The organism is Thiothrix eikelboomii (genome assembly GCF_900167255.1).
Classification (GTDB): domain Bacteria; phylum Pseudomonadota; class Gammaproteobacteria; order Thiotrichales; family Thiotrichaceae; genus Thiolinea; species Thiolinea eikelboomii.
On record NZ_FUYB01000002.1, the window covers coordinates 173,015 to 288,357 of the forward strand.

A 115,343-nucleotide genomic window follows, 5' to 3' on the forward strand; every position below is an offset into this window, starting at 1 on the left:
TTTGTTACTGCCCGCCCGCTAGGTGTATTAGAGGGAGTCGATTATGGCTATAGCGGACAAATCCGGCGAATTCGGCATAATTTCATTCGTCAGCAATTAGAAAACCGACATATTGTCTTGCTCTCACCACTAGGTTATTCACCGACAGGTGAGGCTTATAATTTACGCTATGAGCAACTCGCGATTGAAGCCGCCCAAGCATTAGAAGCGGATAAGGTCATGTTGCTGGATGAAACTTCGTTTGACTTACCAAATAATTTAACCATCGAAGAAGCGGAAGCTTATGTTGATCATCACGATATGCTCCCGCAGATTATCGCTGCCTTAAAGCATAAAGTCGGGCGGGTGCATTTATTGGATGCAAACGTCGATGGTATTTTGCTCACTGAGCTGTATACCCGTGATGGGATTGGCTGCATGATCTCAGCAGATGCTTATGAAACCATTCGAGCCGCCGGAGTGGATGATATTAGTGGGATTTTAGATGTGATTCGCCCACTGGAGCAAGCAGGGATTTTGGTGAAGCGCTCACGGGAACAATTAGAATTAGAAGTTAATCGCTTTCAAGTGTTTGTACGTGATCAAAAGATTATTGGTTGTGCCGCTTTATACGATACAGCCGACCCACACATTGGTGAATTAGCCTGTTTAGCCGTCGACCCACATTATCGAACTGCCAATCGTGGTGATCGACTTTTACAGGCGATTACGCAACTCGCCAAAACACAGCACAAAAAGAAATTATTAGTGCTAACAACGCAAACCACCGATTGGTTTAGAGAGCGCGGTTTTGTAGATGCTGAGATTGCTGACCTACCTGAGAACAAAAAACAAGTTTATAATCATAAACGTAACTCAAAAGTCATGTTCAAGACATTGTGAGCCAGTAAAATTGGGAGCAGCGGGAGTAAAGCTGCTGCGCTGCTCGCGGACTCCCCCCTCAGTTCCCCATTGTACCCATCATCCCGGGGAGACCGATACCGAGACAGAACTTATTCTGCCTTTTGGCACGGTACACACAAGCATCGCCGCCACCCACTGCACTGTTATAACCTGCACTAAACACACCATCACCAGCGGAGTCGCGAGCCGTCAGATTACCAGCATCGGATTTATCACTTTTACCCATCGACACAATCGGTGCTCCGGTATCGTTATACACGGCGACCAAACGTGGCTCGGCTAGCAACGCAATCACATCCTTGCCACCTTTGGCTACACCGACTACACCGTGTTCTCCCTCTAGGGTTGCCCCCATGAAAGCAACGTTTTCCCCTTTGGTATTAGCGACCTTCACCGTACCTGAGCCAGCGGCGGCTGGGTTGCTTCCAGCAGAAACAACGATTTTACCTTGGTCGTCGGATAGGCGCAGTGCCAGCTTTTTGCCAGTTTGTGTGGAAATTTCTGCGCTCATCTGACCACCGCCAGCACCTTGGTTGCCACCTGTATTTTCCTGAGCAGCGGGTGCGATACCGGGCGTCTGGATGACCAAACCATCCCGACCATCCTCCCCTGAGCCGAGTAATGCTTTCACATCGGCATTTGCAACCGTTATATGGCTGCCATCCTCGTGCGCCTCAACCAGTGCTGAATTTGAACCATCTACCAGCATGAGGCGGCTACCGTATGCACCCGTTGCCATCACTACGCTGTTCTCTTTTTCCTGTGAGTTTAGGATCAGTGAGGTAAAATTCCCATTGTTATTGATCTGCATCAAGACATTGCCTTGCTTATCAACCACCTTAAAAGGTGCGGTGACTAGGTTGGCATTGCTTTGTTTTTGCTGTAAATCTTGGAGTAGGTCCTCCAGCGTACTAATGCGGGCTTCGAGTTGTTTGATACTGATATGAGCTTCATTAGGCGTCTCAGCCAAAACAACCCAATGACTGAACAAGAATAGCGCTATCAATAACAATAATGGGTAGATTTTCATAGCTGTTCCTTATAGTTAGACAAACTTACCGCGCTGCTGCCACTCGATAAGGTCGCCATTTGGATGACGACTTTGCGGGTGATTAACTACTCTAGGTGTAGTTTACTAGAACCAATATAGTACCAAAAATATATTTTGGCCAAGCTCAACAAGCCACTAACCTTCAGCTAACCCAGTTGGCTATAACCAATTATCAAAAAACATGGTAGGTTTGAGAGCAATTGATCTAAATTAGTGAATCAGGTAAAACTGCTAGTGCTCTAAATTAGCAACAGGTATTACAGGAGCACTAAGAGACTCCGCCTTGAAGCTTGCTTCGTTCCGGTCAATCTTTGAACTATGCACTCTGTAATACCGAATAGGAGAGGGTCATGTTCAAAGCAACACGTCAATGGTTGTGGGATAAAGGTATTAATTGGCTCAATGCCGTGCCTCCTGCAGATTCAAGCGGTGCATATTATAATTTTGATTTTCTTGAGCATGAAGTGCGCCCCGGCGATGTCATTTTATTTGCCGGGCAGACCCGGGTGAGTAAAGTCATTCAAATGGTGACCTTATCACCTTGGACACATGCGGCTTTATACGTCGGCCGGATTAATGACATTCGCGACCCACAAGTCCGCGAAAAACTTCAAACGCATTATCAAGGTAATTCAAATGATAAATTAGTGGTCGAATCTCTATTAGGCTATGGCACAGTGGCTAATCCACTGAATGCTTATCGAGAAGAACATTTACGTATTTGTCGTCCAGCGGGCTTAGACTGGCGTGATGCAGATACCGTCGTCAATGTCGCTATTGAACATCTAGGCATGGGCTATGATGTGCAGCAGCTAATGGATCTGGCTCGCTTTTTATTTCCTTATGGTATTTTACCTCGGCGTTGGCGCTCATCTTTATTTCAGCATAATGCAGGGCAACCGACGCACATTATTTGTTCTAGTATGATTGCACGTTGTTTTCAGCAAGTGCACTATCCGATTTTACCCGTTATCCACAATAACCAAGCAGATCATCGTGTGAGTTTGGAAGAGCGCGATTTCCGACTTTTCATACCCAGTGACTTTGACTACTCCCCGTATTTCGAAGTGATAAAATATCCAGCTTGGCATTTCAATGAACAACCTGCATATCGTAACTTACCGTGGCAACAAGCCAGCGCCCCTGCCATCAAACTGGATACCCACACTCACAGCCCCTTATTACCCAACACCTAAACACGTTGAGCACGAGTTTTAAGGGCAGATTTCGGGTTAATTTGCTTAAAAATACGTTTCTATGCGCAATTTACTAACAAATAAGCGCAGCTTGCGTTAGAATTATTCGGAAAAATAGATGGTTTGCATCAAGACGCGGGGGCTAAACATTTGCATAATTACACAGTCGGATAGGTTCGGGCTTGCTTACTTCTGCTACTAGGGATTTTCAACATCTCACAATCGGCCGTGATCAGCAGGTGTTTTGGATCGGTTTAGACGTAAAAAACTCCAACCGTAATCTATTAACACCTGAAGTACTGGCTGAACTACAACAAGCTTATCAACTAGCCCAAGCCTTAAGGGTGCGTGCTTTAGTGCTATATTCTAACCGCCCTGAAGTTTTTAGTGCGGGTTTAGACCTTAGCCTATTGCAAAATAATCCAGACCCACAAAAGCTGTTAGCCTTTCTCAAAGCAGGTCAAGCTTTCTGTGAGCAGCTCAGCTCTACTTCCATGCTCAGTTTAGCGATGGTCGAGGGTGAATGCCTCGGTGCCGGATTATCACTGGCCTTAGCTTGCCATTATTGCGTGGCTACCACTCATTGGCAGAGTCGCTTTAGTTTTCCTGAGGTGCAGCAGGGCATCCATCCAGTTTGGGGAGGAAGCTCGCGTAGTTTGCAACGCATGGGGGTTAGACCAGCCTTAGACTTCATCACCCAAGCGACGCTACTTTCTGCTGAAGCGGCACTACAGAAAAAGCTGATTGATGCCATCGTTCCTCCTGAACATATTAAAACTTTAGCACTACGCTATATAGCGGGTCAGCCTGCCAAAACGACTACACCGCTTAGCTCAATGTTTTTAGAAACCTTGTCAGCCCGCGTACTCATTAATAACCAACAACAGCGCAAACTCGCTAAAACCCAAGATATTGAGCACTATCCCGCTGCGTCTCGGTTTATGAACCTTTGGCAATTAACAGGAAGTGCACTCACTTCTTTACAACCGATGGAACTGATTGCCTTCCAAGAATTGCTCGAAACCTCAAGTACACAAAACTTATTAAGGTTGGCAGAATTAAAAGATCAATTAAAAGCCCTCGTGCCTGCCAAAGCAGCGACTTACTCTAGCGTGCATATTATTGGTGCAGGGCATGTAGGCCGAGAAATTGCAGCTTGGTGTAGTTTATCGGGTCTGCGGGTCAGTATTCAGGAAGTCAATCTTGAAAATTTAGGCTATGCCCTAGAGAGAATTCGTTCGATTTTTAATACCTATTTTCAAAAAGATGGGGCTAAACTCAAAGCAGCAACTGAACGGATTAGCGTTGACCCCGAAGGTCAGGGTATTTTTTATGCCGATTTGATTATTGATGCCACGACAGATAAATTAGCTAACAAACAAGAGCTATTAGCCCGCTTAGAAGAAAATAGTCGCCCCGATGCTTTATTAGCGATTACTTCATCCACCTTACCCTTAGAGCGTTTAGCCGCCGTTTTATTGAAACCTGAACGTTTGATCGGCTTGCACTTTCTTTATCCGATTATTCAACATGAATTAATGGAAATCATTCATTTAGAGGCTAACACTGCCCCTAAAGTGCTTGAGCAAGCCTATGCTTTTGTCAAACAGATCAATAAATTACCTTTAGCCGTTCAAAGCACACCGGGTTTAGTCGTTAATCGCATTCTCTTGACTTATATTATGCAAGGCATCCGTTTATGCCAACAGAATGTACCTCCGGTTACGATTGATAAAGCTGGACGGGAGTTTGGTATGCCGCTAGGACCTTTAGAATGGGCTGATTTATTAGGCCTAGATTATTGTTGGCAATTAGGCGACACTCTAGCTAAAACCAGCCCCTTGTCAGTCCCTGATTTATTAGTTGATATGGTCAAAGCCGATAAACTCGGTCGGAAAAACGGGACTGGATTTTATCGCTATCGGCATGGGCGGATGTTAAAACCTGAGCGCTCTCAATGGGAGGGGAGTCTTAGCGCCTTGCAAGATAAACTCATTAATCAAATGTCGGAGGAAGCCGCTTTGTGTCTGGAACAAGGCCTGATCGAAAACCCTGACTTATTAGATGCAGCCGTAGTATTCGGCGCTGGGTTTCCAGCTTTTCGTGGGGGGCCGCTGCAATACGCACGCAGCAGTCGTAAATAGAGACCTGCAACCCGAGGAAGTGGCATGAACCTGCCTACGGTTAAACAATTACGTTATTTTGTAGCTCTAGAAACTTACGGACATTTTGGGCGTGCTGCGGAAGCTTGCTTCGTGTCTCAATCCGCCTTTAGCACGGCCATTCGTGAACTTGAATCGACTTTAGAAGTACAGCTCGTGGATCGTACCAATAAAAATGTGACGGTCACGCATATTGGCAAGCAATTAGCCATCGAAGCGCGGCGTTGTTTACGAGATATTGAAAGTTTAGTGGAACTCGCTCGCAGTAACCAACAGCCTTTGACGGGTGAATTAAGGATTGGGGTGATTCCAACTATTGCACCCTTTTTACTCCCAGAAATTCTACCTAAACTACGGGCTGAGTTTCCCCGTCTAAAACTGTATTTAACGGAAGATATTACTCAGCGTATTTATGAAAGACTGATGGATGGTGAGTTAGATTTAATTATTCTAGCTTTACCCTATGCACTTAGAAATGCCGAAGTCCAACCTCTCTTTCGAGATCGTTTTTATCTAGCTTGTCGGGAAGATACCCAACATTTAACCCCTAGTTATTACGAAATCGAAAAACTCGAACCAGAAACCGTTTTATTATTAGAAGATGGCCATTGTTTACGGGATCACGCTCTGTCAGCTTGTCATTTACAGGATATTGAAAAAATCAGTCGCTTTGCCGCGAGCAGCTTATTAACCTTAGTGCAAATGCTTGATGCTGATTTAGGCGTTTCTTATTTGCCCGAAATGGTGATTGGTTCGCCGTTATTAGCAGGTACGGCGGTCAAATTATGGCCGATTACTGAAGATAGTTATCGAGAAGTGGGTTTAGCATGGCGGCGTGGGAGTGCACGTGAACAAGAGTTTTTACAGCTCGGTGAGGCTATTCGAACTGCGAAGATAAAGGCTGTTGTACCCGAAAATACGTAATAAATGGCGGATTATGACCGGGTAATAAACGAATAGCTCGCTCTTCAAAATAAGCAGTTTCACTGTCTAAGGCTTTAATCTTTAATTGCAAACGATAAACTGGCTGCTCCGTATGATCTAAAAAGCCCCCCCCAAACGGCGGCTGTACCCAAGCCCCTTCGGCCTCTTCTCGCTTTCGAATATAGTCATCGACAGCCGCTTGATCACCCTCAGCTAAAATCAGCAATACATGGCGCGGGGCTAACATCGGATTAATGCCATTACTGCGTGCGTTCACTGATAAATAACGTGCTAAACCTTGATAAATCAACGGTGTGACGCCAAGTACTTGTTGCAATTCTTCGATACGTTCAAAAGGGGCGTCTTTCGCCCCATAATCAAGCCCTGCGGTTTGATAATCTTGATCTTCTGCGCCATTTAACCGCTTTAAATCATCAGGATCACGAAAATCCTCCAGCGCATCTAATAAAGTCTCAGCTTCCTGATCAATAATCCCAAGCTCGGTTAACACCCGCTGCAATAGCTGACGATTGGCTTGATTGATGTCGATTAAACCATTTTCACCGATCACCCGAATTTCAACACCATAGCCATTATGTGTCCAAGTCGAGGCCGTGCCACCCAGTTTAAGCTCACGCTGATCGAGGGGAAGAAATAACTGCATCACCGTATAATGTGCTGCCGCTTCCGCAAAGCTACGCGCTTGTGCCGTCGCACGCGCATAACTGACTAATTGTGTTTCCGTTTTGACTGCATAAATGAGCGTCGCTGCCATCGTCATCATCACCATGATCATCCATAAAACCATAATCAGGGCTATCCCCTTTGGACGATGCCTTGGCTGCTTCACTCGAGTTGCTTGCCTAACTTGCGCCGACATACTCATCTACCTGTGGCAAATCGACGATCAGTGTCGGCCAAGCTCGCCGATCTTTACCTTCAATCATCACACGCATCAGTAACGGATAAACCGGCTGATCCAGCCATTCAGATTCCCAACGTGGCTCATCTTGGTCGGATTCAGCGGCATAATAATCAAAATGCACTAAGCCCAAACCACTATAGACCAAGACGGGTTCAACAGATTTTAAGGCTTCATCCCAGCTCAGCTCAGGTCGATAGGGTGCATAACGCATTTCAATTTTGCGACCGTCTTGATCGCGCTTGACCGCTAATTCAATTAAATAAATACCACCTTGATGCTGTAAGGGCTGTAACGGTGCTGCATAACGCACATAATGATCGGTACCCTCAAACGCATAGACGGGGCCGGTTTCCCCTTTGATTTGTACCACAATGGTTTGGCTGAGTTGATTGCGCAGGAACTCACTAATTAAGCGCGTGTCTTCGGTTTTGAGCAGCTGCCGATCAGCCGCCTCCCAACCACGCCCAATCGTATTGAAACTAGAAAATAAGGCTAAAAACAATAAAGCAAGTAGGCTAAAGGCCACCATCATTTCTAGCAGCGTAAAACCAGCTTGCTGCTGATAGCTTGGCTGTCGAGGGTTCGTGATCCTCAAGATTTCTCCCCGAAGCGCAGTGAAGTGAGGGTGAATTGACGTTGCTTACCCTCACTGCTCCAACTGACAACCACTATCACTTGATACGGCTCGACTGAGAGGGAGAATTCATCTTGCTTGTCATGCAGTTCAATCGGCTGCATCGTGACCGTCCATTTATAAGCACTCCCCTCTTCTTGCCCACTAACCGTGGTTGGCTCAATTTTTATTTCACTGCCCACCGCTTCCATCCGTGACTCAGCGACTTGCACAGCAAAGCTATATTCATCGGCTAAAGCAGCACTTTGCATCGCTGAACCAAATAATTGCAGTAGGGTACCCACCACTAAACCCGTGATGACAAAAGCCACCATAATCTCTAACAGCGTAAACCCCTGTTGTTTCAAGGCTTTAGAGTAGACTAATCCGCCCACTAATCCACTCCACATTGACTTTGAAGGTTTGACCGCGTGCCGTTAGTTCAACTGAGCCTCCCGTCGAACTGCCATCAGGATAGAAACGAATATTGCCTTGAGTCGCGGAAACAACTTCAGTTTTAGCGGTATTGATCTTAGCGGCAATACTGGTATGCAAAGAACGTTGCTCCCATTTATTACTAGCCAAACCAAATTGACGGCTACTAATATCCATCGTCCACACCATTTCTTTGCGCTGCAAGATAGCAACACTGCGAGCCTGACGCATACTCGTCGCCACTTCACGCGCAGCTTTACGTAAGACCGGACCTTCGGTTAAGGCACTAGCCGCCACCCCCATCATCAAGGCAGCAATCACCAGCACTAGCATAAGCTCAATTAAACTAAAGCCCCGTTGCTGACGCAGCATCTAATTCTTTTTAGCCCACAAATTGATGTCAGCATCATCCCCTTCACCGCCCGCAGCACCATCACCGCCTAAAGACAAGAGATCATAAGCTTGGTTATTACTGCCAGGGCGTTTGTATTGATATTCATTATTCCAAGGATCTTGTGGGACACCTTTTTTCAAATAAGGTCCATTCCAACCCCGCGCTCCAGAGGGCGCTTCGACCAAGGCTTTTAAGCCTTCTGAGGTCGTTGGGTAGTTGCCGACCTCAAGACGATACATATCTAAAGCAGCACTGATATTTTCAATTTGCACTTTAGCGGATTGGCTTTTGCCCTTTCCGAGGTATTTCATCGCTTGTGGACCGACGATACCGGCGATTAGGCCTAAAATAACCAATACAATCATTAACTCGATTAGGCTAAACCCACGCAGGCTGAGAGGGGTCCTTCGATATTTATTCGCTTTAGAGGATTGCAACATGCTAACCAGCTCCTTTGTTATTATTCATAATCTATGTTATTAGTTATTTATTTTATTAACGATCTATTTGCTCAGCGGACTCATGGTGACGCTTATTGCACTAAATCAGCCATACTAATCATGGGGATCAGCACTGCACCGATAATCACCAAAATCGCTAAGGCCATGATTAAAATTAAAATTGGCTCTAATAAAGACAACATTTGGCGCACAGCATTGCGGACTTCGGCATCATAAATATTAGCAACTTCATGCAGTAACTGTTCCATCTGCCCAGTTTCTTCGCCCACTCGCAACATGTGTAAAGCATAGGCAGGAAATACCCGTTTACTCATTAAAGTACGGGTGAGGCTTTCACCTTGCTTGAGGCTATCAGCGGCTTCTCCAATAGATTTTGCCATCACCCGATTACTCATGGTGTTCTTCACGATCTGCAAAGAACCCAGCAGAGGCACCCCATTGTGTAATAAAGTACCTAAACTACGAGAAAACCGTGCCATTTCTACTTTACCCACCAAATCACCCACGATGGGCCAACGCAGCATCGAACGATCTAACCATAGACGCGCTTGCTCATTGGTGAATACATATTGCAAAACCAGCAGGATGAATAAAAATCCCCCAAGCACTGCCCACCAATAGACTTTGAGTGCTTCACCAGCGGCCATGACTAGTTTAGTAATCATCGGCAACTCAGCACCCATTTCCTCAAACATTTGCGAGAATTGCGGAACAACAAACAGCAGCAGTGCAATAATCGACAGAATCGCTACCACAAACAAAATACTCGGATAAATTAAGGCCGAAACTACCGTACCTCTTAGTTCTTTAGCTCGTAGCATATAATCAACCAAACGCCCTAAAGCATCATCAATCGACCCACTGGCCTCGCCTGCTCGTACCATATTCACATAAAAACGTGAGAACTGATTAGACGCCTCCAAAGCATCCGCAAAATGTACACCACTGCGCACTTGCTCTTGCAGGCTACGCACTAGCTTACTCATGCCGGGCTGTTCAATTAGCTCAAGTTGGATACTTAAAGCCCGATCTAAGGGTAAACCCGCATTCAGCATCGAAGACAATTGTTGAGTGAAAGCAATAATATCGGCCTGACTCACCTTTTTACTTGTCAACCAGCCTGACTTTTTCTTAGCCCCTAACTCCGTACTGACACTTGCCACTCCCGCCAGCTTCACTTGCAAAGGTAGCAAACCTTGAGTATGAATACGCTCAAGTACTTGTGCTTCACTGCTAGCTTCCATCGTACCGGATTGACTAGTCCCCGCTGCCGATAAGGCTTGATATTCAAATACTGGCATTTGGAGTTTCCTCCGCCACACGCAAGACCTCTTCGAGCGTGGTTACACCTTTCAAAGCCTTCTGCAAACCATCCTCATACAGCGTGCGCATCCCCGCCTTACGAGCTTGCTCTTGAATCACCCCCGCATCCTCGTGCTTTAAGACTAAACGCCGAATCGAATCATCCATCACCAGCACTTCATGAATCGCACTGCGGCCTTTATAGCCCGTAAAGCCACAAGCCCGACAGCCTTTGGCATGCCATAAGCGCAGTTCACCTTCACGCTGATATTGCCTTAGACCTAATTCCTGCTCGATTTCAGTCAGAACACTGTAAGGTTCACGGCATTGAGGACATAACCGCCGCACTAAGCGTTGTGCCAAAATACAATTGACGGTTGAGGTGATCAGATAATCTTCAATTCCCATATCCAATAAGCGTGTGACCCCACTCGCCGCATCATTGGTATGAATAGTGGACAGTACCAAATGCCCCGTCAGTGCCGATTGAATTGCAATCCGAGCGGTTTCCACATCCCGCATTTCCCCGATCATAATAATATCGGGGTCTTGACGGACGATAGAACGCAAAGCATCCGAGAACGTCAGACCGATTTTAGGATTGGCCTGAATCTGATTAATCCCTTCTAACTCATATTCAACCGGATCCTCCACGGTAAGAATTTTATTCTCCGTGGTATTCATTTGGGTCAAAGCCGCATATAAAGTCGTCGTTTTCCCCGAACCCGTGGGGCCGGTGACCAAAACCACACCATGCGGTTGACTTAACTCACGTTGCAAACGTGCGAAGTTTTCCTCAGAAAAACCTAAGCTACTCAGCTCTAACTTCACACTATTTTTATCTAAGAGACGCATGACAACGCTTTCACCGTGCATGGTTGGCACTGTAGAAACACGCATATCAATTTCTTTGCCTTGCGCTTTGAGTTGAATCCGTCCATCTTGCGGTAAACGCCGCTCAGCAATATTTAAGCGCGCCATAAGTTTGACACGTGACAAGACCGCCGCCGTCATCGTAGCCGGTGGTGAATCCACCTCATGAATCACGCCATCAATCCGATAACGTACTTTCAAATGCGTTTCAAAGGGTTCGATATGAATGTCCGAGGCGCGTCTAGCCATCGCTTCAGTCATGATTTGATTCACAATCTTGATGACTGGCGCTTCACTCGCCATATCTTTTAAGTGCTCAATATCCGCCAGCCCATCATCACGGCTGGTGATTTCAAACTCTTCTTCATCCTTTTTTGCACTTGCACTATACAAACGCTCAATATTAGTGCGAATTTCCGAGGGCAGACCGAGTAAAGGTTTAATCGGTTTACCCGCCGCCATTTGCAAAGCTTGGCGTGCAAACTGATCACCCGGATCTGACATGGCAACAGTTAATACACCTTCATGCTCAAATAAAGGTACAACTTCTGCAGCGCGCATGTAATTCACTGAGATCCCCAAGTCTTGCAGCGGCTCAGTCGGATAATCCCGAGTTAACGCTAAAGCAACACCTAGATGGCGCGACAAGACGACCGCGACCTCTTGCTCAGTCAACAAGCCTAAACGCACTAAGACACTGCCTAAGGGTTGATGGATCTCTACTTGAGCACGGAGGGCGCGCTCAAGATCAGCAGGCTTAATTTTTCCAAGCTGGATTAAACGCTCACCGAAAGGTACAGGTGGCGGAGTAGAACGCGGTTTAGTAGCTGCAGCTAGCATAGATAATTCTTATTAATTGTTAGTATTTTAATAACAGAGCCAGCAATAAAATCTTGTAATGACTGGTTTTTATCCAAGCCATTCCCTAGTTTTGATAATTTTTATTTATTAGAGAGAAACATGCAAGTAGTTTCTCTCTAGAACTGCAGATAACTGTTTTATTGGCTGGGCAAGCCACTACTGAGCATCGCTACACTACCAATCCCAACCACCATGAACACAATCATTAACACAATGGATACGATAGATAAAATCCCAACCAACTTCCAAAAGCTCGCCTGAGCCTCTAAAGCAGCCTCCATATCATCGAGACTTAAACCCGTGGTAGCACGTTTGATGGCACTGGCATAACGCAGCAAATAGAGCGAGGCAATAAAGTAAATGACTGCCAATAAGATGTACATCACGCCCATGCCCACCATCAACCCTGTACCGGCTAAACCTGCACTCGCGTCTACCCCTTCCAATCCGCTCATGCCCATCATCCCGCCACCGAGAAACATCGGCAGGCTCGCAATCAGCATAAAGGCAGCACCGATAAACCCTAATACTGCGATAAACAATACCCACGGACGAGTCTTACGCAAAGAAGCGAGCACGCGCTCGGACATAACACCACTTCCACCACTGACATCTCGCACTACTGAACGGGGGGGCGCATAAGCATCTTGTACACTCATTATCATCACCTAACTTTCATTGAAAATTAAAGCTTAGCTTAATCAGTGAAGCTCTGTCAGAAAGAACCGAACAGCGGCCATAAAAAACCATTGAATTAAGCGATGCATTAGCTTGCAAGCAAGCCAATGCAAAGTATTGCACGGTTATTGGATGGTAGGGCAGGGTTTATTGAGTTTTGATCTTTTGCATTAAACCAAACGACTTCACGAAAGGACCAGCCATTTTGGGATTTTTAATCATCGCGCCATAATCGCCCGTTTTAAATTTCAACTTACCCGTGGTATAAGCCAAGCCCATCCCTGTAAACCCCAGCCCCTTATCTACCCACTTCATCCAATCTTTACGATCAGCCCGCATATCCCAATCAGGCTTTTCACCATTATATGAACCTGCACTGGTACAAATCCCTTTTTCCACCACAAACACACCGCGTGGCTTATCTTCATCCTTAAAACCACAAGTAATGATCGAGCTAAACGCAATATCTGCCAGCTTAGCACTCACTTCTGGTTCGTTATTCCATTGATCTTTTAATTCATTCATCCAATCGGCTGAAAATAACTCTGGCATAGCACACACTCCTCTCATGGTGGGTTTAACAGCAGCTAGAAAACTTCACAACTTGGGGTTTATAACGCGCACGCTAGCCCATTAGCAATATAGCTAAATGGAGATACCTGTTAAGACTGATCTTGAGTGGAGACAGTTTGCGACGGTCGATAAGCATGCGGCCAATGCTCTAACACGACTGGACTGCTCAAAGCCAAGGCATGGCAAGTGTGCAAATGCTTAGGAATCGAGGTGGGATCGGGATCAACAAACTGCTGGCGGCGCATGATTGAGCCTCCGACGGTTTGCACAGCCGCCGTTGCCATCGTAGCGAATAACTCCGTGATATGTGTACAACCTTGAATACCGCCAAATAACTCTTTTAGCCGCTGATTCCAGCCGGGCGCAATCCGCAAACCCACTAAACGACTATAGGCAGGGTGAATAGCCGTACAATAATTAAACGGTGCAGCCTCTGTCACTGCCTCCGCAGCATGAATCACTAGGTTTGCATCCACCGTCAAGCGTAGTTTCATATCATGCAAGGCTTCCTCAGCCTCAATCCGCCCCCCACGATCTTTATTAGGAAAAGAATAAGGCTTGGTATCGACGACCTGAGCTTCAATATCCCACAGACCATCTTTACGCTCATAACCTTGACAAACAATGGTGCGCGTATGAGCCAACTCACGCTCAACTGGCTTAGATAAAGGCATACCTTCAAATTCCGCTGGTCCATAAACCACCGAACGATAAAGATTCTGACTAAAAACTGCAAGTTAGCGCCCACCGCCTTCTATCGCTTAGTTGGGTCGTTACTCCTGAATTTTCTACACTTGATGCCGTCTTGGTCTACCTTTTTGTTTAGATAGTGCTACTCTTGGCAGCATTATTCAGAATACCCCATTCATAATGAAGAAGCTTTTTATGTTGCGTATTTTAATCGGGGCAGCATTGACTGTTGCATTAACCTCAGTTCTGCTGGCTAATGAAACGACATCGCCAGCACCCAATCCCGCTGCCACTACCCTACCACGCCAAACGACCGTACTGATTCTTGATGGTTCTAATAGTATGTGGGGGCAAATTAATGGTGTGAATAAAATCGTCACTGCCCGCGAAAGTATTCGCACCTTGCTCGAAAGCGCTGAAGGTAATATTGAATTTGGCCTACTCACGTATGGCTCTAAAGGCACACAAGCGGGTTGTGCGGATTTTAATTTAGCTATTAAACCTGAAAACTATGACCTTGTGAAACTACTCAAAGAGGTTTACAAGCTAAACCCCAAAGGACGCTCTCCCATTGCAGCCTCCTTAAAAGAAGCCGCTAAACACTTACCCACTGAAAATGCGCACATTTTATTAGTGAGTGACGGTCTAGAAAGTTGCAAGGGCGACCCTTGCGCCACCGCTAAAGCCTTGGTTGATGCCAATCCGAGCTTACAAATTGATGTGGTTGGCTTTCGTGCCGATAAAGAAGCCCAACTAGAATGTATTGCGGAAAATGGGCATGGTGCTTTTGTCGTTGCCACTGATACTGAACGCTTAAAAACTTTATTAGCCGGAGTCCAAGCCAAAGCTGTCACAATTACTGAAGCAGCTCAGCCGACCCGTACCCCGATTGACAAAAAATCACAACCCGGCAGTGTAGAGTTGAATATTTTAGCAGAAGGGAATCCAGAACCCTTACGAGCTAACTATTCGATTTATCATCCTGATGGGACGAATGTCGTTAATTTTTCAGCCCGCACCCAAGTTACTGAGTATCTCCCCCCCGGTGAATATCGGATTAAGGCTATTTGGCAGAATATAGAAAAATCGGAAAATGTCCGCATCCATTCAGGTAAGGCTACACCATTAACCTTTAATATCGGCCCTACCGGGGAAATAGCCGTGAATGCCTTTAATAAAGATCAACAAGCGGTTGCTGTGAACTATGCTTTATATACCGCTAAGGGCGAGTTTATTTCACGGCATGTCTTGCAAGACGCTATTAAAACTCGCCTCGCCGTGGGTGAATATCGGGTCAAAGCGATCCTTGACAAGAGCAGTCTCGAGACTAAGCTTAAAGTGACCCAAGATTCTGTCATTAATTACAGTTTTAACTTTACTGATAAATAATACGGTTTTTTTAGAACTTGATGATGAGAGGCTAGTCTAAGATAACAGATGGTTCGCGTAGGGCTAATCTAACAAGAACAAGATCAAACCAATAGCTAATGATAAAGGAGTTTTCTAATGCTTAATACAACGACTAAAGTAGCTGCAGCTTTACTGGCTACTAGCTTCGCTTTAGCGGGCTGTAACCCACCCAACAATACTCAAGGCGGGGCCATGATGGGTGCTGTTTTAGGTGGTGTTGCAGGTAATCAATTTGGCAAAGGTGATGGCAAAGTTGCAGCCACCATCGCGGGTACTATGCTCGGTAGTTATATTGGTGGGCAATTAGGCGCACAAATGGATAACTATGACCGCCAACAAGTTGGCAATGCCATTTACTCTGGCCGCCCAGCTACTTGGCAAAACCCAAACACCGGTTATAGCTATACGGCTACGCCGGGCAATATCTATAACTCTAATTATCAAGGTTATCAAACTGCCTGTCGTCCAGTCACTGTCGTTGGTTACATCAACGGTCAACAGCAAAACATTCAAATGAATGCTTGCCGTGCTGCTAATGGTCAATGGCAAGCGACTAACTAAAACACCCGCCCTTGCAGACAAACCCTCTGCTATTCTTAAATAGCAGAGTGGTTTAGTGCGCCCGCTAATACTTTAGGCTCACTAGGCTAACTCATCCAAAATCCTTAAAATCATCCTGTGCACAACTCGTCGGAGAGCGTCGTTTGGGCTTTGCTGATATTATCTTTCTCTTTTACCTCATTCTTGGGGTGTTAGGTTTAATTTTGCTCTGGCAATGGCTATTGGGCTATATCACCACGCTTGATGTCGCGCCTGAAAAACGAGGTTTAATCACCTTAGCAATCGTTAGCCTGATTGGGCTGATCTGGCTTAGTTATGCCTTTAAACTGAATCATTGGCGGCAAATACCGCCTAGTTCCAGCGCGCCTGCTAGCAGCAATCATGGCTCTGTACTAGCCGAAGACCTGCTCAATCAGCCCGTAGAAAACTTAAGTGAAGAGCAAAAGCTCGCTCGCTTTGAACAAGAGAACTTCCCTGAACTCTATGATAATCGGATTTCACTATATCGTGACATCAAAGGCTTGGACGCTTTTTTTATTAAAATTCAAAAACTAGCACCCTTAGTACCTAAGCAAATCCCACTGCTCAATCGCATTTACCAACTCCGCCAAAACACGCACCAGCAATACTCCCAACGCTATCTAGAGGTGAGTCAGCAACTGCGCCATTTTTGGGTGCATTACACTACCGGCAATAGTGAAGATGCGCTGCAAAAATTCCAGCCCGTGGTTAATCGCTTAATCAAAACCATCCAACAAACACGCGGGGATGATTTAGATAACCAAGCCAAACAAGAGCAATACATTATTGAGTCGATGCGGGCGGCTGAAACCTTACTGAAATCGAATAAACTACCTGCTGCTCAATTAGGGATCACTTCGTACAAACTGGACAATCGACAACGCATTATGGAGTGGTTGAATAAAAATGGTTCAACTAATCTACTAGAAACCCTGAGGATGCTCAGCAATCAACGCGCACATATTCTCCAACAAATTCAAATGGTTAAAAACTATATCCAACGTTACCCTGATTTACCCTTAGCGCGTACTCTCCAACTGTGGCAAACCGCCCTCCAACATAATATGTACGCTGAGTATCGCTTACTATATGCAGCGGAAATTCCAGCAACCCTAGAGCAGTTAGCCATTACCCCTCCAGAAAAACCTCATGCTCGGCTTGATGCCACCATTGAGACACAAATTCCGAATATTCTACGCTTTGTGAATACAATGGTGACCCAAGCTGAACAAGCTTATGCGCCGACTGCGCCAAAAACCAATAAGCGTTAAAGGCTAGCACCAAGGTTAAAGGCTGCGTCTAAATCGAGTATTTCAAACGAAAATTAATCCCTTTTAAGAACTTCTTTTCTTCATCTAAATCAGCGAATAATAAAGGCCGTTCACGTTCATGCTCAGCAAAGACCAAATCCAAAGCTTGCTCAGTAGCCTCTAAGCTTTCAATGCTCAAAGCAGCTTGCCCACTTCGATCCCGATGCAAAAGAACGGCTAATCGCAAAATTACACTCAAATAAACCGCTTGTTGAGAACGCTTAGCCTCTAAACCTTCAAATAATTGTGGGAAGATTTTGCGCCGATGCGTGCGAACTAACAAACTCAGCCAATGCTGCTCGCGGGTTGAAAAACCAATCAAATCAAAGTTATCTAGCAAATAACCACCATGCTTATGATAACCACTGTGAGATACCGCCAAGCCAATTTCATGTAAATCTGCTGCCCATGCCAAAACTTCACGTAAATCAGAGGATAAACGCCAAGCCCGTTGGCAGGCATCAAACAGGGCTAAGGCCGTTTTACGCACCGCCTGAGCATGCGCGACATCAACTTGGAAGCGGCTTTGTAAATTTAATACCGCCTTACCCCGCAGATCATCTTGCTGCATGCGATTAATGCGTTCATAGACTAAGCCCTCCCGCAAAGCCCCTTCTGACACCAACATTCGCTTAATCTGCAGGGCTTCAAAGGTACTGATTAAAATAGCAAGGCCGCCCGCAAAGATCGGCTTACGCTCCTCACTCAAACCCGCCAATTGCAATTTATCAATCGACCGCGCCGCGATCATGCGCGCTTGAATGTCGTACATGTGCTCTAAAGTAATACCGAAATTCGCTAACCCCGCTTGTTGAATGACTTTTTCAACCGTTTTAATCGTACCGGAAGCTCCATTCGCCGCTTCCCAGCCAATATCACGATAGGTCTTTTGAATCGGTATTAACTCTAAATGCGCTGCGGTTAGCGCTTCTTTCCAAGCGGTGCGCTCTAAAGAGCCATTCGGGAAAAAACGCCGCGAACTACTGACACAGCCCATCCGTAAACTTTCGGTGTGTAAAGCTTCATAACCCTGACCAATAATCAGCTCTGTACTACCGCCGCCAATATCAATCACGAAACGGCGCGCTTCTTTGTCCTCTGTTGCGCTTAAAGAATGCGAAACCCCTAAATAAATAAGACGTGCCTCTTCGCGCCCACTGATGACCGAAATCGAGTGGCCGAGGGTGTCTTCTGCTAAATCCAAAAAAGAACGCGCATTACGTGCCATTCGTAAGGTATTTGTACCGACAGCGGCGACTTCAGTCGACGAAAAATCGCGTAACCGTTCTCCAAAGCGTTCCAAGCACGCCAAGGCACGAAGTTTAGCTTCCAGCGATAAATTGCCAAATTCATCTAAACCCGCACCCAAACGTACTGGTTCACGTAGACGATCCAAGACACGTACATTCCCTAAAGAATCTACGCTGACCACGATCATGTGAAAACTATTAGATCCCAAATCAACGGCAGCAATCCGCTGCTCGTTCGCCATCAAACTCGACATGACGATGTTCTCCCGCTTGGCTGATGCAACAGCCTTACGGGCTAATCGTAGAGGCTATTTGGTTTGTTTTTATCAGCAGCGTCTAAGCGCTTGACTTTAAGAATAGAAGGTACACGCTCCACTTGATGGATAATGTCCTCCAAGTGAGCTAAATCCCTAACCCAAAGCACCCAATTAGTTTCTTTAACTCGACGATCTCCACTGGTATTCACGGCCTCAATATTGACATCTAATTCGTGCATTAACTGAGTAATGTGGTGCAAAACGCCGACCACATTATGAGCATGGGTTTGAATCCCTGCAAGGAAACATTTTTCATCCGACTGCTGCTCAGCCCACATCACGGATAAAATATCAGCCGGATCAACCTGCGTATGTAACACCGAACAACCGTCACGATGGACTTCTAAGCCATTTTTAGCGTTCAAAGTAGCTAAAATCGCCTCCTGTGGCAACGGATAACAACAAGTTTGGAAATGAATCGCTAAGCCAGAAGTTCCCTTAATCACCAGTGGTGTCTCATTATCAGCGGCTATTAAAAAGCTATTGGTGGAATTACCTTCCATGCTAATCAGGCGTTGTGCAGTTAAGCGTGAGCACTGATCATTGTGTGCAATTGCTAGGTATAAGTCGTCACTCGTTGGGTAATTAGATAGGCTCAAAAATTCATTCATAGCCGCTGGGCTAATCCTAGCTAAACTGGAGTGCCGATCATGTAAGGCTTTATCGAGTAAGCGTTTCCCTAAATCTAATTGATCAGCTTGAGTTTGCTGGCGCAGCCAATTACGGATGGTCGCTCGTGCTCTTCCGGTCACTGCATAATTTAACCAAGACGGCTGGGGAACAGCTTTGTCATCCGTCAAAATCTCAACAGTGGCTGTATCGGGAATGCGAGTGCGCAACGGAACTTCTTTACCATCAATTTTTGCCCCCGTGCAATGCAGACCGACCTCAGTGTGAATCGCAAACGCAAAATCAATCGGCGTTGCCCCGCGTGGAAACTCCTTCATATCCCCTTTCGGCGTAAACGCATAAATTTCAGTACGGTATAAATCAGCCTGAATATCATCATAAAACTCTGCCGCATTCCCTGCTTTAGAGCCTAAATCACGCACCTGCTCTTGCCAGCGCTTTAAGGCCTCCTGAGTAAACAAGGAACGTTGCCCTGAATTTTGCCCCGGATAACGCCATTGTGCAGTAATGCCGAATAAAGCGGTTTGATACATCGGGCGCGTTTGAATTTTGACAGCGACTTGACGTTGACCGGAAGGAACAACCACCGTTTGCAAGGCTTGATAACCATAGGATTTCGGAGTAGCAATAAAATCCTGAAACTTACCCGGACGAGGACGGTAAGTGGCATGCAAAATACCTAAGGCTCGATAACATTCATCCACCGTACCCACTAATACCCGTAATTCAATCAGCTCCTTATCCTCATCAAAAGATTCGCCGTTTTTCATACTGTCGTAAATACGATAAAGATTTTTATCAGGAATAAACACTAGGGGATTAGCCAGTGCCGCCCCCAAACTCTTAGTCACCGTATCCACCACTTCTTCAGCCAAAGACTTAACCGAAGCGAGATAACGTTCCAACTCAGCTTTTAAGACACAGTAACGCCAAGGGTATAGATGCTCGAATACCAAAGCTTGCAATTCACGGCGCAGAGAATTCATCCCCATCCGATGCGCAAGTGGGATATAAATATCTAAAGTTTCTTTACAAATACGACGACGGGAAGCAGGTTTTTGATGACTTAAAGTGCGTAGATTATGTAGCCGATCGGCCAGCTTAATAATAACCACTCGGAAATCAGCCGACATTGCTTGCATAAACTTTTGGAAGCTGGCTTTGGAAGCCGCCGCCTTATCCAAAAAATGAGCGGATTCTAATTTGGTGACCCCTTCCACCAAATTAGCCACCACTGTGCCAAATTGGCGCTCAATATCGGCATAGGTATACTCGGTGTCTTCAATCACATCGTGCAATAAAGCTGCACACACCGCATCAGCATCCAAATGCATCTCGGCCAAAATACGTGCCACTTCTAATGGATGCGTGATATAGGGTTCACCGGACTTGCGCTTCACCCCTTCATGAGCTTGGGCTGCTAATAAAAATGCATCATAGACCCGCGAGCTTTCCTCCGGCGTCATATAGCGCTCAACCGTCCGCGTTAAATCGTTAGCACGAAAAAAATCCGTCGGAGGTGGTGCATCTGTCATTATTGAGCCCCTCAACATGTCTCTCTATCCTTCTAGCTTTCTAGTCCACATCAAAATCCTGCGAACGTTTTTTGTTTAATAAGCCCGCTGCAATCTCACGCAGGGCGATCACGGTCGGCTTATCCCCTTCTTCGTCGATCAAAGGTTGGGCACCATGCGAGATGTCGCGAGCGCGTTTTGCTGCTTTCAGTACTAACTCAAAATTGTTCTCAACATACGGTAGACAATCTTCAACGGTAACACGTGCCATATTCAATATTCCTTACAGGAAGTTTTGGAAAACTTTCTATTCTAACTCAGTGCTGTCAAAAAGAAATAGCCGATTGTATGCACAAATCTTTACATAGGGGGTAGTTTACCCATTGAATAAACTGTGGCACTCTTCAAGAATACCTTAAATACACGCCTATTTTTAATGCACTGCAGCATTTCTCAAGTCAGTTTAACGTTTTCAACGAAGATTTACGAGGCAAAGGAGAGGATATGAGAACCGTCAGGGAATTTTTAAACAGTGCCAATCAAACCCTAGCAACTATTTCACCTGAGGAGACGGTCTATCAAGCGCTGACTCTTATGGCTGAGCGTAATTTAACCGCTCTACTTGTGGTAAAAAATAAAGCACTAGTCGGCATTTTTTCAGAGCGCGATTATGCTCGAAAGATTATCCTAAAAGGGAAGCGCTCTCGCGAAACCCAAGTGGGTGAGATTATGACGGCCAAGCTCATCACTGTTGAGCCAAGTGAAACCGTCAATGAGTGCATGTCGATTATGACTGAGCGCCGAGTTAGACATCTACCGATTGTTAATCCAGATGGTGAGATGCTCGGTATCATTTCTATCGGTGATGTCATGAAAATCATCATGGAAGAGCAGCGCTTTATGATCAAGGAACTAAAACGCTATATTGCAGGTTAGTTGAAGTCTGTAGGCTGGTTTGGTTCGTGCTTAAGCTCAAAGCAAACGCCAATAGTGTTGGTTTATCTTATTCGTGCTTAGGTTTATTCACTTCATTTTTGCTGCATATCAAGTTAACAGTAGGCTGAAGCTTATACACTGTCATTAATGCAGTGCAGCAATGAGCACTGAATCTGAACAGCGCGGCTTTATAATTTACGGTGATATGCCTATGGACAAGAAAACCCTCGATATTCGTGATTTTTTGGCTCAAAACCAACCATTAAAGAGACTCCCATTAGCGACCTTGAGTGAATTAGCCACTCAAGTCGAAGAACGCACGGTGGAGCAAGGCGAAATTATGATGAGCATTGGCCAAACCAATGCGCAGGTCTTCTTAATCCGTGAAGGGGCCATAGAGTTAGTACGCGCAGATGGTAGCCTACATGGGCGTTTTGTCGCAGGTGATTGGTTCGGCTACCGTTCAGTGATGCGGGGGGGCGAAGTTCATTTAACGGCCAGAGCCTTAGAAAACTCCCTACTTTATACCCTATCTGGTACGTTGTTTACGGATTTGCTGGCTAACCATGAGCGCTTGGCGAGTTATTTTTCTGAGCATAAAGCCGATCGGGTACGTAATGCACTGCATGAGCTACGCAATACTGACAGCCATGCCATGATTAGTCTACAGGTCAGTGATCTTATGAAGCCCCCATTACTGATGCCGCAAACCAGCACAATTCAGCGGGTTGCAAAGCAGATGGAGGAATATCGCTCGCGGACAGCTTTAATGCTGAATAGTGAGCAACAATTAACAGGGATCGTAACCGATGCTGATTTCCGTTCAATTGTAGCGCACGGTTTAGATATTCATCAGCCAGCGACTCAAATCATGACCGCTGAACCCCTGACTTTAACCGCCAATAGCCAAGCGTCTGAAGCTTTATTACTTATGGCTCGGCGTAATATTCGTCATCTTCCTGTCATCGACCACGGTCAGGTGGTGGGGGTGATTTCAGCCACTGACTTGTTACAAGGGCAAACCCATAGTGCGATTTATTTGGTCGCCGATATTTTCTCTGCCAAAACTGTGGCCGATTTAAGCCAGTTGAGCCAAAGCCTGCCGAAAGTCTTAGTGGGCTTAGTCAAGCAAAGCTTACCGGCGAATGCGATTGGGCAAGCGATCACGTCGATTGGGCAAGCGATTGTACGGCGACTAATTGGGATGGCTGAAGAGCAATGGGGTAAGCCACCGATTCCCTATGCTTTCATCGTTGCAGGCTCAATGGCACGCCGCGAGCAAACCGCTCATACGGATCAAGATAATGGCATGATTCTGGCGGATACTTATAATGAAGCTGAACATGGCGAATACTTCCGCAAAGTTGCTAAATTCGTCAGCGACGGCATGCATGAATGCGGTTATGTGTATTGCCCCGGCAATATCATGGCGACGAATGATCAATGGCGGCAGCCTTTAGCCGTATGGCGGAGCTATTTTAATCAATGGATTACCACACCCAATGGTCAAGCCTTATTAAACGCTAGTATCTTCTTCGATTTACGTTGCCTTTATGGCGATTGCAGCCTCCTTGAAACCCTACAAAACGACTTTTTAGCCAAAACCAAGGCACAAACTTTATTCCAAGCCTTCATGGCAGCGAATGCTCTCAGCCATCGCCCACCGCTAGGTTTCTTCCGCAATTTTGTGTTGGATAAAGAAACCGTTGATAGTGATGAAAAAGGGATGGACATGAAAAAGCGGGGCGTTGTCCCAGTCATTGATTTAGCTCGAGTCTATGCGCTCGCAGGTGGGCATTCTGCTGTGAATACTTGGGAACGCTTAGATGCTATTGCCACTAGCCACGGTCTCACCCAAGTGAGCATTGACGATCTTAAGGATGCCTTTGAATTCATCAGTATGGTTCGACTGCAACATCAGGCTAAACAAATTGAACACGGTCAAAAACCTAATAATTATGTTCCACCCGAGGAATTATCGGCTTTAGAGCGGCGACATTTAAAGGATGCCTTTGAAGTTGTCTCCAATCTGCAAGACTTTATGTCGACCCGTTATAAAGCCGATCATTTCCGTTAATTCGTCTTCAAACCTCTTCAATCATCTTCAACCTAGTCAGCGCTCTTGTTAATCCAGAGCGCTGACTGACTGATGCCTGCACTGATTATCCAACACCAACCTTAAACCAACCTTCTGCTTTAATCATAGAGTAACTAAATAGTCTATTCTAAGAAGATGCTGTCTTGTCACGATTAACGGAGGATGATCGATGCAAAAATCACTACATATCGACCCGGAGAAATGTACCGGTTGTCTGCAATGTGAAATGGCCTGCTCCTATGAAAATGAAGGGGTATTCAACCCTTCTAAATCACGAATAAAAGTTTTTACCTTTCATGACGAAGGACGTTTCGTACCTTATACTTGTACTCAATGCGATGAAGCTTGGTGTCTACAAGCTTGCCCTGTTGATGCGATTGTTCTGAACTTTGCCACGGGTGCAAAAGATATTCTCAATGATCGCTGTGTGGGTTGTAAGGTTTGCACCATTGCCTGCCCGTTTGGTACGGTTAACTACAATACCGCCACGGGTAAAGTCATTAAATGCGATTTGTGTGGTGGTGACCCCAAATGTGCAGAAGCTTGCCCCACCAGCGCCATTACCTACGTTGACGCGAATGCTACGGGCTTAGAGCGGATGCGTATGTGGGCAGCAAAAACTGACACCCAAACTTCAGCACACGCCTAAGGAGGAGTATACGATGGCATGGACTAAAAAAATTCTGCGCGTCAACCTAACTGATGGCGTCATTCAAGCAGAACCACTTAATATGGAGTGGGCACAGCAATACTTAGGGCAGCGTGGCTTAGCAACTCGCTATTTAGTTGAGGAAGTTGATTCACAAGTGGATGCCCTCAGCCCTGAAAATAAATTTATTATGGCTACCGGTCCGCTGACTGGCACGATGGCCTCAACCGGTGGGCGCTATTCCTGCATCACCAAAAGCCCGTTGACTGGAGCCATTGCTTGCTCTAACTCCGGCGGCTTCTTCGGTGCAGAGATGAAAAACGCGGGCTGGGATATGATTATCCTTGAAGGCAAATCCCCCACACCTGTGTATTTATATGTCGAAGATAGCGAAGCCCGTTTGATTCCAGCAGATGATCTGTGGGGTAAATCAGTGTGGGCGACTGATGAAGAAATTCACAAAAAGCATCAAGATCCACAAATTCGGATTGCTTGTATCGGTCGTGCGGCTGAAAGCGGCAATTTGTTTGCAGCGGTTGTTAATGATCTGCATCGTGCAGCCGGACGTTCGGGTGTAGGTACGGTCTTAGCCTCCAAAAACGTGAAAGCTGTTGCTTTGCGGGGTACTCGCGGAGTCGGGAATCTTAAAGATCCGATGCGCTTTATGAATGCGACCTTTGAGCATAAGCAGGTGTTGGCTGCCAATGCCGTTACGGGTGCGGGTCTGCCTACTTATGGTACGCAAGTACTGATGAATGTCATCAATGAGCTGGGAGCTTTACCTACCCGCAATATGCGTGAAGTCCGCTTTGAGGGCGCGCATAGCGTTTCAGGTGAAGCCATGCATGAACCACGTGCTTCTGATGGCAAGAAAAACCTAACCCGCAATGGGGGTTGCTTTGGTTGCACGATTGCTTGTGGACGAATCTCAACCGTCGATAGAACCCATTTCAGTGTTAAAGATAAGCCACAATATTGGGGAAATTCCGGGGGCCTAGAGTATGAAGCGGCTTGGGCCTTAGGGCCGGATACCGGGGTTGATGATTTAGATGCACTCACCTATGTCAACTTCCTGTGTAATGAAGATGGCCTTGACCCGATTTCTTTCGGTGCGACAGTCGCCGCTGCGATGGAATTATTTGAAGATGGCGTACTGACCACCGCTGATACGGGTGGTATTGAACTAAAGTTTGGTTCAGCTGAGGCTTTAGTACAAATCACTGAGCTGACTGCACGCGGCGAAGGCTTTGGTAAAGAAATTGGTTTAGGCTCAAAGCGTTTGTGTGAAAAGTATGGTCGCCCGGAATTGTCTATGACTGTTAAAGGTCAAGAATTCCCTGCTTATGACCCACGCGGTATTCAAGGTATGGGCTTAACCTATGCAACTTCGAATCGGGGTGCTTGCCACTTACGTAGCTATACCGTGTCTTCTGAAGTGTTAGGGATTCCGATTAAAACAGATCCCTTGGTAACTGATGGTAAACCCGAGCTGGTGATTGCTTTCCAAGATGCTACTGCTGCGGTTGACTCTTCTGGCTTATGTATCTTCACTACCTTTGCTTGGTCACTGGATAATATCGCTCCACAAATTGATGCCGCTTGTGAAGGGGATTGGTCGGTTGAGAAATGTGCGGAAGTTGGCGCACGGATTTGGCAATTAGAGCGTGATTTTAATATGCGGGCGGGTTTAACCGGTGCTGATGATACCTTACCTAAGCGTTTATTAAAGGATGCAGCGAATGTCGGCCCTGCAGAAGGCAAGGTGTGTGATCTTGATGCCATGCTACCGAAATACTATGAACTGCGTGGTTGGACGACTGATGGCCAATTAACGTCCGAAACTCGGCAACGTTATGGCTTACCGAGCTAACTAAGGATTAATCGCCTTATGAACTATGTGATCATTGGCACCGGCCCTGCCGGTGTCGTGGCAGCTGAAACTTTGCGGCAACGTCAGCCTCTAGCTGCGATTACTTTGATTGGTGATGAGCCAGAGCCACCTTATTCGCGCATGGCAATCCCTTATCATTTGATTGGGGATATTGCCGAAGAGGGTACACATCTGCGTAAAGCGCCTGCACATTTTGAACGTGAGCATATTCAGCGAATTGAACAGCATGTGACTCAAATTCAAGCAGATGCTCATCAGCTTACGCTCGCTAATGGCGAGCAGCTAGGCTTTGATAAACTACTGCTTGCGACTGGCTCGCGGGCAGTCCGCCCGCCTATTCCAGGTATGGATTTACCTGGAGTGACTAACTGCTGGACCTTAGCCGATGCCCGCCGCATCATCGCCCAAGCCAATCAAGGCGATGATGTGATCTTAATGGGGGCTGGCTTTATCGGCTGCATCATTCTCGAAGCGCTCGCTAAACGTGGGGTGAATTTGACCGTGGTAGAAATGGAAAACCGTATGGTACCACGGATGATGGATGAGCAATCCGGGGGGCTACTCAAGCGTTGGTGTGAGCAGCAAGGTGTGCGCGTGTTCACTTCGACCCGAGTAAACTCAGTGAGTCAGGATGGGGAGCAACTAGCCGTTGAATTAGACAGTCAGCCAATGATGAAAGTCGATTTACTGATTTGTGCCACGGGGGTTAAACCCAATATTGAGCTAGCCAAAGGTTGGTTACAAACTGAGCATGGGATTTTAGTCAATCGACGGCTGCAAACCAGCCACCCTGATATTTTCGCGGCCGGTGATGTTGCCGAGGGTCGTGATTTTTCGACTGGCGACTACAGCGTTCAAGCTATTCAACCCACTGCGGTTGAGCATGGCTTTATTGCTGCCACCAATATGTCTGGTGGTGATTATCTACACCAAGGCTCGATCAATATGAATGTGTTGGATACAATGGGCTTAATCTCCGCGTCCTTTGGGTTATGGCAAGGCGTTGAGAACGGTGAAGCAGCAACTTTGTATGATCCAGAGCACTATCGTTATATTAACCTGCAATTCAAAGGGGATCGCCTAGTAGGGGCTAATACCTTAGGGATGACCCAGCATATTGGTGCTTTGCGGGGACTGATTCAAAATCGCACTCGTTTAGGGAAATGGAAGGCTCATTTGATGGATAACCCAAGCCGCTTCATGGAGGCTTATTTGCAACAACGTGTCGCTTGATCATGCAGATCACTTTAAAGCTCTATGCCCATTTAGGGGATCTGCTGCCAGCAAATTCTAAGCAAAATAAAGCAGAAATCGAAGTACCCGAGTCGATTAGCTTAAACGAGTTGATCGACCGTTTTCAGATCCCGCGTCCGATGGCACATCTGGTGTTAGTCAATGGGTTATTTGTTTGCGATAGGGATCGTGACCAACCTTTTGCTTTAAAACCTAAGGATGCGGTGGCGATTTGGCCGCCTGTGGCTGGAGGTTAGACTGCATAGTTTATATCGAGAAATGGGTTTTACGCGGGCAGAGTTCATGAAAATTCTGCCCTCGGCTTTACGCAAGCACGCTTATCAAATTGAGGGTGATCTGATCACTATTCAAGTCGCAGCGGGTCTAGTCACGATTCAATTAGCTGCTGAACAAGTGCGACGCATTGCTTTATTGGCGCTACCTTATCTACCGATGACCATCACTTTTACTCATCTTAGCGAGCTTGAAATTCAGCAATTTCTGCAAACTTTTGATCTTTATTACCGCAAAGGCGGCGGTTAGTCATTCTCATCCACTAGGCTCTTATCCACTTTGTACATCATCTCACTGCGATCATCTCGCTACGATAATGCACACACTGGGCAGTCAGCCCGCTTTGGCACACGAATCGCCGTCCACTCCATACTAAGAGCATCAAATAATAAAACACGCCCGATTAAAACCTCACCCAGTTGAGTCAATAATTTGATAGCTTCAATGGCCTGCATACTACCTAAAACCCCTAACACCGGCCCCAAGACACCATTGGTACTACAGGTTTGTGGCAACTCGGTTAATTTGCCATAGAAGCATTGATAACATGGAGTGGTCGCCGAGGCATGAAACACCCCCAGTTGCCCCTCAAACCGAATGGCCGCCGCCGATACCAGTGGTTTATTGGCGCGAACACAAGCGGCATTAATGGCTAAGCGAGTGGCGAGATTATCCGTGCAATCCAAAACCAGATCGGCGCTTTGAATTTGAGCGTATAAGGTTTCCTCGGTGAAGGCTTGCTGATAGGTTTCAATCTGAATCTTAGGGTTAATTTGTTGCAGACGTTGCTGGGCAGAGCTAACTTTAGAGTGATCAATACTCGCTTGGCTATGTACAATTTGTCGTTGCAAATTACTTAAATCCACCGTATCAGGATCAATCAAGATTAAGCGCCCGACCCCACTTGCCGCTAAATACAAAGCAGCCGGTGAACCTAAGCCGCCTAAGCCAATAATCACCACGGTCGCTTGCAATAAGCGCTCTTGCCCTGCTAAATCAAATTGGGGTAACAGAATTTGGCGACTATAACGCAGCAATTGCTCATCGGTTAAATCCATTTTGCTCCCTCTTCAACTAGTCAGGTTTTAAGCGAGTGTTTTTAAGCTAGTGTAGGTTTATCCAGCAGCACCCATTGATTGTTCACAAAGCCTTCAATCGGTTGAAAGCGCACCTTGTAATTCATTTTGGGTGATTCTTGAATCCAATACCCCGGATAGACATACGGCAGGTTTAACTCTTTTGCCCAATGAATTTGCCACATGAGCGCGAAAGTACCCAAACCACGCTCACTGCCCTGCTTCGGATCAAAAAAGGTATACACCGAAGATAATCCCTGCTTAAGCCAATCAGTCGCTGCCACCGCTAATAAACGCTCACCCTGCCAAAACTCAAGCAATACCGTATGACACCAGTGCGTGAGAATGAAATTCGCAAAGGTATGCGGGGTATCCTCATCCATGCCACCACCAGCATGCCTTGAGCGCACATAGTTTAGATACAGCTCCGTATACTCTTCGCGATAGCCGCCCTCATTCACCCGCACAGTTAAATCTTGATTTAAATTCCAAGTACGCTTTTGGCTACGCGAGGGTTGGAAACGATCCACAAGAATGCGTGTCGACACACAGGCTTGGCAACGATAGCAACAAGGTCGGTAGACATCGCTGCCACTGCGCCGAAAACCTTTATTGAGCAAATGACTATACGTGCGGTTATCCATCGCAAAAGCAGGATCTACCAGCAGATTCGTCGCCTTACGCTCTTCAAGATAAGGACACTCATGAGCTGCCGTGATATAGAGTTCCAAGGCATTGGATAACATGCTTTTCAAACTTAGTAAGCCTACTCTTTGGGGTTTAAGGTAAATTTTTTACCACTACAAAAGCCCCACGCAAATCCCCTTCTTTAAAACCGATGGCCTTATCTTGAGGATAAAGTTCAGTTAAACGGGTCATGATTGCGGGGCTAATATCACTACCATGACAAGTCAGACACATAGCTTCGGTCGGTATCGCTTTCATAAACCGAAACTCCTGTTTACCATTGTTCTCAACTAGTTCTGAATATACCAAGGATTCAAGCGCTTCGCCTTTTACTTTTCGTGCTTCAAAATCATTTAATACTTGGGCTTGCCATTCACTAGGCACTCCCATGACTGGATTGCGATTGCGTAAACTAACCCGAGAAATCTGTAGCTGTTGGCTTTCAGACACGGTTTTAGCTATTTCAGGCGCCTTGGTTTGACAGACCGCTAAAGCATTCAGCGGTCCCCCCGTCTGCATTGCGGTTTGCAATTCAGTTTTCAAGCTCCCTCCATACATTTTAATCGCTGTTTTGGCCTCTTCAGCTAAGGCAGCCTTATCAGGTGGAGCGACAACGGCTGGCTTCAATTCATTAGCAGCACTTACTTTTGGCTCTTCCTTTCCCCCGCAAGCGACCAATAAGCTAGCCAGACCTAGAATAACTAACCTTTGCATTGCATATCCCTCTTCAATTAATGTCGATCTATATATCATTGCTAGCTTGTCTGGGCAAAATAATCCACCTAAATGGATAGTTGTAAAAAATACTAGACATGCATCTTAGGGCATGCGAGATTCAAGAGCGCCCTTCTGTCTTTTATCCAAAAGAAAATGAATCCCTTATTCTAACACTACATCGCTAGGAGCGGCTTATGGTACGTCTTTTGCTGAGCGGGTTACTCGTCTTTTTTTTAGGCATCCCCGAGCTTACTTGGGCAGCCAGCACTGGCTCTGAGAGTCGTCTGGATTTAACCCAACATACGGTCGGTTATTTTGCCTTATTAATTTTCATCTGTGCTTATGTTTTAGTGGTCTTAGAGGAATACACCCATTTGCGCAAATCCAAACCCGTTATTTTAGCGGCGGGTCTCATTTGGATCGGTATTGCCTTGGCTTATGGCGGGGGCAGTGACCTACCCGCACAAGCGGCTCGACACAACTTACTCGATTACGCCGAGTTATTTTTATTCTTACTGGTTGCGATGACTTATGTGAATGCTCTGGAAGAACGGCGTATTTTTGATGCCTTACGCTCGTGGCTACTCCATAAGGGTTTTAATTTAAGACAAATCTTTTGGCTCACTGGAGTCATGGCCTTTTTTATCTCACCCATTGCTGACAATATGACGACCGCTCTGCTTATGTGTGCCGTCATCCTCGCGGTTGGGCGGGATAACCATGCATTTATTGCTGTTTCCTGTATTAATATCGTGATCGCGGCTAATGCGGGGGGCGCTTTTAGTCCCTTTGGGGATATAACGACACTCATGGTTTGGCAAAAAGGTGTGGTTGAATTTTGGGAATTCTTTGCGCTGTTTATCCCCTCCGTTTTGAACTGGTTTATTCCAGCCTTGATTATGAGCTTTACTGTGCCACAAAGCGCACCTCAAACTATCGACTCCCGCCCTGTACCTGTGAAACGTGGGGCTTTTGCTATTTTAGCCTTATTTATTTTCACGATTGCTTTGGCAGTGACCTTCCATAACTCGCTGCATTTACCGCCCGTGCTTGGTATGTTTACTGGCTTAGCCTTATTACAACTGTATGGCTATTACTTGAAAAAGACCTATCATCAAGCTCGCAACCGTGGCTATGTTGACCCGTTTGAATCGGTCATGAGTCAGGCTCATACCCACACCAAAGCTGGTTTTGACATTTTCGACAAAATCGCCCGCTCTGAGTGGGACACCTTATTATTCTTCTATGGCGTGGTTATGTGCGTGGGTGGCTTAGGCTTTATTGGTTATTTAGAGCTGGCTTCTAATCTACTCTACGGCCAGTTGGGGGCGACCTATGCGAATATTGCAATTGGCCTGCTTTCTTCGGTCGTTGACAATATTCCGGTGATGTTTGCGGTATTGACCATGAATCCTGATATGCCAGTAGGTCAATGGCTATTAGTGACTTTAACAGCAGGCGTAGGAGGTAGTCTTTTATCTATCGGCTCAGCCGCTGGGGTGGCTTTAATGGGGCAAGCACGCGGACATTACACCTTCATGAGTCATTTGAAATGGACACCCGTGATTGCACTAGGCTATTTCGGTAGTATCGGTGCACACATGCTGATCAATCGGAGTCTGTTTTAGCGGATTCGGTAACAGCAACTCAAGAGTCCTGCTTGAGTTGCTGGTTGCCAATCAACTTAAGAGACGATACAAAGTCCCACAATAAGGACAACGATAAGTTTTATCCGGTGAGCTATCAATCGGTAAAAAGACTCGTGGATGGGCACACCATAAGGCCTGATCATTGACTGGGCAGTGCAAAGGTAAGTCGCTAGACGTGATGACCACTTCTCGCGTCTCATTGAGACTTTTATAGTCCTTCAGTTCAGGCGCTTTCATTCCGCCACCGGAGTCAGCCAGTCTAAATACGCAGGATTACGACCGTGCACAATATCAAAGAACAAGCTTTGTAACTGGGTAGTAATCGGACCACGCATACCCTCCCCAATCGGGCGGCGATCTAATTCACGAATCGGTGTCACCTCAGCCGCTGTACCGGTGAAGAAAGCCTCATCGGCAATATACACCTCGTCACGAGTAATCCGCTTCTCACGAACTTCAATCCCTAAATCCTTCGCCATCGCTAAGAGTGTGCGACGAGTAATCCCATCTAAAGCTGCCGTCAGATCCGGTGTATAAATCACGCCATCTTTGATCACAAAGAAATTTTCACCACTGCCCTCAGCTACAAATCCCTCAACATCTAAGAGTAAAGCCTCATCATAACCATCGTCTAAAGCTTCCCGCAGGGCGAGCATCGAATTAATGTAGTTACCATTAGCTTTGGCTTTGCACATCGCAATATTGACATGGTGGCGAGTATAGGATGAGGTTTTAATCCGAATGCCCTTTTCCATCGCTTCATTGCCCAAATAAGCACCCCAAGTCCAAGCCGCGATCATCACATGCGTCTTTAAATTATCTGCACGTAAGCCCATCCCTTCTGAACCATAAAAGCACATCGGGCGTAAATAAGCGGTTTCTAACTTATTTTCACGCACCACTTGCCGTTGGGCTTGATTCAATTGGTCTTTGCTATAAGGAATCGCCATCCGCATGATTTTTGCGGAATTAAATAAACGATCGGTATGCTCTTTTAAGCGAAAAATGGAAGTGCCTTGCTCGGCTTTATAGGCACGCACTCCTTCAAAAACACCCATGCCATAATGCAACGTATGGGTCAGGACGTGGGTTTTAGCTTCGCGCCACGGTACCATTTCACCGTCAAGCCAAATTACGCCATCACGATCTGCCATTGACATTGCAAGCTACTCCTGTCGTTAAATAATAAAATGAGCAGAAGAGAATAACATGTCAGCTAAAAATCATGCCAGAGCTGTGCAAAAAAAGAGGCCTTATCTGTCCTAGATAAGGCCAGAAGCCAACCAATGGCGGCCTAGTACTGATTAGGGTTACGCCCTGTAAATACCGAAAAATCCTCACCTTGGTTACGTGAAAAACTCGTCAATTGATAACCACTGCGTGAATAACTATTACGCGGGCGCTGTGGCTGTGGCGTGCTACGCTTTAGAGACGGTTGCTCAGCATAATAATTAGTTTGAATAAACTGCCCTTGCTGTTGATGATGCTCTAGGCGCTTATACTCGGAGAGTACTTTCACCACATAATCACGAGTTTCTCGATAAGGTGGCACCCCCCGATGCTTATCGACTGCACCAGGACCTGCATTATAAGCGGCTAAAGCCAGTTGTTTATTCCCATTAAACCGCTTCAGCATTTGTGCTAAATACTTAGCGCCTCCTTTAATGTTTTGGCGCGGATCATGAATATTCGCAACCCCCATTAAATCGGCGGTCCCCGGCATCAACTGCATTAAACCGGTTGCCCCCACATGCGAACGTGCACCCTCATTAAAGCAGGATTCTTGACGTATCACCGCACGAATCAGATTTTCTTCTACCCCATAATATTCTGCATATTTACGAATAGTATTAATATGAGGGGCAGTACGCTGTTCGACTTGAGCATGGCTGAGACGTGTGCAACTCCCTGCTCGTCCACTCACGCGCAAAGGCTCAATACCCGCTAATGAATTCGATGAATTAGCAGCAGTGGCATACTTTTTAGGTTTAGATTTTGGCGTCCGAGCAATGAGTTTGGCATTTTTGCCAGTGACTGATCCATTGGTTAACCAACGGGTGCCATCTTTGTCAGTATACATATAAATATCGGCAGAAACTGCCTGACTGAAGCCTGTGGCTATGACCAGCGGTAGAACACACTTCCACACGACGTCGCACTTAAATTGGATTGCACTCATTTTATTATACTTCTGGTTGTCCAAACTTAGTTATTGTGATTAACAAGTAACAAGGGCGCAGGGGTTTGAGCCATGTAGTATCATTGTTTGTAGTGGCTATTCTTATAAGTTTTTTCTATTTTGTCACTGCCTAACAGACAGATGGCAGATAAATTTGAAATTGGTAAGCACTTTGCTACCGCCTATCTTAGTTTAAGCAGCCTTAGGCCTGAGCAACTCGCTAGAATTTGGTGTGGATTCGGCAAGCTAGCCTTAAAAGGCCGATGGAATAAGTTCGTGGTCTTCACAAGGAAAGTGAAACTACAACAGGAAAGCCTGTATAGTTTTATACGGGCTTTTTTATTTTGTGCTTTTTTGCTTGGTCTATTCTCTATTCTATCTAGCCTAGCTAGTGTAGTAAGCGAGGATTCGACAAACTAAATGCCTTAATCGGCGCATCAAACTCATGCCCATCATCCGCACGTAAATGATAGCTACCTTGCATCGAACCAACAGGCGTATCTAGCACAGCACCACTGGTATAACGAAAGCCTTCTCCGGGGGAAAGATAAGGTTGTTCACCCATGACTCCATCTCCCTTCACTTCTTGAGTCATGGCATTGGCATCGGTAATAATCCAATGGCGCGTTAATAAGCGGGCGGCTACTGTGCCTTGATTAACAATCGTAATCGTATAAGCAAATACATAACGATCATGCTCTGGATCCGATTCCGCTTCGAGGTATTTAGCCTCAACTGAAACTTGAATATCGTAAGCCTCTTGACCGCTCATGCACTCACTACCGTGTTAATTTAAGGGGATTATCGCGAAAAGAGCTTATCACGAAATTACAATAAAACCAGATTATCTCGATGGATCAACTCTGGTGCATCAATATACCCAAGGATGCCTTCAATTTCACGTGAAGGTTTGCGCTTAATCCGTTCAGCCTCGTCACTATTATAATTGACTAAGCCCTTAGCTAATAATTTACCTTCTGGACTCATACAACTCACGACCTCACCGCGTCCAAACTCTCCTTCCACTTTCACCACCCCCACCGGCAACAGGCTACCACCTGTCCGCTGAATCGCTTGAGCTGCACCTGCGTCCAGCCATAATTGGCCGCGTGATTGCAATTGGCTTGCAATCCATTGCTTACGTGCAACTAAGGGCGCTTGATCAGGTAACAGCAGCGAGCCAAGGTCTTCACCTGCATAAAGGCGCTCTAAGACATTAGCTTCACGCCCAGAAGCAATCACAGTTGCGCATCCTGAGGTCGCTGCCCGACGGGCGGCTAACACCTTAGTCCGCATACCACCACTACCAATTGCCGTGCCAGCACCCCCTGCAAACTCCAAGAAACGCTCATCATTAGCCCGACCTGAACTAATCAACTGTGCATCCGTAAATTTGCGGGGATCTTTGTCATAAAGACCTTGTTGATCCGTCAAAATGACCAGCAATTCAGCCTCAACTAAATTGGCAACTAAGGCACCTAAGGTATCATTATCCCCTAAGCGAATTTCCTCAGCGGCGACCGTATCATTCTCATTAATCACAGGAATCGTGCCTAGCTCAACCAAAGTCCGTAAGGTATTCCGAGCATTGAGATAACGACGCCGATTCGCTAAATCATCATGTGTCAGTAAGACTTGTGCAGCTAAATACCCGTGCTCTTGAAAATTCACCTCATAGGCATGAATCAGGCTCATTTGCCCAATAGCGGCCGCCGCTTGCTTTTCGAATAGGGCTTTCGGTTTTTGCTTCCAGCCCATGCGGCTCATACCTTCTGCGACCGCGCCTGAAGAGACCAGCACAATCTCAATGCCTTGCTTGCGTAAGCGTGCCATTTGCCCAGCCCAATCGGCCAGCGCAGCACGGTCTAAACCTGCACCATCCCGAGTTAATAAAGCACTGCCGATTTTGACAATCCAGCGGCGCGTGGTACGTATAAATTCGGCCCTATCCTGCATTTTCTTCTAAGTACTGCATAATCTGATAACACAAATCCTGCGTACCCTTAGCGGTCGCCGCAGAAATAAAAAATACTTCACCTTGCCAGTCCAAAGCATCCACAAGGGCTTGGCAGCGCTGCTGTTGCTCCTCCTCCGGCACGAGGTCAATTTTATTCAACACTAACCAACGCGGACGATCCGCCAATTCATCACTGTATTTTTCCAATTCATGCTCAATAGTACGCACTGATTGAACCGGATCAATCGTTTCATCTAAAGGTGCAATATCGACCACATGTAAGAGCAAACTAGTACGTGACAAATGCTTCAAAAACTGAATGCCTAAACCCGCGCCTTCTGCAGCCCCTTCAATTAAGCCCGGAATATCCGCCATCACGAAACTTTGTAAATCACCCACACGCACTACGCCTAAATTAGGATACAAAGTCGTGAATGGATAATCCGCGACTTTCGGGCGCGCTGAGGAGACAGCACTAATCAAGGTTGATTTACCTGCATTGGGTAAACCCAATAAGCCAACATCCGCCAATAACTTTAATTCAAGACGCAGAGTACGAAACTCACCTTCAGACCCCGGTTTACATTGGCGAGGTGCACGATTCACTGAACTTTTATAACGCAAATTACCGAGGCCATGAAAGCCGCCCTTAGCCACCATTAAACGCTGATCAGGCTCAGTTAAATCACCGATCAGCTCACCGGTTTCTTCATCAAAGGCCATCGTCCCGACTGGCACTGGCACGAGTTTATCTTCGCCACGATTGCCGGTCATATTACGCGCCCCACCATTTTTACCGCGCTCAGCTTCATAATGGCGTAAATGGCGGAAGTCGATTAGGGTATTGAGATTACGATCCGCGACTAAATAAACATCACCACCATCACCACCATCACCGCCATCAGGGCCACCGAATTCAATATTTTTTTCCCGGCGAAAACTCACTACGCCATTCCCGCCGTCACCCGCTTTGGCTTGGATGACAACTTCATCAACAAACTGCATAACCTTGCCTCGACTTGCGTCTGTGAAGCATATACGAAAAAGCCCCGACAGGCGGGGCTTCTAGGATTCGTCTCCGAAGATTGCCTTAGGCGTTTTCAGCAGATAAGGGCTGAATACTGACAAACTTACGGCCTTTCTCACCTTTGACTTGGAAAGTTACCACACCATCTGTTTTCGCAAATAAAGTATGGTCTTTACCGCAGCCAACATTATCGCCGGGGTGGAAATGAGTCCCGCGCTGACGCACGAGAATATTGCCAGCCAATACGAATTGACCACCAAAACGCTTCACACCCAAACGTTTGGATTCTGAGTCGCGTCCGTTGCGGGTACTACCGCCTGCTTTTTTATGTGCCATTGATAATTACCCCTTACGCTGAAATACCAGTGATTTCGATTTCTGTCAGATACTGGCGGTGACCAGTACATTTCTGATGGTGCTTACGGCGGCGGAACTTCATAATCCGCACTTTCTCGCCGCGAGTCTGGGCCTTTACCGTTGCAGTCACCTTACTTCCTGCAAGGTAAGGTGTACCAATTTGCACTGATTCACCTTCCCCGACCATCAGGACATTCTCGAAATCAATGTTTGCGCCTTCTTCCACTTCTAGCTTTTCAACTAGCAGTGTGTCGCCTTTCGCGACGCGGTATTGTTTACCGCCGGTTACGATGATCGCGTACATGATTTACGATTCTCCAAAAAATGTCCTGTTAAAGAGCCGCGAAATTCTACTGTTTTTGACCTCTTAGGTCAAACGAATTCCATCTCATCTAAGTAAAGCAAGATAGATAGCGACTATTGCTTGACACAATCGCTACCTGTTTCTAGCATGCAGTGCTTTCAGCTAGCTGCTTGATAATGGATTTTACCACAATACTCCAGCTGACCGCCGACGATATGCGTGCTGTCAACACGCTTATTCAACAGCGTTTACACTCTGAGGTCGCTTTGGTCAATCAACTGAGCCACTATATTATTAATAGCGGTGGTAAACGCTTGCGCCCTTTACTAGCCCTGATTTGCGCCCGTGCTTGTGGCTATACGGGGGATCGTCATGTGGATGTGGCTGCGATTATTGAATTTATCCATACTGCCACTTTACTACACGATGATGTCGTCGATGAATCAGCACTCAGACGAGGCAAACAAACTGCCAATAATGTTTGGGGTAACCAAGCTGCCGTTTTAGTCGGTGATTTCTTATATTCACGTTCATTTGAAATGATGGTGGATGTGGGCAGTATGCGTGTCATGCAAATTCTTGCAAGCACGACCAATGTCATCGCTGAAGGTGAAGTCTTACAACTCCTTAATTGCCATGACCCTGATACCACTGAAGAGCGTTATATGGAGGTGATTCACTCCAAAACAGCTCGCCTTTTTGAAGCGGCTTGTCAATTAGGCGCCGTGCTTGCAGGTCAATCCCCTGCAGCAGAACAAGCGATGGCACGCTATGGTATGCATCTAGGTACAGCCTTCCAGCTCGTAGACGATATGCTCGATTACACCGCCAGTAGTGAAGCGATGGGGAAGAATGTCGGGGATGATTTAGCAGAAGGTAAACCCACCTTGCCCTTGATTGTAGCATTGCGCCATAGCTCAGGTACGACCGCACAGATGTTACGCGAGTCGATCGAGCATGGTGGCTTGGATAATTTAGATAAAATCATCCAAGCGATTCAAGATACTGACGCGCTCGGTTATACGGCACAATTAGCGCAACGTGAAGCTCAATTAGCAGTTGAGTATTTAAACTATCTGCCTGCTAGTGCCCATCGGGAAGCACTTGAAGCCTTGGCTTGGTTCTCAACGAATCGTAGTCATTAAACCACTCATTCCCAGCCAAGTTTCAAGATTTAAGTGCTGCCAATACGCCATCCCAAAATTGCAAGCGGGCTTGAACTGCTTGCTGAGCCGCTTGAATGGCTTGTTGGGTTTTTACAGCGTCACCTGCACATAAACTATCCAATAAGCGTAACGATAAAGGCGCATGAAAGTCCTCATCCAAGTGCACATGACGATTTAGATAGAAGTGAAAACTAGGTGCATCTTTTTCTGACACTTGCATCTTTGCTAACAAGGAACGAAACATCATCGGAATGATATGCTCGCGGCCTAGGGCTAGAGCAGCTGCCACCTGATGAGCTTGTTGGCTACTCAGAAAAGCAAAGGTCTGCTGACTAAATACCCTAGAAGGAGCAGGCACGGTAGCAAGCTCAAGAGCAGTATCCACCCCAGTTAGCTCAACAGTGGCTAAAAAGTGCCGAAAGGGCTGAGTATTAGCCCCTACCTCTGTCATCGCACGCAAATACAGCTCTACATGACTAGAGTAATTGCCATCAGGGAGTTGATCAGATTCCTCTTCAAGCACTAGTTCATTAATGAAACGCCGAATCGAACTATCACCTTGTGGCAGCCAAGGCACCGTCGTTGGTGCAACCGCTGCTTGCAAATACTTGATTAAGGACATGAAATCCCATACAGAATAAATATGGTGCTCCATGAAGCACTGCAAATCGTCTAAGCTGGTCAGTGCTGAATAAATCGGATGATCGGCTAACTGGGCTGCGAACTCATCGAGAGTCGCTTGGGTAATCACTTGACGCATAAACTAATCTAAATCCGCCACTAATGCTTGTTGGGAGGCTGCTGCAAGCACCGTACTATAGTGATAGTTGGGATGCTGAATCCCCATACTGAGGGCAGCACCGCCTTTAAGTGCAGTCACTTCAGTCGCACTCAGCTCAAAACGCATAAAATGCACAGCCGCCGTCTTCTCAGTCGTTTCGCGGGGCAAATCTTCATTGGCAATCGCAAAAACTGGCTCAAAACCGTCTACCTGCACCCAAGTTTGCCGCTCAAGACCTAAGAGCTTAGATAACCACAGTTTACGCTCTTCTGGATTAGGAAACTCCAGCATCAAGGTCGCCTTCCAATTAGAACCATCAGGGATCAACGGATTATAAGCCTCAAGTTCCTCTTCAATCCCTGCGGCTTCAAAAATACGTTCTACCCTGAGCATTTCTTGAATTTGATATTGAATAGTTAAGCGGTCTTCAAAATACAAACTAGCATTTGGGCCGATGGCTATTTGGCGCGGTAGTTTATGCGCCATGACCTTTGACCGAAATGCTTGACGCTGCTCCGAGTAGCGCTCAAGACTCATCAGATCAGCACGTGTAAGTTTATTCATTCCCTCATCCTCTTTAGCTAAAGTCCGTAAGCAATCCGTAACATCGTCAGCGGATGGGTCGCTGCGGGTGCAGCTTCGTCTAGACCATTTTCGATTTGCTCACCCGCCATTGGGCAATCACTACCATAATAATCCGGTTTAGACTGCTTCACCTTATTAACAATCGGGCGACAAATTTTCATCGAAATCTCATGAAACTCAGCCTTCACCGCATAGGTGCCGTCATGACCTGAGCAACGCTCTAATAATTCAACTTTGGTTTCGGGTACTAACTCGAGCAACTCACGAGTTTTATAGCCGATATTCTGCACCCGTAAATGACAGGCAGTATGATAAGCCACCTTGCCTAAAGACTGTTTGAACTCAGTGTTTAGCTTGCCTTCTTTATGCCGCAGCATTAAATATTCAAACGGATCAAAGATGCGCTGTTTGACTGTTTTCACATCCTCATCATCAGGGAACATTAAAGGTAGCTCTTGCTTGAACATCAATACGCAGGAAGGAATAGGCGCAACAATATCCCAGCCTTGCTCAATCATGGCAAGCATCTGCGGGATATTCGCTGCTTTAGCAGCAGCCACGGCCTCTAAATCACCTAACTCTAATTTGGGCATACCGCAGCATTGCTCTTTAGCCAGCCATGAAACTGGAATTTCATTGTGCTCAAAAACTTTCAATAAATCTGCGACCGTATCCGGTGCATTTCGATTACCATAACAGGTCGTAAAAATCGCTGCTTTGCCAGTCGTCCGTCCAGCGGGGCTTGCCACACTCGGGTCTAGGGTTTGTTCTGACTTAAGTCGTTGACGGGCGCTCTTACTATGATAGGCCGGCACTATTGCCTTAGGATGAATACCGACTTTAGCTAACCCTTTACGAAAACTAGCATTTTGATTCAAGCTATTGACCACGGTAGACACCACGGGAATACCCGCTAGACTCCCGACTAAATCGGTCGAAGTTAATAGCTTATCGCGCATACTCGCGCCATTTTGCTTAAAATGCACTGCCTTAGCACGCAACATCAGATGGGGGAAATCAATATTCCATTCATGCGGGGGTGTATACGGACATTTAGTCATATAACAAAGATCACACAGATAACAGTGATCGACCACCTGCCAATAATCCTCTTTTTTTACACCGTCCACTTCCATAGAGGCAGAGTTATCGACTAAATCAAACAAAGTAGGAAAAGAATTACAAAGACTGACACAACGCCGACACCCATGACATAAATCGAAGACCCGCTCCATTTCCTTGAGCACCGCGTCTTCATTGTAAAATTCGGGATTTTTCCAATCGAGAGGATGACGAGTTGCAGCCTCAAGGCTGCCTTCACGTTTAGGGGTTGCCATGGCAGTTGCTCCGTAAGATAGGCACTGAGACTAAACCTCCCCCGAGTATAGGGGGAGGATTTTGCGGTCGCGGGAGGTGCAATAAACGCTTAAGCGTCTAAGTTATCTAAAGCTTTTTGGAAACGATTTGCGTGTGAGCGCTCAGCTTTAGCTAAAGTTTCAAACCAGTCAGCGATCTCGTCGAAACCTTCTTCACGAGCGGTTTTTGCCATACCAGGGTACATATCAGAGTATTCGTGGGTTTCACCAGCCACAGCGGAACGCAGGTTATCTGCAGTCCCACCAATCGGTAGACCTGTTGCAGGATCACCAGACGCTTCCAAATATTCTAAATGACCATGAGCATGCCCTGTTTCACCTTCAGCGGTAGAACGAAAAACAACTGCGACATCGTTGTAACCTTCCACATCGGCTTTTGCTGCAAAATACAAATAACGGCGATTTGCCTGTGACTCACCAGCAAAAGCATCCTTTAAACTTTGCTCAGTTTGACTTCCTTTCAGATCCATCTTTGACTCCTCTTCTTTGGGTTAACAAATCAAACTTATAAATTATAGACCTGAGACTAATTTAACCAAGTACAGTGTTTATGTCCAATCGTATATTTTGAACATATTTATCGAATAAATCGAAACCTAGGGCGAATACATGAAATTTTCGGCAGAAGCCTAGCAAGTCAAGGCCGATGCCCTATACTCAGCTGCATCAAAAATTAAATGCTTAAAAGAGGAAATAACCATGAGTTTACCTAGCACGCTTTATACACTCGCAGCGATTGGTTTTTTTGCTTTGATGGCAAGCCGCCCTGCCGTTGAACTACCGACACCTACTCACACGAATCCTGCCGCGACTGCAGCTAGCGACTCAGCCACTGAATCAGCCGATGAACCGTCCACCACAAGCACTAACTCAGCCGCTCCTGACGCAGCCATTACACCCAATGCGCCACCACAAACCAGCGATCCTAGCCCAAGTAGTCAACCTGCAATTACTAATACTTATTAATTAACTAACTGATTAAGCAAGCGTCAAGAAGAGTCAAAACACTAAAAGCCGCAATTAAATAACGGCCTTTAGTGTCAGAATAACTAGAATAGACCTTAAACCATCGGCACTGGTAATTTGCAAGCCCCCGGAATACGGCCAAAACCGATCAACCGATCCTGCCAATACCCACTAATGGTGCTGACTGTGACTGTTTTGCCTTTACGCGGGGCATGTAAGAACTTGCCATTGCCTAAATAAATACCCACATGGCTGACGCTACTCCCACGGGTTCTGAAGAAGACCAAATCACCCCGACTGGCACTTCCACTCGCTACTTTAACTGAAGCTGCGTATTGCTCAGCGGCAGTACGCGGAACTCGTACATTAGCGCCTTGTGCAAGAGAATGCTGGACTAAACCACTACAATCAAACCCTTTACCCGGTGTCTTCCCCCCCCAAACATAAGGTGTGCCGATTTGGTTAGAGGCTGTTCTGATCACATTCTCAACTTTTTTCACCATAAACTGCGCTTGTGCTTGCTTCACCTTGACTTCAGCTTGCTGGCGAACACGCTTGGCTTTAGCTTTAGCTTGACGCGCTCTGATGGCGGCTTTATTCGCTTCCCATTTTTGCGCATATTCCTCACGAATCGCATTTTCTCTCGTGATACGTTGACGCTCTTCAGCCTCTGCCTTAGCTTGCTGGAGACGCAAAGCCTCTGCTATCCGCGCTGCCTTCTCCGCCTCAAACCGTGCACGGTATTGCTCGCGTGTCAAACCAACAGCCACTGTTCTTCGGCTAACGGTATCGGTATTTTGATACGCTTGAATTTGACGATGGGCTTGTCGATTGACTTCGCGTCGAGCGCTTTGTGTAGAGTGACTTGAACTCGGTGTACGGATCGATGCTTTCTTAATTGTGTAGGAGGTATTACTGTTACTGACAACGCTTGCTTGAACAGTCGGTTTATGATCTGGTGTTGCCGCACAACCGCCTAAAATGGCTGCTGACAAACCTAATGAACAAACCGAAACTCCCCTAAGGCTACTACTCTTATTCATGAATTCCCTCGGATACAATGATCATCGAAATCCATTTCACTCAGGATTATGTACCAATCCCGATACATACTCAAACCTACTGACTTCCTCGAAAATGAAACTAACAAAATTTGTGATTTATTTCCATAAAAAGTCAAAAATTCAGTATTTTTGAGTGAAATTAATTCATTATTAAAATATTAACACTTACTAATATTTAGTGTTTACACACTACCCTCATTTAGCTGATAACTAACGCCCTTTTTTAACTCCAAACAGACGGCTAATCATTAACAAGCTATATCGTTTGAGTATAGATAGATTTTTTTAGTACATCACTAAACTGATTAAAACTTCACTAAAATCACAATAAATTTTATTAGCAAGCCCAGTCGCGGTAATGATTATTTTTTCCCCTACTCCTAGTAGCAACCCACTATGCAGAACTCAAGCTTATTAGGCAAGTTAATTCCAGTAATATGCACGTTTTTTGCACAAAACTTAAGCTTCAATGACCTCAAACTCATGGGTAATTTCAGCAGTTTTACCCAACATCATCGAAGCCGAGCAATATTTTTCTGCAGAGAGCTTGACTGCCCGCTCAACTTTTTCGAGCGCCAAATTATGCCCTTTTACGATGAAGTGCAGATGAATTCGCGTAAAAACTTTAGGATCGGTACTCGCACGCTCTGCTGTTAATAAGACTTCACAATCACTGATCACTTGCCGTGATTTTTGTAAAATCATCACCACATCAAATGAGGCACAGCCACCTAAACCTAACAACAGCATTTCCATCGGCCGCACTCCCAGATTCCGCCCACCGGCTTCTGGAGCACCATCCATTACCACTGAATGCCCACTCCCAGACTCACCAACAAAGCTCATATGATCCAGCCATTTCACCCGTGCTTTCATGCCGTGCTCACTATTACTTAAAAATAGCATTCTAAACATACTCGCTATACGATGGCTAGGCAGACTCGCTTGACTTTTCTCACACTAAGCAAAGCGCGGGTGTGCTATGTTTAAGCCCGATAAATAGTTAAACAGCAGTCATACTGATAAACAGAAGGAAAATTAGAATGTTTGGAGAATCGCACGATTTACTACATGAGTTTCCAGAGCATAAAGAGCGAATTCATCAATTGAAAATGGAAAATCATCATTTTGCGCGCTTGTTTACTCAATACGATGAGCTTGAACACGAAATTCATCGAATTCAACAAGGGATAGAGACTCCCTCGGATGAGACGGTAGAGAACTTAAAGAAGCAGCGCCTTTATCTTAAAGATCAACTACTAGCGATGATTAATCAGCATTAAAGCTTAAGCTGGTAAGCGTTGCTCAATCGCCGCTAATAATAAAGCGGCGATATTTGCATTATAAATTTTATCTAATTCCCGAATACAGGTCGGGCTAGTGACATTGATTTCAGTCACATAATCGCCGATCACATCTAAACCAACAAACAGCAAACCCATTGTTTTTAATACCGGCCCAATCGCGGCACAAATTTCCTGCTCACGTACCGTTAAGGGTGATCCGACTCCGGTAGCACCCGCTGCTAAATTGCCTCGGCTTTCACCCTCCGCCGGAATCCGCGCTAAACCATAGGGAAAAGGCAAGCCATCAATGACTAGAATGCGTTTATCACCTTGCTTAAACTCTGGTAAAAACCGTTGTGCCATCACGGTACGCCGCCCGTAATCGGTTATCGTTTCCAGAATCACATTGCGATTGGGATCGTCTTGGCGAAGCTGAAAAATCATCGAGCCACCCATACCATCCAAGGGTTTCACGACAATATGCCCCTGCTCTGCTAAAAACTCTCGGATACGCTGCATATCAGCCGTGACACGTGTAGGAGGGCAAAACTCTGGAAACCAAGCTGTAAAGAGTTTTTCATTAGCAGTCCGAATGCTATCAGGGCGATTGACGACTAATAAGCCCTTGCGTTGAGCCAGCTCTAATAAATACGTGGTATAGATATACTCCATATTAAAAGGTGGATCTTTACGCATGAGCAAACAATCTAACTGGTGTAAGGCTTGCGTGATGGGTTCGCCTAAAGTGAACCAACCTTGGGGATCATCCTGCACTTGCAGCGGCTGCATGCGTGCAAAGCACACTCCATTATCTGCAAAAAGGTCGGTTTGCAGCATATAAAACAAAGACCAACCGCGCCGCTGAGCTTCTAACAACATAGCGAAGCTACTATCTTTTTTAATATTAATCGTAGCGATAGGATCCATCACGATCCCAAGTGTGCGGGGTTTAGTCGGCATACTCACCTCAAAATTCAGCTTTTAAATCACGGCTAATTAATTCTTGTACGGCCTGCCGAGGTGGCAAACCTTCATAGAGAATCCGAGTCACTTGCTGGCAAATCGGCATTTCCACCCCGGCACGCTCGGCCAACTTACCAATAGAATGCGCGGATTTAGCGCCCTCAACCGCTTGACCGATTGCGGCCAAGGCCGTTTGCAAATCTTGCCCCTGCCCTAACGCCAAACCCAAACGGCGATTACGCGATTGATCATCGGTACAAGTTAAGACTAAATCGCCCAAACCCGCCAAACCCATTAAGGTTTCGGGCTTAGCTTGCAGATGCAGGCTCAAACGCATCATTTCAGCTAAACCTCGTGTAATCAAAGCAGCTCGTGCATTGGCACCGAACCCTAAACCATCTGAAATTCCGGCAGCAATCGCTAAAACATTTTTAACTGCACCGCCTAGCTCCACCCCGACAATATCATCACTGGTATAAACTCGATAATTTTTGCCATGAAAAGCAGCCGCAATTTGCTGAGCCAATGCGGGGTGAGTCGCCGCTACGGTCATCGCCGTCGGTAAACCTTTAGCGACTTCGAGGGCAAAGGTAGGGCCTGAAACCACCGCATACTGACTAAAATCAGGCAAAACCTCATTCATGACTTCATGCAATAATTTGCCCGTATTTAACTCAAGCCCCTTGGTTGCCCAACAAATACTGGCAGTATTGGGGATTAAATCCTTGAGCTGCAAGAGTAAGCTACGAAAACCATGACTAGGTACGACCACTAAATGCCAATGTGCCTGTTGAGCTACCCGTGCTAACTCAGGCTCAGCCTGTAGCTGGTCGGGAAAGGCAATATTGGGCAAATAACGATGATTCACCCGTGCTTGCTGGATGTGGCGAATGTGCTCAGCATCAATATCCCATAGCCCTACCGCATGCTCATTGCGTGCTAGCTGTAGGGCGAGCGCAGTCCCCCAAGAGCCTGCGCCATACACCGCAATCGAGGGCAAATCAGCTCTCACTACGCAACCACGGCATCAGTTGCAGGCGCTGAGCTAGCGGTCTGCTCCTGTAAGCGCTTGGCGTACAAAGCATCAAAATTAATCGGTGACAAATGCATTTCAGGGAAACTGCCTTTAGAGACCATCCCTGCAATCACTTCCCGCGCATACGGGAATAAAGTATTGGGGCAATAGGCCGCTAATAAGTGGTTCAACTGCTCTTGGCTATAACCACTAATAAAGAAGACACCCGCTTGCTTGACTTCGACTAAAAAAGCCGTTTTGCTGTTACTACTGACGGTAATCGTTAAAGCCAGTTCAACTTCATAGTTACTATTGGCGAGGACATTAACATTCGTATTCAAATCCAAATTGGTATCTGGATTCCACTCTTCAGTGAAGACTTGTGGTGAATTGGGCGCTTCAAAGGACACATCCTTAATATAAATACGCTGAATAATGAACTGCGGTTCTTGTTGGTTATCTTGCTCAGCCATGACAGACTTTGACTCCTTAAAATGCTTTAAACATCGCTTTTGTTAATGCCACTCGTTATGAATGCCAATCAAGTTTAGGCTAGGCTTTGCTGAACCCAATGTTGAATTTGCTGCGTATTCATAGCCCCAGACACTCGTGCATGCTCTTGCCCACCACTAAATAATATCATGGTTGGAATGCTACGAATGCCATAGATCCTACCTGCTTGCTCATCCTCTTCCGTGTTGACTTTGGCCAACCGAACCTTAGGCTCTAATTTAGCCGCTGCCTCAGCGAAAGCCGGTGCCATCATTCGGCAAGGACCACACCAAGGCGCCCAGAAATCAACCAGCAAAGGTAATTCACTCTTTTGGATATGGCGCTGCAAACTAGCAAAATTGAACTCTACAGGATGCCCTGTGAATAAGGGTTTACTACAAGCACCACAATGTGGATCACTGACTAATTTTTCTGCTGGTACACGATTTGTCTTATGGCAATGCGGACAAACAATATGCATATCACACCAACCCTAATAATTTATCCAGTTCGCCAGAACGATTTAACGCCGCTAAATCATCATAGCCCCCGACATGCAGCTCCCCAATATAGATCTGAGGTACTGTATCACGCCCTGTCATCTGCTCTAACTCAGCCCAAGAAATGCCTGAACCACCGACGGGCAAATCTTCAAACTCTATTTGCTTTTTATTCAGCAATAGACGTGCTCTCACACAATACGGGCAAAACCGTGTCCCATAGAGTTTAACCACAGGCATCACCATGACCCTACCTTTTTACAACCGGTAAATTAGCCGACTGCCAAGCCGTAAAGCCACCAGCGAGATTCGTTACATTGGCAAAGCCGTGCTTAGTTAACGTCGCACATGCATGTGAAGAACGATTACCTGAACGACAGTACACCAAGATAGGCTTATCTTTACTTTTTTCAAGCTCAGCAATTCGATTATTCAACTGCCCTAAAGGAATATGCTTCGCGCCTTGGATTTTGCCTTCACGCACTTCACCATCTTCACGGACATCTAAGACCATCGAGTCATCATGGTTCATTAGCTTGACGGCTTGATTCACATCCACTTGCTTGTATTTGCGGGTCATACGATTAAATTCAGTCCAGATAATCAGTCCTAACACACCCACAAAGCCCATCACCAATAAAGAATGGTTCTGGACAAATGCCATATATTCGTTCAATTGAAGTCCTCCAGAAAGTGGAGCTTAAGATATACAGATGTGCGCAAAGGGTAAAGTGCTTTGCGCAGTTAGCTTAAGTTTATCAGTGTGCTTAATGCGAAGGACAGAAGACTTCCTGCATCATACTGATCAGGCGCAAAGTCCGATAATCCCCTACTTTATAATAGACACGATTCGCATCTTTGCGGGAAGTGAGGATACCTTTATCACGCAGAATCGCTAAATGTTGGGAAATATTGCTTTGTGAAGTCCCCACACTATCAACAATATCCTGTACATTGACCTCTTGATTACCCAACACACACAGAATTTTTAAGCGCAATGGATGGGAAATAGCCTTTAAAGAGCGTGAAGCACGATCAATATCCTCATCACGGGCTAGCATGGTGCTAGTAATATCACAACTATTGTCCAAACTTATACTTTCTCTTAGTTCCATTTGCATAACATTGACCCACCCACCTGAGGCGATAACAGCTAAATTCTTAAGGTTTAACAGCAACTATTAAAGTGCTCTAATGATATGTATATTAGCATACACAAATAGAATCATATACTCAAAAAGCGCTAGTCGATTCAAGGCTGGACAAGCAGAACTGAGCTACCTATGATCAATTCCTAGCTTAAGCCTTGTAACCGCTGATTTTATCTGAACCCTAAAGCTGATTTGAATCATGAAATCCCACGCGAATCTCACCCTGTTGGCTCACAAGAAACGCAGCTCAGCTTTAAGCTACACGCTGGTGGTTTTACTCTACATTAACGGGACTAGCAGTTGGGGGCAAAGCCTTGAAACCAACACAGTGACCCGTGAGATCGATCGCCTAACCACACAAATTGACCATCAGCAACAGCAATCTGACAATCTACATGATGAAGTCAATCAGATGGAGAAAAAGATCAGCGATATTGATAAAACTGTTTATAGTAACGAGCAAAAAATTGAAGCCTTGCTCAATCGCTTGCAAACCGCTAATAAACAAAAAGAAAGCCTAGAGGTCGATGTCGAAACTGAGCGGGCTGCCTTAGCTCAGCAATTGGTAGCAATGTATACAGCAGGGGATCAATCCTATCTTCGTTTATTATTACGCCAAGACAATCCCTCTGATATTAGTCGCACCTTGCGTTATTTTGAATATTTGAATCAGCATCGCAGTAAAAAAATCACCACGATTAACAGCTCCATTGAAAAAATTCGTAGCCTGACTCATCAGATGGAAAAAGATCGCTTGCAGCTCACCGAGCTAGAGAACAACTTAACTGGGCAAAAACAAGCCCTCCAAAGTACGATTGCTTTACGTGAAGACGTGTTACAGCGCTTAAACAATGAAATTCGTATTAAACAAAATCAAGTTGAGCGTCTCCGTATCCAAGAAGCTAAATTACAGACTAAATTTGATGAATTAGCGGCTCGTGCTGAGCAAGAAAAAAGTACGAGTTCACCAGAGCCTGTTGAACCGAAACCTGTTGAACCCAAAGCCGCTAAACCCGTGGCTACCGCTGCTGTTAAGCCCCCTACGCAAGCGGCAGAACCCGCGATGACTGAGCTGGCACAGAAACCGACTAAACCACCCGCTGAAGCCGTCACCAGTGAATTCACCTCGAATAAAGCCTTTTCAACCTTAAAAGGCCGCCTACCTGCGCCCGTCAATGGGCAAGTCCTGCATGCTTATGGGAGTCAGCGGAATGAAAAGCAAAATTGGCAAGGTATGGTGATTGCTGCACAAGGTGGATCTAAAGTACGGGCGGTAGCACGCGGCAAAATCGCCTATGTGGGGCAAATGGATGGTTACGGTTTTTTAACAATTATTGAACATGATCGTAACTATATGACATTGTATGCCTACAACCGCGCTAACTATAAACAAGTTGGCGAGGTGGTGAATGCAGGTGATGTTATAGCGGCCGTGGGCAGCTCAGGTGGCCAAGAGCAGAATGCACTCTACTTTGAAGTTCGTCGAGGCAGAGCGCTACAAAATCCTGCGCAATGGTTACGCTAATAGGCTAGAATTAGCCTGCACTTACCTGAAATCAGTGCCTCTCGATCAGGGTCAAATTGCTCGATTCCGGGGCCAATGCACAATATATATTTAAAGAAAATGGCTTCATCAAGCCTGGAGAAGAATAGCATGCATCCCAATCATCGCCTTGCAGTCGGTGTGCTCGCAGGAGCTTTAGTCGGCGTCACCGCTAGCTTGAGCCTCAATGTGTTTGCTTTTAAACAAACCCCGAATGACACTGAACTACCCCTTGAGCAGTTACAAAAATTCACTGAAGTTTACGCACGGGTAAAGCAAGATTACGTCGAAACCCCCGATAGCAAGGAAATGATCAATAATGCTATTCGTGGCATGTTGACGGGCCTTGATCCACATTCCGATTATTTAGATGAAGAATCGTTTAAAGAGCTGCAAGTTGGTACCAGTGGTGAATTTGGCGGCTTAGGCATTGAAGTCGGTATGGAAGATGGCTTTGTCAAAGTCATTTCACCGATTGATGATACACCTGCTCAAAAAGCTGGCTTAATGGCCGGTGATCTCATCATTCGCCTCGATGAAGCTCCGGTTAAAGGCCTAACTTTAAATGATGCCGTTAAATTAATGCGGGGCAAGCCCGGTACGAAAATTGATTTGCTCATTGTCCGTGAAGGCAAAGATAAGCCGTTTAAAGTCACCTTAACTCGCGATGTGATCAAAGTTCAGAGCGTAAAAAGCCGTCTTCTAGAAGCAGGCTATGGCTATGTGCGGATTTCAAGCTTCCAAGCAAAGACCACCGATGCTTTAATAGAAGCCATCCATAAGTTGAAAGCGGAAAATAAACAAAATCTACGCGGCATTGTTTTAGATTTAAGAAACAATCCCGGTGGCGTATTAAATGCTGCGGTAGGTGTTTCTGATGCCTTCTTAAATGATGGTAAAATTGTCTATACCGAAGGTCGCGTTGAAGATGCGAAAATGGAATATACCGCCACAACGGGCGACGAATTAGATGGTGCTCCTATTGTCGTTTTGGTTAACCAAGGCTCTGCATCTGCCTCCGAAATCGTCGCCGGCGCCTTGCAAGATCATCAGCGTGCCTTGATTGTCGGGCAAAAAACCTTCGGCAAAGGCTCAGTCCAAACAGTCTTGCCTTTAGATGAGAAAACCGCCCTGAAATTAACCACTGCGCGTTATTTCACCCCAGCAGGACGCTCCATTCAAGCCGAGGGCATTAAGCCTGATATTGATGTTAAGCCATTAAAAGTGACGGCGGATGATCAAGCGGCTGAAGAAGATATTGCACCTTTATCTGAAGCGGATTTCAATAAGCATTTAAGTAACCCGAACAAGAAACCCGAAGAGGCGGCTACCCCAACTAAACCTGATGAATCAGCTCCAGAATCCGCAGAACCCATTAGTGGCACAGCCCCTGCTGTCCCTACAGAAAATGATTCTGCCGCAGCGATTGTGAAGAAAGGCGAAGCTAAAGATAAATCCTTAGCCGCAGAAGATTATCAGCTATTTGAGGCACTCAATATCCTCAAGGGCATGGATCTAGTGTTGAATAAAACGCGCCCAGCCCCCGCTGCTACAACCTCTGCCACTGACAGTAAACCGCTATAATCGCTAAGCTTAGCCTCTTTCAGCTAGAAAGAGGCTAAGCCTTAATAAGGCTCTGTAACGCTCTATGCCACTGACACATTTTAATCCACAAGGCGAAGCTCACATGGTGAATGTGGGTGAAAAAGCCATCACTCATCGGCGCGCTATTGCTAGTGGTAAGATTACCATGCAAGCCTCTACCCTCGCCTTGATTCAACAAGGCAATCACAAAAAAGGGGATGTACTCGGGATTGCACGGATTGCAGGAATTATGGCCAGTAAGCGTACCGCCGACCTCATTCCTTTATGCCACCCTTTAGCCCTAACTCATGTTGAAGTTAAGCTAGAGCTAACCTCAGCAGAGCAAGTGCCTGCCGTTCTTTGCCAAGTTACCGTAGAAACGCAGGGGCAAACCGGGGTAGAAATGGAAGCCCTGACCGCCGTGCAAGTCAGTTTGCTCACGATTTATGATATGTGTAAAGCGGTTGATCGCGGAATGTGCATGACAGATATACGCTTAATTCATAAATCGGGTGGCAAATCGGGTATTTGGCAGACCCAAAACCCGTAACCCTTAAAATAGAATCAACCTAACGACTACGCTCGCTCTACCTAACTTAAATCATGAGCTTTAAATCACGAGTGGCTTAGCATTAGGATTTGAGATCCCTATGTCTGGCTCTGTTTTAGCCACCGTCAATGGCTGCGATTCTTGCGTGGCTTCGGCGGAGGCATACTTTAACAAAGGCTCAATATCAATCGCGTCATCTAAATGCTTTTTAGCATCTTTAACAGCTTGAGTACGCTCGCGGAAAAAACGATCTTCACCAATTTGCTGAGCTAAACCCGAACGTTGGAAAGCTTCATAGACTGGCAATTTAGTCCGCGCTAGATAAAACCAAATCCCGTTAAAACGTAAGCGATCTGCCAACTTATGCAGCATCTCTTCACCGGTCGAGTCCACTTGATCAACCGACTCCATATCTAATACCAGCACTTTGAGCTTGGGCTTGTGAGCAATCGCATTCAGTAATTTACCTTCTAAATAGCCGGTATTAGCAAAATATAAATCGCCATCAAAGCGGTAAACAGCTACTGTTTCACTGGTTTTCAAGTGATGACGCTCCGCATCGCGCATCGAGCCATCCGCATGCCGAGCGACTTCTACAAAGCGCGGGCTCATGGTTCGATACAGGAATAAGCCTAGGGATAAAACAACCCCTAAGAAAATACCTTTATCTAAATGTGGGGCAAAGGCCAAAGTCGCACAGAAGGTTACAACCGCGACGATTCCATCATGCCTTTCCACTTTCCATGCATGTTTGATCGGGGCAAATTTTAATAAATTCAGCACTGCCATAATAATCACTGCGGCTAAAGTGGCTTGCGGCAAATGAAAGAGGAGCGGGGTTAAGAACAATAAGGTAATCGCAACCAAGATACCCGTGACTACGGAGGAAAAGCCTGTGACTGCACCTGCTGCAAAATTCACCGCTGAACGCGAAAAAGAACCTGAAACAGCATAACCACTAAATAGCCCGGAAGAAATATTCGCTAAACCCTGCCCAACTAACTCTTGATTAGCGGAGAGGCGTTGGCGCGTTTGAGCAGCCATTGCTTTGGCTATCGAAATAGCTTCGACAAACCCCAATAAACCAATAATCATGGCGGTTGTCGCTAAGGACATCAAGGTTTGTAGGCTCATTGACACACTTGGAATACTAAAGCTCGGCAAACCTTGAGGAATATTACCCACCACACTCCCCCCAGCAGCCTGATACCCTAAGGCCCATGACAGCAAAGTTGTAACCACGACAGTAATCAAGACGCTAGGTTGACGAGGGAAATACTTGCGTAAAGTCAATAACATCCCTAAAGCAATAACCGCCATGAGCAGGGTAATGATTTGCGTCTTAGGCAAAGCTATCAGCATGCCCCAGAGAAACTCATAATAATGCTCAAATTGATCTGCTTTTACGTCTAAACCAAATAGCTTGGGTACTTGTGAACTACCGATGATCAAAGCACCCGCATTCGTAAAACCGATCACGACGGGATGTGATAAAAAGTCGACCAAGACCCCAAGCTTTAATAAGCCTAAACTGATTTGGAATACACCGACCATCAATGCCAAGACAGCTGAATAGACAACAATGGTTTCAATCCCTTGCCCCATATAAGGCTGCATCGCGGCAGCAGACATCAGGGATACAATCGCCACCGGCCCAGTCCCTAATTGTCGTGAAGAGCCAAATAATGCGCCAATCATCACGGGCAAGAAAGAGGCATATAAACCAATATAAGCTGGCAAACCCGCTAATTGAGCATAAGCCATCGACTGAGGAATCAGCACTAAAGCCACGGTTAAACCCGCTAGAGCGTCAGCTCGCAAAGTTGCTGGATTTTTTAACTCCCCAATCCATTCCATAAAAGGGGTAAAACGCTCTTTCCAACTACTGAGCAAAGTAGCTAGCCAATCACTCATCTAAGATGTTCCTCTTAGCACGCTAAGCACATTAATGACTAGACTTAGCCAGCCATTGCCAAAAGCTCACATCATAATGCAATGCACAAAACCGATTCATTACCAAGAAGAGATAGGGCTAACCTACTCCACTGTCACTGATTTCGCTAAATTACGCGGCTTATCCACATCCGTACCTTTAAGAATAGCCACATGATAAGCCAGTAATTGCAAAGGTATGGTATATACAATCGGCGCTAATAAATCAGGGACAGGTGGTAATTCCAGTACATGCATTTGTTCGTTCGGTACTAAATTCGCAGTTTTACAAGCAAACACATACAACTCACCCCCACGCGCACGAACCTCTTCTAAATTAGACTTTAACTTCTCTAATAAAGCCGTATTCGGTGCTACTGCAATAATAGGCATTTCGCTATCGACTAAAGCCAACGGCCCATGTTTTAACTCACCAGCTGGATAAGCCTCAGCATGAATATACGAAATTTCCTTGAGCTTTAAAGCCCCCTCTAAGGCCACTGGATATTGTTCACCGCGCCCTAAAAACAAAGCATGATGTTTTTCCACAAAGCGCTCTGCCAAAGTTTCAATCACAGGGTTCAAAGCCAAGACCTGCTGTACTAACTGTGGCAATTGCGCCAAATCGGCGACTAACTGACGACTAACGGGGGTTTCACCTTGCTGGGCTTGAATTAAAGCGGCTAACAATAATTGCAGAGCAACCAATTGCGTCGTAAACGCTTTGGTAGAGGCCACCCCAATTTCTGGCCCGGCCATCGTCATTAAACTCAGGTCCGACTCACGAGTGAGCGAGCTTTCCATCACATTGCAAATCGTCAAAGAGGCTAAGCAGGCTTGTGACTGCTTCACCTTCTCTAAAGCGGCTAAAGTATCTGCTGTTTCGCCCGACTGCGAAATGGTAATCAGTAAGAGGTTCTTGCGCTTGGGTTGACGGCGATAACGATACTCACTGGCCACTTCAACATGACAAGGAATATCGGTGTAGGTTTCAATCCAATGCCGCCCAATTAACCCCGCGTGATAACTCGTGCCACAAGCAATGATTTGAATTTCTTCAACTTGTGCTAATACCGCCATAGGGTTTAGGCCGCTTAAACACGACAAAACCTGATGCTGTGCTAACCGCCCCTCTAAAGTCGCCGTAATCGCTTTAGGCTGCTCAAAAATTTCCTTGAGCATATAGTGACGATATTCACCTAAGTCGATGGAGCTATCTCCGAGCTTCGACTCTCGAATTGGACGCTCTACCGCTTTCCCTGCTGCATCAAAAATTTCGATTTTATGCAGAGTCACTCGGGCAACATCCCCATTTTCTAGATAAATGAAACGATTAGTGACAGGTAACATAGCCTGCACATCAGAACCAATAAAGTTTTCACCGATCCCCACACCAATAATCAACGGGCTACCTTGGCGAGCAATCACGACGGTATTCGGCTCATCTGCGCAGACAGCGGCTAAAGCATAAGCACCCGTGAACTCTTGGCGTGCACTGAGCATACCCTTTAACAAGCTTGCTGATTTTTTCACATGATAATCAAGCAGATGCGTGGCAACTTCCGTATCAGTTTCAGAGCTAAAGGTATAACCTAATTCACCTAAGCGTTCGCGTAACTCGACATAATTTTCAATAATGCCATTATGCACTAGAGCCAAATCTTCACCACTAAAATGAGGATGGGCATTATACTCAGCGGGTTTACCATGCGTCGCCCAACGGGTGTGGGCAATGCCGACTTTGCCCTCAATCGGTTCATAGGCTAATTTTTCAGTTAAGGCCGCCACTTTGCCCAAGGAGCGAACACGCTTAAGCTTACTGCCTTGAGTAATCAAGGCTACCCCAGCAGAATCATAGCCACGGTATTCTAAACGCCGCAAACCTTCTAACAGGATCTCAGAAACAGGGCGTTGTGCAACTGCACCGACAATACCACACATTATTTTTGCTCCTTGACTGGGCGTTGCCAGCCTTTAACACTCATTTGCTTGGCTCTTGCCAAGGTCAACTGCCCGGCAGGGGCGGTCTTAGTAATCGTCGAGCCAGCACCAATGGTCGCATCATCTTCAATCGTGACGGGGGCAACCAATTGGCTACATGAACCGACGAACACTCGATCACCAATTTTTGTTTTAAACTTATTCACACCGTCATAGTTACAGGTAATCGTACCTGCACCAATATTCACCGCTTCGCCCATCTCCGTATCGCCGATATAGCTTAAATGGCTAACCTTACTGCCTTTACCAATTTTAGCTTTTTTGGTTTCCACGAAATTACCAATCTTAGCTTGCTCCGCAAGCAGGGTGCCCGGGCGTAAGCGAGCAAACGGACCTATCTCACAATCCTGCCCAACAACAGCCCCTTCGATACAGGAATTCGCCTTAATATGTGCACCACTACCAATAATCGCATCCTGAATCACACAGTTTGGCTCAATAATGACGCGATCCCCAAGCTCAACTGCACCAAGTAGCAACACATTCAGATCAATAAAGCAGTCTTTGCCTGCTTTAACTTGCCCGCGAATGTCTAGGCGGGCAGGATCAGCCACGGTTACCCCGCCGAGCATTAAGGCTTTCACTTGCTGCTGTTGAGCAATTCGCTCTAAGCGCGCTAGCTGCACTCGATCATTGATCCCCTCAGCTTCCATCGGGTCAGCACATAACACTGCATTCACCGTCAACTGTTCTTGTACTGCAAGCTGGATACAATCCGTTAAATAGTATTCACCTTGTGCATTATTGGGTGTCAGTTGTTTTAGCCAACGCTTAAAATCCAGCGCCTTCGCCGCCATAAAACCTGTATTGATTTCTTGGATGGTTTTTTGGACTGCATCCGCATCTTTTTCTTCAACGATACATTTAACCGCCCCATGCTCATCCCGCACAATCCGTCCATAACCTGTAGGATTAGCGGGCTTGCTGGTTAATACACTCAAAGCGGCAGGCTCTAAACTATTCACTAAATTTTGCAAGGTTTCAGCACGGATCAAGGGTGTGTCGGCGTAAGCAACCAATACAATCGCCTCATCAGGGGCTAAATCAATAGCCTGTGCGACGGCATGCCCGGTACCGAGTTGTTTTGCTTGGAATACCCAAACAATACGCTCCCCTTGAATAACTTGCTTGACCTGTTCGCCTCCATGTCCATAAACCACTGCTAAACGGTCATTAGTTAAATTTTGGCAAGTGTCGATAACATGTTGCAACATCGGCTTACCAGCCACAGGATGTAGAACTTTAGGTAAATCAGAGCGCATCCGCGTGCCTTGACCCGCCGCGAGAATAATAGGAAATACTTGGATCATGATGGTTTAGTGAGGATCAATAAATTTTAAAATAAATAAGTTTTAAGTTGAATGCGGGCATTTTAGCGTGTTTGCTGCAGAAACCTAATAAATTCCTACTCTTAAAGCAAAAATTTGACCATTCATCAGTTGCTCAAACACAACAGCTTGTCGCTTATTAAACTCTATCAAGTGATCACTACAAAATCACCTGGAATTAAACTGTAGAACATGGAGTTCAAAATGATCCTTAATTATAAAAAAACGGTAGGTACTAGCCTAGCCAGTTTATTCGCTCTTAGTTTATTAGCCACGCCTGCTGCACAAGCCGCCAGTTATAAACCCTGTGCTGCGATTGCTCAAGAACTAGGCATTAAAATCGCTCGCTTAAATCGACTCGCTGCCGAACGTCGCACTCAAGGTGATGCCTATGGCGAACGTCGTTTAAAAAGCCTAGCCAATGTCGTTGGTGCACATCGTGGTAATTTACCTTGTGTAGGGAAGCGCAGCTGTGCACTTTAATGGTCTGCACCGTGGAGACAAGTGCCGTGCTCAGTATCCCTGCTGAGCACGGCTTGCCTCCCTAAAACACTAATTTTATAGTAACGCGCTTTTAGTCAAGAGCGCGTTTTATGAATCCGGTATTGGTCTCGATAGGTCTGTTGCTATGTAGCAATATTTTCATGACCTTTGCATGGTATGCCCATTTAAAAGAACTCAACAATAAGCCGTGGCTCATTGCGGCTTTAGTGAGTTGGGGCATTGCCTTATTTGAATATCTGTTACAAGTTCCAGCCAATCGGATTGGCTATACAGTCTTAAGCCTCGGACAACTGAAAGTGATTCAAGAGGTGATTACTCTGACTTTATTTGTCCCTTTTGCGTATTTTTATATGCGTGAACCGCTCAAGCTCGATTATTTATGGGCTGGCTTATGTCTAGTGGGTGCAGTGTATTTTATGTTCAGAGGGAAATAGCAGACACAATGCTTGGAAGAGTTGACTTAGGCAGCCTGCCAATTAGGCTGCCTAAGCACTTAAGCTTGGGATACGGTATTCGCTGGATAAATATAATGCTCGGTATGGCGCAGAATCACAGGATGCATCGTTTCATTCGCATGATGCATACGTTTTGCTAACCAATTTGCCACTTTAAAGCCACTAATCAAACCAGCGACCCCCGCTAACGTAGCGCCTGCTTCATGGGGAAGATTCAGTACTTGAAAAACTTGCCCACCTAAAATAGCAAACACTAACATACTAACCAGTGGCAGCAGATAAGCCAATAGCGAATACATCACTAAAGTATTACCCTGCGTACCAATGACGACTGCCTCGCCCGGCTTAGCATGTAAGGGATTTTGCACATAAATAGGCTCGGATTTTGCCTTAGAGCTAGTTAAAAAACTCAAGGCATTCGAGCAACCTAAGCCAGTTTTATTGGAACAGGTATTACAATTCGTTAAATTTAAAGGTAATACCCATGCATGACCATGTTGTGTGCTCACGACTTTTGCAGTTTGTTCAATCATGGTGTCTAGCCTTCGCCGGTTATTGTTTATGATTATTAGATCATTTTTTGACCTTTCCAGCCTATTATCGGGCAACATACCTTAAGCCTTTCTGAATTGCCTGTAAGGTAGATTCAGGCACTTCACCGACAAAAGTAATCATATGCCCAGCAAGTTCTAAACCCAAAATATGGGTCGCACCGTTAGCATAAGATAATTGATCTATATTTTTAGCGGCGGTGGCTGAGGCTATGAATACTGACACAGCCGCAACCCCATCTGATAGTACAATCTGATGAACGTTATTATTCGCTGCCTGAGGGATAACTTTCACGACCTTAAAGCCTGCGGGTAGATTCTCAAACCGCCAATCACCAATATGATTAGGGTCAATTGCAGCCTCGACTTCTTCGGTGGCAGGAGCTGGATGCGTTTTAGCCGCTCTAGCAATCGGCTTATCCACTGCCGCCACTGGCCTTGGCATTACTGCAGCACTTGCCAGATTTAGCGCTTCATTGGGGACAAGGTTAGTGTTAATGTCCATCGACAATTGCGTAAACATCAGTTGTTCAAGCACTTGTTGCTCACGGTCCATCAGTGAATACTTTAAGAGCATGCCAGTTCTAGGCTCAATGCAATAGCGTTGCAGATAGCGCATTTTATCTTTAGGACGAACAACCACGACTTGGCAATCATGCTCAGCGACTCGAGTTAGCCCTCCTAAATCAAATGAATAGGCATCTGTACCCGAGGCATACGGATTTCCAAATTTGGATAAGGAAAAACTTTCAACGGGATTGCCCCGTTCTCCATCACCTTGATTGAGGCGTACCACACTCTCTTGCTCTTGACCTGCTTGATGGGTAATCCGATAAGTCGATAATTCATCCCCCTTTGAATACACCAATTGCCCCGTGTAATCCAAATCGTAAACCGCCGACTGCATGCGCTCTAGTAGCGCTAAAGCATCCGCTGCCACGCCAATCGGTGTCCATAGCAAGGGCAAACTGAGGGTTGCTATGAATAACTTAATCTTATGTTTAGTAATCATTCGAGTAAGAGACGGCCCTGACCGAAGGAACAATCGCAGTCGTCGAGGCATATTTCACATGCTGCGCCACATACTGCTTCAAAACATCACGACTTTGTGGATCCAGTTGATTGACTGAACGAATCGGCTGAGTTTGAGCTAATTGCACTAAAGCTGCTGGTTGGATGGGCGCAGCTGCTATCGTTGCTGTTTCATTGGGGCGATAGGATGATTGCATAAGTAACCCGCCCCCGACGACCGCAACCACTGCTGCCGCCACCCCAAACTTCACATAAGCAGGATAACTAACACCGGATCGTAGTGGAATCTTGGCCTGACGATCAGCTAAATCAACGACCTTCTCATCATAGACAGGCTCATCGGCTAAACCTGCATGAATATTCGCCAAAAAATCCTTACTGGCCACGACAGGCTTAGTTTTAGCGCGCATCACTTCGCCGATTAATGCATAACGGCTAAAAGTATTCCCCAATTCTGCATCTTTTGAGAGTTCGTCCAACAGACGACGCTGCTCAAACTTACCCGCCTCATCATCAAGAAGGGCTGATAAAAATTCTTCTTTACTAGCATTCATAATATGTTTACCTGAGTTTTACCCACCTTAGACTACTTATCGCAATAAGGGCTGCAAAACTTTATCAATTGACTCACGCGCACGGAAAATCCGCGAGCGCACAGTACCGATCGGGCAATCCATTGCCTCAGCTATTTCCTCATAGCTCATTCCTTCTAGCTCGCGCAGCACAATCGCAGTCCGTAAATCATCTGGCAAAGCATCAATTGCCTGACTGACCATCGTTTGGATTTCATCGCGCAGCATTTCATTTTCTGGTGTAGCGTATTCCTTTAGAGCGGACTCACCTTCAAATTGTTCCGCCTCATCTGCATCAATATCATTAGTCGGTGCACGCCGACCTTGTGATACTAAATGATTTTTAGCCGTATTAATTGCAATTCGATACAACCATGTATAAAAAGCTGATTCGCCACGAAAATTTTTTAAGCCTCGATACGCTTTAATAAAAGATTCCTGAGCGACATCCTGTGCGGTATCTGGGTCGTGCATATAGCGCATGACCAAATTAATCACTTTGTGTTGATACTTTAAGACCAAAACATCAAAGGATTTTTTATCACCAGCCTGCACACGCTGTACTAACTCAAGATCAGTTAAACTCGTGCCCATACGGGCATTACTCCTACGGTTAATGTGTTTCGGTCATTTCCGAAAGCGTTATATGCTACAGTGTGTGCGATAAGAATAGAATATTTTCAACCACTAATCAGTTTCACAAGGATAAACGCATACTATGTATGATGTGTTGATTATAGGCAGTGGCGCGGCGGGTCTAACACTCGCTTTAAACTTGCCCAAAACATGTAAAGTCGCCGTACTCAGTAAAAGCGCTATTACTGAAGGTAGCACGTATTACGCACAAGGTGGGATTTCTGCGGTATTAGATGTCCGCGATAGCACGGAAGCACATGTCGCTGACACCCTCAACGCAGGAGCAGGCCTGTGTGATGAAGAAGCAGTACGCTTTACCGTTGAGCATGGCGCGCAGTCAATTAATTGGTTGCTCGATGAGGGTGTACCGTTTACTCGAGAAAATGATCAAGATAAAAACTCACCCTTACATCTAACCCGTGAAGGTGGGCATAGTCATCGGCGAATAGCCCATGCAGCCGATGCCAGTGGATATGCTTTAGAAACGACTCTAGTCGAGCGCTTACGCCAATGCGAAAATATCACCACCTTCGAGCAACATATTGCGATTGATCTGATTACTACGCGCAAACTAGGGATGGCAGGTAATCGAGTGGTGGGTGCTTATGTACATAATCGCCAAGATCAAAGCATTGAGCCGATGCAGGCACGCTTTACGGTAATTGCGACTGGAGGTGCGAGCAAAGTTTATTTATATACCAGTAACCCTGATGGTGCCAGTGGCGATGGGATTGCGATGGCTTGGCGAGCCGGTTGTCGTGTCGTAAATATGGAGTTTATGCAGTTTCACCCTACCTGCCTTTATCATCCCCATGCAAAATCGCATTTGATTACCGAAGCCGTCCGTGGTGAGGGGGGGCATTTATTGCTACCGGATGGCACGCGCTTTATGCCTAAATTCGATGCACGAGCCGAACTGGCACCACGGGATATTGTTGCCCGAGCCATTGATCATGAGATGAAGCGCTTAGGGATTGCCTGTGTCTATCTGGATATTAGCCATAAACCTGCTGAGTTTATTAAAAGCCATTTCCCGAATGTCTATGCCACCTGTTTAGAGTTTGGCTATGATATGACTAAACAGCCGATTCCAGTCGTTCCAGCAGCTCATTATACCTGTGGCGGTGTACTGACGAATTTGCAGGGTCAAACCGATGTAGAGGGCCTCTATTGCATTGGTGAGGCAGCCTATACGGGCTTACATGGCGCTAATCGGATGGCAAGCAATTCTTTATTAGAATGTATCGTCTTTGGGCAAGCCGCCAGTACTGATATAGCTCAGCGCTTAGATGAAGAGCTGATCCTACCTGAGCTACCCGCTTGGGATGAAAGTCGAGTCACTGACTCCGATGAGTTTGTTGTGGTTTCACATAACTGGGACGAAATTCGCCGCTTCATGTGGGATTATGTGGGCATCGTCCGTACCACTAAACGCTTGCAACGTGCACAACATCGCATTGAATTGTTACTAAGCGAAATCAATGAATACTATGCACATTTTCGCATCACCAGTGATTTGATTGAATTACGTAATTTAGCCGTAGTGGCTTGGCTGATTATTCGCTCGGCGCTCAGCCGCAAAGAAAGTCGGGGCTTACATTACACGCTCGATTATCCAGAACCGAATCCTCGGCTTGAAAAAACGCCCACGATCCTTGACCCGATTAGCATGCACTATTGCTATCGTTGAACAAGAAAAAATCACTGCGCTAGCAACAAGGCTGGAAAATTGTTAGTAGGCTAATAAACGCTTAGCTTTTAACTGTTGATCATTAAGCTCACCCAGCCCAATAAATAGTAGGTGGGTGGCAGTCTGCTTATACAGGCGATAGAGACCCGCCTTAAGCTCTAAACGCAGCTTTTGCCCTTGCTGAATTAACTGTGCTTGAGCTGCAGTTAAATTCAGCGCTGGGAAATGTGTCAGCGCATGATCTAAAGGCAACAGCAGCTGATCTAAAGCAGGCGAGCCTTGCTGAGCGAGGTTGTGTAAATCAGCTAAGCGATACATCGGCTCAGCCATGAAGGGAGCAACCCAAGTACGCCGAAGCATTGTGACATAAGCACCTACCCCTAAAACCTTGCCTAGATCTTCAACTAAGCTGCGAATATAAGTACCTTTACTGCAATGTACGACTAAACTGGCGCTATCTGCCGTGCAAGCTTGCAAAGTCAGCTCATGAATCTGCACAGTCCGCGCAGGACGCTCAATCTCTAGTCCTTGACGAGCCAGTTTATATAAAGGCTGCCCATCTTTTTTTAAAGCGGAATACATGGGAGGAACTTGCTGAATTTCGCCGCGAAATTGAGCTAATGCCGCTTCGATTGTTTCAGCCGTGAGCTGGGGATCAGCATGAATGAGCCGTTTTTCGCCCTCATCATCCCCGGTACTACTGGTATAACCAAAGCGAGCTGTCGTCAGATAATGCTTATCTGCATCGAGCAAGAAGCCAGAGACCTTGGTCGCCTCTCCAAAGCAAATAGGCAACATACCACTGGCTAAAGGATCTAAACTACCGGTATGACCTGCTTTTTCGGCAGCGAACAGAAAGCGCGCCTCCTGCAAGGCTTTATTGCTCGATAGGCCAAACGGCTTATCAAGCAATAAAATTCCATCCAGCTTACGAAAATTGCGCTTCGCCAAGTCGATTCACTGGATTACTTTAGAGCAGATTCAGGATCAGCAGATGGATCAGCCGCTTCATCAACTTCATCAGCTGTATGATTTAACCGATCTGCCGCGACAGCCTGATCAATGATCGCCGACAACTCATTGCCCCGACGTTGCGTATCATCATAGAAAAACTTAAGTTCTGGCGTTACCCGCAGTTTCAAACCACGCCCCAATTCATGCCGCAAAAAACCTGCAGCATGATTGAGAATATCTTCAGCTTGCTTAGCCTGGTCGACATCTAAGATATCAAACCATACTTTGGCATGCGCCAAATCTTTAGACACGACCACTTCTAACAAAGTGACCATACCAAGGCGCGGGTCTTTTAACTCGCGCACTAACTGGGCTAAATCGCGTTGTAACTGTTCAGAAACACGGTCACTCCGCGAATAACCTTGACGAGGTGAATGGGAAGGCATTAGATACTCCGTGCGACTTGAACATGCTCGAAGACCTCAATTTGGTCACCCACACGGACATCATTGTAGTCCTTCACAGCAATACCGCACTCCGTACCGACCTGAACCTCTTTCACATCATCACGATGACGCCGTAAAGACTCCAGCTCACCCTCAAAAATAACCACATTATCACGCAGCACCCGAATCGGGTTACCACGGCGAACCACACCTTCCACTACTAAGCAACCCGCTACTTGGCCAAAACCAGAGGCACGGAAAACATTGCGAACCTCAGCCAAGCCTAAGAACACTTCTCGAGTTTCCGGTGACAACATACCACTCATGGCCGCACGCACATCATTAATCACATCATAAATAATGCTGTAATACCGAATTTCAACATCATTATCCTGTGCTAAGCGCCTTGCCCCTGCATCAGCACGCACATTAAAGGCGACCACAATTGCTTTAGAAGCAGCTGCTAAGTCAATATCACTTTCATTCATTCCACCGATGCCTGAGGAAATAATCCGTACTTCCACTTCATCTGTAGACAATTTCAGCAATTCACTGCGAATTGCTTCAACGCTCCCCTGTACATCGGCTTTAACCAATAAATTGATTTGTGCACGTGCCCCGGTTTGCATTTGGCTAAATAAATTGTCCAACTTAGCCGTGTTCTGTGCTGCAAACCGACTATCACGTTGCTTTTCTTGCCGTAATTCAGCGATTTCACGTACCTTACGCTCATCACTGACGACAAAAGCCTCATCACCCGCCTCAGGAGCGGATGACAAACCAACGACCGCCACAGGAATTGAAGGCCCTGCTTCCTTAACTGAACGACCATTTTCATCAAATAAAGCACGTACACGGCCGTATTGCGTACCACAGAGCAGAATATCGCCTTTGCGCAAAGTACCTTCACGAATCAGTACCGTAGCTACCGCACCACGGCCACGCTCGATACTTGCTTCAATCACTGTACCTTTGGCAGGGACATCGACGGGTGCAGTCAACTCTTGAACTTCAGCCACTAATAAAATGGTTTCTAACAGCTCATCAATGCCGACCCCAGTTTTCGCTGAAACACGTACTACGGGGACATCACCCCCCCATTCTTCGGTCAAAACGCCGACTTGGGAAAGATCATTTAAAACGCGATCCACATCAGCTTGTGACTTATCAATCTTATTGATCGCCACCACCATCGGAACTTTAGCTTCCTTAGCGTGCTGAATCGCTTCTTTAGTCTGAGGCATCACCCCATCATCCGCAGCCACAATTAGCACCACAATATCGGTGACTTGCGCACCACGAGCACGCATTTTCGTAAAGGCCGCATGACCCGGCGTATCTAAGAAGGTGACCGTACCCCGCGAGGTATCCACATGATAAGCACCGATATGCTGAGTAATACCCCCAGCCTCACCTGAAGCCACTCGGGTCTTACGAATATAATCCAGTAAAGAAGTTTTACCGTGGTCAACATGCCCCATAATCGTGACGACTGGTGGACGTGTTTCTAAGGCAACATCGCTATTATCACCTAAGACTGAAGCTAAGATCGCCTCATCATCCATGACCTGCATGGGCGTCGCTTTATGGCCTAACTCTTCAGCGACTAAAATTGCGGTCTCTTGATCAATCGACTGATTGATCGTGACCATCATGCCCATTTTCATCATGGACTTGATAATATCAGTCGCACGAATCGCCAATTTCTGTGCAAGATCCGACACAATAATCGTGGATGGAATTTCAATCTCACGAATCACCGGTGCAGTTGGCTTCTCGAAACCATGCTTGACCTCACGCTCAGGTGCACGCCCTGGTTTACGCTTATTACCTTTGTGCTGAATAACAGGGGTATTACCACGCTCGTTTTCACGACCCCGAGTTTTAATTTTTTTCTTTTCGCCGCGCTTAGTATCATCGTCGTCCGTGCTGACTAAACCAGGCAGAGGATTGATAACGGGCTCTTCCTCTTCCAAACCAATCACTTGTTTAGGCGCTAAGGACTGCTTAGGCTTAGCACGTGAAGGCCGCCGCTTCAAGGCATCGGAGGCTTCTTGACGTGCCGCATCAACTACTAATTGACGCTGCTCTAAACCCGAAACATTGGTAGTTTCTTTAGTTGCTGTAGCAGCCGTATCCGGCTCGGTTGCTTCCGCTTTAATCGGTGCAGGTGTCACTACCCGCTCGACTGCTGGTGGTTCAGCGACTAGTTCAGGTTCCACCGCAGCGACAGATGGCATGACGGGTTCAACCGGAGTGATAACCTCAGGCACGACCGGTGTTTTAGCAACTGGCTCAACCGGAGTGATAATTTCAGGCATCACGGGTGGCTGTGGTGGTTGCGGTGGTTGAGCCACTGCCTCTTTGGCTTCTTTCTGCCGACGAATACGCTGTAGCTCTAATTCACGCCGCTCACGCTCGGCTTTTTCTAGCACCGCTTCTCGGACACGTCGATCATTCTCTGCTTGGCGTGCCAAAGTTTCAGCACGTTGCTCAGCCGCACGATCCGCTTGCGCATCAGACTCACTGTTACGTAGACCAATCGTTTTCTTACGCCGCACCTCAACACCTTGAGGTTTACGATCATTGCCACCTGCTCCACCGGGAGTAGCTCGTTTTAAAGTAATTTTTCCTGCACCTGCATTACGGTTATCCACAGTCTCAGTTCGTCCACTGCTTGCTTCATTTTTAATACGCTCTAGCAACATGAGCTTTTGCGCATCAGTAATCTTGTCTTCTGGACTGCTGACCTCAATGCCTGCTCGTTTTAGCTGCCGCATCAATACATCAACAGGAGCTTTCACCATCGCGGCGAGTGCTTTTACCTGAATATCTGACATTTATTGTCCTCCTGTTGAGTTACGCTGACTCGCTAAACCAAGGCTCTCGAGCAGTCATGATCAATTGAGCAGCACGATCTTTATCCATGCCCTCAATCTCTAATAATTCATCCACCGATTGCTCGGCTAAATCTTCCATGGTACGTACACCCATCTCCGCTAGCTTATACGCTAGCTCTTTATCCATACCTTTCATGGTCAATAGATCATCTGCTGGAATCGGGGTATCTTTAGCAATCGCTTCGGTTAATAAAGCAGTACGAGCACGTTCCCGCAGTTCATTCACAATCTCTTCGTCAAAAGCTTCAATTTCTAGAAACTCTTCACGGGGGACATAAGCAACCTCTTCTAAAGTAGAGAAACCTTCCTCTACTAAGATAATGGCGACCTCTTCATCCACATCGAGACGACTAATAAACAATTCGAGAATCGCTTGCTGCTCAGCTTCTGTTTTTGCCTCAGCCTCTTCGACACTCATTACATTCAAAGTCCAGCCAGTGAGTTCACTCGCTAACCGTACATTCTGCCCACCCTTACCAATCGCTTGGGACAACTTATCTTTGTCGACCCCAATATCCATTGTTTTCTTGTCTTCATCGACCACAATCGACAAGACTTCTGCAGGTGCCATCGCATTCATGACATAAGTGGCAATGTCTTCATTCCACAGAACAATATCTACCCGCTCACCATTTAATTCCGTAGTGACCGTTTGAATCCGTGAACCCCGCATCCCAACACAAGCACCGACCGGATCAATATTCGGTAGATTGGCACGCACAGCCACTTTAGCCCGTGAACCCGGATCACGTGCTGCCCCCATAATATCAATCATTTCTTGATTGATTTCGGGAACTTCGAGCTTCATCAATTCAATTAAGAAATTTACATCGCTACGGCTCACAATAATTTGTGGACCACGCTGTTCTTGGCGAATCTCTTTCAAGTAGCCACGCATCCGCGCGCTATTATGCACCATTTCACGCGGAATCATCTCTTCTCTTGGAATTAAAGCTTCAGCATTGTCGCCTAAATCTAAGAAAACACCTTTGCGATCCACGCGCTTAACCGTACCCATAATCAGCTGGCCAACTTTATCCCGGTAGCTAGAGACTAGTTTTTCACGCTCGGCTTCTCGTACTTTAGCCACAATCACTTGTTTAGCGGTTTGGGCAGCAATACGTCCAAACTCGACTGACTCAATCTTTTCCTCGATATATTCGCCGACTTCTACATCTAAACCGCGACTGTGTGCATAGCTTAATAAAATCTGCCGCTCGGGGCTTTCAAAATTAGGATCTTCGTCATCCACCACTAACCAACGGCGATACGTATCATAATCACCCGTATTACGGTTAACCGCTACTCGAACATCCATGTGCATGCCAAAGCGCTTGCGAGTGGCCATCGCTAAAGCAGTTTCAACGGCATCAAAAATTAAACCTTTGCTAACATTTTTTTCGTTGGAAACTGCATCAACAACGTAGAGGATTTCTTTATTCATGAATGTGCACTGCTCCTTTTTCCTTTTTTAGGCGTTGTTTTCATCTCATAGACTAAGCGACCCCGATCAATGACTGCATACGGGATTTCGCAGCTCCCATCCTCTAGCTCTAGCGTAATCGCCTCAGCATTAGCTTCTTTCAGAACACCCACAAAATTGCGACGGGATTGCACCGGTAATTGAGTACGAACTTTGAGTTTTTCGCCGATATAGCGCTGATAGTGCTCGGGTGTGAACAAAACCCTATCCACACCGGGCGAAGACACTTCCAATACATAAGCCACTGGAATTAAATCTTCGACATCTAAGGCCGCACCGATTTGGGCACTCACTCGCCCACAATCGTCGACGTTAATACCATTCGGTGAGTCAATAAAAATGCGCAATAAAGCACTTTCCGCATAAGAGCGGTATTCATAACCCCACACGGCATAGCCAAGACCTGTGACTGTGGTGTGGATTAGCGCATTTAAACGTTCTTGCATAATAACCGTTAGAGCAATTTTAAGAGGTAATAAAAAAGCCCCTTAAAGGGGCTTCTTATATATTTGGTAGCGGGGGCAGGATTTGAACCTACGACCTTCGGGTTATGAGCCCGACGAGCTGCCAGACTGCTCCACCCCGCATCAGAGGTTGTGAACTATAGAGACTTTGGGCTGAGGATGCAAGTGATAATTTAAAAAAAACCCAAATAGTTTTAACGAATATAACGATACACAAAACCGGGGAAAGCAAACACCATGAACAGAGCGGAGGTAACCGCATAAAACTCCCAGTCTTGAGAGTGATTGCTACCCATAATCCGCTGCTCTAGTAAATAACCTAGGCCACCCACGACAAAGTATAAAACCAACCACTCCAGTAAGCGCACCCAAGCTGATTTTTTCGTACAATGCAGGATAAGAAAGCAGCGCTCACTCAACCAAGGCAAATTAGCCAAGCCAATCGCTACGGCTAAATAAATCCATTGAACCGACTGCAAACTCATAACCGACTCGCGCTTAAGGCTAAATCACAAATACTCATCAAGATACCGGGGAAAATCCCTAGGAGGACCATTAATAAGCCATTGACACTCACTAATACACGAATATCCATGTCAGCTTCAATCGGGACTTGCTCATTAGGTTGATCAAAGTACATGATTTTAATTATGCGTAGATAGTAGAACGCACCAATCACCGACATCACCACCATAAAGACCGCTGCCCAAACAAACTTAGCCTCGACCACCGCTTCAATAATCGCAAACTTTGCATAGAACCCAGCAGTAGGTGGAATACCCGCCATTGAGAATAAAATCAATAGAAACATCAAGGCAAACCACGGATGCCGACGACTCAAGCCTTTTAAGTCCTCTAAGTGCACCACTTCATACCCTTTGCGCCCTAACAAAATCAGCATCGCAAACGCACCTGCTGACATCAAGGCATAGAGTAAAATATAAAACATAGCAGCGCTATAGCCGGTATGGGTAGTCATCACGATCCCCATTAGCATGAATCCCATATGAGCTATCGCTGAATAAGCAAATAAACGCTTCAGATTATTTTGTACTAGGGCAAGCAAATTACCTAAGGCAATCGAGAGCAAAGCTAACAGCATAAACATCTGCGACCATGCCGCTTGAGCTGGTTCTAAGGCCTCGACCATCAAGCGGATCACGATAGCAAAGGCTGCAATCTTCGGTGCACTGCTTAAAAATAGAGTCACTGCGGTTGGTGTACCTTGATACACATCAGGTAACCACATATGGAAGGGGACAACACCGAGTTTGAATGCTAAGCCTGCCACGATAAAGGTGAGTGCAAACATCAATAGCAAATTAGTCGAAACATCAGCTTGACTTGAAAAATACTCACGCAAAGTATTCAACTCTAAACTGCCACTCAAACCATACAGCACCGACATACCATACAGTAAGAAACCTGAAGCCACGGCACCCAGCACAAAATACTTAATAGCCGCCTCGGTGGCCTGCGCATCATCACGCCGCATCGCAACTAAGGCATACATGGACAACGACAGTAGCTCTAGACCCAAATACAGCACTAATAAATGATAGCCAGAGACCATAATCAGCATACCTAAGATAGCTGTCATGCCGAGTACAAAAAACTCGCTCTGCCACATATCTTGATCACGTAGATATTTACGCGCACACGCAAAAGCCAACATAGAAATGAGCAAAATACTAATTTTCAGCACGCCTGCCATTTCATCAACCATATACATGCCATCAAGGCCTAGGGTTTTATCTGCGCGATTAAAGAAAGAGCTATACACTAATAAAAGAGTGGTCAGTAAAGAAGCTTGAGTGGCTAAATACGTAATCACTCGGGATTCTTTACCTAAAAACAGATCCAGCAATAGCACCACACACAGCGCTGCTAATAAGAAGATTTCTGGACGAGCAATTTCAAAGGCGGCCATCATGAATTCCCCTTCATAGCAGGCATCAGGTCTGATGGCGACACCATCATCATCCACTCTCGAATCGAGCCTTCCATGAGTCGAATGAGTGGCTCAGGCCACCAACCTAAGACTAAAATGGCCAAGCCTAAGACACCGAGGATCACAAATTCACGCCGATTAATATCTTGTAACTGATTCAGCTCGCTACTATTCACTTCCCCAAAGAGCACCCGTTTGACCGCCCATAAGGTATAAGCCGCACCCAAGATTAAAATCGTCGCTGCAATTGAAGCGACCCAAAAATGCGCTTTAGCACTCGCTAAAATCACAAAAAACTCACCGACAAAACCCGAGGTACCCGGTAAGCCCACATTAGCCATTGCAAACAACATAAAGAAAGCCGCAAATACGGGCATCCGACTCGTAATACCGCTGTAAGCACTGATTTCAGTACTCTGTAGGCGCTCAGCCAACATCCCCACTGCAAGGAATAACCCACCTGCCACAAAGCCATGCGAGATCATCTGCACCATCGCACCTTGTACTGCCAACACACTCCCGCTGACCGCTGCATCGGCAAATGCTAAACCTTGGAGCTTAAAAACCAGAAATAAACCCAAAGTTACAAAACCCATGTGTGCGACCGAAGAGTAAGCGATCAATTTCTTTAAATTGGTTTGCACCAACGCAATCAAACTCATATAAACAATGGCAACTAAGGACAAAATAACCACTAATAAAGCCCAATCATGGGCAGCTTCGGGCACAATCGGCAGGGCTAAACGATAAAATGCATACCCCCCTACTTTAACGCTAATCGCCGCCAACATGACCGAACCACCGGTTGGCGCTTGAGCATAGGCTTCCGGCAACCAAGTATGTAACGGCCATAAGGGTACCTTCACGCCGAAAGCCACTAAGAATGATAAGAAAATCAGTAATTGCGCCGATTCACTCAGATTAGTTAAAGCATAAAGATCGGGTAGAAAAAAGCTCCCCTGCTCGGTTTGCGTATACAGATAAACTAAGCTGACTAATAAAAATACCGAACCCGCAAAGGTATAAATAAAGTATTTAATCGTTGCATGAATCCGCTGTGCCCCCCCCCAGACTCCTAAAATCAAGAATAAGGGGATCAACATCCCTTCGAAAAAAACATAGAATAGCAAAGCATCTCGTGCCATAAACACGCCATTGACTAAACCTTCCATGATTAAGAAGGCCGCCATGTATTGTGCAATCCGCTCTTTGACTGAATCCCAAGCCGCTACCAACACCAATAGCGTCATAAAGGTATTCAACAAAATCAGTGCAATCGAAACGCCATCCACGCCTAAGTCATAATTGACATGCACACCTAGCGCATCAATCCAGCGGAAAGTTTCCGTAAACTGCATGGTGCCTGCTGCAGAGTCATAGACAAAGTACAGCGGTAAACTGATTAAAAAACTGAGCGTAGCCACCAATAAAGCAGCTTGACGTGCACCGTAGCGATCACCCACGATGAGCACCCCAAACCCGCCCATGATGGGCAACCACAGCAGAAAACTAAGGATTGGCCATTCCATCATAAATCACTATCTCGCATTATTTTCCGCCAACCCTAAACTGATCTTAAGGCTAACAAAATCCAGCCCAGCATTAAGGCTAAGCCTAGAACCATTGCAAAGGCGTAATGATAGAGATAACCCGTTTGCACTCGCCTTGCCCAACCAGCGCTCCAAGCCGTCACTCGCCCTAAACCATTGACGATCAGGCCATCAATTAATAGCCGATCCACAAAACTCCATAAGCTCGTGCCTAAATACACAGCACCCTTTGCGAAAAACTTTTGATTAAAGCTATCGGCATAATATTTGTTATCCAATAAACGATAGAGCCAAGGGAAGGTGTCATAGGCTTTATCCGCCACACTGTCATCCTTAATATAAACCCACCACGCTAAAGCGATCCCCGCCAAGGCTAACCAAAAAGGTAAAGATAACAAACCATGCCCAATGAAACTCAAGACACCGTGGTAGCCCTCACGCACCAAAGCCAAAGCCGGATGCCGCTCAGCGACCATTATCGTCGTCACATCTCGCATGCCTTCACCGACATTATGTGCAGGCAATAAAACTTGTGAGAAAAAATCCCCCATCACTAAAGGTCCAATTAAGAACCCTGCGAGCACGGTTGGAATCGCCAACAAAATTAAAGGTATCGTAATCACTTTCGGTGATTCTTTAAGATGCAATAAGGTCTGATCATCCATGCGTTCATCACCATGAAACACCATAAAAATCATGCGGAAGGTATAGAAGGCCGTGACTAAGACCCCCAGTAGCACCATGAAATAAGCATAACCAGACGCTGACAACGATGAATGATGCACTGCTTCAATAATCACATCTTTCGAGAAAAAGCCTGAAAAGACCGGAATACCGCATAAAGCCAAAGCCCCAATCACTGCAGTCCAATAGGTAATGGGTAGATGCCGCCGCAACCCGCCCATCTTGCGCATATCCTGCTCATGATGCATGGCTACAATCACCGAGCCTGCTGCCAAGAATAATAAGGCTTTGAAAAAAGCATGAGTCATTAAATGAAAAATGGCGGCTGAATAGGCCGATGCGCCTAAGGCCACTGTCATATAACCTAACTGCGACAAAGTGGAATAAGCAACGACCCGCTTAATATCGGTTTGGACAATCGCAATCAAGCCCATAAAGAACGCTGTGGTTGCACCGATCACCAAAATAAAATTCAAAACAATATCCGACTGCTCATAAATCGGTGACACCCGCGCCACCAAGAAAATGCCAGCTGTCACCATCGTTGCCGCATGAATCAACGCAGAAATCGGTGTAGGGCCTTCCATTGAATCAGGAAGCCATACATGTAAAGGCACTTGCGCGGATTTACCCATCGCACCAATAAATAATAATAAAGCAATTAAATCTTGGTGGCTTAAACCTAAAGCTTGCGTCACAGGATCTAAAGGTAAATCACCCTTACCACCGACAACCGATACCTCAAGCCGATCAAAGACCTGAATATAATCCAATGAGTTCGCATAAATCAGAATGACCGCAATCCCTAGAATAAAGCCAAAATCACCAACTCGATTAACGATAAAGGCTTTCATACTCGCATGCGCTGCCGTTTCTTTGGTATACCAAAACCCGATCAACAAATAAGAAACCAAACCCACTAATTCCCAGCCAAAGAAAAGCTGAAGGAAATTATTACTCATCACCAATAGCAGCATGGCAAAGGTGAACAAGGAAATATAGCTAAAAAAGCGCGTATAGCCCGGATCTTCATGCATATAGCCAATGGTATAAATATGCACCATTAAAGATACGAAGGTCACCACTAGCATCATCAATACAGACAGATTATCAATTAAGAAACCAAACTGCATTTTGATGCTGTCAACTTCTGCCCAGACATAGATATTCTCATTAATAATTGTGCCGTCCAGAGCAACAACTTTGAATACCCAAAGCGATAATAAAAATGCTAGAGCCACTGAACCTGTCGTCAGGTAATGTGACCTTACTTTACCAAGCTTATGCCCAAATACCCCCACCAAGATCGAAGCAAATAGCGGGGCAAGCACAATGAGTAATAGCATCAAGCCCATAACTACCCCTTCAAACTGTGTAGGTCATCGACATTAATCGTGCGTCGATTTCGGAAAATAGTCACCAAAATAGCCAAACCAATCGCAGACTCTGCCGCTGCAACTGTTAAGATGAAAAAGACAAAAACCTGCCCATCTAGATTATTCAAATAATGTGAAAAGGCCACAAAATTTAAGTTCACTGCCAACAGCAATAACTCAATACACATCAGTAGAATCAAAATATTCTTTCGATTCAGAAAAATACCAGCAACACTAATCGCGAACAGCAAGGCTGACACAATCAAGTAATGGGTCAAACTTATCATTATCAACGACTCCCGTGACTGTGCATGACTATTCACTCTTCATCTTGACTAAACGCACCCGATCTTCCGATTTCACCCGCACTTGCCGCTCAATATCTTGAGTCTTAGCCGCTTGATCACCGGCATCACGTTTGCGCAAAGTCAGCAAAATCGCGGCGATCACCGCCACTAATAAAATTACGGCGGCAATTTCGAAGGGATACAAATAATGGGTATACAGCAATTCGCCAAGGGCTTCGGGATTATTAAAATCAGCAGCAGCGGCAGGTGGTGTATAACGCTCACTGGCGAAATTTGAGCGCTGTAAGACCATAATCATTTCCAAAGCGACCATTACTGCTACCCCTAAACCGATCGGTAAATAGCGAATAAAACCCTCACGCCCTACTGATTTTAAGTCGAGCATCATAATCACGAATAAAAAGAGCACCATCACAGCACCCACATAGACCAGAATCAAAACAATCGCTAAAAACTCGGCCTCCATTAACAACCACAGCGCCGTCATCGTGAAAAAGGCCAGAATTAAACTTAAGGCGGCATAAACCGGATTACGCAAGGTCACCACACCCACAGCAGCGAATAGCAACACTGCGGTAAACCAATAAAACAGAATCTGCTCAAACATTAGCTACTCACTCCGTTAGCGGTAAGGGGCATCAGCCGCTTTCATACGGGCGATTTCAGGCTCATACCGATCACCGATCGCTAAAAGCTTTTGCTTATTAATAATGTTCTCACCCCTTTGCTCAAAGTGGTATTCGAACAAACTCGTTTCCACAATCGCATCCACGGGGCAAGCCTCCTCGCAGAAGCCACAATAAATACATTTAAACATATCAATGTCATAGCGCGTGGTACGCCTGGTTCCATCGGGGCGCTCTTCTAACTCAATTTTAATAGCCAAAGCGGGGCAAACGGCTTCACATAATTTGCAAGCAATACAGCGCTCTTCACCATTGGGATAACGCCGCAAAGCATGATGCCCCCGAAAACGCGGCGATAAAGGTGTTTTCTCTTCAGGGTATTGAATGGTGATTTTATTGCGTTCAACCAAATACTTGCCAGTGACACGCATGCCTTTCAATAACTCACCGAGAGAAAAGGTCTTCCAGTAATGTTTTAAGCTGTCTTTTAAAGGCATACCCATGACAGACTCCTTACAGCCAAGGCTGCCAGCCAAAGGCGACAGCAATAATTTCAAAGAAAATCCAAACGAAAGTGACTGGAATCAATACTTTCCAGCCCAAGCGCATAATTTGGTCATAGCGATAACGTGGAAACGTTGCCCGAAACCAGAGATACAGTAATAAGAAGAACGCAACTTTTAGCCCTAACCAATGAATACCATTACCAAAAATCACACCCAGTACAGGTAGACTGGTTAAGAAATCCAAACCTTGGAAAGGCGATAACCAGCCCCCTAAAAACATAATCGAGGTCAGAGCTGAGATCATGATCATATTCGCGTATTCCGCTAAAAAGAATAAAGCGAAAGCAATTCCTGAATACTCAACATGAAAACCTGCGACAATTTCTGATTCGCCTTCTGCCACGTCAAAAGGAGCGCGATTCGTTTCTGCAACCCCAGAAATAAAATAAACGATAAATAAACCAAACAAGGGCCATACAAACCAAGAAAACACGCTACCTGATTGTGCACGGACAATATCATTCAAATTCAAGCTATTCGCGGCCATGAGCACACCGCCTAAGGCGAAACCCATGGCAATCTCATAAGAAATCATCTGTGCACCAATTCGCATCGCACTCAGCATCGAGTATTTAGAATTAGAAGCCCAACCAGCAATAATAATCCCATACACACCTAACGAAGATAGCGCTAACACGAATAAAAGACCGGCATTAATATCCGCTAGCACCATATTTTCTGAGAACGGGATCACCACCCATGCCGCAAAAGCAGGGGCTAAAGCTAGAATGGGGGCTAATAAAAATAAATAGCGATCTGAACTCGTCGGAATAATGACTTCTTTTAACAGCAGCTTGAAGGTATCAGCAAATGGCTGCAATAAGCCTCGTGGGCCGACTCGATTTGGTCCAAGCCGTCCTTGCATAAAGCCGATCACTTTACGCTCTGCGTAAGTGGTATAGGCCACCACTAGAATCAAGGGAATCACCACTGCAACAATTTGCAGCAGAATGACGATCACCGTGCGTAGAGCTTCAGGGAAGGCATACCAAATTGAGCTAAAAAACTCCATCGCTTAACCCTTATCGACCATGATTGAACCAAAGGCAGCCCCTAAAGCTCGCGCTGCTTCGGTGCCAGATTGCACACCTACACAACCTACGGGGATGGCTTCATCCATTTCTGCGGGTAATTGGACATAACTATCCCCTTGCCCTAAACGCACTAAATCTTTTGCACTGATCCCTAAGTGATCCATATCCAGAGGATGCATCCGTACCACTGGCGAACCTGTCATCGCTTGCAAGGCTTTAGCGCGTCTGACTAAAGCATCCGTGCGATACATCGCCACTTCACCAATGCGCTGCATGGTATGAGCCACTGGTTTAGGCAGACTTAAACGGGTAGGCAAAGTCCCTAGAGTACTGAGCTTAACGGCTTGCAAATTAAGCTTAAGCTCCGCCAGTATTTCATTCGTATCGAGATAATCGAAATCGGGTAGATTTAATGCATTGCCTAAGACCCGCAAGACTTTCCATAGCGGCCGTGCCTCACCCGGTGGCGTCACCACGCCTTGAAAGGATTGCCAAACCCCTTCAGCATTAATGAAACTACCTGCAGTTTCTACGAAAGTACTGGTTGGCAATAAGATAGTGGCATAATCACGCGCTAAAGTATCTGCAAACGGCGCAAACACAATCACATGCTTAGCCGCACGGAAAGCCTTCAACGCTTGTTGAGGGCTGGCAAAATCATCTAGCTCAGCATTCATCAACACTAAAGTACTAATATTTTTATCAGTCAATGCACCACTGACCGTCAAACCCTCATTCGTGACTGCCCCACCTGCTATCCGACGATGCGGCAACACTCCGGCCAGATGAGCAGCCATACTATTGGCCTCAGGCAAATAACCCAGTTTTGCACCAGTAGCCTGTGCTAATAAACTTGCTAAGGTACGTAAACTTGAGAAGGCAGGATGCTGAATTGCTATCTGCCCCAGCAAAATCAGTGCTCTTTCGGCTTTCAACTGTTCTAATTGCGCACGGGCAGTTTCAGTGACTTGCACATTTGCGAGTAACTCGGCAACGACCTGTGGGATAGCAAGATCGGCAGCCTCTAAGCTGGCTTTCACTAGCACCGCCAGTTCATCCACCATCGCCAGCGGCGTGGCAACTATTTGAACCAGATCATAATTGAAAGCAAACTGACGCGGATTTAAAGCCAAAATTTTAGCGCCTGCCAAACTCGCTTTACGAATACGATGATTCAGCAGCGGTTGATCATGGCGTGGATAAGCACCAATCAAGAAAATAGCTTGTTGCTGTTCTAATTCAACCAAGCTCATACCTAAGCTTGGCGCAATGGGGGCGACTGCTTGATCACTAAAATCGACTTGGCGTAAGCGATGATCAATATTAGTGATATTGAGGCCGCGCATCAGCTTCTGAAACAGGAAAAACTCTTCGGCGCTAGAGCTAGGTCCAGCCAGAGCAGCCACATTAAAAGATAGCTGCTTACGCAAAATACCTGAAACGTTATCTAACGCTTCCTGCCAACTCACTTCTTTCCAATGTCCATCCCGCTTAATTTGGGGCTTAAGCAAACGCTCTTGACTTTTTAGGCCTTCATAACTGAAACGATCACGATCAGAAATCCAGCACTCATTAATCGCCTCATTTTCACGTGGCACCACCCGCACCACTTTGCCACGAGCTGTATGCACATGCAGATTCGAACCTACGCAGTCATGCGGAGCAATACTGTCATAAGCACGCATTTCCCAAGGACGCGCCGTGTAGCGTGAGGGCTTCGCGGTTAAAGCACCTACCGGACAAACATCAATGACATTACCTGATAGCTCTGAGCTGACTGTTTTTGCGACATAAGTACCGATTTCAGTGTATTGACTACGCCCTGTTGCCCCTAACTCTCGCATCCCGGCAATTTCTTCCCCAAAGCGTACACAGCGGGTACAGTGAATACAGCGAGTCATGGCGGTTTCAATCAACGGGCCAAGATCTTTATCACGCACTACCCGCTTGATTTCGACATATTCAGAGGAGCTGTTGCCGAAACCAAGCGATAAATCCTGTAGCTCACACTCACCACCTTGATCACAGATAGGGCAATCTAAGGGATGATTGATCAACAAAAACTCCATCACATCTTGCTGAGCCGCTCGTGCCTTAGCCGAGTGAGTCCAAACCTTCATACCAGCAACAATCGGCGTGGCACAAGCAGGTAATGGCTTTGGAGCGCGCTCAACCTCCACTAAGCACATCCGACAATTCGCGGCGACCGATAGTTTTTTATGATAGCAAAACCGTGGCACAGTAATGCCTGCGGCATCTGTAGCCGCAATTAGCATACTACCGGGACGAGCTTGTAAGGTTTGACCATTCACCTCAAAGCTAACGAAGTCCTCACTCATGCGGCCCCCTTAATGGCAGGAGCATCCACCATACTGCGCCCATAGCGCACATAATGTTCAAACTCAGGACGAAAATGCTTGATAAAACTCCAGACTGGCATCGCCGCTGCATCACCTAAAGCGCAAATGGTACGGCCTTCAATCTTATGAGACACCGCTTCAAGACGCTCAATATCGGCCATCGTCCCTTTACCTGCCAGCATGCGTGTGAGCATTCGATACAACCAACCGGTTCCTTCACGGCAAGGTGTACACTGACCGCAGGATTCAAAATGATAAAAGCGTGACAGACGCTGCAGTACTTTCACCATATCTGTAGTTTCGTCCATCACAATCACCGCACCTGAACCGAGCATAGACCCGGCTTTAGAGATCGAATCATAGTCCATCGTCAGCTCAAGCATCGTTTCCGCAGGGACGACGGGGACTGAAGAACCACCGGGGATCACCGCTTTCAGCCTATGCCCTTTGCGTACCCCTCCAGCCATGTCCAGTAACTCACGGAACGGTGTCCCTAAACCAATTTCAAAATTCCCCGGACGATTCACATGCCCAGACACTGAAAATAGCTTTTCACCGCCTGCATTCTTTACACCTAAGCTAGAGAACCAATCCCCACCTTGGCGCAAAATTGTGGGGACTGAAGACAGAGTTTCGACATTATTAATAGTCGTTGGGCGGCCGTATAAGCCAAAACTAGCTGGAAATGGCGGTTTGAAACGGGGTTGACCCTTTTTACCTTCCAAGGACTCCAATAAAGCGGTTTCTTCACCGCAAATATAAGCCCCTGCTCCTAGTGAACCGTAAATATCCACATCAATACCCGTTCCGAGGATATTTTTGCCTAATAAGCCCGCCGCATAAGCTTCACGTACAGCCTGCTCAAAACGTTGGAATGGCTCATCCATAAACTCGCCACGCATATAGTTATAAGCGACGGTTGCACCAATGCAATAAGCACCAATCGCCATCCCTTCGACTAAAGCATGAGGATTAAACCGCAGAATATCGCGATCTTTACAAGTCCCTGGTTCTGATTCATCCCCATTACAGACTAAATACTTCTGCCCCGGCATAGTACGAGGCATGAAACTCCATTTCATCCCAGTCGGAAAGCCTGCTCCACCACGCCCCCGCAAACCTGATTTTTTAATCTCATCAATCACTTCAGTTTGAGGTGTCTGCTTGGTTAAGATGCTTTTCCAAGCCGCATAACCGCCAATCTTCAGATAGTTTTCATACGTATGTGACTGATCACCAAACTGACGAGTATTAAAACAAACTTGATTGGCCATGTTTACTCCAATCCGTCAAGGATGCTATCCACTTTTTCAGGGGTTAGCTCCGTGTAATAAACGTGGTTAACTTGCATCATCGGTGCGCCACAACAAGCAGCTAAACATTCTTCTTCACGCTTGAGATAAAACTTTCGATCAGGGGTTGACTCACCCAAACTCACCCCTAGCTTATTCTCGATATGCGCCAGAATCTCGTCCGCTCCATTGAGCATGCAGGAAATATTGGTGCACACCGAAATACTATGACGTGCCGCCGCTGCTTCATTGGTTTCATACATCGAATAAAAGCTAGCCACTTCATACACTGCAATGGCGGGTAAACCTAAATACGCAGCGACCGCATCCATTTTTGGCACGGATAAATAGTGATCAGCATGCATGACTGCGCGCAAAGCACCCAATAATGCAGACTGGCGCTGATCCGCTGGATAACGTGCTAACCAGCCATCAATTTCAGCACGCTCATGAGCCGATAAAACGACTGTTTTATCTAAAGTATCTGCAGCCGTCATTAACGGTCTACCTCCCCAAAGACGATATCTTGAGAACCAATAATCGCCACCACATCCGACAACATATGTCCACACGCCATTTCATTCATCCCGGATAAATGCGCAAAACCGGGGGCTCGAATTTTTAAGCGATACGGCTTATTCGCCCCATCTGAAATTAAATAACAAGCAAACTCACCTTTAGGATGCTCAATCGCAGCATAAGCCTCGCCCACGGGCAAACAATAGCCCTCTGTCATCAATTTAAAATGATGAATCAAAGCTTCCATGTCATGCTTCATTTCAGCACGTTTCGGTGGGGTGACTTTATGATTATCTGAACGGACTGGACCTGGGTGATGCCGCAACCAATCAATACACTGCTTGATCAGCCGATTCGATTGACGCAGCTCGGCCATGCGCACTAAATAACGATCATAACAATCCCCATTAGTACCCACCGGAATATCAAAATCCAGTTGTGAATACACTTCGTAAGGCTGCTTCTTGCGCAAATCCCATTCAACACCCGAGCCACGCAGCATCGGTCCGGTAAAACCCATTTGTAAAGCCCGCTCTGGGGACACAATCCCTATATCCACCAAACGCTGCTTCCAAATCCGATTATCCGTCAGCAGGGTTTCATACTCATCGACTTTACTTGGGAAACGCTCGGTGAAATCTTCTAGAAAATCGAGTAGCGAACCTTGGCGATTCGCATTTTGGCGTTTCACTTCACTGTCATCACGCCATTTAGTTTTTACATATTGCGGCATACTCGCCGGGAGATCACGGTTTACCCCACCAGGGCGATAATACGTCGCATGCAGCCGTGCACCAGAGACTGCCTCATAAGCATCCATCAAATCTTCACGCTCACGGAAAGCATAAAGAAACATAGTCATCGCGCCCACATCGAGGCCATGACCTGCGATCCACAGCAAATGATTGAGAATCCGGGTAATTTCATCGAACATCACGCGGATATACTGGGCGCGAATGGGGACGTCAATCCCGAGAAGCTTTTCAATCGCTAGTACATAGCTATGCTCATTGCACATCATCGACACATAGTCTAAACGATCCATATAACCAATACTTTGATTATAGGGTTTACTCTCTACCAGCTTTTCAGTGCCACGATGCAATAAGCCAATATGCGGATCGGCACGCACAATCATTTCGCCGTCCATCTCTAATACCAACCGCAATACACCATGCGCAGCAGGATGAGCTGGACCAAAGTTCAGTGTAAAGTTACGAATTTCTGGCATTAGCGACTCGACTCCTGCGAAGCAATAGATGGCTGATCCTGACGAATGACCCGTGGTACACTCGGCTGAGTCACGATGGAGACCGGCTCATAAATCACCCGCCGTTGCAAAGGGTCATAACGCATCTCCACTTGCCCAGCCAAAGGGAAATCCTTCCGCAATGGATGACCGATAAAGCCATAATCGGTCAGAATTCGGCGCAAATCAGGGTGGTAATTAAACATAATACCGACTAAATCAAAGGCTTCACGCTCATACCAATTCGCTGAACTCCAAATACGCACAATAGACGGTACGACCGGATAAGTATGATCCTCACAGAAAGTACGTAACCGAATCCGTCTATTATGCTTAAGCGATAAGAGGTGGATCACCACAGCAAAACGCTTAGTAGTGGCGGTTTCAGAGGCGGTTGCCTGAGCTTTAACCTGATCAAAATCAAACAGATCGGGGGCTTGCGCGGGTACTGCACGACTAAAGCCAGTGGAGCTAGCTTGGGTATCCCATTCAGCTTGACCATACGTCGAATAATCTACACCACAAAGATCAGATAACTGTTCAAACTGAGTTTGCTCATCGTGGCGCAAAAAATTACAGACATCTAACCAGCTACGTACAGGAATCTCTAAACTCAGCTCACCCCAAGCTAAGACGCTAGAGGTGAACTTACCCTCTAAGTGGCTATTTAAATAAGCCTGTAACTCTTCTAGTTTTGAACTCATGATAATTGCCGTGCAATGGTGCTAGTACGACGAATTTTACTCTGTAGCTGTAAAATTCCATAGAGCAAAGCCTCTGCCGTCGGTGGGCAACCGGGTACATAAATATCAACCGGCACCACCCGATCACAACCGCGCATTACTGCATAAGAGTCATGATAATAACCCCCACCATTCGCGCAAGATCCCATGGAGATCACCCAGCGCGGCTCAGCCATTTGGTCGTAGACCTTACGCAAAGCAGGCGCCATTTTATTGGTGAGTGTTCCCGCCACAATCATCACATCGGATTGGCGTGGGCTTGGGCGAAAGATAATCCCAAAACGATCCAGATCATAACGTGCACCACCTGCATGCATCATTTCGACAGCACAACAGGCAAGTCCAAAAGTTACCGGCCACATCGAACCCGTTCGTGCCCAGTTAATGAGTTTATCGGCCGTAGTTGTGACAAAACCTTTGTCGAGGACGCCTTCTATTCCCACTCCAGTGCCCCCTTTTTCCATTCGTAAACAAAACCAATCCCTAAAATCCCTAGGAATAAGCACATGGCTAATAAACCAGCCATCCCTATTTTATCCAGCACAATAGCCCAAGAGAAGAGATAGGCAATTTCCAAATCGAAAATGATAAATAAGATAGCCACCAGATAATAACGAATATCGAAACGAATCCGGGCATCTTCGAAAGCGGCAAAACCACATTCAAAGGGGGAATCTTTAGCGGGATCGGGTCGACGCGGGCCGACGAATAACCCTAAGGTCAAAAGAACGACGGCGAGGCCAATGCCAACCGCAAGGAAAATAAATACCGGCAAGTAGGCTTGCAACATGCTGACTCCTAACAACTTTTCCAGCTTTGTGCTGCTTTAAGTAGTGCTAACTGTAGCTAACTGTACATGACAAGATTTGTTTTTTGTGTAGTGCAGCAGGACTATATAGAAGGAAAAGCCAAAAGACTACCCCATAAGCAATATATGTGGCTTTTAAGCAAAATTATCCGACTGGGTAGTTTACAATTATTGGCTTTGGTATTCGAAAATGACAAAGCCAACGCTCAAACACAAACGCTGAAAATAACCTAGTCTAGTCCGCTGAGCAGCTACAAGCTACTGTAAAGCTGATACTTTTTTGCAGCTACTGCCCCTACTATCTGTAGGACTCCGACTTTAGTCATGCTTTTCAAGCAGGTTTCCAGCCATCACCTTAGATTCGACAGTCTCCACAGGCTGCTCGATACTCGGTAGCGGCTGATTAGCAATCGCTAATTCAAAGGCCTTTAAGCGCTTATAGATAGACAATAGCTCGACAATCGTCGTCCATGAATTCACCAGATACTGAAACGAGCTTTCAACCCGTCCAAAGGCACGTAGGATTTGCTGCATCACCCCTAAAGTGAAACCACCGGCAATAATGGTTGGGCCTAAAGCAATATAGGGTACAAGCACGCCGACCTGTAGATAACTATAACGTGCCACATTAAAATATAAGTAATTGAAATAGAGCCGGAAATAGTTTTTACGCACATCCATAAACAGATCTTTTAGCACCGGTGGGCTAGCACGATTGGCATTATCTTCGCCATAGACCAACTCTTTACGATAAGCCGCTTCCACTCGTTGATTTTTAAATTCTAAGCCCGGTAAGCGAATCCCGACTAAAGCTAATAAGCCTGTGCCAAACACTGACCAAATCAGCGCAACCCACACTAAAGCATGTGCGACCTCACCCACCACGGGTAGTGCTTTCACATGCACCGACAACACCCAAAGAATCGGCAAGAACGCAATCAAGGTCATCACTGAGTCCACGAGACTCACGCCCAAACTTTCCATAATGGTTGAAAACCGCATGGTATCTTCCTGTACCCGCTGGGAAGCCCCTTCAATATGCCGCACCCGCCCCCACAAGCTGGTATAATAATCATTCATCGCGGTACGCCAACGGAAAATCCAATGGCTGACAAAAAAACGGGTAAATACGGATAGCGTCACCGCCACCAAAGCAATTTTACCGAAGGTGAGTAATTGCCCATAATAATCACCCGCAGTAATACTATTCGGTTTGGCTAAAGCTTGTTGAATCGAATCGTAAAAAGTACCAAACCAATCATTGATCATCACATCCAAATGCACTTGAAACCAAGTCACGAAAATAATGAGCCCCGTTCCCAACACTGACCAGCGCGCCCATTTGTGGGGTGAGAGATACATCCACACACCAATAAACAGCGCATAACCATAAAACATATATTGGTAAAACCAAAAATCCGCCCCCGGATTAATGGCTGGCTCAGCCGCCTGAGCTGCCTGCGACCCCTCGACCGCTGCGGGTGCAAGCGTATACGCATAGCCAAACAGACCACCAAAACTTAAATACTGGCCAAGCTCTTCCCCATACAAGAACCACACCAAAACACAAACTACAGACCACAGTACAAAGCTCCAAAAAAATAATTTGGGGCTGGGAAAAAAAGACTTAAACATGAAACTGCTCCCTACTCGACTGCCTAGCAAGACTCTTTGAAATTTAGCGAGTCCATTGAACTATTAAATTTTTAAAATTAGCGAGTAAACTTAGCGGCTCGACAACAAACGCCGTAATAGCCTACTACTCACCCACTCTTCACCTGTCAGTAAATAGTGCAGTACTTTTTGATTCTGGGTGGCCCACTGCATCTGCTCATAGGCTTCATGAGGTGCACACATCAGGATACGATCCCCGGGTTGCAGCAAGGTTTCCCCATCCGGCATCAACAACAAAGTATCGACTCTTTTTAATAACAGCGGAATAATCGGCAAAGTTTGCTGGCGCTGTGAGGGGTTTGCAATCACATACTTAAGGGGTACCCTTTGACCAGCCGCACAAGCGCTATAGACAGCCGGTGAATAACGTGGGGTCAGTTTAGTTTCCCATAAATAGGGCAGTTTATCCTGAGTGATCCCAATGATCCGACTCAAGAGTTGATCAACCCAAGCTTTATTTTCATCTTGAGCCAACCGTAAAAAATCGCGGGTCAAGGGCGTTCGTAATAAGCTAAAGACTTTTTGTGCCAGTACATTGCCGCGATTCATCGTCAGTTGGAAATGAGCACGCTCAAAAATTGGGGAGTTATCTTGTTGATTTTGCCGCGCAACCATAAACAACTCGGGTCTTAACTCACGCGCAGTCATGAGTATAGAAAGATTAGTGGCATCATCACTGGTCGCAGCAATCAGACCTACCGCTGAGTCAATGCCTGCTAATTGGAGTGACTCAAGATTTGCCTGATAACCGATTAAACTATTACTCGGTGCGTCCTGAAGATCGGTATGCTGATCAATCACTTGAACAGCGATACCCGCCGCATGTAAGCGTCGATAGACGGCCCGCCCAAAACGACCATAACCAATTAAAATCCAAGCACCTGCTTTCGGAAAGCTCGGATCAAGTAAGGTTTGGTTGGGGATACCAGTCAGCCATTCACTGAGTAAATAATGACTCGGCTTAGTCAAAACCAGCTCTAAGCGATCAGCAAATAGTTCAAACGGACTAATCACCTCATTGCCACCAAAAGAGCTAATTGAGCTGACAATTTCAGGGCTTTCAGCACGCGCAATCAGGCGCAAATGGGGTTTGAACAATTCGGTACTGAGGGCAATCAGTAAATTCGCCTGATCTGAATCGGTGAGCGCAATCACGCCTTTACAATAAATATTCAAGACCCCTGCTACTTCTAAAATAGCAGGTTTAGAAGCATCCGCAGCTAAACCCAGCGGACGCCCCAATAACGGATCACGTAGCTCGAGCTCATTAATACGATGCTCATCTTTATCCAAAACTACCGTGCGAATGCCTTCTTGCCCTAAGGCCTGTACCAGCCTCGCGCTGGTATCACCATAGCCACAGACTAAATAAAACGGCTCATGTAATAATTTAATTTTGGTACGAAACTTAGACTCGAGGCGCAAACGATAAATCGCAGGATCTTGGATAACCGACAATAAAGAGCCAATGCTATACAGCCAACCGATCACACTGGCATAAATAGTGACCGTCGTCCACATGCGTTGGGCATCGGTAAAAGCATACGGGATTTCACCAAAACCAATCGTCGAGGCCATGTAGCTGACAAAATAGAAGGCATGAAAATAGGACATCATCCAGACATTGCCTTCATTATCCCGCCCCGGAATCAGCACAAAGCCGACCATAGAAACGGCATAAATCAGGATTAAAGTGATCAGTGGAACACGTAACCGCTTTAACAAAACATAGTAGATATTCGTTTTCGACATTAGCGACGGATACTAAGGGTTTCAGCCACAAGTAAGACTACCGACACAATATTCGCCAAGAGCGCACCCCCTGACACGGACACGACCGTCACCATTGCAGCCGGAGTCACCCCTGCCAAACTAATATGGGCTGCCCAACCCCAAATAATGGCTGCAACCAATAATTGAATATCAGCCACTAAACTAGTTGCAAAGAAAATAGCCCCCATGTGTGAGCTATCCCCGAACTTTAAAATCGTCGTAATCAGGCTGACAATTAAAGCCGCAAACAAAATAAAGGTATTATGATACAAAGGATTAGCCATATCGCCGACAAAAAAGGCGAAATTCAAGGTCAAGGCTAATACGATAAAAAAACCGAAAATGACTTTTTCTAAATTCATGGTCGCGTCCATCGCTCATTCAGTAGTGCAGAGAATAGCAGCTCTAATCAAATGCTAACAAGCTTAGCCAAGATTTGAGCCAACACCATTAGCACAGTATCATCTGCACGAATCCAGATTGATTGAGCCACTCTATGCGTATTCCTCGTTTCTATTGCCCACTTGAACTGCAACTCGGCCAAACGCTCTGCTTACCTGAGGCGGTGTTTCGGCATGCAATTCAAGTTCTCCGCTTACAATTAGGCGAGTCACTTGTGCTATTTAATGGGCAAGGTGGCGAATATTTGGCTGAATTAATCGAGCTAGGCAAACGAACTGCCAGCGTGCGCCTGCACAGTTTTGAACCTCTGAGCCGCGAATCACCCTTAGAGCTCAGCTTAGTCCAAGCCTTACTCAAACCTGACAAAATGGATTTTGCCTTACAAAAAGCGGTTGAACTGGGAGTCAGTGATTTTCAGCCTTTGCTCACACATCGTAGTGTAGTACGTACCGATCAAGAAAAAATCGAGAAAAAACTCCAACATTGGCAAGCAGTCGCCCTGAGTGCTTGTGAACAATCAGGGCGTACACATATCCCCAAAATTCACCCACCGCAAACACTCAGCCACTATCTAACAACCCTGAGTAGCACCACCCACTACGTGATCTTAGCCCCCGACAGTCAGCAGGATTTAAGAACCATCGCAGCTACCCAAAAACTAGCCGTGCTCATCGGCCCCGAAGGTGGCTTTAGCGATCAAGAGTTGGAGCTTTGTTTAGCCGCTGGCATGCAAGGAGTTACCCTAGGAGCGCGGATTCTTAGAGCCGAAACCGCAAGCACCAGTGTTTTAGCGATTTTGCAACTCTTACACGGTGATTTAAGGGTCTGAATCTAAATGAGCAAGTTACTTTTCAGTTTCAATAAAATACTCGTCGATACTTAAAGTGGGTTTTAAGCGTAGATCCCAAGCACTCAAATTGCGATTGAAATCCGCCTGCCCCGTAAACTCATGCTCAATAGTCCACTGATCCGTTAAATCCATTGCTTGATAAACTAATAAGGGTGCACTAAACAATAAAGCTACCCCAACAGCAGGCCAACGCTCCGCATGATGGACTAGGCGAATATAAGCATAAACCAGTAGCGGTATTAATAAAAAATTACTGAGTAATAACAAACCATTCAAAGGCCAATTAGCCGTAAAAAAATAATTCAAAACCCGACCTAACTCACCTAATAATTGCGGAGTCAACATACAGAAAGCCGCTAAACCTAAAGCCGGAGAAAACTCCCAGCGTTGACTCGCTAAACGACTCATCCCTGCAATGAGCAAAGCTAAAGCAATCATCCCCATCAGATAAGGCATCACACTACTTAAATAGTACACCAACTCTTTGTTAAAAATACTTTGCAAATAAGCTTCATATAAGAAGACGGAGGTCGTCAGTACCGCTAAAGTGAAAGCATACCAAGGCCTACAAAACACCTTCAGCAAGCCTCTACATTGGTGCACACTGGCTTGAGCAACTTGCATACTCGTTGCCAACAGACGGGTACGCCGATTACCTAATTTTAAACTAATCGGCTGCTTAAGCTCCAAACTAGCAACTTGCAAAGCCTTACCATTTAAGCGCGTACCATTTTCTTTGGATAAATTACGAAACACCAAGCCTTGCTCAGTTTTATCTATTTCTAAATGATAAGCCGAAATACTCGGATCTGATAAAATAATATCATTATCTAAAGCACGTCCAATTCTCACAGGAAATTGTGTTAAATGATAATACTGATTGAGTGGCCGCAATTGAATTTCCAGCAAGCATGCATCTAATTTTTCCATTGAAAATTCTCGAATAACTGCTTAACTAATCGCATGGATTCTTTAAAATCAACACCCGTTAAAAACAACTCAAACAAAAAGCCTTGTTGCTTCTGACTCACCATCGCACCAGTGACTAATACATCACTTAAACCCTTATAACGTAAATAATCGCGCCGACAAACACTCATTTTGAAATTTTGCTTGGCGATTTGTACAAAATTAGTCTCGCATTTAAAATCAGTGACATTTTCTTTAGTGGCATTACTGCTGGTATCATCACTATTTTGCAATTCATACATCCGATAAAAGCGCGGTGCAATCATTTTTTCACCGGCATACCAAGTGTATTGATATTGCATATTGCCTACACTGAGCTTTTCATCTAAATAAATTTCGCGCTCATTGGAGCAATTGACCGAAATCACCGTGACTAAGCCCCGTTCCTCATCGGTTTCGCTCCCATCCCAACAGTTAATAGAGGTGTCGATGCGACTAGGCACTTGAAAACTACCGACTGACTCCAACATCCAAGGATTGGTCTGCAAGCGATTTAACATCTCACTACTGTTTACCTTTAATTGCGCGACGATCGACTCGTGTAGATTGCTTGCGGGTTGAAACTGCTGGGTCCTAATTTTTTCGAGCAAGCGCTGCAAATACTCAACAGCCACCAAAAAGCTCACCGCATTACCCGCAGTGGCCACATTAACCCCGACAACCGCCCCTGCTTCATTTAAGGCAGGGCCACCACTCATACCTGAATTCAAATTTCCAGAGAAAAGAATATTTTTATCTTCGCTCTCCGTTAATAAGCCATTATTAGTCCCTGTGACCACTGAAAAACCTAAGCCTAGTGGATTACCAAATGCATACAAGGTTGCACCTTTAGCAGGCAGCTCCGCCGTTTGCAAAGGCCGACCTAACTCCTTATCCGCCACTAGCACCGCAAGATCATGCAAGACATCGACATCTAATAATTCTAGCGTACCGACTGAACCATTCGTGGCTAAATATTCAATCGAATAAGTTGTCGGGTCATTGGTGTAAGCACTCACCACATGATAATTAGTGGCAAGGAGATTAGAGCGCTCAATCACAAACCCAGAACCAATCGTGCGCTTATGGCCTGTCTTGCGATTGATGATTCTCACCTGATAAATCGACTGTTGCACTTCAGCATATAAGCTCGATGAACGATCGACAGCCTGCACAACGGCAGACTGCCCAAACAACAGCAGCATTAGAAGTAAACAGCAAAATCTTGGCAGCTGACTATAATAATAATTGCCTATACCAATCACAAAAACCTCAAATCGACGCCGAGCGCGAGCGCTTTATCTGAGTAGCGCGAATACCTCACGAGCGGCAGCAATGGTTGTATTAATGTCCTCTTCTGAATGCGCGGTGGACATAAAGCCCGCCTCAAATGCAGAAGGTGCTAAATAAACGCCTCGCTCTAACAGACCATGAAAGAAGCGATTAAACGTCGGAATATCACAAGCCGTTGCTTGTTGATAACTACTGACTTGGGGTTCAGTCGTAAAAAATAAACCAAACATGCCACCCACCTGTGTAGTGGTAAATGGAAGCCTCGCCTCATCCGCAGCTGCTTGGATACCTTGTACTAGCTTAGTTGTGTTTGCATTCAGTCGTGGATAAAAACCTTCACGACTAATAATTTCCATCATTTTTAAACCCGCAGCCATTGCAATCGGGTTACCGGATAAAGTACCCGCTTGATAGACCGCGCCTAAAGGTGAAAGCTTCGACATAATCTCGCGGCGTCCACCAAAAGCGCCTACCGGCATGCCACCACCAATGATTTTACCTAAAGTCGTTAGATCCGGCTTAATCCCATACAAGGCTTGTGCTCCGCCCCGTGCTACTCTAAAGCCAGTCATTACTTCGTCAAAAATCAGAACCGCACCGTATTCATCACAAACTTCGCGCAAGCTCGCTAAAAAACCCGGCACGGGTGGAATACAATTCATATTGCCACACACTGGCTCAACAATAATGCAGGCAATTTCATAACCACGTGCAGCAAATACCTCGCGTACTTGTGCACTATCATTAAAGTTAAGCGTTAAAGTATATTGTGCAAGCTCCGCAGGGACACCCGGAGAACTAGGCTGACCAAATGTCAATAAACCCGAACCCGCCTTCACTAAGAGTGAATCGCCATGCCCATGATAGCCACCTTCAAACTTCACAATTACATTGCGTCCAGTGAAACCTCGCGCTAAGCGAATCGCCGACATGGTGGCTTCGGTACCGGAGCTGACCATGCGCAGCATTTCCATTGAAGGCATGATGTCATTGATAGTTTCTGCCATCTGCACTTCTTGGGCTGTAGGAGCACCATAGCTTAAACCTAATAAAGCTGCCTCACGGACTGCTTCCACCACTTCGGGATGTGCATGGCCTGCAATCATCGGCCCCCATGAGCCGATATAATCAATATAGCGTTGCCCATCTACATCAAACAAATAAGCCCCCTCAGCGCGGGCAATAAAGCGCGGCGTCCCCCCGACTCCACGAAAGGCGCGCACGGGCGAATTAACTCCACCCGGAATAGTTTTTTGGGCTTGTTGGAATAAGGCTTCAGATTGACTCATGATGCGACCTCTTAGGCAGATAGGGGAATAGAAAAAGCCCCCGCATTGTGAATTAATCGCCTGATCCTGTCCAACCTTAGCGTGCAGAGAAGAAAATATCGCCGTATTTGGCAGCGGCTTCACTCTTGCTATTATCACTATCGGTCATGAGAGCAACCCCATCAATTGTTTGAATATCGACCCCATAGAGCTTTTGGAAATCAGCCCGCACATTCCGCTTTTCAGTGATCCAAACCCCAGTTTTATCCTGCTTCCCTCGTACCGCCAACATTTGCGCATTCTTAGGTAAATAAGCATTTCCCCAAGTCGCTCCACGGGCTGAACTCCCGGACCAGACATAATTAACTGCTTTGGAATTCCAAACCAATAAGCCTCCATCAACAATCACATAAAGCCGTGCTGCATAATCATCCCCTGCTTTGGTTTGCTCATTTAAGGCTGGCAGTGGCTGATCAACCCGCCATGACCAATTCAAAAAGGGTGTCTGCGTTAAATCGACTTTAATTTTGCGGGTTAAACCGGAAGCCGCCGCTTGACTCTTAGCACTCAAAACCCAGCGCTGACCGTCTTGAACTAATTGATACTGAGTAACCCCTTTAAATGATTTACTATCCCAAGCGGCTAGTTGCCGGGCTGAGAACTCACCGATCAGCGGATTGGCTTCTGCTGCCAATAAATTAGTGCTTAATAAACAAGCACTCAGTACACTCCAAATTTTAACCATGATGCTTAACTTACTCACAAATAGACAACCATTAAGAGATACTCATGCATCTAATACGTTAGTTGTGCACGTATAGATGCAAGAACCTCTACGAGCATTCGATCATAAAATATGAAACATCTAGTATTAATCGGTGGTGGCCATGCGCATCTTGCTGTTCTGAGTGCCTTGGCTAAGCAGCAAACGACTCCATTGCATCTGACCCTGATCACCCCACAGATCCAGCAAACCTATTCAGGGATGCTCCCCGGTTGGTTGGCAGGCCATTATCGTTTGGACGAATGCCAAATTAACTTACCGCCGTTGCTAACTGCCGCCCAAGGTCAATTGCTACTGGATCAAGTCACACACTTAGATGCGACGCAACAAATCCTAACGACGGCGACAGGTCGCAATATTCATTACGACTTGCTTTCGATTAATATTGGCAGCGAAACTGCACTCATGTCTAATCAAGCGACAGCTGCAATACCGATCACACCGATTCGCCCTTTGGACGGCTTCATCAATAGTTGGCCAAGTATTTTAAAAGCGGCACAGCAGCCACCTTATCGACTGGCGGTTCTTGGTGGGGGTGCTGCGGGGGTGGAGCTAGCACTGGCGATTCAATACGCTTTTCAGCAACAAGCGCCACAAGCCACTGTCCATCTACTGGCCTCTAGTTTATTAGCTGACCACGCACGCGGTGTGCAACAGCGGGTACGAGATCGCCTCCTCCAAGCGGGTGTTAACCTACATCTCAGTCGAGCCAAGTTACAAGGCGAGCAACTGATATTAGCTGATGATGAGCCGCTAGAGGTTGACCATCTCATTGCCGCAACCGGTGCAAAAGCAGCCGACTGGCTCGCTAGCTCCGGGCTAAGCCTTGATCAGCAGGGCTATATTGCCGTAAATGCTTATCATCAAAGCTGCTCTCATCCAAATATTTTTGCAGCGGGTGATATTTGTTCCCGCATAGAACCACAATTTGGACGTTCAGGTGTACATGCTGTTTATGCAGGTAAATTACTTGCTGAGAACCTACCCGCGTTTAGCAAGCATCAACCCCTAAAGCAGTATCAACCCAAGCAGCGCTCTTTGTATCTATTAGCCACTGGCCCCAAACAAGCGATTGCTTCATGGGGTGCTTGGAGTGCCGAAGGAGCTTGGGTTTGGCGTTGGAAAAACCATATTGATCAAAAATTTATGCGGCAGTATCGCCTAACCGCCCCAACCCTAAACACTTCCGAGCAGCTCTCATGAAAAAACTCATGCTATTCGCAGGTTTGGGGTTATTAGTTGTTTTGTTCTTTGCTGTTGATTTAGATCGCTACTTCACCTTGGAGCAGCTCAAAACTAGCCAAGCTCAATTCGCAACTTGGCAAGCGGCACATCCTTGGTTATTCGCCATCAGTTATTTCTTAAGCTATGTGCTCATTACAGCCTTGTCTTTACCCGGGGCGGCTATTTTGACTTTAGCGGGTGGTGCCCTATTTGGTTTATGGCAAGGCTTATTGTTAGTGTCTTTTGCCTCTAGCCTCGGTGCGACTTTAGCTTTTCTCGCTTCACGCTATTTATTCCGTAGCAGTATTGAGCAACACTTTAGCCAACAATTAACGGCAATCAATCAAGGGATCGGTAAAGAAGGCGCGTTTTATCTATTCACTTTGCGCTTAGTACCCTTGTTTCCATTTTTTATCATTAATCTCTTGATGGGTTTGACTCAGCTGCCTACCCGTACTTTCTATTGGGTCAGCCAACTAGGCATGTTGGCTGGTACTATCGTGTATGTGAATGCAGGCACGCAGCTGGCACAGATCAACAGCCTCAGCGATATACTCTCTCCCGGCCTCATCCTTTCTTTCAGTGTCTTAGGCCTGTTTCCGTGGTTCGCCAAAAGTATTTTAGGCTTGATTCAACGCCAACGAGTCTATGCAGGCTTTCAGCGCCCGCAGCAATTTGACCGGAACTTAATTGTGATTGGAGCAGGTGCGGCTGGCTTAGTCTCCGCCTATATTGCAGCGGCGGTCAAAGCTAAAGTCACTTTGATTGAAGCCCATAAAATGGGCGGTGATTGTTTAAATTATGGCTGTGTCCCCAGTAAAACTCTGCTGAAAACCGCTAAACTCGCTCAGCAAATCCAACAAGCTGAACACTATGGCCTAGCCAACACTCAAGTCCAGATTCAATTCCAACAGGTAATGCAGCGAGTTCAGCAGGTGATTGCTGAAGTCGAACCGCATGATAGTGTCGAACGCTATATGCAGCTAGGTGTTGAGGTTCTGCAAGGTTATGCCAAGCTCCTTGATCCTTGGCGCGTCGAAATCAAGTTATCTGATGGTTCTAGTCAACACCTGACTGCACGGAGCATTATTCTTGCGACCGGTGCACACGCCAATATCCCTGCACTTCCGGGGATTGAAAACTCAGGCTATGTGACCAGCGATACTCTTTGGGAACGGTTTGCAAGCCTAGAACAAGTTCCAAAACAGTTGGTGATCCTAGGCGCAGGGCCGATAGGTTGTGAGCTGGCTCAAGCTTTTGCACGCTTAGGTTCAAGTGTCACGATTATTGAAAAAGCCGAGCAGATTTTAGCCCGTGAAGATCGCGCTGTAGCCGAACTTGCGGCTCAAGCTTTACAAGCAGACGGCATCCAGCTTCTGACCGCTCATCAAGTCCTCGGCTTTGAGCAAACTCCAACCAGCAAAACGGTGCTTGTGCAAACTCCAGAGCAAACACTCGCGATTCCTTATGATCAAGTCATTCTCGCCTTGGGGCGTAAAGCACGCTTAACGGGTTATGGCTTAGAGGAGTTAGGGATTCCGACTGAGCGTACCGTACTAACTAATGACTATTTAGAAACTGTGTTCCCAAATATTTATGCCGCTGGTGATTTAGCAGGGCCGTATCAATTCACTCATGTCGCAGCACATCAGGCTTGGTATGCCAGTGTGAATGCTTTATTCGGTCAGTTTAAGCGCTTTAAAGTCGATTATCGAGTGATTCCACGGGTTACTTTTGTCGACCCAGAAATAGCCAGTGTCGGTATGACTGAGCAGGAAGCTCAGGCTCAACAGATCGCTTATGAACTCAGCCGCTTTGAATTCGCTGAATTAGATCGAGCGATCACAGAAGGGACGAAAACAGGTTTTATTCAAGTACTGACCGTACCGGGCAAAGATAAGATTTTAGGGGTAACCATTGTGGGTGCTCAAGCGGGTGAACTCTTAGCCGAATATGTGCTGGCGATGAAGCATGGCTTAGGTTTAAACAAAATTCTTGGCACGATTCATAGCTACCCTACTTTGGCTGAGGCGAATAAATATGTCGCAGGTCACTGGAAGCGCCAGCATAGCCCAGAGCGCTTACTGAATTGGCTCGCACGCTATCACCGTTGGCGACTTGGCTCAACACAGAATTTAGACAAAGGAAAACGATAAATGCAATTAAATGACCTCAAATCTAAGAATCTCACACTCAAGATTTTCAAACTAAGCGCCCTCAGCCTGCTAAGCACTGCTTGCCTGCAAGCCTCTGCAGCTGATACCGATTGGGCGCAAATCGAACAAGCCGCTAAAGGCCAAACTGTTTATTTCAATGCTTGGGGCGGTGGTGAAACCATTAATCGTTATATTGAATGGGCCGCCGAGCAAGCCAAGCAACGCTATGAATTGACGGTTAAGCATGTAAAAATTACGGATGCTGCTGAAGTGGTCAAACGCATTCAAACCGAGCAGCAAGCAGGCCGAACTGAGGATGGCTCAGTGGACTTAATTTGGGTGAATGGCGAAAACTTCAGTGCTTTAAAACGGGCTAATTTACTCTATGGACCGTGGGCAGAGCAGCTACCTAACTGGAGTCAAGTCGATACCAACAAACCTGTTCGTCAAGACTTTTCAGAAAGCACCGATGGCTTAGAAGCACCGTGGGGGACTGCACAACTCACCTTCATTACGGATCGCAGCAAGGTGTCTAGCCCACCTGATTCAGCCGCCGCACTCTTAGCCTTTGCCCAACAACACCCTGGGCGCGTGACTTATCCCAAACCACCTAATTTTCACGGTACCACTTTCCTCAAGCAATTACTCCTTGATTTAAGCACAGATCGCAGTGCACTGAATAAACCCGTTGACCCGACTCAGTTGGCTAGCCTCACCCAGCCGTTATGGGCGTATTTAGATCAATTGCATCCGGTGACTTGGCAGCAAGGCAAAAGTTTCCCCGCGAGTAACACTGAAATGCACCAAAAACTCGCGGATGGTGAGCTACTCATTTCGTTAAGCTTTAATCCCAATGAAGCTGCCAGCCTGATTCAAGCAGGGCAACTCCCCACGAGTGCTTATAGCTTTGGTTTCAAAAAAGGCACGATTGGTAATGTGCATTTTGTCGCGATTCCATTTAATGCTCCAGCCAAACAGGGCGCCCAAGTGTTTGCTAATTTTTTATTATCACCTGAAGCTCAAGCTCGCAAAGCAGAGATTAAAGTCTGGGGTGATCCGAGTGTCTTAGCTGCGGATAAATTACCGGCAACACAAACTGAAGCCAGTGTATTACCGAGTGATATTCCGACCCTAGCTGAACCGCATGCAAGTTGGGTGGAAGCTTTAGAAAAAGAATGGTTAAAGCGCTACGGTAGTTAAGCCGCACATGCGCTTGACTCAACTGACACGGCTTAACCCCCATCCACCGATAACTTGGCTGTTATCAGCGGTGGCATGGCTAGGGCTAGGCCTCGTCTTGGGCTTGCCCTTGCTAGGCTTGCTACCCGTAGTGAGCATCGGCTTAAATCCCATTGGCTGGCAAATGCTTTGGTCTGATCCTCAAACCTTGCCAGCACTCAAACTGAGTTTATTTTCAGCGCTTAGCTCCACCAGCTTAGCCCTAGTACTGGCTTGCTCCTTGGTATTTTTATTCTACCCCTCAAAGGTTTGGCAGCGCTTACAGCAACAACTCCCGATTTTTTTAGCCCTGCCGCATGCGGCCTTCGCCATTGGCTTAGTTTTTCTCCTCGCCCCCTCAGGCTGGCTAGTCCGTTTAATCGCACCCTTAGCGGCTTGGACTGAGCCACCGCTTTGGACGACGACCCAAGACCCTTATGCGCTCAGCTTGAGTCTGGCGTTAAGCTTAAAAGAGACTTGGTTTCTTTTTTGGGTATTAACAGGCTTATTAAATCAGCAATGGCTACTGAAACAAACTTGGGTTGCACAAAGTTTGGGCTATGGACTTTGGCAAACGGGTTGGCAAATTTTATTTCCACAATTATTAAGCCGCTTGGCTTGGCCTTTATTAGCCGTCTTTGCTTATGGCTTATCAGTCGTTGATATGGCTTTGATTTTAGGCCCGTCTACGCCACCGACATTAGCAGTACTGGCTTGGCAATGGTTCGCTGACCCTGATCCGAACCAACAGTTAAAAGCCCATAGCTTGGCTTTGCTCTTAATGCTCTTATTAGTCTTAGGTGCCATCCTAGCCTATGCTCTGTATCAGTTGTTGCACTTTAGCTTGGCTCATCCACAGGGTAAACGCCAAGGCATACGCCGTTTCGGTTTTTTAAAGTTCGTGCTGCGTTATACACTCACCCTACCTTTTTGGTTAGTGCTCATGCTCATTCTGCTATGGTCACTGGCAGAGACTTGGTTCTTTCCGCACAGGTTGCCAGCTGAGTTAAGCCTGCAAGCTTGGCAACAAGCAAGGTTTGAGCCTTTATACCAGAGCTTATTGATTGGGGTTGGCAGTGTTGGCCTCGCCCTACCCTTGAGCTTGATTTGGTTAGAATGGGGTAGTCGGCAACCCGCTTGGTTGTATTTACCCCTGATTATTCCAGCTCTACCTTTCACGGCCGCTCAATATCAAGTGGCCTTAACACTCAAGCTTGATGGCAGTTTGCTGGCGGTGATTTGGAGTCATTTGGCGTGGGTACTGCCTTATATGTTGCTAATGCTCACAGGTGCTTATCGAAATTTAGATGAGCGCTTTATGCTCACCGCTAAAACCTTGGGTTATAGCCACTGGCAGAGCTGTTGGTCTATTAAATGGCGCTTATTATTGCGCCCCATCCTTGCCGCCTGTGCAGTGGGTTTTGCTGTGAGTGTGGCGCAATACTTGCCCACAGTTTTTGTGGGTGGCGGGCGAATTGCAACCGTAACGACCGAGGCAGTGAGTTTAAGCGCAGGCGGCCATCGGCCGAGTTTAGCCGTGCAGGCGCTGCTCCAAGCACTGTTGCCTCTGTTAGGTTTTGCCTTAAGCCTGAGCTTGAGCCAATGGTATGGGCGACGACATCCGGGATTAAACTAATGCTTAGTATTCAACAACTCAGGATTCAGCAGCAACAACGCCTGCTGATTGAAAACTTAAGCTTGCAGGTTGCTGCGGGTGAAATTGTCACGCTTATGGGGGCTTCCGGTGTTGGTAAATCCACTTTACTGAATTGGCTGATTGGGGCTTTATCACCCGCCTTCACCGCCAGCGGGCAATGCTATTTAAACCAAAAGCAGATTGATCACTTGCCTACTGAGCAACGTCAAATCGGGATTTTATTTCAAGACGATTTACTGTTTCCACATCTGAGTGTGGGTGGCAATTTAGCCTTTGCTCTGCCTGCTCATGTCAAAGGTAAAGCTCGCAAACAGAAGCTGGAGGCCGTTTTAGAGCAGGCTGGCTTAAGCGGCTTTTATCCGCGTGACCCCAGTACACTATCCGGCGGCCAACGCGCTCGGGTGAGTGTCCTACGAGCTTTACTCGCACAACCCCGTGCTTTATTGCTAGACGAACCGTTTGCGCGTTTAGATGCCGAATTACGCCAACAATTTCGTAGCTTTGTTTTTGAGGAAATTACCAAGCTTAACATCCCAGCGCTTTTAGTGACCCATGATCTGGCTGATCGACCTGCTCAAGGCCGATTGCTACGCCTATAGGAGGTGCTGCATGTTAGATCGCATCCTACTCACCACCACCCAACAACCTCAACTTCGCCTTGCAAAACAATTAATTATCTGGGGTTGGACTGCGAATCAAGTTACTCTCCTCGGCTTTTTGATCGGCCTAACAGCCTTACCTTTACTGGCCTTTGAACAGTATTATTTCGCCCTTGGTGTGATTTTACTGAATCGTTTATTGGATGGCTTAGATGGTACGATCGCTCGCTTAACCCGAATCTCGGATCGCGGCGGCTTTTTGGATATTGTGCTGGATTTTTTATTCTATTCTACGATTCCTTTAGGTTTTGCTCTGGCTAATCCAAGCGAAAATGCCTTGGCGGCAGCCGTGCTCATTTATAGTTTTGTGGGTACGGGCAGCAGCTTTTTAGCCTTTGCGATTTTTGCGGCAAAACGCCAACTGAGTAGTCCAGTCTATCCTCATAAAAGCTTCTACTATTTAGGTGGCTTAACCGAAGCGACTGAAACTATTCTAGTCTTTGTGCTGATGTGCTTATTCCCCACTTGGTTTAGTGTGTTTGCTTATGGCTTTGCTAGTTTATGTTTACTCAGCACTGTTTTAAGAATTTATACCGCGTGGAAAAACTTTGTTGATTAAAACAAGCGCTGGCGGCCACTGAACTGAATAAGGAATAAAAATAGAGTACTCTAGTACTGACTTATATGGTGGCTAGCACAAGTTGCAAGTCATAGAGCTAACTAAACCGAGTAAAACCCTTGCCTTCTATTCTCTTAAAAAATGCCACCCTGCTAGCTACTTTCGATGATGCTGGGACAGAGCTAGCGGATGCTGGCGTTTATATTGAAGATCATCTGATTAAACAGGTCGGGGCTAGCAAGGACTTACCGACTCATGCTGATCAAGTGCTTGATTTACGCGATCATCTCATCCTGCCGGGCTTAGTCAATACACATCATCATTTGTATCAAACCCTCACCCGCGTGGTCGCTCAAGATGCCGATTTATTTACTTGGCTCAAAACCCTTTACCCCATCTGGGCCAAACTCACGGATGAAGCGGTGTATATCAGTACCTTAACTGGCTTAGCCGAATTAATGCTATCCGGCTGTACGACAAGTAGTGATCATTTATACATTTATCCCAATGATTGTACGCTCGATAGCCAGATTCGTGCGGCCCAAGACCTTGGTATCCGTTTTCATGCAGCTCGGGGGTCGATGTCTTTAGGGGAAAGTCAAGGTGGCCTCCCACCGGATCGAGTGACTGAAAATGAAGCGGCTATTTTGCAAGACTCCCAGCGCCTCATTGAAACCTATCATGATCCGAGTGAACATAGCCTGTTGCGGATGGTGCTCGCACCTTGTTCGCCCTTCTCGGTCACAGCCGATTTAATGCGCGAAACTGCTCATTTAGCTCGGCAGTATTCGCAGGTACGCTTACATACCCATCTAGCGGAAACTTTAGATGAAGAGCAGTTCTGCTTAGCTAAGTTTGGTCTGCGCCCGGTCGATTATGTGGAATCCTTGGGTTGGACAGGCTGTGATTGCTGGCATGCGCATTGTGTACATCTCAATGCAGCTGAGATTCAAAAATTCGCACAGACCGGTACTGGTGTTGCGCATTGCCCGACCAGCAATATGCGTTTAGCTAGCGGTATTGCGCCCATTCCGCAGATGACCCGAGCAGGGGTTAAAGTAGGCTTAGGTGTGGATGGTTCAGCCTCAAATGATAGCAGTCATCTGCTGGCTGAAGCGCGTCAGGCTATGTTGATTCAACGTATCGCTCCGCATCAATACTCAAGCAGTATGCCCTTAGGCGGCCGAGGAGGATTTGCAGGCGATCCCGCTGCGATGTCTGCGCGTGAAGCCTTGCGCTTAGCCACTCGAGGTGGAGCAGCCACCTTAGGTCGTCATGAAATTGGCTCAATTGAAGTCGGGAAAAGTGCAGATCTGATCGCGATTGACTTAAATCGCTTAAACTATGCAGGAGCAGGCCATGATCCTGTCGCAGCAGCGGTCTTCTGTCACTCTTTTAGAGTTGATTTATCCATCATCCACGGGCGAATTGTGGTAGAGCGTGGGCAACTTTTAAGTTTGGATATGACAAAACCTTTACAACGGCATAGAGAAATCTCAAAAATGATGCTAACGTCCTGACTCCAATTTCAGGCGCTTAGCAAAAGGATCATCTCGTGTCTGCACCCATCACTAAAGTCTTTTTAACTCCACAAGACTTAATGGATAGCTCCATTCAATTAGCGGAAAAAATCTATGATAGCGGCTTCCGGCCTGATTTTATTGTCGCTATCTGGCGCGGTGGCACCCCAGTAGGCATTGTCGTTCAGGAGCTATTTGAATACTTTGGTGTCTCCACCGATCATATTGCTATTCGCACTTCTTATTATACTGGTTTAAATCAAACTGCCCATGAAGTGAGAGTGCATGGCTTAGAGTATTTAATTAAACATATCAATGCGCCTGATTCCTTATTAATCGTCGATGATGTTTTTGATTCTGGTAATAGCATTAAAGCTGCCTTAGATAAAATTCGCTCTGAAGCACGCTTAAATACACCACATGATATTCGTATTGCCACCCCTTATTTCAAACCAAATAAGAATAAAACCAATTTACGGCCTGATTATTTTATTCACGAAACTGATGAATGGCTGGTGTTTCCACACGAACTCAAAGGCTTAAGCAAGGATGAAATTCGTGAACATAAGCCGTGGGTGAACGACTGGCTAGAAAAGCATCTTTAATTTGGCAAGTACCAGTGACGAGAAGCGGCTAATCGCTCGAGACTAGCCGCTGTATTTCAGTTTATTTTGGCCTATTCAGTTTATTGCCTGACACAATCCACATAATACTGCTTCACGCCTTCCACTGTGTCCACGGTCAAACCATGTACATCTGCTTCAAAGCCGGGGAATTTTTCATTAAAAACTCGGGTGAATTTTAAATAATCCACAATAGTTTTATTGAAACGCTCACCCGGAATCAATAAAGGAATACCCGGTGGATAAGGGGTCACTAAGCTGGCCGTGATCCGCCCTTCTAATTGATCTACCGGAACACGATCAATCTTGCGATGCGTCATCATGGCGAAGGCGTCAGAAGGTTTCAGCGCCGGCTCCATATCCGACAGATACATTTCAGTGGTCAAGCGGGCAACATCGTACTCCGCATAGAACGCATGAATTTGCAAACACAGATCACGCAAACCAATTTTTTCATAACGCGGATGGCGAACAATAAACTCTGGCAAGACTCGCCATAACGGTTGGTTTTTATCAAAATCATCTTTAAATTGTTGTAAAGCTGTCAATAAAGTATTCCAACGGCCTTTGGTAATACCGATGGTGAACATAATAAAGAAGCTATAGAGACCACACTTTTCAACGATAACCCCATGCTCTGCAAGGTATTTGGTGACAATCGCCGCAGGAATCCCAATCTCATCACTGAAAGCACCATCGACATCTAAACCGGGAGTGATAATCGTGGCTTTGATGGGGTCGAGCATATTGAAATTATCAGCGAGATTCCCAAAACCATGCCAACGGTCATTCGCTTTTAACACCCAAGTATCACGATCACCAATGCCCTCTTCATCAACAATATCTGGCCCCCAAATTTGGAACCACCAAGACGCTCCATATTCCTTATCAACTTTCTGCATGGCACGCCGGAAATTTAAGGATTCAGAAATTGACTCCTCAACTAAGGCGGTACCACCAGGAGCCTCCATCATGGCAGCTGCGACATCACAGCTAGCAATAATCGCGTATTGCGGACTAGTGGAGCTGTGCATTAAATAGGCTTCATTAAAGATATACTGATCCAGCTTAGTTTCTTTCGCATCTTGCACCAGAATTTGGGATGCTTGCGATAAGCCTGCTAGCAGTTTATGGGTAGATTGGGTCGCAAATACCATCGACTTTTGGGTACGCTCGCCATTGCGTGACATTGCATGCATGCCTTTATAGAAATCATGGAAAGCAGCATGAGGCAACCATGCTTCATCAAACAGCAAATTATCAATCCAACCGTCCAAGCGCTCTTTAATCATGCCAGTGTTATAGAGCACTCCATCATAAGTACTTTGAGTGATGGTAAGAATGCGTGGATTCGTCCCTAATTGACTGGCTAAAGGGTGTGCGGCAATTTTTGCTTCAATCGCATCACGATCAAACGACTTGTGCGGAATCGGACCGATAATCCCAAAATGATTGCGGGTCGGAGTTAAGAATACCGGAATCGCCCCGGTCATGGTAATCGCATGCAGGATCGACTTATGGCAGTTCCGATCCACCACTACAATATCATTATCTGCCACACAGGAATGCCAAACCATTTTATTCGAAGTCGAAGTGCCATTCGTCACAAAGAATAAATGGTCAACATTGAAAATACGCGCTGCATTCCGCTCAGAAGCGGCTACAGGGCCGGTATGATCCAGCAATTGGCCTAATTCATCGACCGAATTACATACATCCGCACGCAACATATTCTCACCAAAGAATTGGTGGAACATTTGCCCCACTGGGGATTTTAAAAAAGCGACTCCACCGGAATGCCCCGGGCAATGCCAAGAATAGGAACCATCGGCTGCATAATGCGTGAGTGCACGGAAGAAAGGCGGCGCTAAACTATCCAAATACGCCTTAGCTTCACGAATGATATAACGGGCGACAAATTCTGGCGTATCTTCAAACATATGAATGAAGCCATTTAACTCACGCAAAATATCATTCGGAATATGCCGTGCAGTCCGAGTCTCACCGTGTAAGAAAATCGGAATTTCTGCATTGCGCCAACGAATCTCTTCAACGAAACCCCGTAAAGCTCTTAAAGCATAAGGCTCTCTATTGCCGTTTTCATCTGTTTCGGCGGCGGCGGCAAACTCTTCATCATCAATCGCAAGAATAAATGCAGAAGCCCGGCTTTGCTGCTGAGCAAAAGTCGATAAATCACCATAACTCGTCACACCCAACACTTCCATGCCGGTTTCCTCGATCGCTTTGGCTAAAGCGCGAATACCTAAACCTGAGGTATTTTCGGAACGGAAATCTTCGTCAATAATGACAACAGGAAAACGAAATCGCATAGCTTGAATGGCCCTCTCAGTTAGTATGGGTAATTTTTTAGGCAAACCGACTGGCTTTGCCTTGTTAAAAGCCAGCTTGGATAGTGTGCTGTCTTGGTACAGCACTCAAGCGCGCTTAGTGTAACAGATTCTTGAATCGACTCTAGCCAATCAACCTTCGCAAGGCACGCTTGGACTAAAAATTTAATCCATTTAAACAAAACTAACCAAAGTTAACTGCATAGATTTAACGGAATAAACTTGATTGACTAATTTGATTAAAAAACTAATTCAAACTGAGGAGGCTTTACTAAGAAGAACCGAGCTAACTAGTTTTAGCTCGGTTACGAACTAGTTTGATTGTCGCTTATTTCGCAATCGTAAGTTCGACAATGAAAAATCAAGAAAAGGAGATAAAACTAAAAGGAAATGCAATGAAACGAAAAATTTGAATCTTGGTGGCCGGGGGCAGAATCGAACTGCCGACACGCGGATTTTCAATCCGCTGCTCTACCGACTGAGCTACCCGGCCTCAAGAGGTCGCTATTAAAGCTTTTTAGGCATTTTTTGTCAAGAAATGATCTTAAGTTTTTCTAAAATTCAGCACAAACTCATCTAAACCAGCGTCAAGCCGCTGGGCGATAAGTACGCTGTACATAAGCCTCAACTAAAGTTTGGAATTCAGCTGCAATCTTATCGCCTTTTAGCGTTACGGTTTTCTCGCCATCTTCATACACAGGCGCAACCGGAACTTCTCCACTCCCCGGTAAGCTAATCCCAATATTTGCATGCTTACTTTCACCAGGACCATTCACTACACAACCCATCACTGCCACCGACATGGTTTCGACCCCTGCATATTGAGTCCGCCAGACGGGCATTTGTGCACGTAACCAAGTTTGAATTTGCTCGGCTAAGCGTTGGAAATAATCGCTTGAAGTCCGCCCGCAACCGGGGCAAGCAATCACTTGAGGCGTAAACGACCGCAAACCTAAGGCTTGCAGAATCTCCTGCCCAACGATCACTTCTTTTTCCCGCTTAGCGTGTGGCTCTGGGGTAAGAGAAATACGAATCGTGTCACCAATACCTTCTTGCAAAAGCACGGATAAAGCCGCTGTAGAATAAACAATCCCTTTGCTCCCCATACCCGCCTCTGTCAAACCCAAATGCAGCGGATAATCACAACGACTCGCCAGGTCCCGATAGGCACGAATCAAGCCCTGTACTTCGCTAAGCTTGCAAGACAAAATAATGTAATTATGGGGCAAGCCGTATTCTTCGGCTTTGGCGGCACTGGTTAATGCTGACTCGATCAAAGCCTCATGCATCACCTCATACAGCGCTAGCGGCTGAGCCAGTTGAGAATTAACATCCAGCTTACGAGCTAATAACTCTTGATCTAGCGAACCCCAGTTCACACCAATGCGGACAGGCTTATCATAGCGACAAGCAAATTCGATCATTTGCGCAAATTGCTCATCACGCTTTTTACCACGACCCACATTACCCGGATTAATACGGTACTTCGCTAAAGCAGCAGCACATTCCGGCACAGCACTTAATAACTTATGCCCATTAAAATGAAAGTCGCCAATCAAAGGCACTTGACAGCCGAGTTTATCTAAGCGCTCCCGAATTTCTGGCACGGCCTGCGCTGCCTCTAAACTATTGACAGTAATCCGTACTAGCTCAGAGCCTGCTTGGGCTAATTCAGCACATTGAATCGCAGTACGAATAGGATCAGCTGTATCGGTATTGGTCATAGATTGCACCACGATAGGAGCATGGCCACCGACAACGACCTGCCCGATTCTGACAGGGACAGTAAGATGACGTACAAGCAAAGAAGGCTGGGACATGAAGAAACTCAAATTCATTAAGAATACATCCACTCTACCCAAGGCTAAGAGTGGCTGCAAACAGCCTTAGAATTAAGATACCAAAATCAAGGTTGATAGGTGTGTTAAAGCTTCCAACAACTCATACCGACTAATTGTGCTGATTTTAAAGCAGCTGCATGTACAGGATATTGTTGCCTACCCCAAAATAGGCAACTCTGAACACGAATCACCTTGACCTGAGTCAAGACCACGAAGCTGACTAACCTGCTAAGCCATCCACTCGTGGCCGCCACCACATCGGTAAATACACCCAAAGCATACCTGCAAAGGCAGCCATCCATAGGAACTGAGCCGCTAAAATCCAAATAGCCTGCGCATCCGGCAGCCACCACACCATAAAGACACGAATACCAGCACCCAAAGCTAAAATAGCAAATAACACACCCACCACCGCTGGCGGATTAGCTACCTCACGTCCGGTATGCCCTAAACTGACTCGCGCCATCATGCCTAGGGTCATCATGCCCATGCCACCATAAGCGAAAGCATGCACCGCAAGCCACGGCGAACTACCCCAAACTAAGCTAATGAATTTCAAGGCAAACCCCAACACGAGCCAGACATAAGCCAGATACAAAACCCAAAGCAAAGGCTTATGCCAAATCAGCGGATGATACCAACCGCGCAACCGCAGGCTGTGTAAAAAGACTTGAATTAACGCTAAACCTGCCAGCATATAAGCTAACAGCGGATTACCGGTGCTCATCCAAGCTAAATCCAGCAGCGCAAAACTTAGAAATAAAATTAAGCTAGCTCGATCTAACCAGCGATAATTCGTCGCTGCAAAAGGCACACCAAGACCCTTTTCAATAAAAAATGGAATCACTCGCCGCCCCATCGTTAAGATTAAAGCGATGACCAAATAAAAACCTAAATATAAACCAAGCACTGTTCCTAACGGCCAATAACCGAGTAGACCTAAATAAAATAACGTATTCGCTACCAACAATAAGCCGATTTTGGCAATAATTCCCGCCTGCTTCCCTTGTTTAACCCGCAGGATGGGTCTAGCCACCGCCCCTAACAACCCGATTAAAAACAACAAATCCGCTACAGCGGTGAAGCTTAAAGGCAAACCCGTAAACGGCAAGCAGCGTGCTAATAGCCACAACCCAAACAAACCTGCCAGCGGATAATGTTGCAGCGTTTGCAGGCCTGTCCAGTTTTTCACCGCAGTTAATAAAAAACCCGCAATCACCGCTAAAGCATAAGCAAAGATCATTTCATGCGCATGCCAAGTCATGGCTGGATAAGCCATTGGTAAACCATTCCATTGGAAACTATACAACGCCGTCCATAAGGCTGTACCTAGCACAGCAAACACACTCGCGGCCAAAAAGAAGATACGAAAGCCTAATTGAAATAAGGCAAAACGCGGTACATACGCTTGACGCTCAGTGATTTGCAACATGGGAGCTTACCTTCAGCAAAATGCCAGACTCTAAAAGCCTAGACTGAAGCCTGCCTTGACTCATATCAAGTAGCCTTATTGGGTGGACTGATTAAGGTATAGGTTTCACTGAAAATTTCGCCTAGAATAAAAATAACAATCGACAAAAACCGACGAAATCTAGTGATTCCATCTGTATTTTTTGGCCAAGACTCATGAACTTACCTCAGCGCGAACACTATGCTTATCACGCCCGCTACTGTGAAGAAAATATCTGGTGGCTTTGCCAACAACCGGAGTTTGCTGATAGCCAAGTGATGGTGATTGCTGCACTGGCTGAGTATTTTCCCATGCTGTGCCAACGGGCTGATGGCTTGCCTGAACAACCCTTACTTTGGGATTATCATGTTGTCTTGCTTTGGTCCACTCAAAACCAAACTTACTTAGTCGATTTTGATACTTTCCTAGCATTTTGTACGCCGATTGCTGATTACTTTCAGCGATCTTTTTTGGCTGAAACTCGGTTAAAGCCTCAGTTCATACCGCTGTTTCGAGTGCTACCGGCTCGAGATTATGTCCGTGTTTTACGCAGTGATCGCAGCCACATGAAAACACCAACAGGTTGGCTAACACCGCCGCCCCCTTGGCCTGCCATTAGTCCTCATGACAACAATCTGCATCAATTGACTGACATGACAGATCATCACTATGGGAGGATTTATACCGCCAGTGAATTGTCACAGATTTATGCGTTTATGTACTAGGTCTGGAAAACTCCACTGTCCAACCCTCTTCAAACCTAGACCCAGCAACCCTACCAATTACCCCCCTAAACTTACAAAATCCGCTCAAACAGGTAGACTTTTAGCGATGATGAATCTGCTAACGAGTTAATAACCATGACCACATTTACCGTAACAGGCGAGATAGACCCTTTCTTACATGTATCGCTGAAAAAGGGCGATAAAATCTATTGCGAATCAGGCTCTATGGTGATGATGGAGGCTACCCTCGATCTGCAAGGGCGTATGAGTGGTGGTTTAGGCCAAGCTTTGATTCGGCGGTTTGCGAATGGAGAATCCTTTTTCCAACAGCATATTGAAGCGACACGCGGCGATGGCGATTGCTTATTATCCCCTGCTCTCCCTGGTGCGATGGAAATTGTGGCGGTGGGTGAGGCGCAATATATTCTCAATGATGGTGCATTTGTAGCAGCGACCTCAGACGTTGCCTTGCAAGTACGGACTCAAGGTGTTGGCAATGCCTTGTTTGGGCAATCCGGTGGCTTTTTTGTCATGGAAACTGCTGGTAAAGGGCAATTAGTCGTTTCTGGTTTCGGTACTATTTTTAGCCTAGATGTCGAGCCAAACAAAGACCTAATTATTGATAATGCCCATGTGGTGTGTTGGGATAAGCAGCTTCATTATGAGCTATCTGTCACGACAGGTAACCCTCGCCAAGGCGGGGGTTTAGGTGGTTTATTGGGTAACCTAGTGAATAGTGTTACCAGTGGTGAGGGTGTGGTCTTACGTTTTAGTGGGCGTGGTAAAGTTTATATTTGCTCTCGTAACCCTTCCTCGTTTGCTAAATTAATGGCTAAAGCAGGCGTGGCAGGTGCTTAGCCAGTGCTGCTATTATTCATATTTGAAACTAGTTCATGCTAGCAAAACACCCGAAACCGTTGCTACTCATGGGTTTGGCATGCTGAAAAGCAAACGCAAAGCCGTACCTGTTGATTTTGATGTCGCTAGCATGCTGAACCAACCTAACTCTCCCTAACCTGTTGCCGATAAAACAAATTCCAAGTATCGAATGGATAAATCTTGCCATTTGGCTCGACAAAATGGGTGCAAGAACGCTTCACCGAGGCCAGATCAAAGTCGTATTTATCCATAAACGACATGATCACAATACGGAATACATGCTCATAAGTTAGGCCACCCTTGCTTTGAATCCGTGGCAAACAGCAGAGCAAGGTTGCTAATTGCTCAGCCGTTTGCTCGCTGCAAGCATCAAGAGAAAATAGCTTAAAAAAGGCTGCTTTCAAGTCGGCACTTTTTTCAAAGGTAATCGTATTATCGACCCCCTTGAGTAATTCCTCACGCGGTAGTAAACCCGTCACTGGAAGAATTTTATCATCCAGCCGAATCCCATAACCAATCGCAATATTCTCAGGGTGACAAGGTAAAGGAATCATATCTGCATCACCAAACGGATTATCAGCCTCAATAATACGGGTACGAATTTCACTTAAAGTAATACGATGAGCAGGTTGCCCCGCTTCATTGCGCCCAGCCTCTTGTACGGGTTGAAACGTAATCCCACGCACACATTTCCACTGCTGGGCGAACTGAATTAGCTCGCCAATTTCCTCATCATTCACGCCTTTACGAACCACACAGACCAGTGTGGTCGAAATCTTATGCTGCTCTAATTTTTCTAAGGCTTGCTGGCGAATATTGCGCATATCCTGCCCACGGATATTTTGCAGCGCGGCCGCCTTAAGCGAATCAAATTGTAGATAAATTTCAAACCCAGGTTTGAGACTGGCTAACTCCTCGACTAAATGCGGATCGCGTGCCAGACGAATACCATTGGTATTCAACATCAAATGGCGAATCGGGCTGGCTTTTAAACGACGCAAAATGGCCATTAACTGCGGATGCAAAGTCGGCTCACCCCCCGAAACCTGCACTAAATCAGGCTGCTGCTCGCTGTCTAGCAAAGTTTGCAGCATGATTTCGATCTGCTCTAAGCTACGTGGATTGCCTTTGCCCGGGGCGGAATTGGCGAAGCAGACGGGGCAGTGCATATTACATTCGTCAATGATCTCAAATAATGCCAAGCACGAATGCTGCTCATGATCTGGGCATAAACCACAATCGTGGGGGCAACCACGCTTAATCTCGGTTTGGAATTTTTCTGGTAAATCACCGGGTTTGAGATAGTCTTTGCAGCGCTTAAAATACTCAATATCGGTGGAAACTAAGGTCTTTTGTACACCATGTTCGGCACAACGCTTTTGGTAATAGACCTTACCCTGCTGGAAGAGAATTTTCGTGGGAACCACCGTGAGGCAGTCTTCGCACAGGGATTGAGTCTGACCATAGAAAATATAGGGTCGTTGTTTAGTACTCAAGGAAATCTGCTCCTAGTCAATGAAAATTATCCATAAGCTTTCCTTGTTTTTAACAGCATCACCACAGCGTAACCGAGCAGCCCTAAACATAACAACTGAAATAAATTGAATGGTGGCAATACGATCGAATAAGGCTTGAGGAACTCCCAAATCAAACGCTGCCCTGCATACACCAACACAAAAACATAAAAACCTTGTGCTTGCCAAAATGCTGGATGCTTAGGGTAACCGATTAATAATACGCCAAGAAAAGCGAACATGACGAAGGTTTCATAGAGTTGCACCGGATGACGTTTCAGCCCATCCCCGAAATCGACACCCCAAGGCAGTTGAGTCTCAATACCATAAGTAAAGTCGTCTAAACCTGCGAAAAAGCAACCAATCCGCCCAACAGCAATTAAAACCACCAGACCGGGGACGAAATACAAGCCCGTGGATTGACGAATGCCAGCAAAATACTTGAAGATTTCCGCCGCGACAATCGCAGCAAATACTCCACCTAGCATACTTTTCGCCAGACCTGCCTGCCCAGACAACCTTAAATTCAAGGTACCCAATAACAGACTGCCCGCCACCAAACCCAGCAGGAGCACCAACAAATAATAATGATGTTGTGCTTCTTGGTTAATACCTCTTGGTCGTTCTAAGCCGTATTGGCGTCGAAACCAAATACTCATGAGCACACCGCTGATGAGTGCTAATAAATCAACAATCAGATGTAGGGTCATGCGGGTTTAGCCCGCAAAACGTAAGCCAAACTGCAGATCATCCAAGAGCAAACAACCACCAAAAGCCACTAGGGGAAGGCCTACTGCCGCCAATGCGATCCAGAGTAAAAGCTTCGAGAGCGGCAGGTCTTTACGTACAAAATGCCGTGCTGTTTTGAACAGCACGAAAATTTCTGCTAAGACCACCAAACCATTCCAAACACCCATTACTGGCGCATCGACAACCGTCGCCAGTAGAAAAAACCCAAATAGTAGCAAAACCAATAAACCAACTACCCATAACAGCCAGAATAGGAGGCTTAAGCCAATGGAATAGGTATTTTCAGACATAGCAATGGCTCGTGTTTGTAAAGTGCAAATATATTAAGGTATAGAGAGTGACAGTAGTTAGTCTATCATTCAGCTTCAAAAGGCTAATCTATACCTTTCAATAAGTTTTTTGAGATGTGGTAGCTATTCGCTGCCATCGCATCAATCACTTGAGCCGCATCATGAATGATCCCCCTTTGTTGCGCTTTCTTGAGCTTAATGCGCGCTCGATTTAGCCCAGAGATTAATCCCACCATCCTGAGCAATTTGGTCGATTTTTGCTAGTTGCTCTGGGCTAAACGCTAAATTATTCAGTGCCGCCACATTTTCTTCAATTTGCTGCACACTGCTGGCACCAATCAAAACTGAAGTCATCCGTGGGTCACGCAAAGCCCAAGCGAGCGCCATTTGTGCCAAAGACTGACCGCGCTCAGCCGCTACTTGATTCAAAGCGCGTACCATTGTTAAGTTTTTCTCACTTAAAAACTCCCCTAAAAATGAGCCTCCTTTACTGGCACGTGAAGCTTCCGGCACGCCCTTTAAATATTTATCACTGAGTAAACCCTGTGCTAACGGTGAGAAAGCAATACAACCCAAGCCTTCTTGCTGCAAGGTATCAAGCAAGGCTTCCTCAATCCAACGATTGAGCAGCGAATAAGAAGGCTGATGAATCAGGCAAGGTGTCCCCATTTGGCGTAGAATAGTGACGGCCTCCTGCGTTTTTGCTGGCGAATAGGAGGAAATCCCCACATATAAAGCTTTGCCTTGACGTACCGCACTATCTAAAGCCCCCATCGTTTCTTCTAAAGGGGTATCGGGGTCAAACCGATGTGAATAAAAAATATCGACATACTCCAAACCCATCCGCTGAAGACTTTGATCAAGGCTAGCGAGTAAGTATTTACGTGAACCCCACTGCCCATACGGCCCCGGCCACATGTCATACCCTGCTTTAGTGGAGATAATCAGCTCATCACGATAGGGACGAAAATCCTGAGTCATCAACTTGCCAAACGCCGCTTCGGCTGAACCGGGGGGTGGACCATAATTATTGGCCAAATCGAAATGGGTGATACCCAAATCAAACGAACGGCGCAACATCGCACGCCCTAATTCCAGCGGGCTACTGCCACCAAAGTTATGCCATAAACCTATCGAAATAGCCGGTAATTGCAAACCACTTCGCCCTGAACGGCGATAATGCATTGAATCATAACGACTTGAATCAGCTTGATAAACCATGACAACTCTCCTCTTAACTCACAGATACTTAAGCCTATTCTTAAACCTATTCATTAGGCAACCAACAGATACGAACAGCCTATCCTATTAATTAATTGGCCTATAGGATTGTAGGCTGTACCCAACCTTTTCCCAACTGGTGTATGCTTAACTCTAAGCACACTTATCGGAGGAGAGTCAAGTATGCATCCACTATTGGTCCGCCAACTTACGTTAGCAGCCCTCATTTTGGCTTGTACTTTACCTGTTTACGCCAAAGATACAGGTTATCTGTTTGTGAGTAGTGAAAAAGATAATCACATCACTGTCTTAGATGGCAAAACTTATGCCGTCGTCAAACGCATCGGTACAGCAGCACGCCCCCGTCATTTACAATTTAACCCCGACCACACCCAAATTTATGTCGCGGCAGGGGATGGTAAAGCGATTGATGTGATTGATGTCGCTAAATTGGAATTGGTTGATCGCATTGGTGAGATTGATGATCCCGAACTGTTTGATCTGAGCCCAGATGGCAAAACCCTGTATATTTCCTTAGAAGATGATGGAGCCTTGGGTATTCTCGATCTGGAT

Annotated in this window: 115 protein-coding genes and 2 tRNA genes (2 of these 117 running past the window's edge); 36 read left to right on the forward strand and 81 right to left on the reverse strand. The window is 46.1% G+C overall.

Annotated features, from left to right (window positions below; translation table 11 throughout):
- A protein-coding gene (gene argA / locus B5D50_RS02725) for an amino-acid N-acetyltransferase (protein WP_078921041.1) crosses the window boundary here: on the forward strand, positions 1-882 show its 3' portion. 417 nt of this gene lie to the left of the window's left edge; the window shows 882 of its 1,299 coding nt (coding positions 418-1,299); its start codon lies off the left edge, out of view; the stop codon is at positions 880-882.
- 58 nt (positions 883-940) lie between these two features.
- Here the strand turns inward: argA and B5D50_RS02730 are convergent, their stop codons facing one another.
- Positions 941-1,933 carry a hypothetical protein gene (locus B5D50_RS02730; protein WP_078921042.1) on the reverse strand — a complete coding sequence of 331 codons (993 nt, stop codon included), beginning with the start codon at positions 1,931-1,933 and terminating at the stop codon, positions 941-943.
- Positions 1,934-2,304: 371 nt separating this feature from the next.
- On the opposite strand from B5D50_RS02730, the gene B5D50_RS02735 reads away from it, so the two are divergent.
- The 3 genes from B5D50_RS02735 to B5D50_RS02745 all read left to right on the forward strand — a co-directional run bounded on the left by B5D50_RS02735 (position 2,305) and on the right by B5D50_RS02745 (position 6,236).
- Positions 2,305-3,150, forward strand: a complete 846-nt coding sequence (locus B5D50_RS02735) for a YiiX/YebB-like N1pC/P60 family cysteine hydrolase (protein WP_078921043.1) — start codon at positions 2,305-2,307, stop codon at positions 3,148-3,150.
- A 182-nt stretch (positions 3,151-3,332) separates the two neighbouring features.
- On the forward strand, positions 3,333-5,294 hold the full coding sequence (locus B5D50_RS02740; RefSeq protein WP_078921044.1) for a 3-hydroxyacyl-CoA dehydrogenase NAD-binding domain-containing protein: 1,962 nt from the start codon (positions 3,333-3,335) through the stop codon (positions 5,292-5,294).
- Positions 5,295-5,318: 24 nt separating this feature from the next.
- Positions 5,319-6,236, forward strand: coding sequence for a hydrogen peroxide-inducible genes activator (locus B5D50_RS02745; RefSeq protein WP_078921045.1), 918 nt, complete (start codon positions 5,319-5,321; stop codon positions 6,234-6,236).
- Here the strand turns inward: B5D50_RS02745 and B5D50_RS02750 are convergent.
- The 10 genes from B5D50_RS02750 to B5D50_RS02795 form a co-directional block, all read right to left on the reverse strand.
- Positions 6,190-7,116 carry a type II secretion system minor pseudopilin gene (locus tag B5D50_RS02750; RefSeq protein ID WP_078921046.1) on the reverse strand — a complete coding sequence of 309 codons (927 nt, stop codon included), beginning with the start codon at positions 7,114-7,116 and terminating at the stop codon, positions 6,190-6,192. The two genes, B5D50_RS02745 and B5D50_RS02750, sit on opposite strands and share 47 nt — an antisense overlap.
- Complete coding sequence (locus B5D50_RS02755) at positions 7,100-7,756, reverse strand: prepilin-type N-terminal cleavage/methylation domain-containing protein (RefSeq protein ID WP_234975778.1); 657 nt, start codon at positions 7,754-7,756, stop codon at positions 7,100-7,102. The genes B5D50_RS02750 and B5D50_RS02755 overlap by 17 nt, the downstream gene beginning before the upstream one ends.
- Entirely contained in the window at positions 7,753-8,169 is a 417-nt protein-coding gene (locus B5D50_RS02760) for a type IV pilus modification PilV family protein (protein ID WP_234975779.1), read from the reverse strand. The genes B5D50_RS02755 and B5D50_RS02760 overlap by 4 nt, the downstream gene beginning before the upstream one ends.
- Complete coding sequence (locus B5D50_RS02765; protein WP_234975780.1) at positions 8,147-8,581, reverse strand: GspH/FimT family pseudopilin; 435 nt, start codon at positions 8,579-8,581, stop codon at positions 8,147-8,149. The genes B5D50_RS02760 and B5D50_RS02765 overlap by 23 nt, the downstream gene beginning before the upstream one ends.
- Complete coding sequence (gspG, locus tag B5D50_RS02770) at positions 8,582-9,043, reverse strand: type II secretion system major pseudopilin GspG (protein WP_078921048.1); 462 nt, start codon at positions 9,041-9,043, stop codon at positions 8,582-8,584. It lies immediately after the preceding gene.
- 92 nt (positions 9,044-9,135) lie between these two features.
- Positions 9,136-10,365 carry a type II secretion system F family protein gene (locus B5D50_RS02775; RefSeq protein ID WP_078921049.1) on the reverse strand — a complete coding sequence of 410 codons (1,230 nt, stop codon included), beginning with the start codon at positions 10,363-10,365 and terminating at the stop codon, positions 9,136-9,138.
- Positions 10,352-12,079 (reverse strand): type II secretion system ATPase GspE, encoded by a 1,728-nt coding sequence (gene gspE / locus B5D50_RS02780; RefSeq protein WP_078921050.1) that lies wholly within the window; start codon positions 12,077-12,079, stop codon positions 10,352-10,354. Before gspE ends, B5D50_RS02775 begins: the two co-directional genes overlap by 14 nt.
- A gap of 158 nt (positions 12,080-12,237) precedes the next feature.
- Positions 12,238-12,759 (reverse strand): DUF5362 family protein, encoded by a 522-nt coding sequence (locus B5D50_RS02785; RefSeq protein WP_078921051.1) that lies wholly within the window; start codon positions 12,757-12,759, stop codon positions 12,238-12,240.
- A 166-nt stretch (positions 12,760-12,925) separates the two neighbouring features.
- Positions 12,926-13,330 carry an SCP-2 sterol transfer family protein gene (locus B5D50_RS02790; protein WP_078921052.1) on the reverse strand — a complete coding sequence of 135 codons (405 nt, stop codon included), beginning with the start codon at positions 13,328-13,330 and terminating at the stop codon, positions 12,926-12,928.
- A gap of 110 nt (positions 13,331-13,440) precedes the next feature.
- On the reverse strand, positions 13,441-14,025 hold the full coding sequence (locus tag B5D50_RS02795; protein WP_078921257.1) for a DUF2889 domain-containing protein: 585 nt from the start codon (positions 14,023-14,025) through the stop codon (positions 13,441-13,443).
- 211 nt (positions 14,026-14,236) lie between these two features.
- Between B5D50_RS02795 and B5D50_RS02800 the strand changes: the two genes are divergently transcribed.
- From B5D50_RS02800 to B5D50_RS02810, 3 genes are all read left to right on the forward strand, one after another.
- Entirely contained in the window at positions 14,237-15,430 is a 1,194-nt protein-coding gene (locus tag B5D50_RS02800) for a vWA domain-containing protein (RefSeq protein ID WP_159448555.1), read from the forward strand.
- Positions 15,431-15,547: 117 nt separating this feature from the next.
- Positions 15,548-16,012, forward strand: coding sequence for a glycine zipper 2TM domain-containing protein (locus tag B5D50_RS02805; RefSeq protein WP_078921054.1), 465 nt, complete (start codon positions 15,548-15,550; stop codon positions 16,010-16,012).
- A 143-nt stretch (positions 16,013-16,155) separates the two neighbouring features.
- Positions 16,156-17,304, forward strand: a complete 1,149-nt coding sequence (locus B5D50_RS02810; RefSeq protein ID WP_078921055.1) for a hypothetical protein — start codon at positions 16,156-16,158, stop codon at positions 17,302-17,304.
- Positions 17,305-17,332: 28 nt separating this feature from the next.
- Here B5D50_RS02810 and B5D50_RS02815 read toward each other — a convergent pair whose 3' ends face one another.
- The 3 genes from B5D50_RS02815 to rpoZ are packed head-to-tail and all read right to left on the reverse strand — an operon-like array spanning position 17,333 to position 21,325.
- Positions 17,333-18,847, reverse strand: a complete 1,515-nt coding sequence (locus B5D50_RS02815; RefSeq protein WP_234975781.1) for a Ppx/GppA phosphatase family protein — start codon at positions 18,845-18,847, stop codon at positions 17,333-17,335.
- 41 nt (positions 18,848-18,888) lie between these two features.
- Positions 18,889-21,075 (reverse strand): RelA/SpoT family protein, encoded by a 2,187-nt coding sequence (locus tag B5D50_RS02820; protein WP_159448556.1) that lies wholly within the window; start codon positions 21,073-21,075, stop codon positions 18,889-18,891.
- A gap of 40 nt (positions 21,076-21,115) precedes the next feature.
- The gene (rpoZ, locus tag B5D50_RS02825; protein ID WP_078921057.1) at positions 21,116-21,325 is read right to left on the reverse strand and encodes a DNA-directed RNA polymerase subunit omega; all 210 of its coding nucleotides are present in this window, start codon (positions 21,323-21,325) and stop codon (positions 21,116-21,118) included.
- Positions 21,326-21,558: 233 nt separating this feature from the next.
- Here rpoZ and B5D50_RS02830 point away from each other — a divergent pair, with 233 nt between their 5' ends.
- The 7 genes from B5D50_RS02830 (at position 21,559) to B5D50_RS02860 (ending at position 28,404) form a co-directional block, all read left to right on the forward strand.
- Entirely contained in the window at positions 21,559-21,990 is a 432-nt protein-coding gene (locus B5D50_RS02830) for a CBS domain-containing protein (protein WP_078921058.1), read from the forward strand.
- A gap of 160 nt (positions 21,991-22,150) precedes the next feature.
- Positions 22,151-24,067, forward strand: a complete 1,917-nt coding sequence (locus B5D50_RS02835; protein ID WP_234975782.1) for a putative nucleotidyltransferase substrate binding domain-containing protein — start codon at positions 22,151-22,153, stop codon at positions 24,065-24,067.
- A gap of 190 nt (positions 24,068-24,257) precedes the next feature.
- Positions 24,258-24,737 carry a 4Fe-4S dicluster domain-containing protein gene (locus tag B5D50_RS02840; RefSeq protein ID WP_078921059.1) on the forward strand — a complete coding sequence of 160 codons (480 nt, stop codon included), beginning with the start codon at positions 24,258-24,260 and terminating at the stop codon, positions 24,735-24,737.
- Positions 24,738-24,750: 13 nt separating this feature from the next.
- A complete protein-coding gene (locus B5D50_RS02845) occupies positions 24,751-26,607 on the forward strand; it encodes an aldehyde ferredoxin oxidoreductase family protein (protein WP_078921060.1) in 1,857 nt (618 codons plus the stop codon).
- 18 nt (positions 26,608-26,625) lie between these two features.
- Positions 26,626-27,861, forward strand: coding sequence for an NAD(P)/FAD-dependent oxidoreductase (locus tag B5D50_RS02850; RefSeq protein WP_078921061.1), 1,236 nt, complete (start codon positions 26,626-26,628; stop codon positions 27,859-27,861).
- 2 nt (positions 27,862-27,863) lie between these two features.
- The gene (locus B5D50_RS02855; RefSeq protein ID WP_078921062.1) at positions 27,864-28,118 is read left to right on the forward strand and encodes a MoaD/ThiS family protein; all 255 of its coding nucleotides are present in this window, start codon (positions 27,864-27,866) and stop codon (positions 28,116-28,118) included.
- A gap of 46 nt (positions 28,119-28,164) precedes the next feature.
- Entirely contained in the window at positions 28,165-28,404 is a 240-nt protein-coding gene (locus B5D50_RS02860) for a hypothetical protein (RefSeq protein WP_234975783.1), read from the forward strand.
- Positions 28,405-28,463: 59 nt separating this feature from the next.
- Here B5D50_RS02860 and B5D50_RS02865 read toward each other — a convergent pair whose 3' ends face one another.
- From B5D50_RS02865 to B5D50_RS02875, 3 genes are read right to left on the reverse strand one after another with little or no spacing between them, the layout of a single operon-like run.
- Positions 28,464-29,213 carry a HesA/MoeB/ThiF family protein gene (locus B5D50_RS02865; RefSeq protein ID WP_078921064.1) on the reverse strand — a complete coding sequence of 250 codons (750 nt, stop codon included), beginning with the start codon at positions 29,211-29,213 and terminating at the stop codon, positions 28,464-28,466.
- 41 nt (positions 29,214-29,254) lie between these two features.
- Positions 29,255-29,977: an arginyltransferase gene (locus B5D50_RS02870; protein WP_078921065.1), complete on the reverse strand. Its 723-nt coding sequence runs from the start codon at positions 29,975-29,977 to the stop codon at positions 29,255-29,257.
- 34 nt (positions 29,978-30,011) lie between these two features.
- Entirely contained in the window at positions 30,012-30,632 is a 621-nt protein-coding gene (locus B5D50_RS02875) for a Tll0287-like domain-containing protein (protein WP_078921066.1), read from the reverse strand.
- A 197-nt stretch (positions 30,633-30,829) separates the two neighbouring features.
- On the opposite strand from B5D50_RS02875, the gene nhaD reads away from it, so the two are divergent.
- A complete protein-coding gene (gene nhaD, locus B5D50_RS02880) occupies positions 30,830-32,263 on the forward strand; it encodes a sodium:proton antiporter NhaD (protein WP_143594227.1) in 1,434 nt (477 codons plus the stop codon).
- A gap of 51 nt (positions 32,264-32,314) precedes the next feature.
- Here nhaD and B5D50_RS02885 read toward each other — a convergent pair whose 3' ends face one another.
- From B5D50_RS02885 to rplU, 8 genes are all read right to left on the reverse strand, one after another.
- Complete coding sequence (locus tag B5D50_RS02885; protein WP_078921067.1) at positions 32,315-32,521, reverse strand: zinc-finger domain-containing protein; 207 nt, start codon at positions 32,519-32,521, stop codon at positions 32,315-32,317.
- Positions 32,518-33,444, reverse strand: coding sequence for a branched-chain amino acid transaminase (locus B5D50_RS02890; protein WP_078921068.1), 927 nt, complete (start codon positions 33,442-33,444; stop codon positions 32,518-32,520). The genes B5D50_RS02885 and B5D50_RS02890 overlap by 4 nt, the downstream gene beginning before the upstream one ends.
- Before the next feature lie 134 nt (positions 33,445-33,578).
- Positions 33,579-34,364, reverse strand: a complete 786-nt coding sequence (locus B5D50_RS02895) for a lytic transglycosylase domain-containing protein (protein WP_078921069.1) — start codon at positions 34,362-34,364, stop codon at positions 33,579-33,581.
- A gap of 487 nt (positions 34,365-34,851) precedes the next feature.
- On the reverse strand, positions 34,852-35,235 hold the full coding sequence (gene apaG, locus B5D50_RS02900; protein WP_078921070.1) for a Co2+/Mg2+ efflux protein ApaG: 384 nt from the start codon (positions 35,233-35,235) through the stop codon (positions 34,852-34,854).
- A gap of 56 nt (positions 35,236-35,291) precedes the next feature.
- A complete protein-coding gene (gene proB, locus B5D50_RS02905) occupies positions 35,292-36,419 on the reverse strand; it encodes a glutamate 5-kinase (RefSeq protein WP_078921071.1) in 1,128 nt (375 codons plus the stop codon).
- Positions 36,409-37,425: an Obg family GTPase CgtA gene (gene cgtA / locus B5D50_RS02910; protein ID WP_078921072.1), complete on the reverse strand. Its 1,017-nt coding sequence runs from the start codon at positions 37,423-37,425 to the stop codon at positions 36,409-36,411. The genes proB and cgtA overlap by 11 nt, the downstream gene beginning before the upstream one ends.
- 85 nt (positions 37,426-37,510) lie before the next feature.
- Complete coding sequence (rpmA, locus tag B5D50_RS02915) at positions 37,511-37,783, reverse strand: 50S ribosomal protein L27 (protein ID WP_078921073.1); 273 nt, start codon at positions 37,781-37,783, stop codon at positions 37,511-37,513.
- 13 nt (positions 37,784-37,796) lie between these two features.
- Complete coding sequence (gene rplU, locus B5D50_RS02920) at positions 37,797-38,108, reverse strand: 50S ribosomal protein L21 (protein WP_078921074.1); 312 nt, start codon at positions 38,106-38,108, stop codon at positions 37,797-37,799.
- A 176-nt stretch (positions 38,109-38,284) separates the two neighbouring features.
- Here rplU and ispB point away from each other — a divergent pair, with 176 nt between their 5' ends.
- Complete coding sequence (ispB, locus tag B5D50_RS02925) at positions 38,285-39,253, forward strand: octaprenyl diphosphate synthase (RefSeq protein ID WP_078921075.1); 969 nt, start codon at positions 38,285-38,287, stop codon at positions 39,251-39,253.
- Between the two features lie 22 nt (positions 39,254-39,275).
- Here ispB and B5D50_RS02930 read toward each other — a convergent pair whose 3' ends face one another.
- The 4 genes from B5D50_RS02930 to B5D50_RS02945 all read right to left on the reverse strand — a co-directional run bounded on the left by B5D50_RS02930 (position 39,276) and on the right by B5D50_RS02945 (position 42,486).
- Positions 39,276-40,034, reverse strand: a complete 759-nt coding sequence (locus B5D50_RS02930) for a DUF3050 domain-containing protein (protein WP_078921076.1) — start codon at positions 40,032-40,034, stop codon at positions 39,276-39,278.
- Positions 40,035-40,037: 3 nt separating this feature from the next.
- Entirely contained in the window at positions 40,038-40,619 is a 582-nt protein-coding gene (locus tag B5D50_RS02935; RefSeq protein WP_078921077.1) for a DUF3501 family protein, read from the reverse strand.
- 17 nt (positions 40,620-40,636) lie between these two features.
- Entirely contained in the window at positions 40,637-41,977 is a 1,341-nt protein-coding gene (locus tag B5D50_RS02940; RefSeq protein ID WP_078921078.1) for a (Fe-S)-binding protein, read from the reverse strand.
- Positions 41,978-42,066: 89 nt separating this feature from the next.
- Positions 42,067-42,486, reverse strand: a complete 420-nt coding sequence (locus B5D50_RS02945) for a rubrerythrin family protein (RefSeq protein WP_078921079.1) — start codon at positions 42,484-42,486, stop codon at positions 42,067-42,069.
- 229 nt (positions 42,487-42,715) lie between these two features.
- On the opposite strand from B5D50_RS02945, the gene B5D50_RS02950 reads away from it, so the two are divergent.
- Complete coding sequence (locus B5D50_RS02950) at positions 42,716-42,982, forward strand: hypothetical protein (protein WP_078921080.1); 267 nt, start codon at positions 42,716-42,718, stop codon at positions 42,980-42,982.
- A gap of 95 nt (positions 42,983-43,077) precedes the next feature.
- Here the strand turns inward: B5D50_RS02950 and B5D50_RS20585 are convergent, their stop codons facing one another.
- Together B5D50_RS20585 and B5D50_RS02960 are read right to left on the reverse strand one after the other, a co-directional pair.
- Complete coding sequence (locus tag B5D50_RS20585; protein ID WP_234975784.1) at positions 43,078-44,025, reverse strand: C40 family peptidase; 948 nt, start codon at positions 44,023-44,025, stop codon at positions 43,078-43,080.
- A 480-nt stretch (positions 44,026-44,505) separates the two neighbouring features.
- A complete protein-coding gene (locus B5D50_RS02960; protein ID WP_078921262.1) occupies positions 44,506-44,922 on the reverse strand; it encodes an OsmC family protein in 417 nt (138 codons plus the stop codon).
- 167 nt (positions 44,923-45,089) lie between these two features.
- Between B5D50_RS02960 and B5D50_RS02965 the strand changes: the two genes are divergently transcribed.
- On the forward strand, positions 45,090-45,329 hold the full coding sequence (locus tag B5D50_RS02965; protein ID WP_078921081.1) for an HP1242/YdcH family protein: 240 nt from the start codon (positions 45,090-45,092) through the stop codon (positions 45,327-45,329).
- 3 nt (positions 45,330-45,332) lie between these two features.
- Here the strand turns inward: B5D50_RS02965 and gshB are convergent, their stop codons facing one another.
- The 7 genes from gshB to B5D50_RS03000 all read right to left on the reverse strand — a co-directional run bounded on the left by gshB (position 45,333) and on the right by B5D50_RS03000 (position 49,363).
- Positions 45,333-46,292: a glutathione synthase gene (gene gshB, locus B5D50_RS02970; RefSeq protein ID WP_078921082.1), complete on the reverse strand. Its 960-nt coding sequence runs from the start codon at positions 46,290-46,292 to the stop codon at positions 45,333-45,335.
- A gap of 7 nt (positions 46,293-46,299) precedes the next feature.
- Positions 46,300-47,307 carry an NAD(P)H-dependent glycerol-3-phosphate dehydrogenase gene (locus tag B5D50_RS02975; RefSeq protein WP_078921083.1) on the reverse strand — a complete coding sequence of 336 codons (1,008 nt, stop codon included), beginning with the start codon at positions 47,305-47,307 and terminating at the stop codon, positions 46,300-46,302.
- Positions 47,307-47,783 carry a protein-export chaperone SecB gene (gene secB, locus B5D50_RS02980; protein WP_078921084.1) on the reverse strand — a complete coding sequence of 159 codons (477 nt, stop codon included), beginning with the start codon at positions 47,781-47,783 and terminating at the stop codon, positions 47,307-47,309. Before secB ends, B5D50_RS02975 begins: the two co-directional genes overlap by 1 nt.
- 74 nt (positions 47,784-47,857) lie before the next feature.
- Positions 47,858-48,283 (reverse strand): thioredoxin TrxC, encoded by a 426-nt coding sequence (trxC, locus tag B5D50_RS02985; RefSeq protein WP_078921085.1) that lies wholly within the window; start codon positions 48,281-48,283, stop codon positions 47,858-47,860.
- Position 48,284: 1 nt separating this feature from the next.
- On the reverse strand, positions 48,285-48,542 hold the full coding sequence (grxC, locus tag B5D50_RS02990) for a glutaredoxin 3 (protein WP_078921263.1): 258 nt from the start codon (positions 48,540-48,542) through the stop codon (positions 48,285-48,287).
- 10 nt (positions 48,543-48,552) lie between these two features.
- Complete coding sequence (locus B5D50_RS02995; protein WP_078921086.1) at positions 48,553-48,966, reverse strand: rhodanese-like domain-containing protein; 414 nt, start codon at positions 48,964-48,966, stop codon at positions 48,553-48,555.
- A gap of 103 nt (positions 48,967-49,069) precedes the next feature.
- Positions 49,070-49,363 (reverse strand): ArsR/SmtB family transcription factor, encoded by a 294-nt coding sequence (locus B5D50_RS03000; protein WP_200807021.1) that lies wholly within the window; start codon positions 49,361-49,363, stop codon positions 49,070-49,072.
- A 289-nt stretch (positions 49,364-49,652) separates the two neighbouring features.
- Here B5D50_RS03000 and B5D50_RS03005 point away from each other — a divergent pair, with 289 nt between their 5' ends.
- From B5D50_RS03005 to moaC, 3 genes are all read left to right on the forward strand, one after another.
- Positions 49,653-50,978 carry a peptidoglycan DD-metalloendopeptidase family protein gene (locus B5D50_RS03005; protein ID WP_078921088.1) on the forward strand — a complete coding sequence of 442 codons (1,326 nt, stop codon included), beginning with the start codon at positions 49,653-49,655 and terminating at the stop codon, positions 50,976-50,978.
- 129 nt (positions 50,979-51,107) lie between these two features.
- Entirely contained in the window at positions 51,108-52,580 is a 1,473-nt protein-coding gene (locus B5D50_RS03010; RefSeq protein WP_078921089.1) for a S41 family peptidase, read from the forward strand.
- Positions 52,581-52,644: 64 nt separating this feature from the next.
- Positions 52,645-53,130, forward strand: coding sequence for a cyclic pyranopterin monophosphate synthase MoaC (moaC, locus tag B5D50_RS03015; protein WP_078921090.1), 486 nt, complete (start codon positions 52,645-52,647; stop codon positions 53,128-53,130).
- A gap of 60 nt (positions 53,131-53,190) precedes the next feature.
- On the opposite strand, the gene B5D50_RS03020 is transcribed toward moaC, so the two are convergent.
- From B5D50_RS03020 to glmU, 3 genes are all read right to left on the reverse strand, one after another.
- Positions 53,191-55,044, reverse strand: coding sequence for a SulP family inorganic anion transporter (locus B5D50_RS03020; protein ID WP_078921091.1), 1,854 nt, complete (start codon positions 55,042-55,044; stop codon positions 53,191-53,193).
- A gap of 123 nt (positions 55,045-55,167) precedes the next feature.
- Positions 55,168-57,003, reverse strand: coding sequence for a glutamine--fructose-6-phosphate transaminase (isomerizing) (gene glmS / locus B5D50_RS03025; protein ID WP_078921092.1), 1,836 nt, complete (start codon positions 57,001-57,003; stop codon positions 55,168-55,170).
- Positions 57,003-58,373: a bifunctional UDP-N-acetylglucosamine diphosphorylase/glucosamine-1-phosphate N-acetyltransferase GlmU gene (glmU, locus tag B5D50_RS03030; protein WP_078921093.1), complete on the reverse strand. Its 1,371-nt coding sequence runs from the start codon at positions 58,371-58,373 to the stop codon at positions 57,003-57,005. Before glmU ends, glmS begins: the two co-directional genes overlap by 1 nt.
- Positions 58,374-58,595: 222 nt before the next feature.
- On the opposite strand from glmU, the gene B5D50_RS03035 reads away from it, so the two are divergent.
- Positions 58,596-58,874: a hypothetical protein gene (locus tag B5D50_RS03035; RefSeq protein ID WP_078921094.1), complete on the forward strand. Its 279-nt coding sequence runs from the start codon at positions 58,596-58,598 to the stop codon at positions 58,872-58,874.
- Positions 58,875-58,984: 110 nt separating this feature from the next.
- The gene (locus B5D50_RS03040; protein ID WP_078921095.1) at positions 58,985-59,329 is read left to right on the forward strand and encodes a DMT family protein; all 345 of its coding nucleotides are present in this window, start codon (positions 58,985-58,987) and stop codon (positions 59,327-59,329) included.
- Positions 59,330-59,388: 59 nt separating this feature from the next.
- On the opposite strand, the gene B5D50_RS03045 is transcribed toward B5D50_RS03040, so the two are convergent.
- The 4 genes from B5D50_RS03045 to rpoE form a co-directional block, all read right to left on the reverse strand.
- On the reverse strand, positions 59,389-59,883 hold the full coding sequence (locus tag B5D50_RS03045; RefSeq protein WP_159448557.1) for a SoxR reducing system RseC family protein: 495 nt from the start codon (positions 59,881-59,883) through the stop codon (positions 59,389-59,391).
- A gap of 64 nt (positions 59,884-59,947) precedes the next feature.
- Positions 59,948-60,913 (reverse strand): MucB/RseB C-terminal domain-containing protein, encoded by a 966-nt coding sequence (locus B5D50_RS03050; protein WP_159448558.1) that lies wholly within the window; start codon positions 60,911-60,913, stop codon positions 59,948-59,950.
- Positions 60,903-61,487 (reverse strand): sigma-E factor negative regulatory protein, encoded by a 585-nt coding sequence (locus B5D50_RS03055; RefSeq protein WP_078921098.1) that lies wholly within the window; start codon positions 61,485-61,487, stop codon positions 60,903-60,905. The genes B5D50_RS03050 and B5D50_RS03055 overlap by 11 nt, the downstream gene beginning before the upstream one ends.
- A gap of 36 nt (positions 61,488-61,523) precedes the next feature.
- On the reverse strand, positions 61,524-62,099 hold the full coding sequence (rpoE, locus tag B5D50_RS03060) for an RNA polymerase sigma factor RpoE (RefSeq protein ID WP_078921099.1): 576 nt from the start codon (positions 62,097-62,099) through the stop codon (positions 61,524-61,526).
- A 124-nt stretch (positions 62,100-62,223) separates the two neighbouring features.
- Between rpoE and nadB the strand changes: the two genes are divergently transcribed.
- Positions 62,224-63,831 carry an L-aspartate oxidase gene (nadB, locus tag B5D50_RS03065; RefSeq protein ID WP_078921100.1) on the forward strand — a complete coding sequence of 536 codons (1,608 nt, stop codon included), beginning with the start codon at positions 62,224-62,226 and terminating at the stop codon, positions 63,829-63,831.
- A 42-nt stretch (positions 63,832-63,873) separates the two neighbouring features.
- Here the strand turns inward: nadB and truB are convergent, their stop codons facing one another.
- From truB to B5D50_RS03185, 24 genes are all read right to left on the reverse strand, one after another.
- Complete coding sequence (gene truB / locus B5D50_RS03070) at positions 63,874-64,782, reverse strand: tRNA pseudouridine(55) synthase TruB (protein ID WP_078921101.1); 909 nt, start codon at positions 64,780-64,782, stop codon at positions 63,874-63,876.
- A gap of 14 nt (positions 64,783-64,796) precedes the next feature.
- On the reverse strand, positions 64,797-65,231 hold the full coding sequence (gene rbfA / locus B5D50_RS03075; protein WP_078921102.1) for a 30S ribosome-binding factor RbfA: 435 nt from the start codon (positions 65,229-65,231) through the stop codon (positions 64,797-64,799).
- On the reverse strand, positions 65,231-68,071 hold the full coding sequence (gene infB / locus B5D50_RS03080) for a translation initiation factor IF-2 (protein WP_078921103.1): 2,841 nt from the start codon (positions 68,069-68,071) through the stop codon (positions 65,231-65,233). The genes rbfA and infB overlap by 1 nt, the downstream gene beginning before the upstream one ends.
- 19 nt (positions 68,072-68,090) lie before the next feature.
- Entirely contained in the window at positions 68,091-69,575 is a 1,485-nt protein-coding gene (nusA, locus tag B5D50_RS03085; protein ID WP_078921104.1) for a transcription termination factor NusA, read from the reverse strand.
- Positions 69,572-70,060, reverse strand: a complete 489-nt coding sequence (rimP, locus tag B5D50_RS03090; RefSeq protein WP_078921105.1) for a ribosome maturation factor RimP — start codon at positions 70,058-70,060, stop codon at positions 69,572-69,574. The genes nusA and rimP overlap by 4 nt, the downstream gene beginning before the upstream one ends.
- A 64-nt stretch (positions 70,061-70,124) precedes the next feature.
- A tRNA-Met gene (locus B5D50_RS03095) sits at positions 70,125-70,201 on the reverse strand.
- Positions 70,202-70,272: 71 nt separating this feature from the next.
- The gene (locus B5D50_RS03100) at positions 70,273-70,563 is read right to left on the reverse strand and encodes a DUF2818 family protein (RefSeq protein ID WP_078921106.1); all 291 of its coding nucleotides are present in this window, start codon (positions 70,561-70,563) and stop codon (positions 70,273-70,275) included.
- Positions 70,560-72,011 carry an NADH-quinone oxidoreductase subunit NuoN gene (gene nuoN / locus B5D50_RS03105; RefSeq protein WP_078921107.1) on the reverse strand — a complete coding sequence of 484 codons (1,452 nt, stop codon included), beginning with the start codon at positions 72,009-72,011 and terminating at the stop codon, positions 70,560-70,562. Before nuoN ends, B5D50_RS03100 begins: the two co-directional genes overlap by 4 nt.
- Positions 72,008-73,561: a complex I subunit 4 family protein gene (locus B5D50_RS03110; RefSeq protein WP_078921108.1), complete on the reverse strand. Its 1,554-nt coding sequence runs from the start codon at positions 73,559-73,561 to the stop codon at positions 72,008-72,010. The genes nuoN and B5D50_RS03110 overlap by 4 nt, the downstream gene beginning before the upstream one ends.
- Before the next feature lie 32 nt (positions 73,562-73,593).
- Positions 73,594-75,618 (reverse strand): NADH-quinone oxidoreductase subunit L, encoded by a 2,025-nt coding sequence (gene nuoL / locus B5D50_RS03115; protein WP_078921109.1) that lies wholly within the window; start codon positions 75,616-75,618, stop codon positions 73,594-73,596.
- 2 nt (positions 75,619-75,620) lie between these two features.
- The gene (nuoK, locus tag B5D50_RS03120; RefSeq protein WP_078921110.1) at positions 75,621-75,926 is read right to left on the reverse strand and encodes an NADH-quinone oxidoreductase subunit NuoK; all 306 of its coding nucleotides are present in this window, start codon (positions 75,924-75,926) and stop codon (positions 75,621-75,623) included.
- 28 nt (positions 75,927-75,954) lie between these two features.
- Positions 75,955-76,554, reverse strand: coding sequence for an NADH-quinone oxidoreductase subunit J (locus B5D50_RS03125; protein WP_078921111.1), 600 nt, complete (start codon positions 76,552-76,554; stop codon positions 75,955-75,957).
- Between the two features lie 15 nt (positions 76,555-76,569).
- On the reverse strand, positions 76,570-77,076 hold the full coding sequence (gene nuoI, locus B5D50_RS03130) for an NADH-quinone oxidoreductase subunit NuoI (protein ID WP_078921112.1): 507 nt from the start codon (positions 77,074-77,076) through the stop codon (positions 76,570-76,572).
- A 10-nt stretch (positions 77,077-77,086) separates the two neighbouring features.
- Positions 77,087-78,151: an NADH-quinone oxidoreductase subunit NuoH gene (nuoH, locus tag B5D50_RS20010; RefSeq protein ID WP_143594228.1), complete on the reverse strand. Its 1,065-nt coding sequence runs from the start codon at positions 78,149-78,151 to the stop codon at positions 77,087-77,089.
- Positions 78,152-78,154: 3 nt separating this feature from the next.
- The gene (gene nuoG, locus B5D50_RS03135) at positions 78,155-80,512 is read right to left on the reverse strand and encodes an NADH-quinone oxidoreductase subunit NuoG (protein ID WP_143594229.1); all 2,358 of its coding nucleotides are present in this window, start codon (positions 80,510-80,512) and stop codon (positions 78,155-78,157) included.
- Complete coding sequence (nuoF, locus tag B5D50_RS03140) at positions 80,509-81,807, reverse strand: NADH-quinone oxidoreductase subunit NuoF (RefSeq protein ID WP_078921113.1); 1,299 nt, start codon at positions 81,805-81,807, stop codon at positions 80,509-80,511. Before nuoF ends, nuoG begins: the two co-directional genes overlap by 4 nt.
- 2 nt (positions 81,808-81,809) lie before the next feature.
- On the reverse strand, positions 81,810-82,322 hold the full coding sequence (locus tag B5D50_RS03145; protein ID WP_078921114.1) for an NADH-quinone oxidoreductase subunit NuoE family protein: 513 nt from the start codon (positions 82,320-82,322) through the stop codon (positions 81,810-81,812).
- The gene (locus B5D50_RS03150; RefSeq protein WP_078921115.1) at positions 82,322-83,575 is read right to left on the reverse strand and encodes an NADH-quinone oxidoreductase subunit D; all 1,254 of its coding nucleotides are present in this window, start codon (positions 83,573-83,575) and stop codon (positions 82,322-82,324) included. Before B5D50_RS03150 ends, B5D50_RS03145 begins: the two co-directional genes overlap by 1 nt.
- Entirely contained in the window at positions 83,575-84,297 is a 723-nt protein-coding gene (locus tag B5D50_RS03155; RefSeq protein WP_078921116.1) for an NADH-quinone oxidoreductase subunit C, read from the reverse strand. The genes B5D50_RS03150 and B5D50_RS03155 overlap by 1 nt, the downstream gene beginning before the upstream one ends.
- The gene (locus B5D50_RS03160) at positions 84,294-84,779 is read right to left on the reverse strand and encodes a NuoB/complex I 20 kDa subunit family protein (protein WP_078921117.1); all 486 of its coding nucleotides are present in this window, start codon (positions 84,777-84,779) and stop codon (positions 84,294-84,296) included. The genes B5D50_RS03155 and B5D50_RS03160 overlap by 4 nt, the downstream gene beginning before the upstream one ends.
- Positions 84,770-85,126 carry an NADH-quinone oxidoreductase subunit A gene (locus B5D50_RS03165; protein WP_078921118.1) on the reverse strand — a complete coding sequence of 119 codons (357 nt, stop codon included), beginning with the start codon at positions 85,124-85,126 and terminating at the stop codon, positions 84,770-84,772. Before B5D50_RS03165 ends, B5D50_RS03160 begins: the two co-directional genes overlap by 10 nt.
- Positions 85,127-85,462: 336 nt before the next feature.
- A complete protein-coding gene (gene sbmA, locus B5D50_RS03175) occupies positions 85,463-86,779 on the reverse strand; it encodes a peptide antibiotic transporter SbmA (RefSeq protein ID WP_078921120.1) in 1,317 nt (438 codons plus the stop codon).
- A gap of 90 nt (positions 86,780-86,869) precedes the next feature.
- Positions 86,870-88,570 (reverse strand): potassium channel family protein, encoded by a 1,701-nt coding sequence (locus tag B5D50_RS03180; protein WP_078921121.1) that lies wholly within the window; start codon positions 88,568-88,570, stop codon positions 86,870-86,872.
- The gene (locus B5D50_RS03185; RefSeq protein ID WP_078921122.1) at positions 88,570-88,953 is read right to left on the reverse strand and encodes a DUF6394 family protein; all 384 of its coding nucleotides are present in this window, start codon (positions 88,951-88,953) and stop codon (positions 88,570-88,572) included. The genes B5D50_RS03180 and B5D50_RS03185 overlap by 1 nt, the downstream gene beginning before the upstream one ends.
- Before the next feature lie 134 nt (positions 88,954-89,087).
- On the opposite strand from B5D50_RS03185, the gene B5D50_RS03190 reads away from it, so the two are divergent.
- Complete coding sequence (locus B5D50_RS03190) at positions 89,088-89,822, forward strand: 16S rRNA (uracil(1498)-N(3))-methyltransferase (RefSeq protein ID WP_078921123.1); 735 nt, start codon at positions 89,088-89,090, stop codon at positions 89,820-89,822.
- A gap of 15 nt (positions 89,823-89,837) precedes the next feature.
- Here the strand turns inward: B5D50_RS03190 and B5D50_RS03195 are convergent, their stop codons facing one another.
- The 4 genes from B5D50_RS03195 to B5D50_RS03210 all read right to left on the reverse strand — a co-directional run bounded on the left by B5D50_RS03195 (position 89,838) and on the right by B5D50_RS03210 (position 94,097).
- A complete protein-coding gene (locus B5D50_RS03195; protein WP_078921124.1) occupies positions 89,838-90,773 on the reverse strand; it encodes an FHA domain-containing protein in 936 nt (311 codons plus the stop codon).
- Positions 90,761-91,996 carry a S1 family peptidase gene (locus tag B5D50_RS03200; protein WP_078921125.1) on the reverse strand — a complete coding sequence of 412 codons (1,236 nt, stop codon included), beginning with the start codon at positions 91,994-91,996 and terminating at the stop codon, positions 90,761-90,763. The genes B5D50_RS03195 and B5D50_RS03200 overlap by 13 nt, the downstream gene beginning before the upstream one ends.
- Before the next feature lie 93 nt (positions 91,997-92,089).
- Positions 92,090-93,373, reverse strand: coding sequence for a glutamate-1-semialdehyde 2,1-aminomutase (gene hemL / locus B5D50_RS03205; protein WP_078921126.1), 1,284 nt, complete (start codon positions 93,371-93,373; stop codon positions 92,090-92,092).
- Between the two features lie 76 nt (positions 93,374-93,449).
- Positions 93,450-94,097, reverse strand: coding sequence for a DUF3047 domain-containing protein (locus B5D50_RS03210; RefSeq protein ID WP_078921127.1), 648 nt, complete (start codon positions 94,095-94,097; stop codon positions 93,450-93,452).
- A gap of 111 nt (positions 94,098-94,208) precedes the next feature.
- On the opposite strand from B5D50_RS03210, the gene B5D50_RS03215 reads away from it, so the two are divergent.
- The 8 genes from B5D50_RS03215 to B5D50_RS03250 all read left to right on the forward strand — a co-directional run bounded on the left by B5D50_RS03215 (position 94,209) and on the right by B5D50_RS03250 (position 103,734).
- Complete coding sequence (locus B5D50_RS03215; RefSeq protein WP_078921128.1) at positions 94,209-95,339, forward strand: FAD-dependent oxidoreductase; 1,131 nt, start codon at positions 94,209-94,211, stop codon at positions 95,337-95,339.
- Positions 95,336-97,516 (forward strand): FAD-dependent oxidoreductase, encoded by a 2,181-nt coding sequence (locus B5D50_RS03220; protein ID WP_078921129.1) that lies wholly within the window; start codon positions 95,336-95,338, stop codon positions 97,514-97,516. The genes B5D50_RS03215 and B5D50_RS03220 overlap by 4 nt, the downstream gene beginning before the upstream one ends.
- Entirely contained in the window at positions 97,517-98,716 is a 1,200-nt protein-coding gene (locus B5D50_RS03225; RefSeq protein ID WP_078921130.1) for an ABC transporter substrate-binding protein, read from the forward strand.
- Positions 98,717-98,723: 7 nt separating this feature from the next.
- Positions 98,724-100,370 carry an ABC transporter permease gene (locus B5D50_RS03230; RefSeq protein ID WP_078921131.1) on the forward strand — a complete coding sequence of 549 codons (1,647 nt, stop codon included), beginning with the start codon at positions 98,724-98,726 and terminating at the stop codon, positions 100,368-100,370.
- Complete coding sequence (locus tag B5D50_RS03235) at positions 100,370-100,990, forward strand: ATP-binding cassette domain-containing protein (protein WP_078921132.1); 621 nt, start codon at positions 100,370-100,372, stop codon at positions 100,988-100,990. Before B5D50_RS03230 ends, B5D50_RS03235 begins: the two co-directional genes overlap by 1 nt.
- 10 nt (positions 100,991-101,000) lie before the next feature.
- Entirely contained in the window at positions 101,001-101,609 is a 609-nt protein-coding gene (locus B5D50_RS03240) for a CDP-alcohol phosphatidyltransferase family protein (protein ID WP_078921133.1), read from the forward strand.
- A gap of 119 nt (positions 101,610-101,728) precedes the next feature.
- Positions 101,729-103,129 carry an 8-oxoguanine deaminase gene (locus B5D50_RS03245; RefSeq protein WP_078921134.1) on the forward strand — a complete coding sequence of 467 codons (1,401 nt, stop codon included), beginning with the start codon at positions 101,729-101,731 and terminating at the stop codon, positions 103,127-103,129.
- 35 nt (positions 103,130-103,164) lie between these two features.
- A complete protein-coding gene (locus tag B5D50_RS03250) occupies positions 103,165-103,734 on the forward strand; it encodes a phosphoribosyltransferase (RefSeq protein WP_234975785.1) in 570 nt (189 codons plus the stop codon).
- A gap of 80 nt (positions 103,735-103,814) precedes the next feature.
- Here the strand turns inward: B5D50_RS03250 and B5D50_RS03255 are convergent, their stop codons facing one another.
- The 4 genes from B5D50_RS03255 to B5D50_RS03270 form a co-directional block, all read right to left on the reverse strand.
- Positions 103,815-106,082 carry an arginine/lysine/ornithine decarboxylase gene (locus B5D50_RS03255; RefSeq protein WP_078921135.1) on the reverse strand — a complete coding sequence of 756 codons (2,268 nt, stop codon included), beginning with the start codon at positions 106,080-106,082 and terminating at the stop codon, positions 103,815-103,817.
- 435 nt (positions 106,083-106,517) lie between these two features.
- Positions 106,518-106,593: transfer RNA gene (locus B5D50_RS03260), tRNA-Phe, on the reverse strand.
- Between the two features lie 94 nt (positions 106,594-106,687).
- Positions 106,688-107,920 carry a flavodoxin-dependent (E)-4-hydroxy-3-methylbut-2-enyl-diphosphate synthase gene (ispG, locus tag B5D50_RS03265; protein ID WP_078921265.1) on the reverse strand — a complete coding sequence of 411 codons (1,233 nt, stop codon included), beginning with the start codon at positions 107,918-107,920 and terminating at the stop codon, positions 106,688-106,690.
- A 241-nt stretch (positions 107,921-108,161) separates the two neighbouring features.
- Positions 108,162-109,373, reverse strand: coding sequence for an NnrS family protein (locus B5D50_RS03270; RefSeq protein WP_078921136.1), 1,212 nt, complete (start codon positions 109,371-109,373; stop codon positions 108,162-108,164).
- A 194-nt stretch (positions 109,374-109,567) separates the two neighbouring features.
- Here B5D50_RS03270 and B5D50_RS03275 point away from each other — a divergent pair, with 194 nt between their 5' ends.
- Both B5D50_RS03275 and B5D50_RS03280 read left to right on the forward strand, forming a co-directional pair.
- Positions 109,568-110,116 carry a protein N-terminal glutamine amidohydrolase gene (locus B5D50_RS03275; RefSeq protein ID WP_078921137.1) on the forward strand — a complete coding sequence of 183 codons (549 nt, stop codon included), beginning with the start codon at positions 109,568-109,570 and terminating at the stop codon, positions 110,114-110,116.
- Between the two features lie 135 nt (positions 110,117-110,251).
- Positions 110,252-110,974, forward strand: a complete 723-nt coding sequence (locus tag B5D50_RS03280) for a TIGR00266 family protein (protein ID WP_078921138.1) — start codon at positions 110,252-110,254, stop codon at positions 110,972-110,974.
- A 143-nt stretch (positions 110,975-111,117) separates the two neighbouring features.
- Here B5D50_RS03280 and B5D50_RS03285 read toward each other — a convergent pair whose 3' ends face one another.
- From B5D50_RS03285 to mgrA, 4 genes are all read right to left on the reverse strand, one after another.
- Positions 111,118-112,491 (reverse strand): radical SAM protein, encoded by a 1,374-nt coding sequence (locus tag B5D50_RS03285; RefSeq protein ID WP_078921139.1) that lies wholly within the window; start codon positions 112,489-112,491, stop codon positions 111,118-111,120.
- 26 nt (positions 112,492-112,517) lie between these two features.
- Positions 112,518-113,219 (reverse strand): prolipoprotein diacylglyceryl transferase family protein, encoded by a 702-nt coding sequence (locus B5D50_RS03290; RefSeq protein ID WP_078921140.1) that lies wholly within the window; start codon positions 113,217-113,219, stop codon positions 112,518-112,520.
- A gap of 6 nt (positions 113,220-113,225) precedes the next feature.
- The gene (locus B5D50_RS03295; protein ID WP_078921141.1) at positions 113,226-113,549 is read right to left on the reverse strand and encodes a hypothetical protein; all 324 of its coding nucleotides are present in this window, start codon (positions 113,547-113,549) and stop codon (positions 113,226-113,228) included.
- 195 nt (positions 113,550-113,744) lie between these two features.
- The gene (mgrA, locus tag B5D50_RS03300) at positions 113,745-114,770 is read right to left on the reverse strand and encodes an L-glyceraldehyde 3-phosphate reductase (protein ID WP_078921142.1); all 1,026 of its coding nucleotides are present in this window, start codon (positions 114,768-114,770) and stop codon (positions 113,745-113,747) included.
- A gap of 183 nt (positions 114,771-114,953) precedes the next feature.
- On the opposite strand from mgrA, the gene B5D50_RS03305 reads away from it, so the two are divergent.
- On the forward strand, positions 114,954-115,343 hold the 5' portion of the coding sequence (locus B5D50_RS03305) for a beta-propeller fold lactonase family protein (RefSeq protein WP_078921143.1). Its footprint extends 756 nt past the window's final position; only the first 390 of its 1,146 coding nucleotides appear in the window; the start codon lies at positions 114,954-114,956; its stop codon lies off the right edge, out of view.

What these genes read in the sequence shown, in the direction of transcription:
- B5D50_RS02750 (WP_078921046.1), bottom strand. Translation starts at nt 7,116, where the DNA reads ATGTCGGCGCAAGTTAGGCAAGCAACTCGAGTGAAGCAGCCAAGGCAT.
- B5D50_RS02775 (WP_078921049.1), bottom strand. Translation starts at nt 10,365, where the DNA reads ATGCCAGTATTTGAATATCAAGCCTTATCGGCAGCGGGGACTAGTCAA.
- B5D50_RS03045 (WP_159448557.1), bottom strand. Translation starts at nt 59,883, where the DNA reads ATGATTGAACAAACTGCAAAAGTCGTGAGCACACAACATGGTCATGCA.
- B5D50_RS03055 (WP_078921098.1), bottom strand. Translation starts at nt 61,487, where the DNA reads ATGAATGCTAGTAAAGAAGAATTTTTATCAGCCCTTCTTGATGATGAG.
- B5D50_RS03155 (WP_078921116.1), bottom strand. Translation starts at nt 84,297, where the DNA reads ATGAGTTCAAAACTAGAAGAGTTACAGGCTTATTTAAATAGCCACTTA.
- B5D50_RS03185 (WP_078921122.1), bottom strand. Translation starts at nt 88,953, where the DNA reads ATGAATTTAGAAAAAGTCATTTTCGGTTTTTTTATCGTATTAGCCTTG.
- B5D50_RS03295 (WP_078921141.1), bottom strand. Translation starts at nt 113,549, where the DNA reads ATGTCTGAAAATACCTATTCCATTGGCTTAAGCCTCCTATTCTGGCTG.
- B5D50_RS02935 (WP_078921077.1), bottom strand. Translation starts at nt 40,619, where the DNA reads ATGAATAAACTTACACGTGCTGATCTGATGAGTCTTGAGCGCTACTCG.
- B5D50_RS03235 (WP_078921132.1), top strand. Translation starts at nt 100,370, where the DNA reads ATGCTTAGTATTCAACAACTCAGGATTCAGCAGCAACAACGCCTGCTG.
- nusA (WP_078921104.1), bottom strand. Translation starts at nt 69,575, where the DNA reads ATGAATAAAGAAATCCTCTACGTTGTTGATGCAGTTTCCAACGAAAAA.
- B5D50_RS03110 (WP_078921108.1), bottom strand. Translation starts at nt 73,561, where the DNA reads ATGATGGAATGGCCAATCCTTAGTTTTCTGCTGTGGTTGCCCATCATG.
- B5D50_RS03220 (WP_078921129.1), top strand. Translation starts at nt 95,336, where the DNA reads ATGAAAAAACTCATGCTATTCGCAGGTTTGGGGTTATTAGTTGTTTTG.
- B5D50_RS03145 (WP_078921114.1), bottom strand. Translation starts at nt 82,322, where the DNA reads ATGACGGCTGCAGATACTTTAGATAAAACAGTCGTTTTATCGGCTCAT.
- grxC (WP_078921263.1), bottom strand. Translation starts at nt 48,542, where the DNA reads ATGCCTGTGGTTAAACTCTATGGGACACGGTTTTGCCCGTATTGTGTG.
- B5D50_RS02830 (WP_078921058.1), top strand. Translation starts at nt 21,559, where the DNA reads ATGAGAACCGTCAGGGAATTTTTAAACAGTGCCAATCAAACCCTAGCA.
- hemL (WP_078921126.1), bottom strand. Translation starts at nt 93,373, where the DNA reads ATGAGTCAATCTGAAGCCTTATTCCAACAAGCCCAAAAAACTATTCCG.
- B5D50_RS02790 (WP_078921052.1), bottom strand. Translation starts at nt 13,330, where the DNA reads ATGCCAGAGTTATTTTCAGCCGATTGGATGAATGAATTAAAAGATCAA.
- B5D50_RS03195 (WP_078921124.1), bottom strand. Translation starts at nt 90,773, where the DNA reads ATGGAAAAATTAGATGCATGCTTGCTGGAAATTCAATTGCGGCCACTC.
- B5D50_RS03035 (WP_078921094.1), top strand. Translation starts at nt 58,596, where the DNA reads ATGATCCTTAATTATAAAAAAACGGTAGGTACTAGCCTAGCCAGTTTA.
- B5D50_RS03225 (WP_078921130.1), top strand. Translation starts at nt 97,517, where the DNA reads ATGCAATTAAATGACCTCAAATCTAAGAATCTCACACTCAAGATTTTC.
- glmS (WP_078921092.1), bottom strand. Translation starts at nt 57,003, where the DNA reads ATGTGTGGTATTGTCGGTGCAGTTGCACAACGCCCTGTTTCTGAGATC.
- B5D50_RS03005 (WP_078921088.1), top strand. Translation starts at nt 49,653, where the DNA reads ATGAAATCCCACGCGAATCTCACCCTGTTGGCTCACAAGAAACGCAGC.
- nuoN (WP_078921107.1), bottom strand. Translation starts at nt 72,011, where the DNA reads ATGATGGCCGCCTTTGAAATTGCTCGTCCAGAAATCTTCTTATTAGCA.
- B5D50_RS03010 (WP_078921089.1), top strand. Translation starts at nt 51,108, where the DNA reads ATGCATCCCAATCATCGCCTTGCAGTCGGTGTGCTCGCAGGAGCTTTA.
- secB (WP_078921084.1), bottom strand. Translation starts at nt 47,783, where the DNA reads ATGGCTGAGCAAGATAACCAACAAGAACCGCAGTTCATTATTCAGCGT.
- B5D50_RS03240 (WP_078921133.1), top strand. Translation starts at nt 101,001, where the DNA reads ATGTTAGATCGCATCCTACTCACCACCACCCAACAACCTCAACTTCGC.
- mgrA (WP_078921142.1), bottom strand. Translation starts at nt 114,770, where the DNA reads ATGGTTTATCAAGCTGATTCAAGTCGTTATGATTCAATGCATTATCGC.
- B5D50_RS03230 (WP_078921131.1), top strand. Translation starts at nt 98,724, where the DNA reads ATGCGCTTGACTCAACTGACACGGCTTAACCCCCATCCACCGATAACT.
- B5D50_RS03100 (WP_078921106.1), bottom strand. Translation starts at nt 70,563, where the DNA reads ATGAGTTTGCAGTCGGTTCAATGGATTTATTTAGCCGTAGCGATTGGC.
- B5D50_RS02860 (WP_234975783.1), top strand. Translation starts at nt 28,165, where the DNA reads ATGAAAATTCTGCCCTCGGCTTTACGCAAGCACGCTTATCAAATTGAG.
- sbmA (WP_078921120.1), bottom strand. Translation starts at nt 86,779, where the DNA reads ATGTTTAAGTCTTTTTTTCCCAGCCCCAAATTATTTTTTTGGAGCTTT.
- B5D50_RS03280 (WP_078921138.1), top strand. Translation starts at nt 110,252, where the DNA reads ATGACCACATTTACCGTAACAGGCGAGATAGACCCTTTCTTACATGTA.
- ispG (WP_078921265.1), bottom strand. Translation starts at nt 107,920, where the DNA reads ATGTCCCAGCCTTCTTTGCTTGTACGTCATCTTACTGTCCCTGTCAGA.
- B5D50_RS02805 (WP_078921054.1), top strand. Translation starts at nt 15,548, where the DNA reads ATGCTTAATACAACGACTAAAGTAGCTGCAGCTTTACTGGCTACTAGC.
- B5D50_RS02820 (WP_159448556.1), bottom strand. Translation starts at nt 21,075, where the DNA reads ATGACAGATGCACCACCTCCGACGGATTTTTTTCGTGCTAACGATTTA.
- B5D50_RS02745 (WP_078921045.1), top strand. Translation starts at nt 5,319, where the DNA reads ATGAACCTGCCTACGGTTAAACAATTACGTTATTTTGTAGCTCTAGAA.
- nuoH (WP_143594228.1), bottom strand. Translation starts at nt 78,151, where the DNA reads ATGGAGTTTTTTAGCTCAATTTGGTATGCCTTCCCTGAAGCTCTACGC.
- B5D50_RS02835 (WP_234975782.1), top strand. Translation starts at nt 22,151, where the DNA reads ATGAGCACTGAATCTGAACAGCGCGGCTTTATAATTTACGGTGATATG.
- B5D50_RS03165 (WP_078921118.1), bottom strand. Translation starts at nt 85,126, where the DNA reads ATGTTGCAAGCCTACTTGCCGGTATTTATTTTCCTTGCGGTTGGCATT.
- rpoE (WP_078921099.1), bottom strand. Translation starts at nt 62,099, where the DNA reads ATGGGCACGAGTTTAACTGATCTTGAGTTAGTACAGCGTGTGCAGGCT.
- B5D50_RS02950 (WP_078921080.1), top strand. Translation starts at nt 42,716, where the DNA reads ATGAGTTTACCTAGCACGCTTTATACACTCGCAGCGATTGGTTTTTTT.
- proB (WP_078921071.1), bottom strand. Translation starts at nt 36,419, where the DNA reads ATGCAGGATAGGGCCGAATTTATACGTACCACGCGCCGCTGGATTGTC.
- rpoZ (WP_078921057.1), bottom strand. Translation starts at nt 21,325, where the DNA reads ATGGCACGTGTTACCGTTGAAGATTGTCTACCGTATGTTGAGAACAAT.
- B5D50_RS02995 (WP_078921086.1), bottom strand. Translation starts at nt 48,966, where the DNA reads ATGGCATTTGTCCAGAACCATTCTTTATTGGTGATGGGCTTTGTGGGT.
- B5D50_RS03210 (WP_078921127.1), bottom strand. Translation starts at nt 94,097, where the DNA reads ATGGTTAAAATTTGGAGTGTACTGAGTGCTTGTTTATTAAGCACTAAT.
- nuoF (WP_078921113.1), bottom strand. Translation starts at nt 81,807, where the DNA reads ATGGCCAATCAAGTTTGTTTTAATACTCGTCAGTTTGGTGATCAGTCA.
- B5D50_RS03020 (WP_078921091.1), bottom strand. Translation starts at nt 55,044, where the DNA reads ATGAGTGATTGGCTAGCTACTTTGCTCAGTAGTTGGAAAGAGCGTTTT.
- rbfA (WP_078921102.1), bottom strand. Translation starts at nt 65,231, where the DNA reads ATGCCTTCCCATTCACCTCGTCAAGGTTATTCGCGGAGTGACCGTGTT.
- nuoG (WP_143594229.1), bottom strand. Translation starts at nt 80,512, where the DNA reads ATGAGTGAGGACTTCGTTAGCTTTGAGGTGAATGGTCAAACCTTACAA.
- B5D50_RS03270 (WP_078921136.1), bottom strand. Translation starts at nt 109,373, where the DNA reads ATGTTGCAAATCACTGAGCGTCAAGCGTATGTACCGCGTTTTGCCTTA.
- nuoI (WP_078921112.1), bottom strand. Translation starts at nt 77,076, where the DNA reads ATGGGTATGCCTTTAAAAGACAGCTTAAAACATTACTGGAAGACCTTT.
- B5D50_RS02875 (WP_078921066.1), bottom strand. Translation starts at nt 30,632, where the DNA reads ATGCAAAGGTTAGTTATTCTAGGTCTGGCTAGCTTATTGGTCGCTTGC.
- gshB (WP_078921082.1), bottom strand. Translation starts at nt 46,292, where the DNA reads ATGCCGACTAAACCCCGCACACTTGGGATCGTGATGGATCCTATCGCT.
- B5D50_RS02885 (WP_078921067.1), bottom strand. Translation starts at nt 32,521, where the DNA reads ATGAAAGCGCCTGAACTGAAGGACTATAAAAGTCTCAATGAGACGCGA.
- B5D50_RS02815 (WP_234975781.1), bottom strand. Translation starts at nt 18,847, where the DNA reads ATGTCGAGTTTGATGGCGAACGAGCAGCGGATTGCTGCCGTTGATTTG.
- gspE (WP_078921050.1), bottom strand. Translation starts at nt 12,079, where the DNA reads ATGCTAGCTGCAGCTACTAAACCGCGTTCTACTCCGCCACCTGTACCT.
- B5D50_RS02850 (WP_078921061.1), top strand. Translation starts at nt 26,626, where the DNA reads ATGAACTATGTGATCATTGGCACCGGCCCTGCCGGTGTCGTGGCAGCT.
- B5D50_RS02785 (WP_078921051.1), bottom strand. Translation starts at nt 12,759, where the DNA reads ATGAGTGTACAAGATGCTTATGCGCCCCCCCGTTCAGTAGTGCGAGAT.
- B5D50_RS02730 (WP_078921042.1), bottom strand. Translation starts at nt 1,933, where the DNA reads ATGAAAATCTACCCATTATTGTTATTGATAGCGCTATTCTTGTTCAGT.
- B5D50_RS03215 (WP_078921128.1), top strand. Translation starts at nt 94,209, where the DNA reads ATGAAACATCTAGTATTAATCGGTGGTGGCCATGCGCATCTTGCTGTT.
- rpmA (WP_078921073.1), bottom strand. Translation starts at nt 37,783, where the DNA reads ATGGCACATAAAAAAGCAGGCGGTAGTACCCGCAACGGACGCGACTCA.
- B5D50_RS02960 (WP_078921262.1), bottom strand. Translation starts at nt 44,922, where the DNA reads ATGAAAGCACGGGTGAAATGGCTGGATCATATGAGCTTTGTTGGTGAG.
- nuoK (WP_078921110.1), bottom strand. Translation starts at nt 75,926, where the DNA reads ATGATAAGTTTGACCCATTACTTGATTGTGTCAGCCTTGCTGTTCGCG.
- rimP (WP_078921105.1), bottom strand. Translation starts at nt 70,060, where the DNA reads ATGCAAGAACGTTTAAATGCGCTAATCCACACCACAGTCACAGGTCTT.
- B5D50_RS02855 (WP_078921062.1), top strand. Translation starts at nt 27,864, where the DNA reads ATGCAGATCACTTTAAAGCTCTATGCCCATTTAGGGGATCTGCTGCCA.
- B5D50_RS20585 (WP_234975784.1), bottom strand. Translation starts at nt 44,025, where the DNA reads ATGAATAAGAGTAGTAGCCTTAGGGGAGTTTCGGTTTGTTCATTAGGT.
- apaG (WP_078921070.1), bottom strand. Translation starts at nt 35,235, where the DNA reads ATGAGCGGTCAAGAGGCTTACGATATTCAAGTTTCAGTTGAGGCTAAA.
- B5D50_RS03190 (WP_078921123.1), top strand. Translation starts at nt 89,088, where the DNA reads ATGCGTATTCCTCGTTTCTATTGCCCACTTGAACTGCAACTCGGCCAA.
- ispB (WP_078921075.1), top strand. Translation starts at nt 38,285, where the DNA reads ATGGATTTTACCACAATACTCCAGCTGACCGCCGACGATATGCGTGCT.
- B5D50_RS02965 (WP_078921081.1), top strand. Translation starts at nt 45,090, where the DNA reads ATGTTTGGAGAATCGCACGATTTACTACATGAGTTTCCAGAGCATAAA.
- trxC (WP_078921085.1), bottom strand. Translation starts at nt 48,283, where the DNA reads ATGCATATTGTTTGTCCGCATTGCCATAAGACAAATCGTGTACCAGCA.
- B5D50_RS02840 (WP_078921059.1), top strand. Translation starts at nt 24,258, where the DNA reads ATGCAAAAATCACTACATATCGACCCGGAGAAATGTACCGGTTGTCTG.
- nuoL (WP_078921109.1), bottom strand. Translation starts at nt 75,618, where the DNA reads ATGGGCTTGATGCTATTACTCATTGTGCTTGCCCCGCTATTTGCTTCG.
- B5D50_RS03000 (WP_200807021.1), bottom strand. Translation starts at nt 49,363, where the DNA reads ATGCTAGCCCGTGATGAGGATATTGATCGTGCTTCACGCTCTTTAAAG.
- B5D50_RS03050 (WP_159448558.1), bottom strand. Translation starts at nt 60,913, where the DNA reads ATGATTACTAAACATAAGATTAAGTTATTCATAGCAACCCTCAGTTTG.
- B5D50_RS03040 (WP_078921095.1), top strand. Translation starts at nt 58,985, where the DNA reads ATGAATCCGGTATTGGTCTCGATAGGTCTGTTGCTATGTAGCAATATT.
- B5D50_RS03125 (WP_078921111.1), bottom strand. Translation starts at nt 76,554, where the DNA reads ATGTTTGAGCAGATTCTGTTTTATTGGTTTACCGCAGTGTTGCTATTC.
- B5D50_RS03275 (WP_078921137.1), top strand. Translation starts at nt 109,568, where the DNA reads ATGAACTTACCTCAGCGCGAACACTATGCTTATCACGCCCGCTACTGT.
- nhaD (WP_143594227.1), top strand. Translation starts at nt 30,830, where the DNA reads ATGGTACGTCTTTTGCTGAGCGGGTTACTCGTCTTTTTTTTAGGCATC.
- glmU (WP_078921093.1), bottom strand. Translation starts at nt 58,373, where the DNA reads ATGATCCAAGTATTTCCTATTATTCTCGCGGCGGGTCAAGGCACGCGG.
- B5D50_RS03150 (WP_078921115.1), bottom strand. Translation starts at nt 83,575, where the DNA reads ATGCCAGAAATTCGTAACTTTACACTGAACTTTGGTCCAGCTCATCCT.
- cgtA (WP_078921072.1), bottom strand. Translation starts at nt 37,425, where the DNA reads ATGCAGTTTGTTGATGAAGTTGTCATCCAAGCCAAAGCGGGTGACGGC.
- B5D50_RS02765 (WP_234975780.1), bottom strand. Translation starts at nt 8,581, where the DNA reads ATGCTGCGTCAGCAACGGGGCTTTAGTTTAATTGAGCTTATGCTAGTG.
- B5D50_RS03290 (WP_078921140.1), bottom strand. Translation starts at nt 113,219, where the DNA reads ATGACCCTACATCTGATTGTTGATTTATTAGCACTCATCAGCGGTGTG.
- B5D50_RS02890 (WP_078921068.1), bottom strand. Translation starts at nt 33,444, where the DNA reads ATGTCAATGGCAGATCGTGATGGCGTAATTTGGCTTGACGGTGAAATG.
- B5D50_RS02865 (WP_078921064.1), bottom strand. Translation starts at nt 29,213, where the DNA reads ATGGATTTAACCGATGAGCAATTGCTGCGTTATAGTCGCCAAATTCTG.
- B5D50_RS03180 (WP_078921121.1), bottom strand. Translation starts at nt 88,570, where the DNA reads ATGTCGAAAACGAATATCTACTATGTTTTGTTAAAGCGGTTACGTGTT.
- B5D50_RS03255 (WP_078921135.1), bottom strand. Translation starts at nt 106,082, where the DNA reads ATGCGATTTCGTTTTCCTGTTGTCATTATTGACGAAGATTTCCGTTCC.
- moaC (WP_078921090.1), top strand. Translation starts at nt 52,645, where the DNA reads ATGCCACTGACACATTTTAATCCACAAGGCGAAGCTCACATGGTGAAT.
- gspG (WP_078921048.1), bottom strand. Translation starts at nt 9,043, where the DNA reads ATGTTGCAATCCTCTAAAGCGAATAAATATCGAAGGACCCCTCTCAGC.
- B5D50_RS02795 (WP_078921257.1), bottom strand. Translation starts at nt 14,025, where the DNA reads ATGCCTTTATCTAAGCCAGTTGAGCGTGAGTTGGCTCATACGCGCACC.
- B5D50_RS03200 (WP_078921125.1), bottom strand. Translation starts at nt 91,996, where the DNA reads ATGCTGCTGTTGTTTGGGCAGTCTGCCGTTGTGCAGGCTGTCGATCGT.
- B5D50_RS02940 (WP_078921078.1), bottom strand. Translation starts at nt 41,977, where the DNA reads ATGGCAACCCCTAAACGTGAAGGCAGCCTTGAGGCTGCAACTCGTCAT.
- rplU (WP_078921074.1), bottom strand. Translation starts at nt 38,108, where the DNA reads ATGTACGCGATCATCGTAACCGGCGGTAAACAATACCGCGTCGCGAAA.
- B5D50_RS02930 (WP_078921076.1), bottom strand. Translation starts at nt 40,034, where the DNA reads ATGCGTCAAGTGATTACCCAAGCGACTCTCGATGAGTTCGCAGCCCAG.
- B5D50_RS02845 (WP_078921060.1), top strand. Translation starts at nt 24,751, where the DNA reads ATGGCATGGACTAAAAAAATTCTGCGCGTCAACCTAACTGATGGCGTC.
- B5D50_RS02945 (WP_078921079.1), bottom strand. Translation starts at nt 42,486, where the DNA reads ATGGATCTGAAAGGAAGTCAAACTGAGCAAAGTTTAAAGGATGCTTTT.
- infB (WP_078921103.1), bottom strand. Translation starts at nt 68,071, where the DNA reads ATGTCAGATATTCAGGTAAAAGCACTCGCCGCGATGGTGAAAGCTCCT.
- B5D50_RS02735 (WP_078921043.1), top strand. Translation starts at nt 2,305, where the DNA reads ATGTTCAAAGCAACACGTCAATGGTTGTGGGATAAAGGTATTAATTGG.
- B5D50_RS02895 (WP_078921069.1), bottom strand. Translation starts at nt 34,364, where the DNA reads ATGTATACTGACAAAGATGGCACCCGTTGGTTAACCAATGGATCAGTC.
- B5D50_RS02800 (WP_159448555.1), top strand. Translation starts at nt 14,237, where the DNA reads ATGTTGCGTATTTTAATCGGGGCAGCATTGACTGTTGCATTAACCTCA.
- B5D50_RS02870 (WP_078921065.1), bottom strand. Translation starts at nt 29,977, where the DNA reads ATGTTATCCAATGCCTTGGAACTCTATATCACGGCAGCTCATGAGTGT.
- nadB (WP_078921100.1), top strand. Translation starts at nt 62,224, where the DNA reads ATGTATGATGTGTTGATTATAGGCAGTGGCGCGGCGGGTCTAACACTC.